Below are 84,624 nucleotides of genomic sequence, written 5' to 3'. Positions count from 1 at the left end.
GGGGCGGGGGCCGCCGGCGGGTCGAGACTGGGGCCATGAGCGAAACCCTCATCGCCCTCGCGGCCCTCGCGACCGGCGTGGCCCTCGGCCTGGTCGTCCGGTTCCCGGGGCGCCGTCGCTCGCCCCGGCGGACGACCGCCGCGCCCGCCGACGTCGGCGCGCTGCTCAACGCCGTGGACGACCTGGAGTACGGGCTGGCCGCGGTGCTGAACTTCGGACCGCTGTCGTCGTCCGAACTGGCCGGCGTGGACCTGACCGCCAAGCTCGAACGGCTCGCGGGCGACCTGCCCAAGGACGTCTTCGCCGCGCTCAGGGGGCTGGTCGGCAAGATCGCGCTGCACCCGTACCCCGAGCGGCACGACCTGCTCGGCGCGGTCCGCGACGACGAGGCGGCGGTGTGGCTCGCGCTGCGCGACGCGATCGGCAGCGGGGCCGCCCAGCACGCGGCGGCCGCGGAGGCGTGCCGGGTGCTGGAGGGTGTCCGCGACGCGCTGCGGCGCGACCCGGGGGTGGCCCGGCGGGAGCTGGTCGGCGTCTGAGGGGCGGTGCGCCCGGCGCGCGGTGACCGCGTCCGGCTGACCGCGTCCGGCTGACCGGGCGCGGTGACCGCGTTCCGGTGAACGCGCGGTGACCGTCCGGAACCGGATGGGGTGACGCGGGCGGCCCTGCGGAGTCCCGGAGGTTCCCGTAACCGGTTCCGGGCGTCCCGCGGCAGGCGTTCCGACCCGGGTGCGGCGACGCGTCGGCTGAGCAGGCATCTCCCCGCCGCGGGCAGGTCCGGACCCTGCCCGGCCATGATCGGGACGGGGTTCCGGGAGCGGTCGTCGGGGTGGTGCGGGGGCTGCTGAAAGTGTGAACGGCGTCGTCACCTTTCGTGGTAATCCGTCCTACGACCTGCCATTTCGTCCCCCGACCGGGGTACATTGGCAGCCTTGGAGGGGTCCTGGTCCACGTTCGGGACCCCTCAGTCACGCCAGGAGCCCGCAGGCCGCGACCCGGCCCACCGAGACGACGGCCGACGAGGAGGCTGGATGTCCGACGACGCGTCGGCCGAGGCGCCCACCGCGCCGTCCCGGTCCACGAACCGCTCCTTCAGCGCGTTCGCGGCCCTGCTCCTCGTCGCGGGCGGGCTGTCCGCGTTCGCCGTCGGCACCTGGCTGCCCGACAACTCCGCCACGCCGAGCCTGCTGTGGACCGGCCCGCTGCTCGTCGTCGGCTTCCTGCTCGCCGAGCAGCTCGCCATCAACGTCGACGTGCGCAGCGGCGTGGCCTGGACCATCTCGTTCACCGAGATCCCGCTCGTGCTCGGCCTGCTCGTCGCGCCGTTCGAGGTCGTGCTCGCCGCGCACGTGGTCGCGGGCGTCGGCACGCTGCTCGGCCGCCGCGTGCTCGACCGGGCGGTCTACAACGCCGGCCTGATGTTCATGGAGATCTCGGTGGCCTTCGCGGTCGCCGAGTGGGTCAAGGACCTGCTCGGCCGCAGCGGCCCGATCTGGGCGGGCGCGTTCGTCGGCACCATCGCCGTGCCGCTGCTGGCCAGCCTGCTCGGCCTGACCGCGCTGCGGATCATGCGCAAGGGCATGCGGCTCGGCCCGGCGGTGCGCCTGGTCGCGCAGACCCTCGTGGTGGCGCTGCTGAACACCTCCGCCGGCCTGGTCGGCTACGAGGTCGCGACGCGCGTGCCGTGGGGCGGCCTGCTCATCGGCCTCGTCTTCGCCGGCATCACGGCCATCTACCTCGCCTACTCGGGCCTGCTGCGCGAGCAGCGGGACCTGGAGGCGCTCAGCGAGGTCTCGCTGCGCGTCGCCCGCTCCGGCAGGCACGCCACCGGCCCGCGCGGCACCGCCCCGGACGCCGGCGACGGCCACGCCGAGGACGACGAGTGGCAGCTGATCGCCGACCGCATCCGCGAGCAGCTCAACTCCAACCGCGTCGTGCTGCGGCTGCGCACCGACCCGCAGGCGCCGATGCGCAGCTTCGTGTCGGGCGAGCCGCTGCCGCCGGGGATGCGCCGCGACGACCCGCGCGTGCTGCGCGAGGACGCCCTGCTCCAGCTGCCCGGCGCGCAGGTGCGGTACTTCCGCGTCGTCGACGCGGGCGAGGAGGCCGCCGAGGCCCTGGCCCGCCGCGACGCGCAGGAGGCGCTGGTCGTGCCGCTGCGCGGCGCCACCCAGCTGCTCGGCGCGGTCGAGGTGCACGACCGGCTCAGCCGGTGGCGCGGCTTCGGCAAGGCCGACATCCAGCTCCTGCGCACGCTCGCCAGCCACCTGTCGACCGCCGTGGACAACCGCAGGCTGCTCGCCCGGCTGCGCCACGACGCCTACCACGACCCGCTGACCGGCCTGCTCAACCGGCCCGGCTTCCGCGAGGCCGCGAGCGAGCCGATGCGCCAGGCCGAGACGGCCGTCGTGGTCCGCGTGGACCTCGACGTGCTGTCCACCGTCTCCGACGCGCTCGGCCAGACCTGGGCCAACCGGATGGTCGTCGCCGCCGGCCGCAGGCTGCGCGACGAGCTGGGCCCCGAGGTGCCGCTGGCCCGCCTGGAGGGCGGCGCGTTCGCCGCGCTGCTGGTGGACCGGCAGACCGGGCGGGTCCGGGAGATCGCCGAACGGCTGCGCGCCGCGCTGTCCGTGCCGTACCCCGTCGACCGGCTCACCGTCGAGGCGGGCGCCGTCGTCGGCTGGGCCACCACGGCGGACTGCGAGGTCGAGGAGCCCGACCCCGACGCCCTGCTCCAGCGCGCCGACGTGGCCGTGCGGGCGACCAGCGAGAACGAGCCGCTGCGCCAGTACGCGCCGAGCATGGGCCAGATCTTCCTGCGCCGCTTCCAGCTCGTCACGCAGTTCCGCTCGGCCCTGGAGAACGGCCAGATCTCCGTGCACTACCAGCCGAAGGTCGCCCTGCCGAGCCGCCAGGTCATCGGCGGCGAGGCGCTGGTGCGCTGGAAGCACCCGGAGTTCGGCCGCGTCGACCCGGACGAGTTCGTGCCCGCCGTCGAGGCCACCGGCCTGGTCGACGTGCTCACCGACTTCGTGATGGACAAGGCGCTGGAGCGGGTGCGGCGGTGGATCGACCGCGGGCTGCGGATGTCCATCGCGGTCAACCTGTCCGTGCGCACGCTCGCCGACGAGGAGTTCCCCGACCGCGTCGCGGCGGCCCTGGTCAAGCACGGGGTGCCGCCGGAGCTGCTCACGTTCGAGCTGACCGAGTCCGGCGTGATGGCCGACCCGGAGCGCGCGCTGCCCGTGCTGCGGCGCCTGCACCAGATGGGTGTCGTGCTGGCCGTGGACGACTTCGGCACCGGCTACTCGTCACTGGCCTACCTGCGGCAGCTCCCGGTGGACGAGGTCAAGATCGACAAGAGCTTCGTGCTCGGCATGGGCACCGACCTCGGCGACATGGCCGTGGTCCGCTCGATCGTGGAGCTGGGCCACTCGCTCGGCCTCACCGTGGTCGCCGAGGGCGTGGAGGACGACGCCGCGCGGGACCAGCTGGTGGCCATGGGCTGCGACGTGGCGCAGGGCTACCTGATCTCCCGGCCGCTGTCCGAGGAGCGCTTCGAGGCGTGGCTGCGGGCGCGGACGGTGCAGGTCAGGGGTGCCCGGGATGAGACGGTGCTCACGTTGGTGCATTGATCGGGACCCCCGATTTCTCTTCTGCGCGAGTGGTGTTGTAGAGTTCTACTCGCTGCAAGAGCAAGCCCCTTTAGCTCAGTCGGCAGAGCGTCTCCATGGTAAGGAGAAGGTCTACGGTTCGATTCCGTAAAGGGGCTCCACAACCGGCCGCGGTGCTCAAGCATCGCGGCTGACTTGTGTACAGCGGTGTAGCTCAGTTGGTAGAGCAAGCGGCTCATAATCGCTGTGTCGCCGGTTCAAGTCCGGCCACCGCTACTCGCAAGATCCCCGCCAGGCGGTAAGCCCGCACTGGGGAACCGGGGTACACGCGCTCTAGGAAGGCAAGGACCGTGGCTGCAACCGACGTACGCCCCAAGATCACCCTCGCGTGCGAGGAGTGCAAGCACCGGAACTACATCACCAGGAAGAACCGGCGCAACGACCCGGACCGCCTGGAGATCAAGAAGTTCTGCCCGAACTGCAAGACCCACCGCGCTCACAAGGAAACCCGCTGAGCCGGTAGCACCACCTCCGACCGAGGCCCGTCCCCCGCGTGGGGACGGGCCTCGTCGCGTATAACCTGCGTGCCGTGCCTCTCGACCAGTCCTACGTCGGACGTTCCTACCCGCCGTCGCCCCCCTACGAAGTCGGCCGCGAGAAGATCCGCGAGTTCGCCGACGCGGTGGGGGAGTCGAGCCCGGCGCACCGCGACCCGGAGGCCGCCCGCGCCCTGGGCTACCGGGACGTCATCGCGCCGCCGACGTTCGCGGTCGTGCTGTCGCTGAAGATCAACGACGTGCTGGTCGAGGACCCCGAGCTGGGCCTGGACTACAGCCGCGTGGTGCACGGCGACCAGACCTTCGTCCACCACCGCCCCATCACGGCGGGCGACCGGCTGTCCGTGTCGCTGCACGTGGACGGCATCACCTCCCGGATGGGCAACGACATGCTGGCGCTGCGCGCCGAGATCGCCACCGAGGACGGCGAACCGGTCACCACCGCCAGGTCGACCCTCGTGGTGCGCGGGGAGGGCTCGTGATCACGGCGTCGGACGTGTCCGTGGGCGACGAGCTGCCACCCCTGTCGCTGCGCATCACCCGCGCCGACCTGGTCCGCTACGCGGGCGCGTCGGGCGACTTCAACCCGATCCACTGGAACGAGCGGTTCGCCCGCGAGGTCGGCCTGCCGGGCGTCATCGCGCACGGGATGCTCACCATGGGCCTCGCCGGCCGGATCGTCACCGCGTGGACCGGCGACCCGGGCGCCGTCGTCGAGTACGGCGTGCGGTTCGGGCGGCCCGTCCCGGTGCCCGACGACGAGGAGGGCGCGCTCGTGGAGGTGACGGGCAAGGTGACCAAGGTCCTGGAGGACGGGACGTTCAAGGTCAACGTGACGGCCTCGTTCGAGGGCAAGTCGGTCCTCGGCGGCGCGTCGGCCCGCGTACGGCTGCGCTAGGGCCCTCCCCGACCCTTTCCCGCGCCCCTCCCGAGGGCTTCAGAAGCCGTCGCAAAGGGCGCTGGCGTGCGCGCCGGTGGCCGTGGCCGAGCGCCGCTCGACGCCGTCCACGGTCACCTCGCACGCCACGTCCCCGCCGCCCTGGCCGATGGTGACGGTGAGGACGCCGCCGACGGGCTCGTCGGGCACGACCAGCTCCTTGCGCCAGGGGAGCGCGGTCAGCTCCTCCCGGCGCGTCCCGGTGCCGTCCCGCTGGAACGTCGAGTAGGTGACGGTGGCCCGCTCGACCGCGCCGCGCACCTCGTAGACCACCCGGACCGGTGGTACCGGGCGGGTGGTCCACAGCACGAGGGCCACCGCCCCGATCACCAGCGCCGCCGCGCCTGCGACAACGGACCACGTGCGGAAGCGCGGTCGTGCGGGCCGTTCGGGCTCCGGCATGGGTCTCCTCGGACGTGGACCGGTGGGGCTGAATGGACCATCGGTGTGACACGACCCGCGGTTACAGCTTCGCCCGAACGGGTTACGGAGGGTCGGGTGCGACGGGGCATCGGGGTGATGCGGATCACCAATGATCACGCGTCGCCGCGGCGTGCTCGAAAACGCCACGAGGCACCCCGGTCGGGGTGCCTCGTGAACGGGTCGGTCGGTCCTCGCTACTTCACCTCGGACAGCAGCTCCGCCATCCGGGTGATGCCGGTCTTGAGGTCGTCGTCGCCCAGGGCGTACGAGAGGCGCAGGTAGCCGGGCGTGCCGAACGCCTCGCCGGGCACCACGGCCACCTCGACGTGCTCCAGGACCAGCGCGGCCAGCTGCACGGTGTCGGTGATCGTCGTCCCGCGCAGCTCCTTGCCGATCAGCGCCTTCACCGACGGGTACACGTAGAACGCGCCCTTCGGGGTCGGGCACTCGACGCCGGGGATCGCCGACAGCATCTCGACGATCGTGCGCCGCCGCCGGTCGAACGCCTCGCGCATCTCGTGCGCCGCGTCCAGCGACCCGGACACGGCCTCCAGGGCCGCGCGCTGCGAGACGTTCGACACGTTCGAGGTCAGGTGCGACTGGAGGTTCGCCGCCGCCTTCACCACGTCCGCCGGGCCGATCAGCCAGCCGACCCGCCAGCCGGTCATCGCGTACGTCTTGGCCACGCCGTTGAGCACGATCGTCCGGTCCGCCATCGCGGGCACGACCGCCGGCAGCGACACCGACTCCGCGCCGTCGTAGACCAGGTGCTCGTAGATCTCGTCGGTGATCACCCACAGGCCGTGCTCCAGCGCCCACTCGCCGATCGCGACGACCTGCTCGCGGGTGTAGACCGAGCCCGTCGGGTTCGAGGGGGAGCACAGCAGCAGCACCTTGGTCCTCGCGGTGCGCGCGGCCTCCAGCTGCTCGACGGTGACCAGGTAGTCGGTCGTCTCGTCGGCCGTGACCTGCACCGGGACGCCGCCGGCCAGCGTGATCGCCTCGGGGTAGGTGGTCCAGTACGGCGCGGGCAGCAGCACCTCGTCGCCCGGGTCCACGATCGTGGCGAACGCCTGGTAGACGGCCTGCTTGCCGCCGTTGGTGATGAGCACCTGCGCGGGCTTCACCTCGTAGCCGGAGTCCCGCAGCGTCTTCGCGGCTACGGCTTCCCGCAGCTCCGGCAGGCCCGCGGCGGGCGTGTAGCGGTGGTTCTTCGGGTCGGCGCACGCGGCCTGCGCGGCGGCGACGACGGCCTCGGGGGTCGGGAAGTCGGGCTCGCCCGCCCCGAAGCCGATCACCGGTCGACCGGCCGCCTTGAGCGCCTTCGCCTTCGCGTCCACCGCGAGGGTGGCGGACTCGGCGATGCCCCCGATGCGCTCGGAGATCCGGGGCAGCTCGGAGGGGGTGGACTCGGTGGTCGTCTCAGGCGTGGCCATGGCCCCAATCGTGGCAGATCGCACAACCGCGCCACCTGCCGGCACCCCCTCTGACCGGGCCAGTTGGAAAGTGGGGTGAGACGTGCCGTATGCTCTGGAACTCGGAACGCCGAGTCGCTGCCTCACGAGCCACGTGAGGGCGCTGCGGGGCGTCTCCAGCCAGGGGGTTCCAACGGTGGGACCTCAAAGGGGCGTAGCTCAACTGGCAGAGCAGCGGTCTCCAAAACCGCAGGTTGCAGGTTCAAGTCCTGTCGCCCCTGCGTCGAAGCGCGAACGTGAGCGGAGGACGGCATGAGCGAGGGCCGCGAGCAGGACCAGCCGGACGAGCGCGAGAGCGCCTCCCGGCCGGTTACCGCCGCAGCGCGGCGCGAGCGCCGTGGTTCCGCGCGACCGGCGGGCCGCAAGGACGTCGAGGCGAAGAAGTCGACCGAGGTCGACTCCGACGCCGAGGCGGACAAGAAGGGTCGCGCCACGCGCTCGCGGACGGACACGGAGAAGCGTCCCAACATCTTCGCCCGGCTCGTCCGCTACGTCCGTGAAGTGGTCAGCGAGCTGCGGAAGGTCATCTGGCCGACCCGCAAGCAGATGATCACCTACACGGGGGTCGTGCTGGTCTTCGTGGCCTTCATGGTGGCGTTGGTCTTCGGCCTGGATTCGGCCTTCGCCTGGGGCATGTTCCGGCTGTTCGGCTGAGCCGAACTCCGCACCGCCCCGGTGGCGGCGGACATGTGATGCATGAGAGGAAGCGAGACCCACAGTGACCTCCGAGAACGGCGTTGACGCCCAGGAGCACACCGACCTGACCGACGAGCAGGACTTCGACGGTGGAGTCGAGGACGTCGAGCAGGACGAGGCGTCGGAGGCCATCGAGGAGTCCGCTTCCGCTGCTGCCGACGACGAGGACGACGAGGACACCGCCGAGTCCGGTGGTGACATCGAGTCCGGCGGCGACATCGAGTCCGGCGGTGACGTCGAGTCCGTCGCGGTCGCCGACATCGACGCCGAGCCCGCCGACCCGGCCGAGGAGATGCGCGACGCACTGCGCCGCGCCCCCGGCGACTGGTACGTCGTGCACTCGTACGCGGGCTACGAGAACAAGGTCAAGACCAACCTCGAAACGCGCATCCAGACGCTCGACATGGAGGACTTCATCTTCCAGGTCGAGGTGCCGACCGAGGAAGTCACCGAGATCAAGAACGGCCAGCGCAAGCAGGTGCAGCGCAAGGTGCTGCCCGGCTACATCCTGGTCCGGATGGAGCTCAACGACGCCTCGTGGAGCGCGGTGCGCAACACGCCCGGCGTGACGGGTTTCGTCGGCGCGACGTCGAAGCCGTCGCCGCTGACCATCGACGAGGTGCTGAAGTTCCTGCTGCCCCAGGTCGAGGAGAAGCCCGCCGCGGGCAAGAAGGCCGCCGCGACCCCGACGAAGTCGACCATCGAGGTGGACTTCGAGGTCGGCGAGTCCGTCACCGTCATGGACGGCCCGTTCGCCACGCTGCCCGCCACGATCAGCGAGGTCAACGCGGACGGCCAGAAGCTGAAGGTCCTGGTGTCGATCTTCGGCCGCGAGACTCCGGTCGAGCTGTCGTTCAGCCAGGTCTCCAAGATCTGATCCGGCTCCCCCGTGCGCGGGGGAGGTCGGCAGCCACGCCGCGGCTGGCAGGGCCGCGCGTGGACACCGCAATGAAGGAACCGAGATGCCTCCCAAGAAGAAGAAGCTCGCAGCTGTAATCAAGTTGCAGATCAAGGCCGGTGCCGCGAACCCGGCGCCGCCGGTCGGCCCCGCGCTGGGTCAGCACGGCGTCAACATCATGGAGTTCTGCAAGCAGTACAACGCCGCGACCGAGTCGCAGCGCGGCACCGTCGTGCCGGTCGAGATCTCCGTGTACGAGGACCGCTCGTTCGACTTCAAGCTCAAGACCCCGCCGGCCGCGAAGCTGATCCTCAAGGCCGCCGGTGTCGAGAAGGGCTCGGGCGAACCGCACCGGCTCAAGGTCGCCAAGGTGACCATGGACCAGGTCCGCGAGATCGCGCAGACCAAGATGGTCGACCTGAACGCCAACGACGTGGACCAGGCGGCGAAGATCATCGCCGGCACCGCCCGCTCCATGGGCATCACCGTCGAAGGCTGACCGTCCCCCCGTACGTCGGTAGTTCGTGGGAGAGCCACGCGCTGGCTCGCCACCACAACTGATCCACTTAAGGAACAGAAGCATGAAGCGCAGCAAGGCGTACAAGAACGCCGCCGAGCTGGTGGACCGGGAGCGGCTGTACTCGCCGCTGGAGGCCGCCAAGCTCGCCAAGGAGACGTCCAAGGTCAAGCTGGACGCGACCGTCGAGGTCGCCATCCGGCTCGGCGTCGACCCCCGCAAGGCCGACCAGATGGTCCGCGGCACCGTGAACCTGCCGCACGGTACGGGCAAGACCGCCCGCGTGATCGTCTTCGCCACGGGTGACAAGGCCGCCGAGGCCGAGGCCGCCGGTGCCGACGCGGTCGGCTCCGAGGACCTGATCGCGCGCATCCAGGACGGCTGGCTCGACTTCGACGCCGCGATCGCCACGCCCGACCAGATGGCCAAGGTCGGTCGCATCGCCCGCATCCTCGGCCCGCGCGGCCTGATGCCGAACCCGAAGACCGGCACCGTGACGCCCGACGTCACCAAGGCCGTCGTCGACATCAAGGGCGGTAAGATCAACTTCCGCGTCGACAAGCAGGCCAACCTGCACCTCGTCATCGGCAAGGTGTCGTTCGACCCGGAGAAGCTGGTCGAGAACTACGCCGCCGCGCTGGACGAGATCCTGCGCGCGAAGCCGTCCGCCGCGAAGGGCCGGTACCTGAAGAAGGTCACCGTCTCGACGACGATGGGCCCCGGCATCCCGGTCGACCCGAACCGGACCCGGAACCTGCTGACCGACGAGGCGACCGCCTGACCTCGGTTCGACAGCTCCGCGAAGCGCCCCCCGGCCCCGTGCCGGGGGGCGCTCCCGCGTTCAGGGGCAGGCGGGTTCGGCCTCGTAGCCGGTGATCGCCCAGCTCGAACTGGGCTGCTTGGTGAGCGTGAACTTGCCCAGCGCCGGACCACTGCGCACGGTGAGCGCGCAGGAGCTGACCTCGACCGAACCCGATGCGGGCACGGCGCGCATGTCGGCGGGGAAGCCGAGCTGGCGGTAGGTGCTCACGTCCGTCACCCGCTCCTTCAGCTTGGCCACCGCGGCCTCGCAGTCGGGTGCGCCGAATGCCTCCGCGAACGCCTTCTCCGGTCCGTCGTCCTTGAAGTACGAGCACGCCTGGCCGCCGTCACCGGTGCCGACGTGCTTGTAGAACAGGGCGATCGTGCCGTTGTTGCCGTACGGGGTCTGGGGCGCGGTGACGTTGTTCTCCACGCCGCCGCTGTCCACCGCCACGTCACCCGGGTCGTCGCCGCCGAAGTACTGCCCGTAGAAGTGGTTCGCGATCAGCAGCGCGACCACGAGGTACACCAGGCGGCGGAAGAGCTTGCTGCCCAGCAGGGTTTTCCACAGCGGCTTGCGCGGTGGCGGCGGGGGTGGGGCCACCGGGGGGTACGGGTACGGCTGGGGTTGCTGGAGTTGGCCCGGCGGGGGCTGGCCGGGTGGGGACTGGCCCGGCGGGAGGGCCTGGGGGCCGCCGGCGCCCTGGGCCTGCTGGAAGCGCTGGAACTCCTGGAACCTCTGGAACTCCTGGAACTGCCTCAGCTGTTCCGGGTCGAGGTCCGGTGGCGGCGGGTTCCGGGGCGGCTCTTCGGTCACGCGTCACATCATGCCGATTTGGAGGCCGCCTGCCACCTGCCGTACGCTGGGGAACGGTTCACCGAAGACCGCTGGTCATCCGAGTCATGTCATTTGACTTAGAACGAAGGCCCCGCGATGCGGGCGACCCGCGCAGGAGAACGAGGAAGTAGCAGGCCGTTCCGGTCTGTCACGCCCCGTGCTGCTGCGCAGGGGCGTTTTTTGTTGCGCGGAGCCCTCTCCCGGCGGTCACCAAAGCCCAGAGAGGAGGCGATCATGGCGAAGCCCAGCAAGGTTTCGGCCGTCGCCGAGCTGTCGGACAAGTTCCGCGGTAGCTCGGCCGCCGTCGTCACCGAGTACCGTGGCCTCTCCATGGCGCAGCTCACCACGCTGCGTCGCGCTCTCGGCGCGGGCACCACGTACACCGTTGCGAAGAACACGCTGGTCAAGCGTGCCGCTGAGGACGCGGGCGTCCAGGGCCTCGAAGCCCTGCTCGTCGGCCCCACGGCCATCGCCTTCGTCGAAGGCGAGCCGGTCGACGCGGCGAAGGCCCTGCGTGACTTCGCGAAGGACAACAAGGCCCTGGTCATCAAGGGCGGCTACATGGATGGCCGCCCGCTCTCGGTCGACGAGGTCACCGCCATCGCGGACCTCGAGACCCGTGAGGTGCTGCTCGCCAAGCTGGCGGGCGCGATGAAGGGCAACCTGGCCAAGGCCGCGGGTCTGTTCAACGCCCCGGCTTCCCAGGTCGCTCGCCTGGCTGCTGCCCTGGTGGAGAAGAGGTCCTCGGAGGCGCCCGCCGCCGACGAGGCCGACGCTCCCGCCGAAAGCTGATCACACCCGAAAACTCCGCGTCCCGGCCGCAGTTCGGGCGTTGAAAGAAAGGACCGCCATCATGGCGAAGCTCAGCACCGACGAGCTGCTCGACGCGTTCAAGGAGATGACCCTCCTGGAGCTGTCTTCCTTCGTGAAGCAGTTCGAGGAGACCTTCGAGGTCACCGCCGCCGCCCCGGTCGCCGTTGCCGCTGCCGGCCCGGCCGCCGCTGCCGCCCCCGCCGAGGAGGAGAAGGACGAGTTCACCGTCGTCCTCGAGGGCGCCGGCGACAAGAAGATCCAGGTCATCAAGGTCGTCCGCGAGGTCGTCTCGGGCCTGGGCCTGAAGGAGGCCAAGGAGCTCGTCGAGTCCGCTCCGAAGCCGCTCCTGGAGAACGTGGCGAAGGACGTCGCCGACGCCGCCAAGGAGAAGCTCGAGGCCGCCGGCGCCAAGATCTCGCTCAAGTGATCTAGCGCTCCAGGCACCGCCGAGGGCGGGCACCCACACCGGGTGCCCGCCCTCGTGCTGTTCAACGGGGTGCGCGCGTCGGCGGACCGGACTGGAAAAAGTTGCCTACTCGTGGGTAGGGTCGGGTCGGTGGCGGGCGTCACGTCGTTACCCAGTTGAGACACCGTTGGGCCAACTGGCGAGTAACCACGGCACGACGCCCTCGTTGCACCGGTATGACGGCGGCCTGGCCGGCGTCGGCACGGTGCCGTTGACCGGGAGGTGTGATGGGCGCTGAGGTGGTCGTCGAGGGCCTGACGAAGTCCTTCGGCAAGCAGACCATCTGGCGGGACGTCACGTTGTCCCTCCCGCCGGGCGAGGTCAGCGTGATGCTGGGACCGTCGGGCACGGGCAAGTCCGTCTTCCTGAAGTCGCTGGTCGGCCTGCTCAAGCCGGAGCGCGGGAAGATCGTCATCAACGGCACGGACCTGGTCCGCTGCTCCGAGCACAAGCTGTACGAGATCCGGAAGCTGTTCGGCGTCCTGTTCCAGGACGGCGCGCTGTTCGGCTCGATGAACCTCTTCGACAACGTGGCCTTCCCGCTGCGCGAGCACACCCGCAAGACCGAGGCCGAGGTCCGGCGCGTCGTGCTGGAGAAGATGGAGATGGTCGGCCTCGTCGGCGCGGAGAAGAAGCTCCCCGGCGAGATCTCCGGCGGCATGCGCAAGCGCGCGGGCTTGGCGCGGGCGCTGGTGCTCGACCCCGAGATCATCCTGTGCGACGAGCCGGACTCCGGCCTCGACCCGGTGCGCACCGCCTACCTGAGCCAGCTGCTGATCGACCTGAACTCGCAGATCGACGCGACCATCCTGATCGTCACGCACAACATCACGGTGGCCCGCACCGTCCCCGACAACCTGGGCATGCTGTTCCGCCGCGAGCTGGTCATGTTCGGGCCCCGCGAGGTGCTGCTGACCAGCGACGAGCCGGTCGTGGAGCAGTTCCTCAACGGCCGCCGCCTCGGCCCGATCGGCATGTCCGAGGAGAAGGACCAGGCCACGATGGCCGCCGAGCTGGCGCACAAGGAGGCGGGCCACTCGGACGGCTCGCCCGACGAGGACGTGCGCGGCGTCGTGCCGCAGCTCGAACCGACGCCCGGCCTGCCGCCGCGCGGCGCGGTCCGCCGCCGCAAGGACCGGGTGATGAGCATCCTGCACACCCTGCCGCCGGACGCGCAGAAGGGCATCATCGCGAGCCTCACGCCCGACGAGCAGCGCCACTACGGCGTGCCGGCGGGCGCCACCCGGCCGGTCCCCGCGAGCCCCAGCCCGTGGCCGCGGCACGGGGGCGTGCTGTGAGCACGCCGGCGACGTTCCCCGGCGCCGGGGCCCTGCGCGAGACCGGCCGCATGTTCGCGCTCGGCATCGACGTGGTGCGCGGCACGTTCCGCCGCCCGTTCCAGCTGCGGGAGTTCATCCAGCAGTGCTGGTTCGTGGTGAGCGTGACGGTGCTGCCCACGGCGCTGGTGTCGATCCCGTTCGGCGCGGTCATCGCGCTCCAGATCGGCAGCCTGACCCGGCAGATCGGCGCCCAGTCGTTCACCGGCGCGGCGAGCGTGCTGGCGATCATCCAGCAGGCCAGCCCGATCGTGACGGCCCTGCTCATCGCGGGCGCGGGCGGCAGCGCCATCTGCGCCGACCTGGGCAGCCGCAAGATCCGCGAGGAGATCGACGCGATGGAGGTGCTGGGCGTCTCGCCGGTCCAGCGCCTGGTGGTGCCCCGCGTGCTGGCCACGATGCTGGTGGCCGTGCTGCTCAACGGCATGGTCAGCGTCGTCGGCGTGATGGGCGGCTACTTCTTCAACGTGATCCTCCAGGACGGCACGCCCGGCGCGTACCTGGCGAGCTTCAGCGCCCTGGCGCAGCTGCCCGACCTGTGGATCTCCGAGATCAAGGCGCTGATCTTCGGGTTCATCGCGGGCATCGTCGCCGCCTACCGCGGCCTCAACCCGGCGGGCGGACCGAAGGGCGTGGGCGACGCGGTCAACCAGGCCGTCGTCATCACGTTCCTGCTGCTGTTCTTCGTGAACTTCGTCCTCACCACGATCTACCTCCAGGTCGTCCCGGCGAAGGGGAGCTGAGGTGGCCACGATCGGCAACCGGGTCCGCAAGGCGGCGAACGCGCCGCTGGCGGTGCTCGACACGTTCGGCGACCAGCTGTGGTTCTACCTGCGCGCGCTCGCCTGGACGCCGCGCACGCTGACCCGCTACCTGCGGGAGACGCTGCGGCTGCTGGCCGAGGTGAGCTTCGGCTCCGGCGCGCTGGCGGTCATCGGCGGCACCATCGGCGTGATGGTCGGCCTGTCGGTGTTCACCGGCACGGTCGTGGGCCTCCAGGGCTTCACCGCGCTCAACCAGATCGGCACGTCGGCGTTCGCGGGTTTCGTGTCGGCCTACTTCAACACCCGCGAGATCGCGCCGCTGGTGGCCGGCCTCGCCCTGAGCGCGACCGTGGGGTCGGGCTTCACCGCCCAGCTCGGCGCGATGCGGATCTCCGAGGAGATCGACGCGCTGGAGGTCATGGGCATCCCCAGCATGCCGTTCCTGGTCACCACGCGGATCATCGCGGGCTTCGTCGCGATCATCCCGCTGTACGTGATCGGCCTGCTCACCAGCTACCTGGCGGCGAGGTTCATCACCGTCGAGTTCTACGGGCAGTCGGCGGGCACCTACGACCACTACTTCAGCCTGTTCCTGCCACCGGTGGACGTGCTCTGGTCGTTCGCCAAGGTGCTCGTCTTCTCCGTGGTGATCATCCTGACGCACTGCTACTACGGCTACCGGGCGTCCGGCGGTCCGGCGGGCGTGGGCATCGCGGTCGGCCGCGCGGTGCGCACCGCGATCGTCACGACCAGCCTGCTGGACTTCTTCCTGAGCATGGCGATCTGGGGCACGACGACGACGGTGAGGATCGCCGGATGACGCTCAAGAGGCGACTCCTCGGGGTCGTGTTCCTCGCCGTGATCGCGCTGTTCCTCACGTTCACGGTGGCGCTCTACAACGACGCGTTCACGAAGGTCGTGAAGGTGACGCTGAAGACCGACCGGGTCGGCAACCAGCTGCTGGTCGACTCGGACGTGAAGGTCCGCGGCATGGTCGTCGGCCACGTCGACGGCATCCGCACCTCGGGCGACGGCGCCGAGCTGGACCTGGCGCTCGACCCCGACCAGGTCGGGCACATCCCGGCGAACGTCTCGGCGCGCCTGCTGCCGAAGACCCTGTTCGGTGAGCGGTACGTCAACCTGGTGCTGCCCGAGCGGGAGGACGGGCCGCTGGGCGAGGGCGACGTCATCGAGCAGGACCGCTCCAGCGGCGCGGTCGAGCTGGAGCAGGTGCTCGCCGACCTGATGCCGGTGCTCCAGGCGGTGCAGCCGGAGAAGCTGGCGACCACGCTGTCCGCGGTGTCGCAGGCGCTGGAGAACCGGGGCGAGCCGCTGGGGGAGACCCTGGTGCAGCTCGACTCGTACCTGGGGGAGCTGAACCCCGAGCTGCCGAAGCTCAAGGAGGGCATCAGCCGGCTCGCGGACGTGTCGAACACCTACGCCGACGCCGCGCCCGACCTGGTGCGCGCCCTGTCCGACGCCACGGTCACCAGCCGCACGCTGGTCGACCAGCGCGAGAACCTGCTCGCCGTGTACGGGGCGCTGACCACCACCTCGGTCGACGTGAACAGCTTCCTCGCGGTGAACAAGAACAACCTGATCCAGCTCGCGGACGTGTCGCGGCCGACGCTGGAGCTGCTGGCGAAGTACGCGCCCGAGTACCCGTGCCTGCTCAAGGGCCTGGCCGAGTTCAAGCCGATCATGGACCAGGTGTTCGGCAAGGGCACGGACGAGCCGGGCCTGCACATCACGCTGGAGGTCACCGCGAACCGCGGCAAGTACGAGCCGGGCAAGGACGAGCCGGAGTACGCCGACAAGCGCGGTCCCCGCTGCTACGACATCGTGCCGCGGCCCGACCCGTTCCCGCAGTACCCGCCGGAGGGCCCGGTGGAGGACGGCTCCACGTCGCCGCCGCCCGCGCGTTCGGCCACCGACGGCGTGCTGCCGCCGAACACCGGCGTGATCCGCGAGGACGGCACGGTCGTGTCCTCGTCCCACGGCGCGCCGGTGCTGGCCAACTCGCCCGCCGAGCAGGACTTCCTGGCCGCGCTGCTCGCGCCGGAGGTCGGTCTGGAGGAGGAGCAGATGCCCAGCTTCACGGCCCTGCTGCTGGGCCCGCTGTACCGGGGAGCGGAGGTGACGGCATGAGGTCGCTGGCCGCGCCCCTGGTCAAGCTGGGCGTCTTCGCCGTCGTCACGGTCCTGGCGACGGCGCTGCTCGCGGTGACCATCTCGAACGCGAACTTCGCCGACGGCACCGGCTACGCGGCCCGGTTCACCGACGTGACCGCGCTCAACGAGGGCGACGACGTGCGCATCGCGGGCGTCCGGGTCGGCCAGGTCGAGGAGATCCGGGTGGTGGACCGCCGGGTCGCCGAGGTGGAGTTCTCCCTGGAGGGCGACCGCACGCTGCCCGTCTCGGCGACCGCGACGATCAAGTACCGCAACCTCGTCGGCCAGCGGTACATCGCGCTGGAGCACGGCGTGGGCGACGCGGCGGCGCTCAAGCCCGGCGACGTCATCCCGCTGGAGCGCACCAGGCCGGCGCTGGACCTGACCGTGCTGTTCAACGGCTTCAAGCCGCTGTTCCAGGCGCTCGACCCGGAGGACGTCAACCAGCTGTCGAGCGAGATCGTCCAGGTCCTCCAGGGCGAGGGCGGCACGATCGACAGCCTGCTGCGGCACACCGCGTCGCTGACCTCCACGCTGGCGAGCCGCGACCAGGTGATCGGCGAGGTCGTCACGAACCTCAACGCGGTGCTCGACACCGTGAACTCACGCGGCGAGCAGGTGTCGACGCTGGTCACGACGGTGCAGGAGCTGACGACGGGCCTCGCGGGCGACCGGCAGCCGATCGGGGAGGCGATCAGCGCGCTCGGCGACCTGACCACCGCCACGGCCGGCCTGCTGGCGGAGGCGCGGCAGCCGCTCGAGGACGACATCGCGAACCTCGGGCTGGTCTCCCAGACGCTCGCGGACAACGAGGCCGTGGTCGAGGGCGTCATCCAGCGGCTGCCCGGCAAGATCGAGGCGATGACCCGGACCGCGTCCTACGGGTCCTGGTTCAACTTCTTCCTCTGCGAGGGCACCGGGCAGGTGGCCGTGCCGCCGATCATCAACGACCCCGTCCCGATCACGGCACTGCCGGTCACCCAGGCGAGGTGTCGCCCGTGAAGCACGACCAGTCACCGCGCGGGGAGCGCAACCCGATCACCGTCGGCGCGGTCTCGCTGACCGTCATCGCGCTGCTGCTGCTCGCCGCGTTCTACTCCGACGACCTGCCGATCGTCGGCGGCGGCACCACGTACTCGGCGGAGTTCTCCGAGGCCGCGGGCCTGGTGCCGTCGAACGAGGTGCGCGTCGCGGGCGTCAAGGTCGGCAAGGTGACCGACGTCGAGCTGGCCGGCGACCGGGTGCTGGTGTCGTTCAAGGTCAAGGACGCCTGGGTGGGCGACCGCAGCACCGCGACGATCCGGATCAAGACGCTGCTTGGCCAGAAGTACCTGGCCCTGGACCCGCAGGGGTCGCAGCCGCTCGACCCGGGCGACCCGATCCCGCGTGAGCGCACCCTGTCGCCGTACGACGTGCAGGAGGCGTTCAACGGCCTGGCCTCCACGGTCGGCGACATCGACACCCAGCAGCTCGCGGACAGCTTCCAGGTGCTGTCGGAGACCTTCCGGGGCTCGGCGGAGAGCGTCCGCGGCGCCCTGGACGGCCTGTCGGCGCTGTCGAAGACGATCTCGTCGCGCGACGAGGAGCTGGCCGCGCTGCTCGCCAACACCAACGAGATCACCAAGACGCTGTCCGACCGCAACGAGCAGTTCGAGAAGCTCCTCGCGGACGGCAACCTGCTGCTGGCGGAGCTGGCCAAGCGGCGCGACGCGATCTCCGCGCTGCTCCGCGGCACCCGCGAGCTGTCCCGCGAGCTGGCCGGCCTGGTGGACGACAACCAGGCGCAGCTGCGGCCCGCGCTGGAGCAGCTCGACCGGGTGACGACGGTCCTCCAGCGCAACCAGGACACGCTGGACCGCAGCCTCGCGCTGATGGCGCCGTTCTACCGGGTGTTCGCGAACACCCTCGGCAACGGCCGCTGGTTCGACGTCTACATCTGCGGCCTGCTGCCGCCGTCGGTGAACCTCGGCGTGGTCGGCTTCAACGAGGAGGGCTGCCTCCCGCCCGGTGTGCGGCGCTCCGCTCCGACGCAGGGGGGCAACTGACGTGGCGACCACCAGGACCGGCCGCGACCTCACCCGTGCCGCGGCCCTGGCGTGCGTGTTCGCGCTCGTCGTCGCCGCCGCCGTGTGGTGGGTGTTCGCGGGCGCCAACAGCCACCGGGTGACGGCGGTGTTCGGCTCGGCCGTGGGCGTGTACCCCGGCTCGGACGTGCGCGTGCTCGGCGTGCGGATCGGCTCGGTCGACGAGGTCGAGCCGCGGGGCACGGCGGTCGAGGTCACGATGTCGATCGACCGCACCGTGGAGGTGCCCGCCGACGCGCAGGCCGTCGTGGTCGCGCCGAGCGTGGTCAGCGACCGGTACGTGCAGCTGGCGCCCGCCTACACCGGCGGCGAGCGGCTGGCGGACGGGGCGACCATCCCGCGCGAGCGCACCGCGACCCCGGTGGAGCTGGACGAGCTGTACGCGAGCCTCGACGAGCTGACCACCGCCCTCGGCCCGAACGGCGCGAACCGCGACGGCGCGCTGTCGGACCTGCTGGACTCGGCGGCCGACAACCTGGAGGGCAACGGCCAGGCGCTCGGCGACACGATCCAGCAGCTCGGCGACGCCACCCGCACGCTGTCCGGCTCGCAGGGCGACCTGTTCGCCACCGTGGACCAGCTCCAGCGGTTCACCGGGATGCTCGCCGCGAACGACAGCCAGGTGCGCGACCTCAACCGGCAGCTCGCCGACGTCGCCGGGTTCCTCGCCGACGAGCGGGAGAACCTCGGCGGGGCGCTGAACGAGCTGGCCACCGCGCTCGGCCTGGTGCAGGGCTTCGTCCAGGACAACCGGGCCGCGCTCAAGTCGAACGTCGACAAGCTCGCGGGCATCACGCAGGTGCTGGTCGACCAGCGGGCGGCGCTCGCCGAGACCCTGGACGTCGCGCCGCTGGCCCTGGGCAACCTCCAGAACGCCTACAACGCGGCGTCCGGCACGCTCGACACCCGCGCCGACATCAACGAGCTGAGCCAGCCGCCGATCGTGCTGGTCTGCAAGCTGGTCCAGGGCGTCGAACCGGGCCGCGTGCCCGGCGCGCTCTCCCAGGCGTGCGCGCAGCTGGAGCCCGTCCTGTCCGGCGCGGTGCCGCTGAACGACCCGGGCAAGATCGTCTCCGACCTCGGCCAGGGCAAGCTGCCGCTGCCCCTGCCGCTCGCCGGGGTCCCCCGGTGAGGGCGGGCGCGGTGGGGACGGGCGCGGCGGTGACCAGGAGGCTCGCGGTCGCCGCGGTCGGCGCGCTGCTGCTGGCCGGCTGCGGCTCGGGCGGCTTCGACGGCGTCTACAACATGCCGCTGCCCGGCGGCGCGGACGTCGGTGACCGGCCGTACCGGGTCAAGGTCGAGTTCCAGGACGTGCTCGACCTCGTCCCGCAGGCCGGCGTGAAGGTCGACGACGTGCCGGTCGGCCGGGTCGACCGCATCGGCCTGGCCCCCGACGGCTGGACCGCCGAGGTGACCGTGCTGGTCAACGGCGACGTGCGGCTGCCCGGCAACGCCGTGGCCAGGCTGCGCCAGTCCGCCCTGCTCGGCGAGAAGTACGTCGAGCTGGCCGGCCCCGCCGAGGGCGCCGAGGAGGGCTCGCTGGTCGACGGCGCGGTCATCCCCGTCGACCGGACCAACCGCAACCCCGAGGTCGAAGAGGTGTTCGGGGCGTTGTCCATGCTGCTCAACGGCGGCGGGATCGCCCAGCTCCAGGACATCTCCCGCGAGCTGAACGCGGCCCTGGAGGGCAACGAGCCCGAGATCAAGTCGCTGCTGGCGAACCTGGACACCCTGGTCGGCGAGCTGGACGCGCACAAGGGCGAGATCACCCGCGCGCTGGACGGCCTCAACCGGCTCGGCGGCACGCTCGACGCCCAGCGCGACCAGATCGGCGGCGTCCTGGAGAACCTGGAGCCGGGCCTGAAGGTGCTCGGCGAGCAGCGCACCCAGCTCGTGACGCTGCTCCAGTCGCTGGACGCCCTCTCCGACGTCGCCGTGGACACGGTGACCAGGTCCAAGGACGACGTCGTGGCCGACCTGAAGGCGCTCACGCCCACGCTGCGGAAGCTCGTCGAGGCGGGCACCAACCTGCCCAACGGGCTGGAGCTGCTGCTCACCTACCCGTTCCCGGACTCGGCGGTCGACGGCATCAAGGGCGACTACACGAACCTGTACGCCGACATCGACCTCGACCTGGGCAACGTCGTCGACAACCTGGGCCGGTCCCGGCAGTCGCCGCTGCCGACGGTGCCGTCCCTGCCCGGCATCACCGGCACCGCGCCGTCGCTGCCGCTCCCGCTGCCGAACCTGCCGCTGCCGGGCGTGTCCGGGCAGTCCGGGTTGGGCGACCTGCTCGGCGGACTGCTCGGAGGTGGGCGCCGGTGATCCCCCGCAGGACCAAGGTGCAGATCATCGCGTTCGTGCTGATCGCGCTGGTCGGCGTCAGCTACGTGGGCGCCCGCTACGCCGGCCTCGGCCGGTTGGTCGGGTCGTCCGGTTACGTGGTGACGGTGCAGCTCGCCGACTCCGGCGGCGTGTTCACCAACGCCGAGGTCACCTACCGCGGCGTCGCCGTGGGCCGGGTCGGGCAGATGCGGCTCACCGCCGACGGGCTGGAGGTGGACCTGGGCATCGACCCGGACGCGCCGCCCATCCCGGCCGACCTGGAGGCCGTGGTCGCGAACCGGTCCGCGGTCGGCGAGCAGTACGTCGACCTGCGCCCGCGCGGCGAGGACGGCCCCCACCTGGCGGCCGGCGCGGTCATCCCCAGGTCGGCCACGAAGACCCCGCCCCCGGTGGACGGGCTGCTGACCAACCTCGACGAGTTCGCGCGGTCCGTGCCCGAGGACTCGCTGAAGACCGTCGTCGACGAGCTGGCCCTCGCGTTCGACGGCACCGGGCCCGACCTCCAGGTGCTGCTGGACAACACCCGCTCGTTCACCCGGGCCGCCGCGGACAACCTGCCGCAGACCAAGGCCCTGCTCGACAGCGGGCTCGTGGTGCTCGACACGCAGGCGCAGCAGGGGAGCGCGATCAGGTCGTTCTCCGCGGACCTGCGGGCGCTCGCCGAGCAGCTGAAGAACTCCGACGGCGACCTCCGGCGGCTCATCGGGGTGTCCCCGCAGGCCGCCGAGCAGGTGTCCGCCCTGCTCCGGGAGACCGGGCCGAACCTGGGCGTGGTGCTGGCCAACCTGCTCACCACCGGGAACATCATGGTCACGCGGCTGGACGGGCTGGAGCAGATCGCCGTCACCTACCCGATCGTGGTGGGCGGCGGCTTCTCCGTCGCGAAGGGCGACGGCACGGGCGCGCACTTCGGCCTGGCCCTGAACGTGTTCGACCCGCCGCCGTGCACGGTGGGCTACGAGGGCACGACGATCCGGCAGGGCACCGACACCTCGCCCGCCCCGCTGAACACGCAGGCGTACTGCGCGCTGGCCCGGGGCAGCGCCACCGCCGTGCGGGGCGCCCAGAACGCGCCTTACGGTGGCACCCCGACCACGCCCACCGGCAACGAGACGTCGCAGCCCGGCCAGGAGCCCGCGCCCGGCCGGGGGCAGGCGGCCGAGCCGCCGGTGCTGACCAGCCTGGGGCAGCTGCTCGGGCTGCCGGGCTGAGGGAGGACGACATGGCTGTTCGACGCTGGGCCCTGCCCGTCGCCGCGGTGCTCGCGGTGCTCGCCGCGGGCTACGCCGTGTGGGCGGGGGTGTCGTGGTGGAGCGCCTCGTCCAGCGAGTCGGTGGCGTTCTCGCGCGAGCGCGACGAGGTGCTGCGGGTCGGCCAGGTCGGCATCGCGAACTTCACCACCCTCGACTACCAGAAGGTCGACCAGGACCTGGACCGGTGGCTCGACTCGTCCACCGGCGACCTGAGGTCGGAGATCGAGAGCGGGCGGGACACCCGCAAGAAGCAGATCGAGGACGCCAGGACGGTCACCGTGAGCCGGGTGCTCGACGCGGCCGTGACCGAGCTCGACTCGCGGGCCGGGAAGGCGCACCTCATCGCCGTGGTGGAGACCACGGTGACCCCGGAGGGCGGCCAGGCGGTGAAGAAGGTCAACCGGTACCAGACCGACCTGACCCGCACCGACGCCGGTTGGAAGCTGAGCGCGCTGGGCCCCGTCGCGGCCGGCGGCGCGTGATCGCGAGGAGATGACAGTGCCCCCGTCCCGCCGCCGCCCCGTCCCGTCCACCCCGACCGGTGGTCGCCCCCGCGTCGCCGGCCTGCGCAAACGCACCGAGCCCGCCGCCGAGCGCCCGGAGCCCGTCGAGCCCGCCGGGCACGTCGAGCACCCCGAGCCCGCCGGGCACGTCGAGCCCACCGGGCGCCCCGCCGACGACGCCGTGACCGAGGCCGCCCGGCCCGGGGTCGAGCCCACCGAGGCCGAGTCCGCCGGGGTCGAGCCCGCCGACCGGGTCGAGGAGGGCTCGCCGCGGGTCCTGGGGCTGATCGAACCCCGCGAGGACGCCGACGAGACCGACGGGAGCACCGGCGAGACCCCCGGGACCGGCGAGGACGCCGACGAGGCCCCCGCCCCGAGCCCCCGCCCCCGGCCGTCCGGTCGCCGCCGGCGCGCCGGCGAGGCCGTGGCGGCGAGCGTCCTCGACGACGACCACGAGCCCCGCCCGGTCCGCCGGACCGCCCGCGCGGGGCTGGTCCTGCCGGTCTCGCTGCTGGTGCTCGCCGCGCTGCTGGTCGGGCTCGGCGCGTGGTTCCAGGCGCGGGCCGGGGCCGTCGACCACGACCTGGCCCTCGTCGACAGCGCCCGCACCAGCGAGGTCGCGGGCCAGGCGCGCGAGGCGGTCGAGAAGGCGTTCTCCTACGACTTCGCCGACGTGGCCGCGACCGAGAACGCCGCCAACGAGCTGCTGGTCGGCCGGGCCAAGTGCCAGTACAACGCGATCTTCGGCCCGGTCCGCACGCTCGCGCCCGAGCAGAAGCTGGTGGTCACCGTGAAGGCGGTCTCCAGCGGCGTGACCTCGCTGTCCGGGGACCGCGCCACCGTGCTGCTGTTCGTCGACCAGGTCACCACCCGCACGACCGACAACCAGAGCGGCGGCGGGATCGCGATGATGCGGGTCGGCGCGCAGGAGGTCGACGGCCGGTGGAAGGTCGACAACATGGAGATGTTCGGCCAGAGCGGGGACCAGGCGGCCGAGACCGCCAAGTGCTGATCCCCGGCCCCCGCCCCTCTCCCCGCGCCTTCGCCGCCCCCTCCTTACCCGCGCCGGGGCGCCGCCAACCCCAGGACGTCCACTGAGGACCCCGGAGCCCCTCCTGATACGCCGCACAACGTGATCTGCGTCACTCATTTTGGGGTGGTGACCGAACGAAATCGCCACGGGCTCCCGATGCCCCGGCGGGACCCGCCAACGGATCACGTTGCTCACGTCGGTGTATTTTCGCAGGTCAGCGCGATAACGCCGCGTTATGACCGCTTGCGCCAGTGGGGTGATCGCCGCGTGGCATCTTGACTGCGGGCGTCGGCGGGGTCACTCTGTCGGTGAGCACGAGAAAGGACCTTCTGGGTGCCTCTCGACAGTTGGCATGCGCGCGGCTAGACTGCCCCTTTGCGCTGCCCTCTTTCCGTTTGCCCTTCGCCGAGAGCTGGATTGCCGGGCATCGCCGCACCCTTGACAGCCGTGCTAGTTCCGCTGACTAGCCAGCTACCTGTCCCTGGAAGGACGCATCTTGGCGATCTCTCGCGCGACCAAGGCCACTGCTGCGACCAACTCCACGTCGGGGATTCCCGGAGCGCCGAAGCGAGTCTCTTTCGCGAAGATCCACGAACCGCTTCAGACGCCCAACCTGCTCGACCTGCAGATCCAGTCGTTCGAATGGCTCACCGGCGACGAGGCGTGGTTCCAGCGCCGCGTCGACGAGGGTGACGAGGCCCCCACGGGCGGCCTCGAGGAGGTCTTGAACGAGATCTCCCCGATCGAGGACTTCTCCGGCTCGATGTCGCTCTCCTTCTCCGACCCGCGCTTCGACGAGGTCAAGGCCTCGACCGAGGAGTGCAAGGACAAGGACATGACGTACGCGGCCCCGCTGTTCGTCACGGCGGAGTTCACCAACCACACCACCGGCGAGATCAAGAGCCAGACGGTGTTCATGGGTGACTTCCCGATGATGACGGACAAGGGCACGTTCATCATCAACGGCACCGAGCGGGTGGTGGTCTCCCAGCTCGTCCGCTCGCCGGGTGTCTACTACGACACCGCGATCGACAAGACGACCGACAAGGACGTCTTCAGCGTCAAGATCATCCCGTCCCGGGGTGCCTGGCTGGAGTTCGACGTCGACAAGCGCGACACCGTCGGCGTGCGCATCGACCGCAAGCGCCGTCAGCCGGTCACCGTGCTGCTGAAGGCCCTGGGCTGGTCGACCGAGCAGATCCGCGAGCGCTTCTCGTTCTCCGAGACGCTGCTGACGACGCTGGAGAAGGACCACACCGCGGGCACCGACGAGGCGTTGCTCGACATCTACCGCAAGCTGCGCCCGGGCGAGCCGCCGACGAAGGAGTCCGCGCAGGCCCTCCTGGAGAACCTGTTCTTCAAGGACAAGCGCTACGACCTGGCCAAGGTCGGTCGGTACAAGATCAACAAGAAGCTGGGCCTGGACAGCCCCATCTCCACGGGCGTGCTGACCGAGGACGACATCGTCACGACGATCGAGTACCTGGTCCGCCTGCACGCCGGTGAGACGACGATGAAGCCCGGCGAGACCGAGGTGCCCGTCGAGGTCGACGACATCGACCACTTCGGCAACCGCCGCCTGCGCACCGTCGGCGAGCTGATCCAGAACCAGATCCGGGTCGGCCTCTCCCGCATGGAGCGCGTCGTGCGCGAGCGCATGACGACCCAGGACGTCGAGGCGATCACGCCGCAGACCCTGATCAACATCCGCCCCGTCGTGGCGGCGATCAAGGAGTTCTTCGGCACCTCCCAGCTGTCGCAGTTCATGGACCAGACGAACCCCCTCGCGGGCCTGACCCACAAGCGCCGCCTGTCGGCGCTGGGCCCCGGCGGTCTGTCCCGTGAGCGGGCCGGCATGGAGGTCCGCGACGTCCACCCGTCGCACTACGGCCGCATGTGCCCGATCGAGACGCCGGAAGGCCCGAACATCGGCCTGATCGGCTCGCTGTCCTCCTACGGGCGGGTCAACCCGTTCGGCTTCATCGAGACGCCGTACCGCAAGGTCGTCGACGGCCGGGTCACCGACCAGATCGACTACCTGACGGCCGACGAGGAAGACCGCTACGTCAAGGCGCAGGCGAACGCCAAGATCGACACCGAGGGCAACTTCCTCGAGGCCAAGGTCCTGGTCCGCAAGAAGGGCGGCGAGGTCGAGCAGATCGACCCGGCCGACGTGGACTACATGGACGTCTCGCCGCGCCAGATGGTGTCGGCCGCGACCGCCATGATCCCGTTCCTGGAGCACGACGACGCCAACCGCGCCCTGATGGGCGCGAACATGCAGCGCCAGGCGGTGCCGCTGCTGCGCAGCGAGTCCCCGCTGGTCGGCACCGGCATGGAGCTGCGCGCCGCGGTCGACGCCGGTGACGTGGTCGTCGCCAAGAAGACCGGTGTGGTCGAGGAGATCTCCGCCGACTACGTCACGGTCATGGCCGACGACGGCTCGCGGCAGACCTACGGCCTGCACAAGTTCCGCCGCTCGAACCAGGGCACCTGCATCAACCAGAAGCCCATCGTGAACGAGGGCGACCGGGTGCAGCACGGCCAGGTGCTGGCCGACGGCCCGTGCACCGAGAACGGCGAGATGGCGCTGGGCAAGAACCTGCTCGTCGCGATCATGCCGTGGGAGGGCCACAACTACGAGGACGCGATCATCCTGTCGCAGCGCCTCGTGCAGGACGACGTCCTGACCTCGATCCACATCGAGGAGCACGAGATCGACGCGCGGGACACCAAGCTGGGCGCCGAGGAGATCACCCGGGACATCCCGAACGTCTCCGAGGAGGTCCTGGCCGACCTCGACGAGCGCGGCATCATCCGCATCGGCGCCGAGGTCCAGCCCGGCGACATCCTGGTCGGCAAGGTCACGCCCAAGGGCGAGACCGAGCTGACCCCGGAGGAGCGCCTGCTCCGCGCGATCTTCGGCGAGAAGGCGCGCGAGGTGCGCGACACGTCGCTGAAGGTGCCGCACGGCGAGTACGGCAAGGTCATCGGCATCCGCGTGTTCAGCCGCGAGGACGACGACGAGCTGCCCCCCGGCGTGAACGAGCTGGTCCGCGTCTACGTCGCCCAGAAGCGCAAGATCCAGGACGGCGACAAGCTCGCCGGCCGCCACGGCAACAAGGGCGTCATCGGCAAGATCCTCCCCGTCGAGGACATGCCGTTCCTGGAGGACGGCACGCCGGTCGACATCGTGCTGAACACGCACGGCGTCCCGCGTCGTATGAACATCGGCCAGGTGCTGGAGACCCACCTCGGGTGGATCGCCAAGCAGGGCTGGAGCATCAACGGCGACCCGGACTGGGCGAAGAACCTGCCGGCGGAGCTGTACGACGTCGAGCCGGGCACGAAGACCGCCACGCCGGTCTTCGACGGCGCTCGCGAGGACGAGATCACGGGCCTGCTGGGCTCGACGGTCCCGAACCGCGACGGCGAGCGGATGGTCAAGGAGAACGGCAAGGCGCAGCTCTTCGACGGGCGCAGCGGCGAGCCGTACCCCTTCCCGGTGTCGGTCGGCTACATGTACATCCTGAAGCTGCTGCACCTGGTCGACGACAAGATCCACGCCCGCTCGACCGGCCCGTACTCGATGATCACGCAGCAGCCGCTGGGCGGTAAGGCGCAGTTCGGTGGTCAGCGCTTCGGTGAGATGGAGTGCTGGGCGATGCAGGCGTACGGCGCCGCCTACACCCTCCAGGAACTGCTGACCATCAAGTCCGACGACGTGCTCGGCCGCGTGAAGGTCTACGAGGCCATCGTCAAGGGCGAGAACATCCCGGAACCGGGTATCCCGGAGTCCTTCAAGGTGCTGCTCAAGGAGCTGCAGTCGCTGTGCCTCAACGTCGAGGTGCTGTCCTCGGACGGCGCCGCGATCGAGATGCGCGACGGCGACGACGAAGACCTGGAGCGCGCGGCCGCGAACCTCGGCATCAACCTGTCGCGGTCCGAGTCGCCGTCCGTGGACGACGTCGTCAACTAGTACCTCGCCGGTCACCGCGGGACGCCTCCCGCGTCCCGCGGTGACCGCACCGCCAGCTCCCGAGCAGCACCGAAACAAAAAAGGGGAAGAGAGTAGACGTGCTCGACGTCAACTTCTTCGATGAGCTCCGCATCGGTCTCGCGACCGCGGACGACATCCGCCAGTGGTCCTACGGCGAGGTCAAGAAGCCCGAGACCATCAACTACCGCACGCTCAAGCCCGAGAAGGACGGCTTGTTCTGCGAGAAGATCTTCGGTCCCACCCGGGACTGGGAGTGCTACTGCGGCAAGTACAAGCGCGTCCGCTTCAAGGGCATCATCTGCGAGCGCTGCGGCGTCGAGGTGACCCGCGCCAAGGTGCGCCGCGAGCGGATGGGCCACATCGAACTGGCCGCGCCCGTCACGCACATCTGGTACTTCAAGGGCGTCCCCAGCCGGTTGGGCTACCTGCTCGACCTGGCCCCCAAGGACCTTGAGAAGATCATCTACTTCGCCGCCTACGTCATCGTGGGCGTGAACGCGGACCTGCGCCACAACGACCTGCCGACGCTCGAGAACGAGATGCAGGTCGAGCGCAAGCGCGTCGAGAACCGCCGTGACGCGGACGTCGAGGCCCGCGCGCAGAAGCTGGAAGCCGACCTGGCCGAGCTGGAGGCGGAGGGCGCCAAGTCCGACGTGCGCCGCAAGGTCAAGGAGGGCGGCGAGCGCGAGATGCGCCAGCTCCGCGACCGCGCCCAGCGCGAGCTGGACCGGCTCGACGAGATCTGGTCCACCTTCACCAAGCTGGAGCGCGCCCAGCTGATCGCGGACGAGATGCTCTACCGCGAGCTGTACGACCGCTACGGCGACTACTTCACCGGCGCCATGGGCGCCGAGGCCATCCAGAAGCTGCTGGGCGACTACGACGTGGACGCCGAGGCCGACGTCCTGCGCGAGACGATCCGCAGCGGCAAGGGCCAGAAGAAGCTGCGCGCCCTCAAGCGGCTCAAGGTCGTGGCCGCCTTCCAGGCGACCCGCAACAACCCGCAGGGCATGGTCCTGGACTGCGTCCCGGTCATCCCGCCGGACCTGCGCCCGATGGTGCAGCTCGACGGTGGCCGCTTCGCGACGTCCGACCTGAACGACCTGTACCGCCGCGTCATCAACCGGAACAACCGCCTCAAGCGGCTGATCGACCTCGGCGCGCCCGAGATCATCGTCAACAACGAGAAGCGGATGCTCCAGGAGGCCGTCGACGCGCTGTTCGACAACGGCCGCCGCGGCCGGCCGGTGACGGGTCCGGGCAACCGCCCGCTCAAGTCGCTGTCCGACCTGCTCAAGGGCAAGCAGGGCCGGTTCCGCCAGAACCTGCTCGGCAAGCGCGTCGACTACTCCGGCCGTTCGGTCATCGTGGTCGGCCCGCAGCTGAAGCTGCACCAGTGCGGCCTGCCCAAGCAGATGGCGCTGGAGCTGTTCAAGCCGTTCGTGATGAAGCGGCTGGTCGACCTCAACCACGCGCAGAACATCAAGTCCGCCAAGCGGATGGTGGAGCGCGCGCGCCCCGCCGTGTGGGACGTGCTCGAAGAGGTCATCACCGAGCACCCCGTGCTGCTGAACCGCGCGCCCACGCTGCACCGGCTGGGCATCCAGGCGTTCGAGCCGCAGCTGGTCGAGGGCAAGGCCATCCAGCTGCACCCGCTCGTCTGCGAGGCGTTCAACGCCGACTTCGACGGTGACCAGATGGCGGTCCACCTGCCGCTGTCCGCCGAGGCGCAGGCCGAGGCGCGCGTGCTGATGCTGTCGTCGAACAACATCCTCTCGCCCGCGTCCGGCAAGCCGCTGGCCATGCCGCGACTGGACATGGTGACGGGTCTGTACCACCTGACCCGCCTCAAGGAGGGCGACATCGGCGAGGGCCAGGCGTACTCCTCGCCGGCCGAGGCGCTGATGGCGTTCGACCGCAAGGCCCTGGGCCTGCAGGCGATGGCGAAGATCCGGATCACGGACAAGAACCCGCCCAAGGGCCAGGAGCCGGAGGGCTGGGAGCCCGGCCAGCCGTGGCTGGCCGAGACCACCCTCGGTCGCGTGCTGTTCAACGAGGTCCTGCCGCAGGACTACGCCTTCATCAACGAGGTCATGCCCAAGAAGCGGCAGGCCACGATCATCAACGACCTGGCCGAGCGGTACCCGATGGTCACCGTCGCCCGGACGCTGGACAAGCTGAAGGACGCCGGTTTCTACTGGGCCACCCGGTCCGGCGTGACCGTCGCGATCTCCGACGTGCTCGTCCCCGAGGCCAAGCAGGGCATCCTCGACGAGTACGAGAAGCTCGCGGACGCGGTCGAGAAGCGCTACCAGCGCGGTCAGCTCTCCCACACGGAGCGCAACAACGAGCTGGTCAAGGTGTGGACCAAGGCCACCGAAGAGGTCGCCGAGGTCATGGAGGCCAACTTCCCCGAGGACAACTCGATCCGCATGATCGTGGCGTCCGGGGCGGCGGGCAACATGACCCAGGTCCGCTCGCTGGCGGGTATGCGCGGTCTGGTGACGAACCCGAAGGGCGAGTACATCCCGCGGCCGATCAAGAACTCGTTCCGCGAGGGCCTGTCGGTGCTGGAGTACTTCATCGCCACGCACGGTGCCCGCAAGGGCCTGGCCGACACCGCGCTGCGCACCGCCGACTCGGGTTACCTGACCCGTCGTCTGGTGGACGTCTCGCAGGACGTCATCATCCGCGAGGTCGACTGCGGCACCTCCCGCGGCGTGAACATGACCGTGGGCGAGCGGCAGGGCGACAAGGTCGTGCTGGCCGAGTTCGCGCAGACCTCGGTCTACGCGCGGACCATCGCCGAGGACATCACGGACAAGGACGGCAACCTCGTCCTCAACCGCGGTGCCGACCTGGGCGACCCGGCCCTGGCCACGCTCGTCGAGGCGGGCGTGACCCGCGTCAAGGTCCGCTCGGTGCTGACCTGCGAGTCCGCGGTCGGCGTGTGCGCGTCCTGCTACGGCCGCTCGATGGCGACCGGCCAGCTGGTCGACGTCGGCGAGGCCGTCGGCATCGTCGCCGCCCAGTCGATCGGTGAGCCCGGCACGCAGCTGACGATGCGCACCTTCCACCAGGGTGGTGTGGCCGGTGACGACATCACGACCGGTCTGCCCCGTGTGCAGGAGCTGTTCGAGGCCCGCGTGCCGAAGGGCAAGGCGCCCATCGCGGACGTCGACGGCCGGGTGCGGATCGAGGACGGCGACCGGTTCTGGAAGATCACCCTCATCCCGGACGACGGGTCGGAGGAGATCCTCTTCGAGAAGTTGTCCAAGCGGCAGCGGCTCGCGAACACGGCCACTGGCCCGCTCCAGGACGGCGACCACGTGCACGTCGGCCAGCAGCTGCTGGAGGGCACGCCCGACCCGCACGAGGTGCTGCGCGTGATGGGTCCGCGCGAGGCCCAGCTGCACCTGGTGCAGGAGGTCCAGAAGGTCTACCGCGCCCAGGGCGTGGCGATCCACGACAAGCACATCGAGGTCATCGTCCGGCAGATGCTGCGCCGGGTGACGATCATCGACTCGGGTGCCACCGAGTTCCTGCCGGGCTCGCTCGTCGAGCGCGCGGAGTTCGAGTCGGGCAACCGGGCCGTCGTGGCCGAGGGCGGCGAGCCCGCCGCCGGTCGCCCGGTCCTGATGGGCATCACGAAGGCGTCGCTCGCGACCGACTCGTGGCTGTCCGCGGCCTCCTTCCAGGAGACGACGCGAGTCCTGACCGACGCCGCCATCAACGGCCGGTCGGACAAGCTCATCGGCCTGAAGGAGAACGTGATCATCGGCAAGCTGATCCCGGCCGGCACCGGCATCAACCGGTACCGGAACATCCAGGTGCAGCCGACCGAGGAGGCGCGTGCGGCGGCGTACGCGATCCCGAGCTACGACGACGGCTACTACACGCCGGACGTCTTCGGCACGGGCACCGGTGCCGCGGTCCCGCTGGACGACTACGACTTCGGCCGCGACTACCGCTGACGAAGCCAGTAGTGCCGAGAAAGGCCCCCGGAGCCACGCTCCGGGGGCCTTTCCCTTCCGCGAGTCCTACGTTCACGCCCCGCGAGTCCTACGTTCACGACCGGCGAGTCATGCACTCAGAACCGGCGAGTCATGCGCTCACGACCCGTGAGTCATGCGCTCAGAACCGGCGACGGGACTTGGCCGGGGAACGGGCGCGGGTCACGAGGTCGTCCCCCAAGGTCGTTGTCGGCCACCGGGGGAGCTGCGGGCCGACCAGCAGCACCCGCGCCGTGACCTGGATCAGCGCACCACGCGCCCTTCGCCGCGGTGCACCTGCTCCAGGCTGTCTCGGCGAGGTCGGGGCGTTCGAGCAGGGCCGCGTCGCTCAACCTGCGGTGGACCTCGTCCAGCAGGGAGCGGTTGCGGCCGGCGCGGCGCAGCCCGGACACGACGTGCGGCACCTCGTGCAGGCGCTCGTCGTCCTCGGCCGGGCTCAGCGCGACCTCTTCGACCTCCTCCAACTGCTCGAACAGGTCACGGACCGGCGCGGCCTCGGTGGTGGCAACACGGGTGGCCGCACCCGGCGGCGGTGGCCCCGCACGTGCGCGGGGCCACCGGCCGGGAGGTCACGACGAGAAGAACAGCCCGCCGAGGCCGCGGTGCTTGCGGTGGCCGTAGCCGTGGCCGTAGCCCGGGGCGGCGCCCCAGCCCGGCTGGACCGGCTGCTGGACGTAGTGCACCTGGGGGGCCGGCGCGACGGGCGGCGGGGGCGGCGGCGGGGCCATCTGCTGCTCGAGGCGGGTGATGGCCTCCAGCTCGCCGTAGTCGAGGAAGACCCCGCGGCAGCCATCGCACTGCTCGATGTGCACGCCCATGCGGTCGAAGGTGCGCATGTTCGCATGACACTTGGGACACTGCATCGTGGTGAGCCTCCTGCTCTTGACGCGATGTGTCCGATATTAGCCACGCTGAATGGGTTCGTGTGCCGACACGATCCGGGCACAGGCGTCCAACAGCGCTTCCTGGGCGCTGTTCAACCCGGTCCCGTCACGGTCCGCAGCCGCGAGGGCACGCGCGGCCATCTGCACGACCAGCGCCCGTGCCGGCACCTCCAGCGCGGACCACGGGTCGTCGGCCGGCACGCCGGTCCCGCCCGCGTCGAGGTACGCGCCGAGCAGCCGCCCCCACGTCGCCGCGTCCAGCACGCCGGACAGGTGCAGCGCCGCGGGCCGCGCGAGGTCCCACGCCGGGTCGCCCGCGCCCAGGTCGTCCAGGTCGATGAGCCGGTACCCGCCGCGCCGCACCAGCTGCCCCAGGTGCCAGTCGCCGTGCACGACCACCGAGCCGCCCGCCGGCAGCTCCGGCAGGGTCGCGAACGCCCGCCGCACCAGCGCCGCCGCGGGCGTGTCGAGCACCAGGTCCCGCACGGCGCGCACCATGCGCGGCACGGCCCCCGCCGGCGGCACGGGCGGCGCGAAGTCGGCGGCGGTGAGGCGGTGCAGCGCCGCGAGCAGCCGCCCGGCGGCCTCCATCGGCAGGTCCTCGGGCTCGGCCTGCGGCACGGGCGCGCCCAGCGGCCACGCCGTGACGACCCGGCCCAGCACCAGCACCGGCCCCGGCGCGCCGCGCAGCGGCACGGGCGGCAGCACCAGGTCGGCCAGCCGGGGGTCGGCGGCCAGCCGCAGCCGGTCCGCGAGCACCGCGGCGTCCGTGCCGCGCTCGTGCGCCTTGAGCACCACGTCGCCGACGCGCACCACCACGACGTCCCCGCGCACCGCCAGCACCTCGGGCGCGGGGCCCGCGTCCACGAGCGCCGCCATCCCCGCGATCAGGTCCGAGTCCACGCGGCCAGTGTCGCCCAAGGCCGGGCGCCCGCCGCCGAGTGTCCACAGTCGAACGCCCGCCGCCGGACACCCGCCGCCCGCACCTCCACCGCCGGACGCCCGCATCCGCACGCCCGCCGCCGAACACCCGGGCCCACTTCCACCTGATCCGGTGAAACCCGGGCCACCCGCACCCGCCTCCCCGCGACCCGCGAGCCCCCCGACCGGCCCGGGAGCGCGGTCGGTGGCGTCGGTGACCCCGTTTTGACCAGTGGGAAGCGGGCGGGGTATCTTTGGTACTCGTGCCCGACCCATGTCGGGCCGCTCCGCGTGCCTACGCGCCAGTCGTGCTGGAAAGCCGGCCGCGGTGACCTCCACACGCAGGGGCGTCCTGGGATGTCGCCTGCGGACCTGGGGCAACGGCGTTGACCTCCACCGGTTCTGCCGGAGGGGCGCGACACGCCCGACCTCGGGTGCAGAGAGGGACCAGGTAAACAGTGCTCGACACCCCCAAGGTGACGAGTGCTCGAACGGAAGAAGCAGCCGGCGTATGCCAACGATCCAGCAGCTGGTCCGCAAGGGCCGGCAGGACAAGGTCGCGAAGCAGAAGACCGCGGCGCTCAAGGGCAGCCCGCAGCGGCGCGGTGTGTGCACCCGCGTCTACACGACCACGCCCAAGAAGCCGAACTCGGCGCTGCGCAAGGTCGCCCGCGTGAAGCTGACCAGCGGCATCGAGGTCACGGCCTACATCCCGGGTGAGGGCCACAACCTCCAGGAGCACTCGATGGTGCTCGTGCGCGGCGGTCGTGTGAAGGACCTCCCCGGTGTCCGCTACAAGATCATCCGCGGCTCCCTCGACACGCAGGGCGTGAAGAACCGCAAGCAGGCTCGCAGCCGGTACGGCGCGAAGAAGGAGAAGAGCTGATGCCCCGCAAGGGACCGGCCCCGAAGCGGCCGCTGATCTCCGACCCGGTCTACAGCTCTCCGCTGGTGACCCAGCTCATCAACAAGGTGCTGGTCGACGGCAAGCGCTCCGTGGCCGAGCGGATCGTGTACGGCGCCCTCGAAGGCGCCCGCGACAAGACCGGCACCGACCCGGTCGTCACGCTCAAGCGCGCTCTGGACAACGTCAAGCCCGCGCTCGAGGTGAAGTCCCGCCGCGTCGGTGGTGCCACCTACCAGGTGCCCATCGAGGTCAAGCCGGGTCGCTCGACCACGCTCGCCCTGCGCTGGCTGATCACCTACTCCCGGCAGCGCCGTGAGAAGACCATGATCGAGCGCCTGATGAACGAGCTGCTCGACGCGAGCAACGGCCTGGGCGCGAGCGTCAAGCGCCGCGAGGACACGCACAAGATGGCCGAGTCGAACAAGGCCTTCGCCCACTACCGCTGGTGATGTGACGCCCCGCCGGTTCCCCGAGGACCGGTGGGGCGCCCCCAGCCCTAGTGAGCCTGCTACCAGCGAGCTCAAGACAGGGGAAGACAGCCGTGGCACAGGACGTGCTCACCGACCTGGCCAAGGTCCGCAACATCGGGATCATGGCCCACATCGACGCGGGCAAGACCACGACGACCGAGCGGATCCTGTTCTACACCGGGATCAGCTACAAGATCGGCGAGGTCCACGACGGCGCCGCGGTGATGGACTGGATGGAGCAGGAGCAGGAGCGCGGCATCACGATCACGTCGGCCGCGACGACCTGCTTCTGGAAGAACCACCAGATCAACATCATCGACACGCCGGGCCACGTCGACTTCACCGTCGAGGTGGAGCGCAACCTCCGCGTCCTCGACGGCGCCGTTGCCGTGTTCGACGGCAAGGAGGGCGTCGAGCCCCAGTCCGAGCAGGTCTGGCGCCAGGCGACCAAGTACGACGTCCCGCGCATCTGCTTCGTCAACAAGATGGACAAGCTCGGCGCGGACTTCTACTTCACCGTGCGCACCATCCAGGACCGCCTGGGCGCGAAGCCGCTGCCGATCCAGATCCCGATCGGGTCGGAGAGCGACTTCATCGGCGTCGTCGACCTGGTCGAGATGCGTGCGCTGACCTGGCGCGGCGAGGTCCAGAAGGGTGAGGACTACACGGTCGAGGAGATCCCGGCCGACCTCGCCGACAAGGCCGCCGAGTACCGCGAGGCGCTCGTCGAGGCCGTCGCGGAGACCGACGACGCCCTGATGGAGCTGTACCTCGGTGGCGAGGAGCTCTCGGTCGAGCAGATCAAGAAGGGCATCCGCGACATCGTCAAGAACCGCTCCGCCTACCCGGTGCTGTGCGGTTCGGCGTTCAAGAACAAGGGCGTCCAGCCCATGCTCGACGCGGTCATCGAGTACCTGCCGGCTCCGCTGGACCTCCCGCCGGTCGAGGGCACGCTCCAGGACGGCGAGACGCCGGCCTTCCGCAAGCCGTCGACCGACGAGCCGTTCGCCGCGCTCGCGTTCAAGATCGCCGCCCACCCGTTCTTCGGCAAGCTGACCTACATCCGGGTCTACTCGGGCAAGGTCGCCTCCGGCACCCAGGTCATCAACTCGACCAAGGACCGCAAGGAGCGCATCGGGAAGATCTTCCAGATGCACGCCAACAAGGAGAACCCGGTCGACGAGGCCATCGCCGGCCACATCTACGCGGTGATCGGCCTCAAGGACACCACCACCGGTGAGACGCTCTGCGACCCGCAGTCGCCCATCGTGCTGGAGTCCATGACCTTCCCCGAGCCGGTCATCCAGGTGGCGATCGAGCCCAAGACGAAGGCCGACCAGGAGAAGCTGGGCACGGCGATCCAGAAGCTGGCCGAGGAGGACCCGACGTTCCGGGTCAACCTGGACCAGGAGACCGGCCAGACGATCATCGCCGGCATGGGCGAGCTCCACCTGGACATCCTGGTGGACCGCATGCGCCGCGAGTTCAAGGTCGAGGCGAACATCGGCAAGCCCCAGGTGGCGTACCGGGAGACCATCCGCCGCAAGGTGGAGAAGTACTCCTACACCCACAAGAAGCAGACCGGTGGTTCCGGCCAGTTCGCCAAGGTCCTCATCGACCTGGAGCCGCTGGAGAAGACCGAGGACGGCGCTCTCTACGAGTTCGTCAACGCGGTCACCGGTGGTCGCATCCCGCGGGAGTACATCCCGTCCGTGGACGCGGGCGCCCAGGACGCCATGCAGTACGGCGTGCTGGCGGGCTACCCGCTGGTCGGCGTGAAGCTGACGCTGCTCGACGGCGCCTACCACGAGGTCGACTCCTCGGAGATGGCGTTCAAGATCGCCGGTTCCATGGCGCTCAAGGAAGCCGCTCGCCAGGCGAGCCCGGCCATCCTCGAGCCGCTGATGGCCGTCGAGGTCACCACGCCCGAGGACTACATGGGCGACGTGATCGGTGACCTGAACTCCCGCCGTGGCCAGATCCAGGCCATGGAGGAGCGCAGCGGGGCCCGTGTCGTCAAGGCGCTGGTGCCGCTGTCGGAGATGTTCGGGTACGTCGGCGACCTGCGGTCCAGGACCCAGGGTCGTGCGAACTACTCGATGACGTTCGACTCCTACGCCGAGGTTCCCGCGAACGTCGCGAAGGAGATCATCGCGAAGGCGACGGGCGAGTAACCCCAACCGGAGCACCGCAGCACCGCGCGGGCTCTCCGGGGTTCCGTCCCTGGGGTCCGCACCACCCAGACGTGAAGTCCGGCGGGCAGCAGTCCGCCCGCCGGATTAAGCAACAGAGTCCAGGAGGACAATCCAGTGGCGAAGGCGAAGTTCGAGCGGACGAAGCCGCACGTCAACATCGGCACCATCGGTCACATCGACCACGGTAAGACGACGTTGACGGCTGCCATCTCCAAGGTCCTGCACGACAAGTACCCGGACCTGAACCCCTTCACGCCGTTCGACCAGATCGACAAGGCGCCGGAGGAGAAGCAGCGCGGCATCACGATCTCGATCGCGCACATCGAGTACCAGACCGACAAGCGCCACTACGCGCACGTCGACTGCCCCGGTCACGCCGACTACATCAAGAACATGATCACCGGTGCGGCGCAGATGGACGGCGCCATCCTGGTGGTCGCGGCGACCGACGGCCCGATGCCGCAGACCAAGGAGCACGTGCTCCTGGCCCGCCAGGTCGGTGTGCCCTACATCGTGGTGGCCCTGAACAAGGCCGACATGGTGGACGACGAGGAGATCCTGGAGCTCGTCGAGCTCGAGGTCCGCGAGCTGCTCTCCGAGTACGAGTTCCCCGGTGACGACCTGCCGGTCGTCCGCGTCTCCGCGCTGAAGGCGCTGGAGGGCGACGCCGAGTGGGGCGAGAAGCTCATCGGCCTGATGGACGCCGTGGACGAGAACATCCCGGAGCCGGAGCGCGAGGTCGACCGGCCGTTCCTGATGCCGGTCGAGGACGTCTTCACCATCACCGGTCGTGGCACCGTGGTGACGGGTCGCATCGAGCGCGGCATCGTCAAGGTCAACGAAGAGGTCGAGATCGTCGGCATCAAGGAGACCTCGAAGAAGACGACGGTCACCTCGATCGAGATGTTCAAGAAGTTCCTCGACGAGGGCCGCGCGGGCGACAACGCCGCCCTGCTGCTCCGCGGTGTCAAGCGCGAGGAGGTGGAGCGCGGCATGGTGATCATCAAGCCGGGCACCACCACCCCGCACACCGAGTTCGAGGCGCAGGTCTACATCCTGTCGAAGGACGAGGGCGGTCGCCACACCCCGTTCTTCAACAACTACCGCCCGCAGTTCTACTTCCGCACCACCGACGTGACCGGCGTCGTGACCCTCCCCGAGGGCACCGAGATGGTCATGCCGGGCGACACCACGACCATGGCCGTGAAGCTGATCCAGCCGATCGCCATGGACGAGGGCCTGCGGTTCGCCATCCGCGAGGGTGGCCGCACCGTCGGCGCGGGCTCGGTCACCAAGATCATCAAGTGATCTAGCTCCACAACACACCCCCCGATTTGGTTTGCGCACGGCCGTGTGCAACTATTGACGGGTTGCTCGTCGGGGCGGCCGGTCCGAGTTCTGGACCTGGCCGCCCCGTCACGAGCGGGGTTTGATCGAGCAAGACAAAATCCCACAGGTTTCATCAGTGGGACCGGTCTGTGCCAGAGGGTGCGACACGCCCGACCGCGTGGACCGGGCACCGTGACACCGCTGGGTGTCAGTCCTGAATAGGGGGCGGAGCGCGCCGGAGGTCCCGTGACCTCGCGAAAGGTGCCCGCACCGCAGCGGTACTAGAAGCAGAGGAACGGCAAGCCATCATGGCGGGACAGAAGATCCGCATCCGGCTCAAGGCCTACGACCACGAGGCGATCGACGCGTCCGCGCGCAAGATCGTCGAGACCGTGACGCGCACCGGCGCTCGGGTCGTCGGGCCTGTGCCGCTGCCCACTGAGAAGAACGTTTACTGCGTCATCCGCTCGCCGCACAAGTACAAGGACTCGCGCGAGCACTTCGAGATGCGCACGCACAAGCGTCTGATCGACATCCTCGACCCGACGCCGAAGACGGTGGACGCGCTCATGCGCATCGACCTGCCGGCGAGCGTCGACGTCAACATCCAGTAAGCGTTGGACGCGGCAGTGTTGATCCCATTTGGGGCGGAGAGCAAAGAGACCCATGTCTGACAGGCAGGTTAAGGGCCTCCTGGGCACCAAGCTCGGCATGACTCAGGTCTTCGACGAGAACAACCGGATCGTTCCGGTCACCGTCGTCAAGGCCGAGCCGAACGTGGTCACCCAGGTTCGGACCCAGGAGAACGACGGCTACTCGGCCGTTCAGCTGGCCTTCGGCGCGATCGACCCGCGCAAGGTCAACAAGCCCGTTGCGGGCCACTACGCCAAGGCGGGCGTCACGCCCCGCCGTCAGCTGGCGGAGCTGCGCACCACGGACGCGTCCGAGTACACGGTCGGCCAGGAAATCACCGCCGAGGTCTTCGAGGCCGGCGCGGTGGTCGACGTGGTCGGCACCAGCAAGGGCAAGGGCACCGCGGGTGTCATGAAGCGTCACGGCTTCAAGGGCCTCGGCGCCAGCCACGGTACCCAGCGCAAGCACCGCTCGCCCGGTTCCATCGGCGGGTGCGCCACGCCCGGCCGCGTGTTCAAGGGCCTGCGCATGGCCGGCCGCATGGGCCACGTGCGCGTCACGACCCAGAACCTCAAGGTGCACCGGGTCGACGTCGAGTCGGGCCTGCTGCTCATCAAGGGCGCCGTTCCCGGCCCCAAGGGCGGCACCGTGTTCATCAAGACCGCTGCGAAGGGTGGTGCCTGATCATGACTTCCGTTGAGATCCGCACCCCGGCCGGGCAGGCCGACGGCTCCGTCGAGCTGCCCGCCGCGATCTTCGACGCGCAGGCGAACGTGGCCCTGCTGCACCAGGTCGTCGTGGCCCAGTTGGCCGCGGCCCGCCAGGGCACGCACTCCACCAAGACCCGCGGCGAAGTCCGCGGCGGTGGCAAGAAGCCGTACCGCCAGAAGGGCACCGGCCGCGCCCGCCAGGGTTCGACCCGTGCGCCGCAGTTCGCCGGCGGTGGCGTCGTGCACGGCCCGCAGCCGCGCGACTACAGCCAGCGCACCCCCAAGAAGATGAAGGCCGCCGCCCTGCGCGGTGCCCTCTCCGACCGGGCGCGCGCCGGGCAGGTCCACGTGGTGAGCGGCTTCGTCGAGGGCGACGCCCCGTCGACCAAGTCGGCCCGCAAGGTGCTGGGGACGGTCACCGAGGCCCGCCGCGTGCTGGCCGTGCTGCTGCGCACCGACGAGGTTTCGTGGGTCAGCCTGCGCAACCTGCCGCACGTGCACATCATCGCCCCGGACCAGCTGAACACGTACGACGTGCTGGTCAACGACGACGTGGTGTTCACCAAGGACGCGCTCGACGTGTTCCTCGCGAGCAAGGCCCAGCACGGGCAGGGTTCCGCCGAGGCCACTGCGGTGTCGTCCGACACCGACGAGGAGGCTTCGAAGTGATCCCCGACCACAGGGACATCCTGCTCGCGCCGGTGATCTCCGAGAAGTCCTACGGGCTCCTCGAGGAGAACAAGTACACCTTCGTGGTGGCTCCGGGTGCGAACAAGACCCAGATCAAGATTGCCGTGGAGAAGGTCTTCGGCGTCAAGGTCGTCAGCGTCAACACGATCAACCGCCAGGGCAAGCGCAAGCGCACCCGGACGGGCTTCGGCAAGCGCAAGGACACCAAGCGCGCCATCGTGACGCTGTCCGCCGAGAGCAAGCCGATCGAGATCTTCGGCGGCCCGGCCGCCTGATGACGACGAGGACTGCGTAGAGATGGGCATTCGCAAGTACAAGCCGACGACCCCCGGTCGTCGCGGTGCGAGCGTCTCCGACTTCGCCGAGATCACTCGGTCGACGCCGGAGAAGTCGCTGATCCGCCCGCTGCACGGCCGCGGTGGCCGCAACGCGTCGGGCAAGATCACGACGCGGCACAAGGGTGGCGGCCACAAGCGGGCCTACCGCCTGATCGACTTCCGCCGCACGGACAAGGACGGCGTGCCGGCCAAGGTCGCGCACATCGAGTACGACCCCAACCGCACCGCGCGCATCGCGCTGCTGCACTACGCCGACGGCGAGAAGCGCTACATCATCGCGCCGTCGAAGCTCCAGCAGGGCGACCGGATCGAGAACGGCCCCAAGGCCGACATCAAGCCGGGCAACAACCTGCCGCTGCGCAACATCCCGGTCGGCACGGTGATCCACGCGATCGAGCTCCGCCCCGGCGGCGGCGCGAAGATCGCCCGCTCGGCCGGTGCCAGCGTCCAGCTCGTCGCCAAGGACGGCCCCTACGCCCAGCTGCGGATGCCCTCGGGCGAGATCCGCAACGTGGACGTCCGGTGCCGCGCCACGATCGGCGAGGTCGGCAACGCCGAGCACCAGAACATCAACTGGGGCAAGGCCGGCCGCATGCGGTGGAAGGGCAAGAAGCCCACCGTCCGCGGTGTCGCCATGAACCCGGTCGACCACCCGCACGGTGGTGGTGAGGGCAAGACCTCCGGTGGTCGCCACCCGGTGAACCCGGCCGGCAAGCCCGAAGGCCGTACCCGCCGCCGCAAGGCAAGCGACAAGCTCATCGTCCGGCGTCGTCGCACCGGTAAGAAGCGCTGAGCAGGGAGGGAGTGAAGGATGCCTCGCAGCCTTAAGAAGGGCCCCTTCGTGGACGACCACCTGCTCAAGAAGGTGGACGTCCTCAACGAGTCGGGCAAGAAGACCGTCATCAAGACCTGGTCCCGCCGGTCGACGATCATCCCCGACATGCTGGGCCACACGATCGCGGTGCACGACGGCCGCAAGCACGTGCCGGTGTTCGTGACGGAGGCGATGGTCGGGCACAAGCTCGGCGAGTTCGCCCCGACCCGCACGTTCAAGGGTCACATCAAGGACGACCGGAAGTCGCGCCGCCGCTAAGGCGACGAACTAGAGGAAGAGCAAGGGGAAGCAGCGATGAACGCCCGTAACGAAGCTGAGGCGCCGGAGTTCCCGCGCGCCGTGGCTCGGGCTCGCTACGTCCGCGACACGCCGATGAAGGTGCGCCGCGTCGTCGAGCTCATCAGGGGTCGTAGCGCCAGCGAGGCCCTGGCCGTGCTCCAGTTCGCGCCGCAGGCGGCATCTGAGCCGGTCCGCAAGGTGCTCGCGAGCGCCGTGGCCAACGCCGAGAACAACCTGTCGCTTGACCCCGACACCCTCTGGGTGTCGAAGGTCTACGTCGACGAGGGTCCGACCCTCAAGCGGTTCCGCCCGCGCGCCCAGGGCCGTGCGTACCGGATCCGCAAGCGGACGAGCCACATCACCGTCGAGGTGGAGAGCCGTCCCAAGAAGGCCGGTGCCAAGGCCGGCGCTGATGGGAAGAAGGGGGCTCGGTAGTGGGCCAGAAGATCAACCCACACGGCTTCCGACTCGGTATCACCACCGACTGGAAGTCTCGTTGGTACGCCGACAAGCAGTACGCCGAGTACGTGGCCGAGGACGTCAAGATCCGGAAGCTGCTCTCGAAGGGCATGGAGCGCGCCGGCATCTCGAAGGTGGAGATCGAGCGCACCCGTGACCGGGTCCGCGTCGACATCCACACCGCCCGGCCGGGCATCGTCATCGGCCGTCGCGGCGCCGAGGCCGACCGCATCCGCGGTGAGCTGGAGAAGCTCACCAAGAAGCAGGTGCAGCTCAACATCCTCGAGGTGAAGAGCCCGGAGTCGGACGCGCAGCTCGTCGCGCAGGGCGTGGCGGAGCAGCTGTCCAACCGCGTGGCCTTCCGCCGTGCGATGCGCAAGGCCATCCAGTCGGCCATGCGCTCGCCGCAGGTGAAGGGCATCCGCGTGCAGTGCGGTGGTCGTCTCGGCGGCGCCGAGATGTCCCGCTCGGAGCACTACCGCGACGGCCGAGTGCCGCTGCACACGCTGCGCGCGGACATCGACTACGGCTTCTTCGAGGCCCGCACCACGTTCGGCCGCATCGGCGTGAAGGTGTGGATCTACAAGGGCGACATCGTCGGTGGCATCAGCGCCAAGCGCGAGCGCGACGCCGCCCCGTCGGCCGAGCGCGCGCCGCGCCGCGACCGCAACGAGCGCCCGAACCGGGCCCGTCGTTCCGGTGCCAGCGGCACCACGGCGACGAGCACCGAGGCGGGTCGCGCCGCCCAGGCAAGTGATCAGACGACTGGCGACGTCGCTGCGGACAACGCTCCGAACGTCGCGAAGACGGAGGGCTGAGTAGTGCTCATCCCGCGCAGGGTCAAGCACCGCAAGCAGCACCACCCCGGTCGGTCCGGTGCTGCCAAGGGCGGCACGAGGGTCACGTTCGGCGAGTACGGCATCCAGGCGCTGGAGCCGGCCTACGTGACCAACCGGCAGATCGAGTCGGCTCGTATCGCGATCAACCGGCACATCCGCCGCGGCGGCAAGGTCTGGATCAACATCTTCCCGGACCGCCCGCTGACCAAGAAGCCGGCCGAGACCCGCATGGGTTCCGGCAAGGGCTCCCCGGAGTGGTGGGTGGCCAACGTCAAGCCGGGTCGGGTGCTCTTCGAGATGAGCTTCCCGAACGAGGCTGTGGCCCGCGAGGCGCTCCGCCGCGCGATCCACAAGCTCCCGATGAAGTGCCGCATCGTTACGCGTGAGGGTGGTGAGTTCTGATGGCAGCGGGTACCACCGCTTCCGAGCTGCGTGAGCTCACCGAGGAAGAGCTCGTGCTGCGCCTTCGGGAAGCCAAGGAGGAGCTGTTCAACCTCCGCTTCCAGATGGCCACCGGGCAGCTCGACAACAACCGTCGCCTGCGCACGGTCCGGCACGAGATCGCCCGGATCTACACCGTGATGCGGGAGCGGGAGCTGGGTCTCTCGACCTCCCCCGACACGGTTTCCACTGGTGAGGGTGCGGCATGAGCGAGAGCAACGAAGTGACGACCGAGGCGCGCAACGACCGCAAGGTCCGCGAGGGCTACGTCGTGTCCGACAAGATGGACAAGACGATCGTGGTCGCGGTCGAGGACCGCAAGAAGCACCGCCGCTACGCGAAGGTCATGCGCTCCACCACCAAGGTGAAGGCGCACGACGAGGGCAACACCGCCGGCGTCGGCGACCGCGTCCTGCTGATGGAGACGCGTCCGCTGTCGGCCACCAAGCGGTGGCGCCTCGTCGAGATCCTCGAGAAGGCCAAGTAGTTTTCTAGGGACCGAGCCCGTCAGGTCGGCAATCTGGCGGGCCAGGAATGGTCAGGAGAAGGTAAGTGATCCAGCAGGAGTCGCGGCTGCGCGTCGCCGACAACACCGGTGCGAAGGAAATCCTTTGCATCCGTGTTCTCGGTGGCTCGGGCCGCCGCTACGCGGGCATCGGGGACATCATCGTCGCGACGGTGAAGCAGGCCATCCCCGGTGCCGGTGTGAAGAAGGGCGACGTCGTCAAGGCCGTCATCGTCCGGACCGTGAAGGAGAGGCGCCGTCCCGACGGCTCCTACATCCGGTTCGACGAGAACGCCGCCGTGCTCATCAAGAACGACAACGAGCCGCGGGGCACCCGCATCTTCGGCCCGGTCGGTCGTGAGCTGCGCGACAAGAAGTTCATGAAGATCATCTCGTTGGCGCCGGAGGTGCTCTGACCATGAAGGTGAAGAAGGGCGACACCGTCGTGGTTATCGCCGGCAAGGACAAGGGTGCTCGCGGCAAGGTCATCATGGCCTACCCCGCTGAGAACCGCGTCCTGGTCGAGGGCGTCAACCGCATCAAGAAGCACACCCGGATCACGCAGACCCAGCGCGGCGCGCAGTCGGGCGGCATCGTGACGCAGGAGGCCCCCATCCACGTGTCCAACGTGATGGTGGTCGACTCGGACGGCAAGCCGACCCGCGTGGGTTACCGGACCAACGACGAGGGCAAGCGGGTCCGCATTTCCCGTCGTAACGGGAAGGACATCTGATGACCACCGTTGAGAAGACCATCCCGCGGCTGAAGACTCGCTACCGCGAGGAGATCGTGGCCGAGCTGCGCAAGCAGTTCGAGTACGCCAACGTCATGCAGATCCCCGGCGTGGTGAAGGTCGTCGTCAACATGGGTGTCGGCGACGCCGCCCGCGACGGCAAGCTGATCGAGGGCGCCGTCAAGGACCTCGCGATCATCACCGGCCAGCGCCCCGAGGTCCGCCGGGCCCGCAAGTCCATCGCGCAGTTCAAGCTGCGCGAGGGCATGCCGATCGGTGCCCGCGTGACGCTGCGCGGCGACCGCATGTGGGAGTTCCTGGACCGCCTGCTGACCATCGCGCTGCCCCGCATCCGCGACTTCCGCGGCCTCTCGGGCAAGCAGTTCGACGGCAACGGGAACTACACGTTCGGTCTCAACGAGCAGTCGATGTTCCACGAGATCGACCCGGACGCCATCGACCGCCCCCGCGGCATGGACATCACGGTCGTCACCACCGCCACGAACGACGAGGAAGGCCGCGCGCTGCTCAAGCAGCTGGGCTTCCCGTTCAGGGAGAACTGACATGGCCAAGAAGGCGCTGATCAACAAGGCCGCGGCCAAGCCGAAGTTCAAGGTGCGGGGCTACACCCGCTGCCAGCGCTGCGGTCGCCCGCACTCGGTGTTCCGCAAGTTCGGCCTGTGCCGGATCTGCCTCCGCGAGATGGCCCACCGGGGCGAGCTGCCCGGCGTGAGCAAGTCCAGCTGGTAAGTCCGGCTCGGCGGCAGGTTTTTCTAGATCATTCACTTCGCTGTAGGCCCGTCCACGACCAGTCGGCCCCCCGGGGCCGGCTCGGACCCTGGCTGGGGAACCGCAGCGAGAAAGGTTGACCAGGTCACCATGACGATGACCGACCCGATCGCAGACATGTTGACGCGTCTGCGGAACGCGAACTCGGCTTACCACGACAAGGTCGTGATGCCGCACTCGAAGTTGAAGGCCAACATCGCCGAGATCCTCAAGCGCGAGGGCTACATCGCGAGCTACCGCGACGAAGCCGGCGACGTGGCCAAGAACCTGGTGATCGAGCTGAAGTACGGCCCGAACCGGGAGCGCAGCATCGCCGGCCTCCGCCGCGTGTCGAAGCCCGGTCTGCGCGTGTACGCGAAGTCGACCAACCTGCCGAAGGTGCTGGGCGGTCTGGGCGTCGCGATCATCTCGACCTCTGGCGGTCTCATGACCGACCGCCAGGCCAACAAGTCGGGCGTGGGCGGAGAAGTCCTCGCCTACGTCTGGTGAGGAAGGGGGACTAGGCAATGTCGCGCATCGGAAAGCTGCCGATCACCGTCCCCTCCGGGGTCGACGTGAACATCGATGGCCAGGCTGTGAGCGTGAAGGGCCCGAAGGGGACCTTGTCGCTGAACATCGCTGAGCCCATCATCATCGAGAAGGCCGACGACGGCACTCTCGAGGTGAAGCGCCCGAACGACGAGCGCCGTAGCCGCTCGCTCCACGGTCTGTCCCGCACCCTGGTGCAGAACATGGTCGTCGGTGTGACGCAGGGCTACGAGAAGAAGATGGAGATCCACGGCGTCGGTTACCGCGTGGCTCTCAAGGGTTCCGACCTGGAGTTCGCTCTGGGCTACAGCCACCCGGTGAAGGTGGAGGCCCCCGAGGGCATCACCTTCGCGGTGGAGACCCCGACCCGGTTCTCCGTGGCCGGCATCGACAAGCAGCTCGTGGGCGAGGTCGCCGCCAACATCCGCAAGCTGCGCAAGCCCGACCCGTACAAGGGCAAGGGCGTGCGCTACGCGGGCGAGAAGATCCGCCGCAAGGTCGGAAAGACGGGTAAGTGACATGAGCGAGACTGCAACGAAGCGCAAGCCGGTGGGCAAGGACATCTCGACCACCCGCCGCGTCGCCAAGACCCGCCGTCACTTCCGCCTCCGCAAGAAGGTCAGCGGCACCGCGGAGCGTCCGCGCCTGGCGGTGCACCGGTCGTCGAAGCACATCACCGTGCAGATCATCGACGACCTCGCCGGCCACACGCTGGCGGCGGCGTCCTCGGTCGAGGCGGACGTCCGCGCGATCGACGGCGACAAGAAGGCCCGTGCGGCGAAGGTCGGCCAGCTGGCCGCCGCCCGTGCGAAGGAGGCCGGCGTCACCAAGGTCGTGTTCGACCGCGGTGGCAACGCCTACCACGGCCGGATCGCGGCTCTGGCCGACGCCGCCCGCGAGGCGGGGCTGGAGTTCTGACAATGCAGATCACTGGAATTGAGAGGGACGCCTGATGCCAGGACGCACGCGTCGCGAAGGCGGCGGGGGCGAGCGCGGAGAGCGTCGCGACCGTCGTGATGGCGGCCGCGGCGGCGCGGCCCAGGAGAAGACCCCGCACCTGGAGCGCGTGGTTGCGATCAACCGCGTCTCCAAGGTCGTGAAGGGTGGTCGTCGCTTCAGCTTCACCGCCCTCGTGGTGGTCGGTGACGGCGACGGCATGGTCGGTGTCGGCTACGGCAAGGCCAAGGAAGTGCCGGCGGCGATCGCCAAGGGTGTGGAGGAGGCGAAGAAGAACTTCTTCCGCGTCCCCCGCATCGCGGGCACGATCCCTCACCCGATCCAGGGCGAGAAGGCGGCCGGTGTCGTCCTGCTCCGCCCGGCCTCGGCCGGTACCGGCGTCATCGCCGGTGGCGCGGTCCGCGCGGTGCTGGAGTGCGCCGGTGTCCACGACGTGCTGAGCAAGTCGCTGGGCTCGGACAACGCGATCAACATCGTGCACGCGACCGTGGCGGCCCTGAAGGGCCTCCAGCGTCCCGAGGAGGTGGCCGCCCGCCGCGGTCTGCCGCTCGAGGATGTGGCTCCCGCCGGCATGCTCCGTGCCCGTGCAGGGGCGGTGTGACCATGGCCCAGCTCAAGGTGACCCAGGTCAAGAGCAGCATCGGTACCAAGCACAACCACCGTGAGTCCCTCCGGACCCTGGGGTTGCGCAAGATCCGCCAGTCGGTGGTCCGCGAGGACACGCCGCAGGTGCGCGGCCTGATCCAGGCCGTTCGCCACCTGGTGGTCGTCGAGGAGGTCCAGTCGTGACCATCAAGATCCATGACCTGCGTCCGGCCCCCGGCGCCAAGACCGCGAAGACCCGTGTCGGTCGCGGTGAGGGCTCCAAGGGCAAGACGGCCGGTCGCGGTACGAAGGGCACCGGCGCGCGGAAGAACGTCTCCCCGCGCTTCGAGGGTGGCCAGATGCCGCTGCACATGCGCCTGCCGAAGCTGAAGGGCTTCCGCAACCCGTTCCGCACCGAGTACCAGGTCGTGAACGTGGGCGACATCGCCCGCCTGTTCCCGGACGGTGGCCGGGTGGACGTGGACGCCCTCATCAACGCGGGCCTGGTGCGCAAGAACGAGCTCGTCAAGGTCCTCGGTGACGGTGACCTGAACGGCGTGAAGGTCGACGTCGTGGCGAACAAGTTCTCCGGCAGCGCGGTCGACAAGATCGCCGCCGCCGGTGGCACGCACACCGTGCTCTGACGCACGCGCACGCCGAACGGCCCCCGGAGCCTCCCGCTCCGGGGGCCGTTCCGCGTCCCGGCCGCGAACGCCCGACCCACCCGTCGCCACCGCATGACTCGCGGGTCGCCACCGCATGACTCACCGCCCCTGAACGCATGACTCGCGGGTCGCCACCGCATGACTCGCGGGGGCGGGCGAGTCATGCGCTCGTGACGCGCGAGTCATGCGGTCGTGAGCGGTGAGTCATGCGCTCGTGGACGGTGGGTCGGGCGCTCGTGAGCGGGTTTTTAACAGGGGGGACGGTCAAGACGGGTGTTCGCGCAGGGCGTAAAGCGTTTGCGGCGGTGGTTAGCTTCAAGCGCATGTGGCTCGCGGTCTTCTTCGGCGCCTCCGTGCTGGTCGCACTGACGCCGGGCGCCAACAACCTCCTGGGCATGCACCACGCCCTCCACCACGGCCCCGCCAAGGCCCTCACGGCCGTCCTGGGGCGCGTCGCGGCCTTCTCCGCGATGGTCGCCGCCGCCGTCGCCGGCCTGGGCCCCGTGCTCGCCGCGAGCGAGGTGGCGCTGACCGTCCTCAAGTGGGTCGGCGTCGCCTACCTGCTCCACCTCGGGCTGCGCGTCCTCCTCGCCCCGGGGGAGGCGAAACCCGCAGCCCACGGGGGCGCGCCGCTCCGCAAGGAGTTCCTGGTCGCGATCTCCAACCCCAAGGCGCTGCTCGTCTTCACCGCGTTCGTGCCGCAGTTCGTCGACCCGGCCCGCGGTCCCGTCGCGGCGCAGTTGGCGCTCCTCGGCGCGGTCTACCTGGTGGCCGAGGTGGTCGCCGGTACGGCGTACGTCCTCGCCGGTGCGGGCATCCGGCGGGCCGGCCTGACGAAGCGCGCGAAGGCCCGCTTGGACAGGGGGACCGGGGTCGTGCTGCTGGGCATGGCGGGCGCGCTCGCCGGTTCGCGCACGTGACCGGGTCCATCGGAACTTGATCCGTTCGGGGGCTTGTCGACCGCCGTAGTCGATCAGGTACGAAGTGTGAAGGACGACTGGCTACGGCGATCGGCCTCGCGGCTGTTAAAGTCGCGGGCTGAACCCGGATGTCCTCCGGGTCGGTCGCGGCTACCCGTCGCTTCCGCCACCGTCGGCGAGCGCCGGCGGTATGCCCGCTAGACGTGCCGGCAACACAGCCGGTACCGCAGAGATGCCGACCCCAGTGGGGCGGCAACGCTGATGGAGGTTCGCGTGCTCGGCGCATTCCGCTCGGCTCTCGCGACGCCGGACCTACGGAAGAAGATCCTCTTCACGCTGGGGATCGTCGTGGTGTACCGGTTGGGCGCGACCATGCCCGCGCCGGGCGTCTCCTTCAAGAACGTCAAACAGTGCATCGAGCAGGTCGACCAGCAGGGGATCTACTCGCTGATCAACCTGTTCAGCGGCGGCGCGCTGCTGAACCTCTCGATCTTCGCGCTGGGCATCATGCCCTACATCACCGCGAGCATCATCATCCAGTTGCTCACCGTGGTCATCCCGCGGTTCGAGCAGCTGAAGAAGGAAGGGCAGGCGGGTCAGGGCAAGCTGACCCAGTACACCCGCTACCTGACCATCGCGCTGGCGGTCCTCCAGTCCACGGGCATCATCGCCCTGGCCGTGCGCGACCAGCTGTTCCAGAACTGCGACGTGCCGGTCATCCCCGACGAGAGCATCTTCAGCCTCGTCGTCCTGGTCGTCACGATGACCGCCGGCACCAGCGTGATCATGTGGCTCGGCGAGATCATCACCGAGAAGGGGATCGGCAACGGCATGTCGCTGCTGATCTTCACCGGCATCGCGGCCCGCATCCCGATCGAGGGCAAGATCATCTGGGACCGCGGCGGCCTGACCTTCTTCCTGGTCTGCCTCGCGGCACTGCTGATCATCGCCAGCGTCATCTACGTCGAGCAGGCCCAGCGCCGCATCCCGGTCCAGTACGCGAAGCGCATGATCGGCCGGCGGATGTACGGCGGCACGTCGACCTACCTGCCGCTGAAGGTGAACCAGGCCGGTGTCATCCCGGTCATCTTCGCCTCGTCGCTGCTGTACCTGCCCGACCTGGTCTCGCGGCTCACGACCTCGAACGACGGCTCGGCCCCCGGCTGGTGGCAGACCTTCGTCCAGACGCACCTGGTCAGCCAGTCGAGCCCGATCCACATCGCGCTCTACTTCCTGCTGATCGTCTTCTTCACGTACTTCTACGTCGGCATCACGTTCAACCCGGACGAGCGCGCCGACGAGATGAAGAAGTTCGGTGGGTTCATCCCGGGTATCCGACCGGGTCGACCGACCGCCGAGTACCTCCGCTTCGTCCTGGGGCGGATCACGCTGCCGGGCTCGCTCTACCTGGGCATCGTCGCCATCCTGCCGAACCTGTTCCTCGACCTGACCGGTCAGGGCCAGAACCAGAACTTCCCGTTCGGCGGCACGGCGGTGCTGATCATGGTCGGTGTCGGCCTCGACACCGTGAAGCAGATCGAGAGCCAGCTCATGCAGCGCAACTACGAAGGGTTCCTCCGCTAGTGCGACTCGTTCTCGTCGGCCCGCCCGGAGCGGGCAAGGGCACGCAGGCCCAGGTCCTCAGCACCAAGCTCGGCGTGCCGCACATCTCCACCGGGGACCTCTTCCGCGCTCACATCAGCCAGCAGACCGACCTCGGCAAGGAGGTCCAGGAGTACCTGGACTCCGGCGAGCTCGTGCCGGACGAGGTGACCAACGAGATGGTCCGCGGGCGGCTGGCGCAGGCGGACGCGACGGGCGGGTTCCTGCTCGACGGCTTCCCGCGCAACGTGGCCCAGGCGGGCGTGCTGGGCGAGATGCTGGCCGCGTCCGGGCACTCCCTGGACGCGGTGCTGGAGTTCCGGGTCGACGAGGACGTCGTGGTCGAGCGCCTGCTCGCCCGCGGCCGCACGGACGACAAGGAAGACGTGATCCGGCACCGCCAGCAGGTCTACCGGACGGAGACCGCGCCGCTGCTCGACCACTACGCCGACATCGTCGTGGCGATCGACGCGGTGGGCGAGGTCGACGAGATCAGCGAGCGCGCGATCACCGCCCTGCGCGCCGTGAAGTGAGCGGTGTCGTCGATGTGCTGCGACGCGTGGTCCCCGGTCGTGACCGCATGATCGAGATCAAGAGCCGCGGCCAGCTCGAAGCCATGAGGGCTGCCGGGCTGGTCGTGGCACGCACCCTGGCGCTGCTGGCCGCGCACACCAAGGCCGGGGTCAGCACCGCCGAGCTGGACGAGCTGGCAGAGCAGAGCATCCGCGACGCCGGCGCGGTCCCGTCGTTCAAGGGCTACCACGGCTTCCCGGCGTCGATCTGCGCGTCGGTCAACGAGCAGGTGGTCCACGGCATCCCGGCGCGGTCCCAGGTCCTCGCCGAGGGCGACCTGATCTCGATCGACTGCGGTGCCATCCTCGACGGCTGGCACGGCGACTCGGCCGTCACGCTCCCGGTGGGCGCGGTGACGGACGCGGAGCTGAAGCTGTCGGACGCCACCCGGCGCTCGATGCTCGCGGGCATCGAGGCGGCCGTGCCCGGCGGCAGGCTGAGCGACATCTCGTTCGCCATCGAGTCGGCCACGATCCTGGCCGGCGAGGAGCACGGGGTCGAGTACGGCATCGTCGACGGCTACGGCGGCCACGGCATCGGCACCAAGATGCACATGGACCCGTTCCTGCCGAACCACGGCAAGCCCGGCAAGGGCCCGCGCCTCAAGGTCGGCATGGCGATCGCCATCGAGCCGATGCTGACGCTGGGCAGCGAGCGCACGGTCGAGCTGGAGGACGGCTGGACCGTCGTCACCGCCGACGGTTCGCGCGCGGCGCACTGGGAGCACTCCGTCGCCATCACCGACGACGGCCCCTGGGTGCTGACCGCCCCTGAAGGGGACTGATCGACCGACGTCCCGGGACGTCCGCGGGGCCGGAGCCGTTCGACGGCGCCGGCCCCGTTCCCGTTCCCGTTCCCGTTCGCGCCACCACCCGTTCGCGCGATCACCCGCCGGCGGGACACTCGCGGGGGGACGCGCACCGGGGGACACCCGCCGTGGGGCGCGCACCGCGCTGACCTGCGCGAAAGGCTCCGGAGCCGCCCCGGCCCGGGCCGATTTGGGCACGAGCGCCGACGAGCGTAGTATGGAGCGGTGGCGCACACGTCGCGCCGGTTCCGCCATGCCTGGGGTTCACCCCGGCGGGCAGGGTTCTGCAAGGGCCTTACCGCGGAGTCGGGGCAGCGCGTGTCCGCACTCCGAAGAACACCCACCGTCACGAAACGCGGAGGCTATGGGCAAGAAGGACGGGGCCATTGAGGTCGAGGGCCGCGTAGTCGAACCGCTCCCCAACGCGATGTTCCGCGTCGAGCTGGAGAACGGTCACAAGGTCCTGGCACACATCAGCGGCAAGATGCGTCAGCACTACATCCGCATCCTCCCCGAGGACCGGGTTGTCGTGGAGCTCTCGCCCTACGACCTGTCCCGCGGGCGCATCGTCTACCGCTACAAGTGACCTCCGGTGCGCCCTCGCACGGGTGCACCGGCTGACGCAGGAGAGCTCAGGCGTGAAGGTCCAGCCGAGCGTCAAGAAGATCTGCGACAAGTGCAAGGTGATCCGCCGCCACGGCCGGGTCATGGTCATCTGCGAGAACCTGCGCCACAAGCAGCGCCAGGGCTGACCAGAGCCGTCGAGCACGAGTCGAGTCTTCGCGGACGCGACCAGTAGCAAGCCTCTTCGCACCTGCCTGGGGAGCACCACGCCCAGGCACACCCCCGGACTCCAGGCCGGGGCCGGGACACCCGGTCGCGAGAGCGACCGGACACTGACACAGCGAGTCAGTCCCGGGACCGGGCGAGGAGCAGACCTGGAGCGACACCACTGTTAGGAGCAAGCGCCGTATGGCACGACTCGCTGGCGTCGACCTCCCCCGCGAAAAGCGGTTGGAGATCGCGCTGACCTACATCTTCGGCATCGGGCGCACGCGGTCCAAGGAAGTGCTGACCGCGACCGAGCTGTCCCCCGACCTGCGGGTCAAGGACCTCGGGGACGCCGACCTGGCGAAGCTGCGGGACTACATCGAGAACAACTTCAAGGTCGAGGGTGACCTCCGCCGCGAGGTTCAGGCCGACATCCGCCGCAAGATGGAAATCGGCACCTACCAGGGTCTGCGCCACCGTCGCAACCTGCCCGTCCGCGGGCAGCGCACCAAGACGAACGCGCGCACCCGCAAGGGTCCGAAGAAGACCGTGGCGGGCAAGAAGAAGGCCGGCAAGAAGTAAGACCTCGCGTACTACGTAGGAGATCACCCAAAGATGCCACCCAAGTCCCGCACGGGCGCCGGGGTCAAGAAGGTCCGGCGCAAGGAAAAGAAGAACGTCTCGCACGGCCAGGCCCACATCAAGAGCACGTTCAACAACACCATCGTGTCCATCACGGACCCGCTGGGCAACGTGATCAGCTGGGCTTCCGCAGGCCACGTCGGCTTCAAGGGCTCGCGCAAGTCGACGCCCTTCGCCGCGCAGATGGCCGCGGAGAACGCCGCGCGCAAGGCCGCCGAGCACGGCATGCGCAAGGTGGACGTGTTCGTGAAGGGTCCCGGCTCCGGCCGCGAGACCGCGATCCGTTCGCTGCAGGCCGCCGGCCTCGAGGTCGGCACCATCCAGGACGTGACCCCGCAGCCCCACAACGGCTGCCGCCCGCCCAAGCGGCGCCGGGTCTGAGGCACGGGGAGGAGTAAGACACCATGGCTCGTTACACCGGACCGGCCACGCGCATCTCGCGTCGCCTCAAGGTCGACCTCGTCGGTGGGGACCAGGCGTTCGAGCGCCGTCCCTACCCGCCCGGCCAGCACGGCCGCGGTCGCATCAAGGAGTCGGAGTACCTGCTCCAGCTCCAGGAGAAGCAGAAGGCCCGCTACACGTACGGCGTGCTGGAGAAGCAGTTCCGCCGCTACTACGAAGAAGCGGTCCGCCGCACCGGCAAGACCGGTGAGAACCTGCTCCAGATCCTGGAGTCCCGCCTGGACAACGTCGTGTACCGCGCGGGTCTCGCGCGCACCCGTCGCCAGGCACGCCAGCTGGTCAGCCACGGTCACTTCATCGTGAACGGCCACAAGGTGAACATCCCCAGCTACCGGGTGTCGAAGTTCGACATCATCGACGTGAAGCCGAAGTCGCTGCCCACGCTGCCCTTCGAGGCCGCGCGCGCGTCGTTCGGCGACCGGCCGATCCCGGCGTGGCTCCAGGTCGTGCAGTCCAACCTGCGCATCCTGGTCCACCAGCTGCCGGAGCGGGCGCAGATCGACACGCCCGTCACCGAGCAGCTGATCGTCGAGCTCTACTCGAAGTGATCCTCCTGGAGGGGCCTCGCGAGAGGCCCCTCCAGTCGGGTCCCGCGACGGCACGGAATGGTGTGCCGCACGCGTTCGCCGGTCTCCGCGACCGGCATCCCACGGCGTCAAATAGCGGGCGTCGGGGTAGTAGAAGAGGAAGAACCCAGTGCTGATTTCCCAGCGCCCCTCGCTCAGCGAGGAAGCGGTCAACGAGACCCGTTCCCGGTTCGTCATCGAGCCGCTGGAGCCGGGCTTCGGCTACACCCTCGGCAACTCCATCCGCCGCACCCTGCTGTCGTCCATCCCCGGCGCGGCCGTGACCAGCATCCGCATCGACGGCGTGCTGCACGAGTTCACGACCGTCCCCGGTGTGAAGGAAGACGTCACCGACATCATCCTCAACCTCAAGGAGCTGGTCGTCAGCTCCGAGGAGGACGAGCCGGTGACCATGTACCTGCGCAAGCAGGGGCCCGGTGCGGTGACCGCCGGCGACATCGTGCCCCCGGCCGGTGTCACCGTGCACAACCCCGACCTGCACATCGCCACCCTGAACGGCAAGGGCAAGCTGGAGATCGAGCTCGTGGTCGAGCGCGGTCGCGGCTACGTCCCCGCCGTGCAGAACAAGCAGGCCGGTGCCGAGATCGGCCGCATCCCCGTCGACTCGATCTACTCGCCCGTCATGAAGGTGACCTACAAGGTCGAGGCCACCCGTGTCGAGCAGCGGACCGACTTCGACAAGCTGATCCTCGACGTGGAGACCAAGCCCTCCATCACGCCGCGCGACGCCGTCGCGTCCGCGGGCAAGACGCTGGTGGAGCTGTTCGGCCTCGCGCGCGAGCTGAACGTCGACGCCGAGGGCATCGAGATCGGACCGTCGCCCGCCGAGGCCGACACCATCGCGGCGTTCGCGATGCCGATCGAGGACCTGGACCTCACCGTCCGGTCCTACAACTGCCTCAAGCGCGAGGGCATCCACACGGTGGGCGAGCTGGTCTCGCGCAGCGAGGCGGACCTGCTGGACATCCGCAACTTCGGCGCCAAGTCGATCGACGAGGTCAAGATGAAGCTCGTCGGCCTCGGCCTCGCGCTGAAGGACAGCCCCCCTGGGTTCGACCCCTCGGCCGCCGCGTCCGACTACCCCGCCGAGGGCTGGGGCGCGGACGCGAGCGTGGACTCCCACGACGACGGCCAGGACTACGCGGAGACCGAGCAGCTCTGAAGGTCGCTCTAGCGGCCGGCCCGGAGCAGAGGATCAGGAAGAAATCCGAGGAGCAATTCGATGCCCACCCCCACCAAGGGACCGCGTCTCGGGGGCTCGCCGGCCCACGAGCGGCTGATGCTGGCCAACCTGGCCACGTCCCTGTTCACGCACGGTCGGATCACCACGACCGAGGCCAAGGCGAAGCGGCTGCGCCCGTACGCCGAGAAGCTGATCAGCAAGGCGAAGGTCGGCGACCTGCACAACCGTCGCGAGATCCTCAAGGTCATCCGTGACAAGGACATCGTGCACAAGCTGTTCGCCGAGATCGGCCCGCAGTTCGCCGAGCGCGCCGGCGGTTACACCCGCATCACCAAGACGCTGCCGCGCAAGGGCGACAACGCCCCCATGGCCGTGATCGAGCTGGTCGCGGAGCAGACCGTCACCTCCGAGGCGGAGCGCGCCCGGAAGACGAAGTTCGCGAAGGACGAGGCCCCCAAGGCGGCTGCCGCCGAGGAGACCACGACCGACGAGGTGCAGGACCAGGACGCCGAGGCGCCCGAGTCCGCCACCAAGGACGCGACCGAGGAGCCCGCCGAGGGCGCCGACGACGAGTCCGCCGAGGCCCCGAAGGCCGAGAAGAAGGACGAGTCCTGACGGACGCGCACTTCACCGACGAGCCCGTCGCCCCCACCGGGGGTGACGGGCTCGTTCGCGTGCGACTGGACCTGGCCTACGACGGCACGGACTTCTCGGGGTGGGCGCGCCAGCCCGGCCGCCGCACGGTGTGCGGGGTGCTGGAGGACACGGCGTCCACCGTGCTGCGGCACGACGTCTCGCTGACCGTGGCGGGCCGGACGGACGCCGGCGTGCACGCGGCCGGGCAGGTGGCGCACGCCGACCTGCCGTCGTCGGTGGACGTGGCGGGCCTGCCCAAGCGCCTGGCCCGCGCCTTGCCGCCCGACGTGCGGGTGTTCTCGGCGCGGGTGGTGCCGGCGGAGTTCGACGCCCGCTTCGCCGCGCTGAGGCGGCACTACGAGTACCGGGTGACCGACGCGCCGTCCGGCGCGCACCCGTTGCGGAGGCTGGACACGCTGTCCTGGCCCCGCCCGCTGGACCTGGGCGCGCTGAACGAGGCGTCGGCGCTGCTGCTGGGGGAGCGGGACTTCTGCGCGTTCTGCCGGCGGCGCGAGGGCGCGACGACCATCCGCGAGCTCCAGCGGCTGGTGTGGGAGCGCGAGGGGGACGTGCTGACGGCGTTCGTGTCGGCGGACGCGTTCTGCCACTCGATGGTGCGCAGCCTGGTGGGCGCGCTGCTGGCCGTGGGGGAGGGGCGGAAGCCCGTGGCCTGGCCGGCGTCGCTGCTGTCGCTGACGGCGAGGTCGAGCGAGGTGACCGTGGCCCCGCCGCACGGGTTGTCCCTCGTCCGGGTGGACTACCCGGCGGACGACGAACTCGCGGCGCGCGCGGCGGTGACCCGCAACGTGCGGGTGGTCACGGGTCCATGAGGTCGGCCGGGCCCACCTCCACGGGGACCGGGGACGCGCCGATGACGGTCGGAACGCCCCGCACGACGTTCTGGACGACGTACCTCCCCCGGACGAGCCGGTGCGCGGTCAGCTCCGCTTCCCGCTCGACCGTCCACACGAACGGCACGCCGGCCAGGGCGTAGGCGGCCAGTTTCGTCTCCCGGTAGGCGGGTTCGTCCTCCGGTGACCAGACCTCGACCGACAGCACCACCGCCGAGGCCGGGAACATCAGTCCCCGGACCCGCTCCCGCACGACCACCGCGTCCGGGATCAGCACCGTCCGCGAGGCGATGGGGAACCGCACGTTCACCGTCCACACGGCGTGCAGGTCGGTGCGCCCCGCGGCGTGCACCGCGTCCCTGATCGCGTGCGTCAGCCGCCCCACCGCGACCTGGTGCCGGACGGAGCGGTGGGGCGTGGACCGGAGGTGGCCGAAGATCAGCTCACCGTGCGGGCAGCCTTCCGGGTCCGGGGCCGTGAGCCAGTCGTCGACGGTGTGCGAGCCGATCATCATGCGCGCGATCCTGTCGACTCCGTGCTCCTCGGGGAAGTCCCCTGACCTGGTGAAACGGGAGCGACCCCGGGCCGGGGGTACCGGTTCGGGGCCGCTGTCGGGCCGGTGGTGCGCTGGTCTCAGAGGTCGAGGGTCCAGCTGTCGATGTACCCGGTGTCCTGGCTGTACGCGTCGCGCACGCGCAGGTTCCAGGTGCCGTTGGCGTTCTCGGCCGACAGGTTCAGCGCGTAGGTGGCGTCGACGTTGTCCGCGCTGTCCGAACCGGACTGCACCTTGAGCTGCTTGACCGAACCGCTGGGCGCGACCAGGTCGATCACCACGTCACCGCGGTAGCTGTGCTTGACGTGCACCTCGACGGTGGCGGTGGCGGACGCCTTGCCGCCGCAGCCCGTCACGGCGATCGGGCTGGACGCGGTGCCCAGGTCCGGGACGGCGACGTCGGCGTCGTTGGTCTTCGCGGGGCAGCCGCCGGGCGGCTGGGTGGCCTCGCCGACGACCTTCAGCAGCTTGTTCGGCGAACCGGTGCCCGCGCCCGTCACGACGCCGTTGGTGGCGCCGTTCACGAGGGCGTCGCGGACCTGCTGCGGGGTCGCGGTGGGGTTCGCGGCCAGGTAGACCGCGGCCGCGCCGACGACGTGCGGGGTGGCCATCGACGTGCCGGAGATGGTGTTGGTGGCCGTGTCGTTGGTGTGCCAGGCCGAGGTGATGGACGAGCCCGGCGCGAAGATGTCCAGGCAGGTGCCGATGTTGGAGAACGACGAGCGGGCGTCGGTGTTGGTCGTGGAGCCGACCGTGATCCCCTCCGCGGTGCGCGCCGGGGTGAAGTTGCACGCGTCCGCGCCGTTGCTGTTGCCCGCCGCGAGGCCGTAGGTCACGCCCGAGGCGATGGAGTTGCGCACGGCCTGGTCGACCGTGGCGTCCACGCCGCCGCCGAGGGACATGTTGGCCACGGCCGGCTTCACCGCGTTCGCGGTCACCCAGTCGACGCCCGCGATGACGCCCGCGTACGTGCCGGAGCCCGCGCAGTTCAGCACCCGGACGCCGACCAGCTTGGCCTTCTTCGCCACGCCGTGCGCGGTGCCGCCGACGGTGCCCGCCACGTGCGTGCCGTGGCCGTTGCAGTCGGACGCGTCGTTGTCGTTGTCGACGGTGTCGCGGCCGGTGGTGGCGCGCCCGCCGAAGTCGCTGTGCGAGAAGCGGATGCCCGTGTCGATGATGTAGGCGGTGACGCCCTCACCCTCGTTCGGGTAGGTGTAGGAGTTGTCCAGCGGCAGCGCGGCCTGGTCGATCCGGTCCAGGCCCCACGACGGGGTCGGCGCCTGCGTGGCGGCGGTGGAGACCACGCCGTCCTGCTGGACGTAGGCCACCGACGGGTCGGCGGCCAGCTTGCGCGCCTGCGCCTCGGACATCGTCGCCGAGAAGCCGCGCAGCGCCGACGAGTACGTGTGCTTCACGTCGGCCTGGTACTTGCTGCCCAGCGCGCTCGCGCTGCTCGTGCTCACGTCCTTGAGCACGACGATGTAGCTGTCCTTCACCGCGTTCGGCGCACCGAGGCCGCGGATGTCCCCCTCGGCCGCGGCGGAGGTGAAGGTGGTCAGCGCGGCGGTGACCGCGAACGCCGTGCCCGTGGCCAGCGCCGCGCTGACCGACCGTCTCGTCCAGGACGTGCGAACGTCTCCCATGGGCGGGATCTCCTCTTCACCGGGTGGTGTGTTCGGACCGTGTCGCCCCCGATACCGTCCGAACACGGTGAGGTCGTTCCTAGTTCGCCCGCGGGTGAGCGCGCAAGGAATTGCGCAGAACAGCCGACAAATGGCTCCTCCACAGTTTTATTCGCGCTGTGAACGAATTGCTGCGGAGAGTGACTGGACGAGGCGCAAAAAATATGCCCCCGGACCTCGCGGGTCCGGGGGCTCACGTGCTTCGGCGGGCTCAGTCGCCGCGGCGGACGGCACCCAGGATCTGCTGCTCACCGGGGGTGGTGACGAGCCGGAGCGGGCGCCACAGGTTCGTGCCGAGGGCGATGACCTGGTCGTCCTTGAGCGTGGTGAGCTGGTGCGCCATCTGCGGCGGCAGGCGCCAGATCTGCGACGCCAACTGCGCCTGGCCGACCGGCAGCCGCTGGAGCAGCACCAGGTCCGCGGAATTCGCGGTGGTCGCCGCCTGGGGGTGCAAATAGGGCAGCACGTACATCGTCGTCTGCCACGGGGAGCGCGGCGGGAACAACTCCTGCGGCACGTGGCCGCCGTCGTGCACGACCAGCAGCGGGCTGTCCTCGGACGGCCGCGGCAGCTCCACCGGGCTGAGCCGGCGCAGCTGCACCAGCGGCGAGGGGCGCCCGTCCGCGCCCGCGCCCGCCGCGCGCACCACCGGCTGCCAGGCCGCCGGGCGGCCCGTCGCGATGGTGATCCAGGCGCCGGTGGCCATGGCCCGCAGCGCGATCTGGCGGGCCAGGTAGAGGCCGCCCACGACGACCATGCGGGTCGGCGCGGACCGCAGCACGGAGATCGTCAGCGGCTCGCCCTGCAACCCGGAGCCCAGCACCATGCCGCCGCGGTCGCCCGACGGGCTGACCACGTCCAGCATCTGCGGCGACACCAGGAACTCCGGCGCGACGCCCCGGCCGTGCGAGTCCAGCAGGCGCGCGTTCGTCACGCCACACCTCCGAGCGGCAGCGTCGCGGCCAGGCCGGAGACCTGGAGGCCGTTCAACGGGGTCAGCGTGATGTCGAGCTTGTCGGCCAGCGCCTTGAGCCGGTCGTCGGCGCGGTCCAGCTCGGACGGCGTCCGCGCGCTCACCCGCACCATGCCGCGCAGGCCGACCTGGCCCTGCTCGCTGCTCGGCGAGATCGTCATCGACAGCGTGGACGACAGCGCCCGCACGCCGGTGAGCGCGTTGAGGTTGTTGCGCATCCCCTTGGACGGCCAGCCGGTGATCGCGTACGAGGCGTGGCCCACGCCGCCCGCCGTGACGCCCTTCCACCTCTCGCGCAGCGACACCGCGTTGTTCGAGCCCGCCACCGAGGTCAGCTCGGCGGCGGAGATGCCGGCGCGGATCAGCTCGTCGGGGTCGAGGGGGCGGATCGACACGCCCGCCGACTCCAGCGCGTTGCGCACCCGGGACAGCGCGCCGATCAGCGCGCGGTGGGCGCCCACGACGCCGCCACCGCGCTCCTTGATCGCCGCCGCGCAGCGCCGCGGGTCGAGCCGCACGGCGATCCACGTGGTGCGCCGGGCCGCCGCGGGCAGCGGGCCGAGCACCTCCAGGTACGAGTTGAGCGCGGGCGAGTTCGTCGGCAGCGCGGCGCTGCCCGGGTAGCAGTGCCAGATCACCGAGATCGAGTCCAGCACCACGCCGCGGTCCTCCAGCGTGGGCGCCAGCGCGCCCAGCGGCAGCGACGGCGCGCTGCCCACGGCGGTGATGAGGCCCGGCGCGGGGTCGACCAGCAGCACGGCGGTCCACGCGCCCTGGTGCCAGGCCATGCCCAGCGGGCGGCGCTCGTGGTCCACGCCCTTGGCGATCACCAGGTCCGGCACCGCGAGGCGCAGCAGCGCCACCCGCGGGTCCTCCGGGCCGATGACGGAGTTCTCCTCCTCCGACGGCGGCTTCATCTCCACCGGGCCGCTGCGCTTGGCCGTGCGGCTGTGCGAGCGGAAGTTGTAGCGCACCACGAGGTTGATCCACTGGGTCAGCCAGCGGCCCCGGGACCGGGTGAACGCGAGGACCAGCGCGACGAGGACCACACCGCCGGCGACGTACATCGGCACGGGGGCGATGCCGTCACCGGTGGCGCCGACGGCCAGCAGCACGAGGCCGACCGCGACACCGACCTCCAGCACGACCAGGTTGGCGACGGGCAGCGCGCCCAGGCTCGCCCCGGCGGTGCGGCGACGGGCCCTCAGCAGCGCGGCCCGCACGGCACCGCCGCCGGGGGCCTGCGCCCGCGGCGCCGCGGGGTTGGGGGGACCTCCGGGCCGGGGAGCCGCGCCCACGGGTGGTGTGCCCGGAGGGGGAGTAGTGACCGACATCCGATCTGGTTCTCTTTCCGTCGGCGTGCGCCGGGTGGACCGACCGGGTCTCGCCAACCCGCACACGGACCACCCGCCGTCCGGCTATCGTGCAGACCGTACCGCGACTGGGAGAGCAGCGAGCCGAGAATGGCATCAACACCCACCACCAAGTCACAGGTCCAGGCCTACCGCTTCGTGCTGCGCCGGATGCAGTCCGCCCTGGTGCGCCGGGACGCGGTGATGCTGCACGACCCCATGCGCACGCACTCGCGCGCCACGGCGGTGGGCGTCCTCCTCGGTGTCATCGGCCTGCTCGGGTTCCTCATCTTCGGCTTCTTCTCGCCCGACCCGAAGGTGACCGACGACACGCAGATCGCCATCTCCAAGGAGACCGGCCAGGTCTACGTGGTGCGCACCGGCTCGCCCCGCACGCTGATCCCGATGACCAACCTCGCGTCCGCGCGCCTGCTCCTGCTCCAGCAGCAGCAGCCCGACGGCGGCACCGAGGCCCAGGGCGGCGGCGACGCGGCGGCCGGCGCGGTGAACCAGGCGCCGCAGGTCGCGGGCGGCGAACCCAAGCTGGTCAGCGAGAAGGCCCTGTCCAAGATGCCCAAGGGCCGGCTGACCGGCATCCCGGACGGCCCGGACGTGCTGCCCGCCCCGGCTGACCGGATCGGCCCGGACTGGTCGGTGTGCGACACGCTCACGCTCGACGACTCGCTGAACGACCCCTCGGCGACCCGCAAGGTGACCACCACCGTGCTCGCCGGGTACAGCGGCGGCGGCCAGCCGCTCGACGGCAACCAGGCCCTGCTGGTGCGCGCGAGCACCGACAACAAGCAGGCGTACCTGATCTACAAGGCCCCGGTGAACTCGAAGGTCACCTCGACCTCCACCGTGCGGGCCAAGGTCGACCTGGACAACCCGCAGGTCGTCACCGCGCTCAGCCTGAGCCAGAAGAACCCGCGCGTGATCAGCTCCGGCCTGCTCAACGCCATCCCCGAGGCCAAGCCGCTGGTGGCGCCGGAGATCGCGGGCCGCGGCCAAGCCGTGTCCTACGTGCAGGGCGAGAACCTCAAGGTCGGCGACGTGATCGAGGTCGCCCGCACCGGCGCGCCCTCGGTGTTCTACGTGGCGCTCAAGGACGGCCTCCAGGAGATCAGCAAGGCGGCCGGCGACCTGATCCGCGCCACCTACGCGCAGGGCGCCAAGCCGAAGCCCGTCGACATCGCGCGCATCAACGGCGCGAAGACGGTCAAGGAGCTCGACTTCGACGACTACCCGACCGAGGTGCCGGAGACGCTGGAGCCGAACCAGAACAACCGCGTCGTCTGCCTCGGCTGGCAGGCCCAGAACGTCGGTTCGGCCAACAAGTCGCAGCACACCAAGGTGACCATCGCGCCGTCGCTGCCGATCCCGTCGGACGTCGCGCCGGTGAGCATCAACCAGGTCGGCGCCACCGGCGAGGTCGTGAGCCAGTTCGCGATGGCCCCCGGCAAGGCCGCCGTGGTGCGCAGCGCGACGTCCACCCAGGACTTCGCCAGCGGCCCGATCCACCTGATCACCGGCCGTGGCGTGAAGTACGGCGTCCCGGACGTGGTCACGGCGGGCGCGCTCGGGCTCGGCTCGGACGGCTTCTCGCCCGGTCCCGAGTCGATCCTGCGGCTGCTGCCGAACGGGCCGCAGCTCAACCGCAACGACGCCGCGCGGAGCTGGGACTCCATCCCGGTGCCGAAGGGCAACGGGCTGCTGCCCGAGGAGCAGGCGAAGAAGCAGGGCGGCTGACCCCGGCGCGGGGCGGAACCGGCGCGGGCCGGTCGCCGTCACAGGGTTCGGAGGTGTCGGGGTGAACGAGGTCCCACGCGGGCCGGTGGCGTCGACGGGCACGGGCAAGGTGTCGGTCGACCCCCGCTGGCTGGAGCTGTACGCGGAACGCGTCGACGAGGCGGCCGAGGAGATGGCGCGGGCGCGGGACGCGCTGCGCGAGGCGCCGCCGCGGTCGCGGAGCTTCGGCGAGCTGGGCCGCACCCTGCGCAGCGCCGAGTCCTACGGCCGGGCGGCCGGGCTGCTCCAGCAGCAGCTGGACCGCGCGTGCGGGGTGCTGACCGCCGCGGCGAAGGGCCTGCACGACGTGGCCGAGCACTACGGCGCCCAGGACGAGGAGGCCGCCGCGCTGGTCAAGGGCGTCGAGCGGCACGGCGGGATGAGCGCCTGATGCGCGGCAAGGACGGCAGGCAGGTCGCGGCCGAGGTGGGCGAGGAGCTGGACTACCTGTCCGGGATCAGCCGCAGGCTCGGCGTCCGCGACCTGGTCGCCGACTACTTCACGCCCGTCGTGGGCGACTGGAACGACCTGCACGAGGAGGCCGAGCGCTGGCGCCGGGCCGGCCTCGTCGCGGAGCACGTGACGCGCGACCTGACCGCGCCGCTGGGCAGGCTCGACTCGGCGTGGCAGGGGCGGGACGCCGACGCGTTCGTCGACCACATGCGCGCGGTCGGCCTGGCCGGGCACGACCTGTCCGACGCCATGCACGTCATGGGCGAGGCTCTGGACCGCACCGCGGAGGGCGTCCGGGAGATCGTCGAGGACATGTCCCGGGTGTTCGCCGACGCGGCCGAGGCGGTGTCCGGCGCGGCGGCGCTGCCGCTGGACGGCGACCGGCGCGTGGTGGAGGTCCTGGACGACCTGCACGACCCGGCCAAGGAGCTGCACGAGTCCGTGCGGGACGTGCTGGAGGCGTTCCTGCGGCTGTGCGACGGGGTGTCCGGGGCGGACGACTTCGCCGACGTGGCGGTGGAGCACCGCTACCCCGAGCGGGACTGGGCGTGGTCGGGGCCCGCGACGCCGTCGGCCGCCGTGCCGCGGCCCGGCGACGGCCGCGCCGACCCCGCCGAACCGAAGCCCGCCGACCCCCGGCCCGCCGAACCGAAGCCCGCCGCGGCGTCCGCCGGCGGTGGGGCCGGCGGTGGGGCACCGGGTGGCGGTGGCGGTGGCGTGCCCGGTGGTGGTGGCGGTGTCCCCGCCGGCGGTGGCGTGCCGGGGGGCGACGCACCGGAGCGGATGTCCCCGGGCGGCTCGACCGGCGTGTCCGAGCCCGGCCCCGCGGAACCGGCCCCGAGGCCCGCCGCGGCGGCTGCCTCCACCGGTCCGGCCGGCCCCGGTGGCGCGGCGGGTGCCGGGGTGGTGGGCGGCGGCGTGATGGGCGGCATGGGCGCCGCCGGCGGGCAGCAGGGCGGCGACAAGGAGCACAAGGCGAAGGTGCGCCTGGCCGGGTCCACCGAGGAGCTGTTCGGCCGGCCCAAGAAGTCCGCGCCGCCGGTGCTCGGCGAGGACTGACCACGACGGAGAAGGGCCGCCTCCCGGGTTCCGGGGGCGGCCCTTCCGCGTGCGGGTCAGAGCACGGAGCGCTTCACCGGCACGGCGGCGCGCCGGGCGCGGTTGCGGTTGACCGTGTGCACGACGAACAGCGTCAGCAGCAGCACGCCCACGGCCGCCCCGGTGCCGGACAGCGCCACGACCATCGGCGTGTTGTCCGGCGGGTTGAGCGGGTCGAGGGTCGTCATCAGCTGGGTCGGCTGGGCGGCGGGACCGCCCTCGCCCTCGCTGCGCAGCTCGGCGGTCAGCGCGGCGACCGGGTTGATCATGCCGAAGCCGACCTTGTGGTCCCGGCCCTCCGGGTTGCCGGGGTGCTGCGCCGTGGCCTTGATCCGGTTCATCACCTGGCGGGCGTTGAGGTCCGGGAACCGCTCGCGCACCAGGGCCGCGACGCCCGCCACGTACGGCGCGGCGAAGCTCGTGCCCTGGATGCGGGCCAGCTGGTTGTTCTGCGGGTTGGTCTTCGCGTCGGTCAGGCCCTGGCCCGCCGGGTCGAGGGTCACGATCTCCTCGCCGGGCGCGGCCACGCTGACCCAGGGGCCCCACACCGAGAACGACGACACGGCGCCCTTCTCGTTCATCGAGGCCACCGACAGCACGTCCTCGGAGTACCACGGCGGCGAGGCGACCACCTTGACGTTCGCCGGGTCCTGGTTGTCGTTCTGGGCCTGGCAGCCGCTGTTCTGGTCGATGTTGCCCGCCGCGGTGACGATGACGGCGTCCTTCTCGTCGACCGCCCACTTGATCGCGGCCTGCAGCTCGCGCTCGCCGGTGCTCGGCTCGCGCGGCGGGTCGCACGCGGTCAGCGAGATGTTGATGACCTCCGCGCCGTCCGACGCGGCCACGATGATGGCCTTGGCGAGGGTGTCGACCTTGCCCGCGGACGCCCGGTTGTCGACCTTCGCCGGGTCCTCGAACTTGTAGTGGTCGCTGGTCTGGCGGATCGCCATCACCTTGGCGTCCGGCGCGGCCCCGATGAAGCCGGTGGCCTCGTCCCGGCTGGCCGCCGCGATGCCCGCGACCTCGGTGCCGTGGCCGTCGCAGTCGAACACGCCCCGCTTCTCGGTCTCGACGTAGTCGCCGCCCGGGACCACCCGGCCCTTGAGCCGCGGGTGGTTCTCGTTGACGCCGGTGTCGATGACCGCCAGCACCACGTCCCGGCCGGTGGCGAAGCGGTGCGCCTCCTCCAGGCGCAGCTGCATCTGCCCCCACGGCTTGTTCGGGATGGCCCGGTCGCCCGTGCCCGAGGCGATGCACTGGACGGACTGCTTGTAGTCGACGTCCTCCTTGGGGTCCGCCCGCGGCCGCAGGAACTTCCCGAGGTCCACCGGCGGCGGCTGGGAGTTCGGCCGGGTCGGCGGGGGCGTCGGAGCGGGCTGGGCGTGCGCGCCCGGCGCGGTGACCAGGGTGAAGGCCACCGCGCTCAGCGCGGCGAGCTTGCGGATGCGCATCGGTTCCTCACGCGGGGATGAGCTGGCGCATGGCCACGTACAGGTCCATCACCGCCAGGGCGAGCGGCAGCACCGCCGCGATGAGGATGGCCTCCAGCACGTCGACCGTGCGGCGCAGGACCGGGGAGAACTTCTGGTGGGGGAAGATCACGCCGAGCACCAGCGCCGCCGCGCCGACGACCACGAGGGCGCCGAACACGTACAGCAGCCGGTCGCCGGGCGTGGAGCCGAGGAGCCAGCCGACCAGCACGCCCGCGCCCGCCACCATGCCGCTGCCCAGCAGCGCCACGGCCTGCGCGCCGTTGGCGTAGGAGCGCCCGCGCAGCAGCAGCACGAGGGTGACCACGATCGCCAGCAGCGGGCCCCAGACGGTGCCGTCGGAGGCGGCGATCACGCCGAACACCGCGGCGATGCCGCCGCAGCCGATGATCATGCCGGTGAGGTACTCGTGGGCGTTGGCGGTGCGGCGCTCGATGACGGAGTACTCCGGGAAGCCGGTGTCCTCCTTGAGGTCCTCGGCGGAGCCCGGCACGGTCGGCAGCGGCAGCTTGGCCAGCTGGATCGTCAGCCGGGGCAGCGCGGACAGCGCCGCGAGCGAGACGGCCGCGGTGGCCGCCGCGATGCCCTGGACCGGGTGGTCGACGAAGATGCCGACGAGGAACGCCAGGCCGCTCAGCGCGCCCGCCGTGGCGGCGGCGATGAACACCGTGATGCCGCGGCCGATGAGCAGGATGGCGGCCGACGCGAAGATCAGCACCAGCACGCTGGCCAGCAGCAGGTTCGGCCGGCCGACCTCGCCCGGGACGGTGTAGAGGCCCGCCACGTACGCCATGGGCAGGCCGCCCGCGGCGGCGATGAGCACGCCCGTGCCGGTCGCGTTGTAGGACCGCGCGACGACCGCGCCCGCGGCCAGCGCGATGATCGCCACGACGCCCGCGCTGATCGCCGGGCCGAGGCTGCCGCCGCCGGCCAGCGGACCGGCCAGCAGCACCGCGACGGCGGCCGTGATCAGGGCCAGCGCGCCCGCGATGTGGCCGTAGCGGCGCGCGGTGTCCTTCGTCCACGGGCGGAAGCTGTCGGGGTCGGACTCGGCGATGGCGTCGACCACGTCGTCGTACAGCGGCGGCGGCGGGTTCTCGTTGCGCTTGCGCAGCTGGAGCAGCTCGCCGTCGATGACGCCGAGCGAGGCCAGCGTGCGGCTGGGGTCGAGCGGGCTGTCGCCCAGCTTGGCCAGCGCCCACCCGCCGTGCCGCACGCCGCCGTCCGGAGTGGCCTCCTTGGCCATGTCCAGCAGCATCGGCAGCAGGTCGGCCACCGCGACGTCGGCGGGCAGCGCGACGTCGATACGCGTTCGCGGCGCAACCACCGTCACCCGGCTGAACACCGTCGTACCGGTCGCCACCAGCGCCCCCTAAAGTCCTGATGTGTGTGCCGTGGGTCCGCCCCGACCCTATTCCGCCGGTCGGGGGTCCCTCCTGCCGACCCCGGGAGGAGCCGGCGCGGTGGAGCGGGCCCAGTATGGCCTCACCGGGTGGCGCGGACGTGCTGTTCCGCACAACACGTGCGCAACACTCCCGTCCGCGATTTTTCCCCGACCCACCGCCACGGGCCTTATCGATGCGCAATAGTGTCGGTTGCTACTGGCGGCGCGCGCCCGCACGCGTGCCCCGAGGGTGTTCTCGAACGAGTTTGAAGAGGTGCCTGTCAGGTGAGCACGTTGCAGTTCAAGCGCACGGCACGCCTCGCTGCTCCCCGCCCGCCCGGCGGTGAGGTCCACCTCGAACCGCCGCCCGAGGTGCCCCGCGTCATCCCCGGCAACATCATGATGAAGGCGATGCCCGTCGTCATGATCGTGTCGTCCGTCGGCATGATGGTGCTGATGTTCAGCTACAGCGGGCGCAGCCCCGCTGCGATGATCATGCCCGGCATGATGCTGGTCTCGACCATCGGCATGATGGCCGGCGGCATGGGCAGCGGCAAGGGCCAGAAGAAGGCCGAGATGAACGAGGACCGCAAGGACTACCTGCGCTACCTCGGCCAGATGCGCGACCGCGCCCGCGAAGCCGCCAACGAGCAGCGCGCCGAGCGCGAGTGGGTCCACCCCGACCCCCAGATGCTGTGGTCCCTGGCCACGACCCGGCGCATGTGGGAGCGCCGGCAGAACGACCCCGACTTCTGCCACCTGCGCGCGGGCCGCGGCTCGCAGCGCCTGGCGACCCGCCTGGTGCCGCCGCAGACCGGCCCGGTCGAGGAGCTGGAGCCCATCGCGACGCTGGCGCTGCGCCGCTTCGTGCGCGCCCACTCGCTGGTGCCCGACCTGCCCATCTCGATCGCGCTGCGCGGCTTCGCCGCCGTCGGCCTGCTCGGCGAGATCGAGGAGAAGCGCGGCCTGGCCCGCGCCCTGCTGGCCCAGATGGCCACGTTCCACTCGCCGGACGACCTGCTGATCGCCGTCGTCACCACCGGCCGCACCAAGGCCGAGTGGGAGTGGATGAAGTGGCTGCCGCACGTGCAGCACCCGAACATCGTCGACGGCATCGGCCAGATGCGGATGATGGCCGGCTCCCTCACCGAGGTCGAGCAGATGCTGGACGAGCAGCTGCGCGACCGACAGCGGTTCACCCGCAACGCGCCGCCGCCCGCCGACCAGCCGCACGTGGTCATCCTGATCGACGACGGCGACGTCACCCGGGAAGAGCAGATCATCCTGGAGGAGGGCCTGGTCGGCGTCACGCTGCTCGACCTGTCCGAGTCCCTGGGCAACCTCACCGCCCGCCGCGGCCTGCGGCTGGTCATCGAGGACGGCAAGCTCGGCGCGCGCAGCGCCAGCGGCGTCGAGTGGTTCGGCTCGCCGGACTGGCTGAGCGTGGTCGAGGCCGAGGCGCTGGCCCGGCGGCTGTCGCCGTACCGGATCGGCGGCGTGGACTCGGGCGGCAGCGACGAGGACCCGCTGTCGATGAGCAACAACCCGCCGCTGCTGGAGTTCCTGGGCGTCCCCGGCGACCCGATGACGTTCGACGTGCAGGGCGCGTGGCGGCCCCGGCCGGTCCGCGACCGCTACCGCGTGCCGTTCGGCATCGGCGAGTACGGCCAGCAGGTCGAGCTGGACATCAAGGAAGCCGCGATGGAGGGCATGGGCCCGCACGGCCTGTGCATCGGCGCGACCGGTTCCGGCAAGTCCGAGTTCCTGCGCACCCTCGTGCTGGGGATGCTCGCCACGCACTCGTCGACGTCGCTCAACATGATCCTCGTCGACTTCAAGGGCGGCGCGACCTTCCTCGGCCTGGACAAGGCGCCGCACGTCGCCGCGACGATCACCAACCTGGCGGGCGACCTGACCCTGGTCGACCGCATGAAGGACGCCATCGCCGGCGAGGTGTCGCGCCGCCAGGAGGTCCTGGCGAAGGGCAACTACAAGAACGTCTGGGACTACGAGAAGGCCCGCGAGAACGGCGCCGACCTCGACCCGCTGCCCGCGCTGTTCATCTGCATCGACGAGTTCTCCGAGATGCTGACGGCCAAGCCGGACTTCATCGACATCTTCCTCCAGATCGGCCGCGTCGGCCGGTCGCTCCAGATGCACATGCTGCTGGCCTCGCAGCGCCTCGAAGAGGGCAAGCTGCGCGGCCTGGACACGTTCCTGTCCTACCGGATCGGCCTGAAGACGTTCTCCGCCGCCGAGTCGCGCGCGGCGATCGGCGTGCCGGACGCCTACGAGCTGCCGCCCATCCCGGGCTCCGGCTACCTGGGCGTGCAGGGCTCGCCGCTGACCCGGTTCAAGGCGCTGTACGTGTCCGGCCCGTACCGGCCCGCCGGCCTCCAGGTCGCGGGCCCGTCCGCGCCGGTGACCAGCGACAAGCGACCCCGGTTCTTCGTGCCGGACTACATCGAGGTCCCCAAGGAGCCGATCAGGCCGATCGAGCCGGTCAAGCAGGAGAAGAAGGAGGACTCGAACGAGCCCAGCGAGCTGGAGGTCATCGTCGAGCGGCTGGTGGGCCAGGGCCCGCCGGCGCACGAGGTGTGGCTGCCGCCGCTGAACGAGCCGCCGTCGCTGGACACCCTCCTGCCGCCGCTCCAGGCGACCGAGGACCGCGGCCTCACCGCGCCCGGGTTCTTCTCCAACGGCAAGCTCCAGGTGCCGCTCGGCGTGGTCGACAAGCCGTTCGAGCAGCGGCGCGACCTGCTGTGGGCGGACTTCTCCGGCGCGGCCGGCCACGGCGCGGTCGTCGGCGGCCCGCAGTCGGGCAAGTCGATGATGCTGCGGACCCTGATCACCTCGATGGCGTTGACGCACACCCCCGAGGAGGTGCAGTTCTACTGCCTCGACCTCGGTGGCGGCACGCTCGCCGCGATGGAGAACCTGCCGCACGTCGGTGGCTTCGCCTCCCGCCTCGACGTGGACAAGGCGCGTCGCATGGTGGCCGAGCTGTCGGGCCTGATCTCCGAGCGCGAGCAGCGGTTCCGGGCGCAGGGCATCGACTCGATGGTCGAGTTCCGCAACCGCCGGCGGCGCGGCGAGATCCGCGACGACCTGTTCGGCGACGCGTTCCTCGTCGTCGACGGCTGGATGAACTTCCGGCAGGAGTTCGAGGCGCTGGAGCCGGCGGTCCAGGCGCTCACCGCGCAGGGCCTGTCCTACGGCGTGCACGTGGTCGTGTCGGCGAACCGGTGGGCGGAGATCCGGCCCGCCATGAAGGACCTCCTGGGCACCCGCTTCGAGCTGCGCCTCGGTGACCCGAGCGAGTCGGACGTGGACCGCAAGGTCGCCGTCAACATCCCGGCCGGCCGGCCGGGCCGCGGCCTGTCGCCGCAGAAGCTGCACTTCCTCACCGCCCTGCCGCGCGTCGACGCGTCCTCGGACCCGGAGACCGTGGCCGGCGGCGTGCAGGACATGATGGCCAAGGTCAACGCCGCCTGGCGCGGTCGCCGCGCGCCGCAGGTCCGCCTGCTGCCCGACGTGCTGCCGTACGCGGACTTCATGAACCAGGTGCAGCAGCTCAACCCGAACCGCGGCCACCTGGTGCCCATCGGCGTCAACGAGGACGAGCTGGCGCCGGTCTACCTGGACTTCAACGCCGACCCGCACTTCATGTCGCTGGCCGACGGCGAGTCCGGCAAGACGAACCTGCTGCGCACCATCGTGCGGGGCATCATGAACAGCTACACCTCGTCCGAGGCGCTGATCATGCTGGTCGACTACCGGCGCACCATGCTCGGGTACATCGAGACGGACCACCTGCTGTCCTACGCCGTGTCGTCGGCCCAGCTCACGGACATGATCAAGGACGTGCGCGGCTCGATGACGGGCCGGCTGCCCGGCCCGAACGTCACCCAGGAGCAGCTGAAGAACCGCTCGTGGTGGAAGGGCCCGGAGCTGTTCATCGTGGTCGACGACTACGACCTGGTGGCGCCGCAGGGCGGGCAGAACCCGCTCGCGCCGCTGGCCGAGTTCATCCCGCAGGCCAAGGACGTCGGGCTGCACATCGTCGCGGTCCGCCGCATGGGTGGCGCGTCCCGGGCGCTGTTCGACCCGATCCTGGGCAAGCTGAAGGAGCTCTCGGCGCCGTTCCTGGTGGGGTCCGGCTCGAAGGAGGAGGGCGCGGTCGTGGGCAACCTCAAGCCGTCGCCGCAGCCGCCGGGCCGGGGCACGCTGGTGACCCGCAAGTTCGGCCAGCAGCGCATCCAGGTCTCCTGGCTCGACCCCGACTGAGCCGTCGCGCACGTGGAGGGCCCCGCTCCGGCGGGGCCCTCCCGCGTTGCGGGTGGTCTGGTCCACCGGGTCGCGGAGAGGTCCTCGTCACGCGGGCCGGGCGGGCGCGAGTACGGCCCGCGGCCCGCTCGGCGGGCGATCGCCGAACAGGTCGCGGGCCGTGCCGGTCCCCGCGAACAGCCCCCCACCTGCGGGAACGGCGATACCCCCCGTACCCCTCACCGCCGTTCCCGCGCTCGCGGTGGACCTGTGCACACTGTGCCGCACCGCCCTCACACTCGACTCACACGAGGCTCTCGCGAAACGCATGGCCGGCCTATGCTCTGCCGTCGCGGGAGGTGGTCGGGCGGTGCTGGACGAGTTCGAGGTGCGGGGACGCCGCGACGCGCTCACGACCCCGGCGCCCGGGATCGCCGGGCTGCCGTCGTGACCGGGCCGCGGACCCGGTTCGGCGTCCTCGGCCCGCTGGAGGTGCGGCACGCGGACGTCGCCGTGCCGCTGCCCGCGGGCCGGGCGCGGGCGCTGCTGGCGACCCTGCTGCTGCGCGCCAACCAGACCGTGTCGGTGGACGACCTCGTCGAGCGGCTGTGGGACGAGGACGTGCCGAACCCGCGCCGGGCGCGGGCCACGCTGCACATGGTGGTGACCCGGCTGCGGCAGGCGCTCGGCGAGGCGAACGTGGTGCGCACCGCGACCAACGGGTACGTGGCCGACGTGCCGCCGGGCGCGCTGGACCTGGACGTGTTCCGCGACCTGGCGGCGGACGGGCGGTTCACCGAGGCGCTGGAACTGTGGCGGGGCGCGCCGCTGCCCGACGTGCGCTCGGACGTGCTGCACCGCGAGGAGGTCGCGCCGCTGCTGGAGGAGCGGCTGGTCGTGCTGGAGCGCCGCGTCGACGCCGACCTCGCGGCCGGGCGCACCGGCGAGCTGGTGGGCGAGCTGCGGTCGCTGACCGAGCAGCACCCGCTGCGGGAGCGGTTCTGGGCGCAGCTGATGCTCGCCCTGTACCGGTCCGGGCGGCAGGCCGAGGCGCTGTCCGCGTACCAGGCGGTGCGCCGGGCGCTGGTGGAGGAGCTGGGCGTCGACCCGGGCGCCGCGCTGACCGAGCTGTACGAGCGCATCCTGCGCAACGAGGTCGACGGCGGCGACCGGGCCGTGCCCCGGCATGTGCCGCCGGAGGTGTCGCTGTTCGTCGGCCGGGAGCGGGAGCTGGCCGCGCTGGACGAGGCCGCGGCCCGGCCGGGCGTCGTGCTGGTGCACGGCGCGGGCGGGGTCGGCAAGACCGCGTTGGCGCTGCGCTGGGCCAACCTCCGCCGCCACCTGTTCCCCGACGGCGACCTGCACCTGGACCTGGGCGGGTTCGCCGCCGACAGCCCGCCGGTCGAACCGGCCACGGCCGCCGAGGCGCTGCTGGTGGCGCTCGGCTCGCGCCCGGAGGACGTGCCCGCCGGGCTCGCCGCCCGCACCGCGGCGCTGCGCTCGGCGCTGGCGGGCCGCCGCGTGCTGGTGGTGCTGGACAACGCGGCCGACAGCGACCAGGTGATCCCGCTGCTGCCCGGCACGCCGACCGCCACCGTGCTGGTGACGAGCCGCAACCAGCTGCGCAGGCTGGCCGCCCACCACGGCGTGCGCCGGGTGCCGCTGCACGAGCTGTCCGTGGAGGAGGCGACGGACCTGCTGTCGTCGGTGCTCGGCGACGACCGGGTCGGCGACGACCCGGCGGCGGGCAGGCAGGTCGTCGAGCGGTGCACGGGCCTGCCGCTGGCGCTGCGGGTGTTCGCCGAGCGGGTGGCCAGGTTCCCGGGCACGCCGCTGGGCGAGTTCGCCGCCGAGCTGTCCGACGAGCGGTCCCGGCTGGACGCGCTCAACGCCGACGACGGCGACGACACCGACGTGCGCACCGTGCTGTCCTGGTCCTACCGGGCGCTGGACGAGGACGCGGCGCGCCTGTTCCGCCTGCTGTCCGCGCACCCCGGGCCGCACCTGGGCGTCAAGGCCGCCGCCGCCCTCGCGGCGCTGCCGGGGCAGGTGGTCCGCCGCCGGCTGGAGCGCCTCACGTCCGACCACCTGATCGGCGCGTGCGCGCCGGGCCGCTACGAGTTCCACGACCTGCTGCGCGCCTACTCGACCGAGCTGTCCGACGCCGCGGGCGACGACCGCAAGGCCGCCCTGCGCGCCGTCGCCGAGTGGTACGCGAGGGCGGCGGAGCTGGCCGCGTCCCGGTCGCCGTCGCACCGGGTCGCGGGGGCGCCCGCCTCGTCCGAGGACGCGTCGCTGCCGGTGATCGGCACCGCCGCCGAGTCCGGCGAGTGGACCCGGCGCGAGATGCCCAACCTGCTCGCGGTGTGCCGGGCGGCGGCCGGCGCCGGGTGGCACGAGCTGGTGTGGCGGATCAGCGACTCGCTGTGGTGGATGTCGGAGCTGGTGCCGCGCGGCGACGACCTGGTGGAGGTGTTCCGGCTCAGCCGCGAGGCGGTGCGGCACAGCACCGCGCGCGACCGGGAGAGCCAGGTGCTCAACCGCCTCGGCTGGGTGTACGCGCAGGCCAACCGGCACGAGGAGGCGGTGGGGACGCACCACGAGGGGCTCGCCGTCGCCCGCGCCGAGGGCAACAAGCCGGTGGAGTGCGCGATCGAGCTGAACCTGGGCACCACCTACCGCCGGATGGGCAGGCACGCCGACGCGGTCGTCCACCAGCTCCGGGGCCTGGCCCTGGCCCGCGAGCAGGGCGACGAGCACCGGCAGGCGGCGGCCCACTCGAACCTCTCGCCGAACCTGGCCGCGCTGAACCGCAACGAGGAGGCGCTGGAGCACGCCTCGCAGGCGGTGGCGATCTTCGACCGGCGCGGCGACCGCTACTACGCCGCGCGGGCCTCGATGGCCCTCGGCGCGGCCCACCGCGCGCTGGGCCGGTTCACCGAGGCGGAGGCGGTGCTGCGGCGCGGCGTGGAGCTGCTGGGCGAGTTCACGGACCGGTTCAGCGAGGCGATCCTGCTCGACGAGCTGGGCACCGTCCTGCTGTGCCTGGACCGCCGGGACGAGGCGCTCGACCACTGGGGCCGTGCGGCGGCCGTCTACGAGGAGTACGAACCGGGCCGGGCCGAGGTGCTGCGCCGGTGGCTCGCCGACCACGCGGCCGGCCCCCCGACCGGCCCTCCGACCGACTCGCCGTCCGGCTCCCCGCCCGAGCCCCCGCCCGAGCCCCCGCCCGATCCCGCGGGGCCCTCGACGGGGAGGTGAGGGCACCGCGGTCCGGTCGTCACCGCGGACGGCGCGCCGCCCCCCGGCGACGCACCGCTTCACGGGACCGTCCCCCCGGCACGGTCCCCGCCCCCCCTGGGGTGTGGCGGTGAACGGGGTCCAGCTTGCCGAGCGCCCCTCACAATCCGCTCACGGCGTACTCACCCGATCCGCACCCGGTGTGCGCGCGCCCGGCTCCCGGTCGCGGTAGACATGCCGGGTGGCTGCCGATCGGGACGCGATGACTCCGGACGTCCGGTTCGCGGTGCTCGGCCCGCTGGAGGTGCGGCACCGCGACCGGGAGGTCGCCGTGCCGGGCGACCGGGCCCGCGCGCTGCTCGCCGCGCTGCTGCTGCGCGCCAACCAGCCCGTGCCGGTCGAGGACCTGGTGGCGCGGCTGTGGAACGGCGACGCGCCCACCCCGCACCGGGCGAAGGCGACGCTCCAGATGGTCGTGACCCGGCTGCGCCAGGCGCTCGGCGAGGCGAACGTGGTGCGCACGACCGCCAACGGCTACGCGGCGGACGTGCCGCCGGGGGCGCTGGACCTGCACCTGTTCCGCGAGCGGGCCGCGAGGGGCGACTTCGCGGCGGCCCTGCGGCTGTGGCGCGGCGCGCCGGTGGCGGACGTGGCGTCGCCCGTGCTGCGGCGCGAGGACGTGCCGCCGCTGCTGGAGGAGCACCTGGTGGTGCTGGAGCGGCGCATCGAGGCCGACCTGGAGGCCGGCGCCGGCGGCGAGCTGGAGCAGGAGCTGCGCGGCCTGGTCGCGCGGTACCCGCTGCGCGAGCGGTTCTGGGGCCTGCTGATGGCGGCCCTGGCGCGGGAGGGCCGCCGCACCGAGGCGCTCGCCGTGTACGCGGCGCTGCGCGCCCGGCTGGCCGACCAGCTGGGCGTCGACCCGGGCCCGAACCTCCAGCGGCTGCACCGGGAGCTGTCGGCGGCCCGCTCGGCGACGCCCCGGCGGCTCCCGCCGCGCACCGGGTTCTTCGTGGGCCGCCGCGCCGAGCTGGCCGCGCTGGACGCCCTGCTCGACGTGGACGAGGGCACCGCGGTGGTCGCCGCGATCGGCGGCGCGGCGGGCATCGGCAAGACGTCGCTGGCCGTGCACTGGGCGCACGAGGTGGCCGACCGCTTCCCCGACAGGCAGCTCTACGCGGACCTGCGCGGGTTCGACCCGGCCACCGACCCGGTGCGGCCCGACGAGGTGATCCGCCACTTCCTCGACGCGCTGGGCGTGGACCGCGACCGGGTGCCGGTCGGCCTGGACGCGCGGGCCGCGCTGTACCGGGCGGTGCTCGCCGACCGGCGCGTCCTCGTGCTGCTGGACAACGCGCGCGACAGCGAGCAGGTGCGCCCCCTGCTGCCCGGCGGCGCCGCGCCGCTCGTGCTGATCACCAGCCGCAACGACCTCAGCGGCCTGGTGGTGCGCGAGGGGGCCGTGCCGCTGACGCTCGACCTGCTCGACGAACCGGAGGCGCGGGCCCTGCTGGAGCGGCGGATCGGACCGGGCGGTCGGGACGCCGAACCGGCCGCGTTCGACTCCCTGGTGGCGCACTGCGCGGGCCTGCCGCTGGCGCTGGCGATCGTCGCCGCCCGCGTCGCGGGCGACCCCGGCCTGCCGCTGAGCGCGCTCGCCGCCGAGCTGGCCGACGCGCGGACCCGGCTGGCCGCGCTGGACACCGGCGACCCGACCACGAAGGCGCGCGCGGTGTTCTCCTGGTCGTGCCGCCGGCTGAGCGAGCCGACCGCGCGGGTGTTCCGCCTGCTCGGCCTGCACCCCGGTCCGCACGTGACGCCCGCCGCCGCGGCGAGCATGGCGGGCGTGGGGCAGGCGGCGGCGAAGGAGGCGCTGCGCGAGCTGGTCCGGTCCCGGCTGCTGGCGCAGCCCGCGCCCGGCCGGTACGCCTTCCACGACCTGATCCGCCTCTACGCCGCCGACGAGGCGCGCGGGCACCACACGGGGGACGAGCGCCGCGCCGCCGTGCGCGGCCTGCTCGACCACCTGCTGCACAGCGCCGACCGGGCCGACCGGCTGCTCTACCCGCAGCGCGACCCGGTCGCCCTGGTGCCCGCCGGGCCCGGCGCGGCCCCCGTCGTGCCGACCGACCGGCACGCCGCGCTGGCGTGGTTCACCACCGAGCACCCGGTGCTGGTCGGCGCGGTGGAGCTGGCGCACGACGAGGGCTTCCACGCGCACGCGTGGCAGCTCGCGTGGGCGGTCGCCACGTACTTCCAGCGCCAGGGCCACTGGCGCGACCAGCTCGCCACGCAGCAGGTGGCGCTGGCCGCGGGACTCCGGCTCGACGACCTGGAGGCGCAGGCCCGCGCGCACCGCACCATCGGCCTGACGGGCATCAGGACCGGCGACCTGGACGGCGCGGCCCGGCACTACGGGCGGGCGCTGGAGCTGTCCACCCGGCTCGGCGACGACTTCGGCCGCGCCCGCGCGCACCGGGGCCTGGCCGCGGTGCACGAGCGGCGCGGCCGGTACGAGGACTCGCTGCGCGAGTCCGCGAGCGCGCTGGAGCTGTTCCGCGGGTCCGGGCAGCGGGCGGCCCTGGCGGGCGCGCTGAACGCCGTGGGCTGGTTCCGCAGCCTGCTGGGCGACCACGGCGCGGCGCTGGAGCACTGCCGGGAGGCGCTGTCCGCGTTCCGCGAGCTGGGCGACCTGTTCGGCCAGGCGAACGCCCTGGACAGCCTCGGCCACGCGCTGCACCACTCCGGGCGGCACGACGAGGCGGTGGCCCGGTTCCGCGAGGCGGTGGAGCTGTGGCGCGACACCGGTTCCAAGGACGAGGAGGCCCGCACGCTGCGCAGGCTCGGCCACGTCGAGCGGGACCGCGGCGACGCGGCGGCGGCCCTGACCGCGCTGGCCCGCGCGGCGGAGCTGTTCGACGGCCTCGACCCGGCGGGGGCCGCCGCCGTGCGGGAGGACATGAGCCGGCTGTCGCGACCTGATCACGCCGGGTGATCCCCCGGGTAGACTGGGCGGGTCGCTTCGTGGCGGGTCGCTTCCGGGGGAGGGCTCGTTGACCGCTGTGTTCGAGGTGCTCGGCCCCCTGGAGGTCCGGTACGCGGGCAGGCCGGTGGCCGTGCCCGCGGGCAAGGCGCGCGTGCTGCTGGCCGCGCTGCTGCTGCGCGCGAACGGGGTCGTGCCGGTGGACGACCTGGTGGCCCGGCTGTGGGACGGCGGCGCGCCCGACCCGTCGCGCGCCCGCGCCACGCTGCACATGACCGTCACCCGGCTGCGCCGGGCGCTCGGCGAGGCCAACGTGGTCCGCACCGCGCCCGGCGGGTACGTCGCCGAGGTCGCCCCCGACGCCCTCGACCTGCACCGGTTCCGGGCGCTCGTGCGGCGGGGCCGGTACGCCGAGGCGTTGGCGCTGTGGCGCGGCGAGCCGCTGTCGGACGTGCGCTCCGACGTGCTGCACGCGGAGGACGTGGCGCCGCTGCGCGAGGAGCGCACGGCCGCGCTGGAGCACCGCGTCGACGTCGACCTCGCCGCCGGGCGCGCCCGCGACCTGGTGGCCGAGCTGCGCTCGCTGGTCCGGCTGCACCCGCTGCGCGAGCGGCTGCACGGCCAGCTGATGCTCGCCCTGTACCGGTCGGACCGCCAGGCCGAGGCGCTGGCCGCCTACCGGGCCGCGCACCGGCTGCTGGCCGCCGAGCTGGGCGTCGAACCGGGGCCGGAGCTGAAGGAGCTGCACGAGCGCATCCTGATCGCCAACCCCGACCTGGTGCCCTCGCCGCCGCCCCGGCCGCAGCCGGTGGCCGTGCCGAACCTGCTGCCCGCGCGCAACCCGCACTTCGTGGGCCGCGACGGCGCGCTGGCCGAGCTGTCCGCGCGGGCCCGCCAGGCGGGCGGCGCCGGGATGGTGGTGGTCAGCGGCACCGCGGGCGTGGGCAAGACGACGCTGGCCGTGCACTGGGCCAACCAGGTCGCCGACGCCTTCCCGGACGGCAGGCTGTACGTGAACCTGCGCGGGTTCGACCCGAGCGGCGAGCCCGTGCCGCCGGGCGAGGCGGTCCGCGGGTTCCTCGACGCGTTCGAGATCCCGCCCGCCCGCGTCCCGGCCACCACCGAGGGCCAGGTCGAGCTGTACCGCGACACGGTCGCCGACCGGCGGCTGCTGGTCGTGCTGGACAACGCCCGCGACGCCGAGCAGGTCCACCCGCTGCTGCCCCGCGGCCCGCGCACCTTCGTCGTCGTCACCAGCCGCAGCCGGTTCAGCGGGCTGTGCGACGCCGAGGGCGCCCACCCGCTCACCCTGGACATGCTCGGCGACGCCGAGGCGCGCGCCCTGCTCGCCCGCCGGCTCGGCCCGGACCGGCTCGCGGAGGACGAGGCCGCGACCGAGGCCCTGGTGCGGCACTGCGCGGGCCTGCCGCTGGCGCTGGCCGTGGTCGCCGCGCGCGCCGCCGTGAACCCGCACTTCCCGCTGGCCCTGGTCGCCGAGGAGCTGGCCGACGAGCAGGACCGGCTCGACTTCCTCGACGCGGGCGACCCGGACGCGAGCGTCCGCAACGTCTTCTCCTGGTCCTACCGGCGCCTGGGCCCGGCCGCGGCGCGGCTGTTCCGGCTGCTCGGCAGGCACCCCGGCGTGACGCTGTCGACGTCCGCCGCGGCGGCGCTGGCCGGGGTGCCGCTGCCCGGCGCGGTCGCCGCCATCGACGAGCTGACCCGCGCCCACCTGCTGTTCGAGCACGGCGCCGACCGGTACTCCACCTACGACCTGCTGCGCTGGTACGCGGCGGAGCTGTCGGCCGCCGAGGACGCCGACGCCGACGAGGCGGCCGACCGCGTCCTCAACTGGTACCTGCACACCGCCCACCGGGCCAAGCGGTGGCTGACGCGGGACTACGTCGAACCCCGCGTCCCCGTGCTCGACGGCGTGCGGCCGGACGGGTTCGACTCGTTCGCGGCGGCCACCGCCTGGTTCGAGGCCGAGCACCAGAACTTCGTGCTGATGGCGCGCGCCGCCGTCGAGCGCGACCGGTGCGAGTACGTGCCGCCGATGTCGGCGGCCTCGTGGAACTTCCTCAACACCCGGTCGCAGTGGGCCGAGATCCTGGCGCTCGGCGAGCTGGGCGTCGAGGCGGCCCGGCGGCTCGGCGACGGGTACGCCGAGGCGGAGACCCGGATCAACCTGAGCAGCGCGTGCGGCAGGCTCGGCCGGTTCGACGAGTCGATCGCGCACTCGACGCGGTGCGTGGAGCTGAGCGAGGCGATCGGCGACGACCGCATCCTGCGCAAGGCCCTCAACAACCTCGGCATGGCGCACAGCGCGACCGGCCGCAACGACCTGGCCGTCGAGTACCTGCTGCGCGCCCTGGAGATCTGCCACCGCCAGGAGGGCAGGCCGGGGGAGAGCATCCTGCTGGACACCCTCGCCACGATCTACCGCGCCGACGGCGAGCGCGAGCGCGCCCTGGAGTGCCTGGAACGCGCCCTCGACCTCAACCTCGCCGCGGGCGACCGCTACTCGTGCGGCATCAACCTGGCCAACCTGGGCCTCATCCACGCCGAACTGTCCGACCCGGACGCCGCCGCCCTCGCCCTGGACCGCTCCCTGGAGCACAGCCGGGCCGTCGGCGACCGCCACAACGAGGCGCTCGCGCTGACCCGCCTGGGCGACGTCCGGCACGCGGCGGGCGACACCCCCGCCGCCCGCCGGCACTGGCGCGACGCCCTGGTGATCTTCCGCGAGCTGGGCGCGCCGGAGATGCGCGAGCCGGGCGAGCGCCTGCTGGTCCACGGCACGTCCGTCGGCTGACGGCCCCGCCCGCGGCTGGGCCGGGTTAGCCGACGGGCGGCGCAGGTCGTGGGGTATGCATATGCGGGCAGGCGGACCCCGGCCGACGAGGGGATGACGGATGACCTTGCACGTGGCGGTGGACTTCGGCACGTCCAGCACCTGCGTCGCCATGTCGCTGAACGGCCGGGAACCGCAGGTCGTGGTCGTCGACGGTCAGCCGATCGTGCCCTCCGCCGTGTTCGCCGCGGCCGACGGGACGCTGTTCGTCGGGCAGGAGGCGGAGCGGCAGGCGGCCGTGGACCCGGCCCGCTACGAACCCCACCCGAAGCGCCGGGTCGACGAGGGCGAGCTGCTGCTCGGCACCTCCGTGCTGCCGGTCGCGGACGTGGTGCGCGCCGTGCTCGGCCGGGCCGTGGAGGAGGCCCGGCGGGTCGCGGGCGGCGCGCCGGTCGACCTGCTCGTGCTCACCCACCCCGCCGACTGGGGCGCCATCCGCACCCGCGTGCTGCTCCAGGCCGGGCGCGGGCTGGGGCGGGAGGTCCGGCTGGTGCCCGAGCCGGTCGCGGCGGCCGTGTTCCACGCCGCCTCCCACTCGGTGCAGGACGGCGTGGCGCTGGCCGTGCTCGACCTCGGCGGCGGCACGGCGGACGCGAGCGTCGTGGTCCGCCGGGGCGGCGCGTTCCAGGTCCTCGCGACCAAGGGCGACCCCGGTTTCGGCGGAGCGGACGTCGACCAGGCGCTGCTGGAGCACATCGGCTCGCTCGTCGCGCCCGGCGACCCGGACGCGTGGCGGCAGCTCGTCGAGGGCCGCGAGCTGATCGACCGCCGGCGCCGGCGGGTGCTGCGGCAGGACGTGCGGGGCGCGAAGGAGACGCTGTCCCGGCACTCCTACACCGACGTGCCGATGCCACCGCCGTTCCCCGACGCGCACGTCACCCGCACCGACCTCGAACGCCTCGTCACCACCCCGCTCACCCGGGCCGCCGCGCTGGTCGTCACGGCCGTGCGCGACGCCGGCCTGGAACCGCGCGGCCTCGCGGGCGTGTTCCTCGTCGGCGGGTCGAGCCGCATCCCGCTGGTGGCCCGGCTCGTGCTGGAGCAGTCCGGGGTCGTGCCCACGAGCATCGACCAGCCGGAGACCGTGGTCGCCCGCGGCGCGCTGCGGGCCGTGCGGGTGGACCCGCTGCGCACCGGCGCGATCCCGCCGCAGGCCCGGGGCGACGTGACGCAGAAGATCACCGACGACCGGACCCGCAAGATCACCCGGAAGATCACCGCGCCGGTCCCGGTCGGGCCGCCGGCGCCCTCGCCGCCGTCCGGGTTCCCGCGGCCCGCCCACTTCCCGCCGCCCCCGCCGCCACCGCCCGCGCGGGACCGCAACCGCCTGCCGCTGGTCGTGCTCGGCGCGGTGCTCGTGCTCGCGGTCGTCGGCGGGTCCGTGGCGTACGCGCTGACCCGGCACGACGGCGGCGGCACGGCCCAGCCGACCGGCACGACCACCGGCACGACGGCGCCCGCCGGGGGCAGGACGATCGCCCAGTACGACTACAGCTTCACCGCGCCGGTCGGCTGGCAGCAGACCGGCGGCCAGGTCGAGACCCGCAAGGTGCTGCTCAAGCCCGATTCGGCGGACCTCGACCTGGACGTCATCGCGGTGCAGGAGCAGAAGCTGGCCTACGACGCCACCGCCGACCGCGCCCGCGCCGAGACCGAGCTGCGCACCTTGTACGACCAGGGCCCGAACCTGTCCGACTTCGACGCTTCGGCGGGCTTCGCGGGCAAGGATGTCGTTTACTACCGGGAAGCGGCGGGCTCGGCGACCATCGAGTGGTACGTGCTGTTCCAGGACTCGTTCCAGGTCAGCGTCGGCTGCCAGTACCCCGAGGGCGGGCGCGACCGGGTCCGCCCCGCGTGCGAGCAGGTGGTGCGCACGCTGACCGTGACCGGTTAGGACCGACCGACGACACCGCGTGGGGATTGTGATGACCGGCATCCCGGAAGCCATGGCCAGGTTCCGCTCGGACCTCGACGCGGCGGTGACGCGGGGGCGCCGCGCCGCCGCCGAGGCGGGCGCGAGGGCCGCCGCCCAGCGCGACCGGAACCGGGAGCTGGCCGACCGGGCGCGCGAGCGGCGCGTGCGGCCCGAGGGGCACGCCCCGACGTCCCCGGACGTCCAGCGCGTCGCCACCGGGTTCCGCGCGCACCGCGGGCTGCCGGTCGAAGAACTGCCCACCGGTGTGGAACTGCTCACCCCGCCCGCCGAGAAATCGCGAGAGCAAACGGACGCGAATGCAAATTCCGTTCCTGCGACGCCGTTCTCGGGTTCCCGACCCGCAGCGGGCCCGCGGGGTCAGCTGCCGCCCCGCACCGACGATGACGAGGACTTTTCGCAAGCGCGAATCCTCTACTGACCCGAAGTCGCGTTTACTAGCGCAACTACTTGGGAAGAAGTCGCGACAAGCGGGAACCGGTCGTGGCAGGGTCTGCGTCGGAAGAGGCGTACGGATCACGAGCGCCTGATCGACATGACCTAGGGGGTCACCTCAATGAGCGGTTACGCAACCGGTGTGCCGGAGCTGACGAACGCGGCTACCGACATCATGAACGTGAACGACCAGACCCAGGCCACGCTGAACCAGCTCCGGAGCACGATCGACACCGTGAGCGGCGCGTGGAAGGGCAGCGCGGCCGACGCGTTCGGCCGGCTGATGGATCGCTTCAACGCCGACGCCGCGAAGCTCCAGGAGGCGCTCGTCTCGATCGCCGAGCAGATCAGCGGCGCGACGCAGACCTACGTCCAGCAGGAAGAGGAGCAGGCCGCGGAGATGTCGAACATCATGGGTCGCCTCGGCGGCTGATGGTTTTCCCCGCGTTTTCCACTGCTTCACCCGTAATACCTCTTCTGCTTGATTCGACCCCCGAGGGGAAATCATGAACGACAACATCGCAGTCAACTTCGCGGCCCTCTCCACGGCCGCCGGCGACATCGCGGGCCAGGCCGGTCAGGTGCAGCAGCAGCTCGACGAGCTGAAGAGCCGCATCGACCCGGTCATCGCCCAGTGGCAGGGTGCGTCGTCCGACGCGTACGCCCAGGCGCAGGCCAAGTGGAACGAGTCGGCCTCCGGCCTCCAGCAGGTGCTCGCCGCCATCGGCACCGCCGTCGCCTCCGCGAACGACGCGTACAACGCGGCGGAGAAGAAGAACGAGGGCCGCTGGGGCTGAGTCCGGCCTCACCGCGCATCGCGGGCCCCGGGACCACGCGGTCCGAGGTGGTCGGGCTGTTGCGCCGGGTCGGCCTCACC

84 protein-coding genes and 3 tRNA genes are annotated in these 84,624 nt (G+C 71.3%); 75 read left to right on the top strand and 12 right to left on the bottom strand.

The genetic code is table 11. The features are described from left to right. Positions 1-35: 35 nt before the first annotated feature. The 7 genes from ACR807_RS07735 to ACR807_RS07705 all read left to right on the top strand — a co-directional run bounded on the left by ACR807_RS07735 (position 36) and on the right by ACR807_RS07705 (position 5,069). Complete coding sequence (locus tag ACR807_RS07735) at positions 36-539, top strand: hypothetical protein (protein ID WP_438920512.1); 504 nt, start codon at positions 36-38, stop codon at positions 537-539. 492 nt (positions 540-1,031) lie between these two features. After that, positions 1,032-3,635 carry a putative bifunctional diguanylate cyclase/phosphodiesterase gene (locus ACR807_RS07730; protein WP_438920511.1) on the top strand — a complete coding sequence of 868 codons (2,604 nt, stop codon included), beginning with the start codon at positions 1,032-1,034 and terminating at the stop codon, positions 3,633-3,635. 64 nt (positions 3,636-3,699) lie between these two features. Continuing rightward, positions 3,700-3,775: transfer RNA gene (locus ACR807_RS07725), tRNA-Thr, on the top strand. A 42-nt stretch (positions 3,776-3,817) separates the two neighbouring features. After that, positions 3,818-3,890, top strand: a tRNA-Met gene (locus ACR807_RS07720). Between the two features lie 74 nt (positions 3,891-3,964). Beyond that, positions 3,965-4,129: a 50S ribosomal protein L33 gene (gene rpmG, locus ACR807_RS07715; protein WP_015105301.1), complete on the top strand. Its 165-nt coding sequence runs from the start codon at positions 3,965-3,967 to the stop codon at positions 4,127-4,129. 74 nt (positions 4,130-4,203) lie between these two features. Beyond that, entirely contained in the window at positions 4,204-4,653 is a 450-nt protein-coding gene (locus ACR807_RS07710) for an FAS1-like dehydratase domain-containing protein (RefSeq protein ID WP_438920510.1), read from the top strand. Then, positions 4,650-5,069 (top strand): MaoC family dehydratase, encoded by a 420-nt coding sequence (locus ACR807_RS07705; RefSeq protein ID WP_438920509.1) that lies wholly within the window; start codon positions 4,650-4,652, stop codon positions 5,067-5,069. Before ACR807_RS07710 ends, ACR807_RS07705 begins: the two co-directional genes overlap by 4 nt. A 39-nt stretch (positions 5,070-5,108) precedes the next feature. On the opposite strand, the gene ACR807_RS07700 is transcribed toward ACR807_RS07705, so the two are convergent. Both ACR807_RS07700 and ACR807_RS07695 read right to left on the bottom strand, forming a co-directional pair. Next, positions 5,109-5,510: an MmpS family transport accessory protein gene (locus tag ACR807_RS07700; RefSeq protein ID WP_438920508.1), complete on the bottom strand. Its 402-nt coding sequence runs from the start codon at positions 5,508-5,510 to the stop codon at positions 5,109-5,111. Between the two features lie 215 nt (positions 5,511-5,725). After that, positions 5,726-6,967, bottom strand: a complete 1,242-nt coding sequence (locus ACR807_RS07695; RefSeq protein ID WP_438920507.1) for a pyridoxal phosphate-dependent aminotransferase — start codon at positions 6,965-6,967, stop codon at positions 5,726-5,728. 187 nt (positions 6,968-7,154) lie between these two features. On the opposite strand from ACR807_RS07695, the gene ACR807_RS07690 reads away from it, so the two are divergent. The 5 genes from ACR807_RS07690 to rplA all read left to right on the top strand — a co-directional run bounded on the left by ACR807_RS07690 (position 7,155) and on the right by rplA (position 9,898). Next, positions 7,155-7,227, top strand: a tRNA-Trp gene (locus ACR807_RS07690). 31 nt (positions 7,228-7,258) lie between these two features. Further along, on the top strand, positions 7,259-7,660 hold the full coding sequence (gene secE, locus ACR807_RS07685) for a preprotein translocase subunit SecE (RefSeq protein ID WP_438920506.1): 402 nt from the start codon (positions 7,259-7,261) through the stop codon (positions 7,658-7,660). A 64-nt stretch (positions 7,661-7,724) separates the two neighbouring features. Further along, entirely contained in the window at positions 7,725-8,579 is an 855-nt protein-coding gene (gene nusG / locus ACR807_RS07680; protein ID WP_438920505.1) for a transcription termination/antitermination protein NusG, read from the top strand. An 85-nt stretch (positions 8,580-8,664) separates the two neighbouring features. Then, complete coding sequence (gene rplK / locus ACR807_RS07675; RefSeq protein ID WP_306743667.1) at positions 8,665-9,099, top strand: 50S ribosomal protein L11; 435 nt, start codon at positions 8,665-8,667, stop codon at positions 9,097-9,099. A gap of 82 nt (positions 9,100-9,181) precedes the next feature. Then, a complete protein-coding gene (gene rplA / locus ACR807_RS07670) occupies positions 9,182-9,898 on the top strand; it encodes a 50S ribosomal protein L1 (RefSeq protein ID WP_438920504.1) in 717 nt (238 codons plus the stop codon). Between the two features lie 60 nt (positions 9,899-9,958). On the opposite strand, the gene ACR807_RS07665 is transcribed toward rplA, so the two are convergent. Then, positions 9,959-10,735, bottom strand: coding sequence for a hypothetical protein (locus ACR807_RS07665; RefSeq protein ID WP_438920503.1), 777 nt, complete (start codon positions 10,733-10,735; stop codon positions 9,959-9,961). A 255-nt stretch (positions 10,736-10,990) separates the two neighbouring features. On the opposite strand from ACR807_RS07665, the gene rplJ reads away from it, so the two are divergent. The 15 genes from rplJ (at position 10,991) to ACR807_RS07590 (ending at position 31,500) form a co-directional block, all read left to right on the top strand. Further along, entirely contained in the window at positions 10,991-11,548 is a 558-nt protein-coding gene (gene rplJ, locus ACR807_RS07660) for a 50S ribosomal protein L10 (RefSeq protein ID WP_438920502.1), read from the top strand. A gap of 61 nt (positions 11,549-11,609) precedes the next feature. Continuing rightward, complete coding sequence (gene rplL, locus ACR807_RS07655) at positions 11,610-11,996, top strand: 50S ribosomal protein L7/L12 (protein WP_438920501.1); 387 nt, start codon at positions 11,610-11,612, stop codon at positions 11,994-11,996. A 266-nt stretch (positions 11,997-12,262) separates the two neighbouring features. After that, positions 12,263-13,333 carry an ABC transporter ATP-binding protein gene (locus ACR807_RS07650; RefSeq protein WP_438920500.1) on the top strand — a complete coding sequence of 357 codons (1,071 nt, stop codon included), beginning with the start codon at positions 12,263-12,265 and terminating at the stop codon, positions 13,331-13,333. A 50-nt stretch (positions 13,334-13,383) separates the two neighbouring features. Next, a complete protein-coding gene (locus ACR807_RS07645) occupies positions 13,384-14,115 on the top strand; it encodes an MlaE family ABC transporter permease (protein ID WP_438920515.1) in 732 nt (243 codons plus the stop codon). Position 14,116: 1 nt separating this feature from the next. After that, the gene (locus tag ACR807_RS07640) at positions 14,117-14,956 is read left to right on the top strand and encodes an MlaE family ABC transporter permease (protein ID WP_438920499.1); all 840 of its coding nucleotides are present in this window, start codon (positions 14,117-14,119) and stop codon (positions 14,954-14,956) included. After that, entirely contained in the window at positions 14,953-16,284 is a 1,332-nt protein-coding gene (locus ACR807_RS07635; protein WP_438920498.1) for an MCE family protein, read from the top strand. Before ACR807_RS07640 ends, ACR807_RS07635 begins: the two co-directional genes overlap by 4 nt. Beyond that, complete coding sequence (locus ACR807_RS07630; protein ID WP_438920497.1) at positions 16,281-17,309, top strand: MCE family protein; 1,029 nt, start codon at positions 16,281-16,283, stop codon at positions 17,307-17,309. The genes ACR807_RS07635 and ACR807_RS07630 overlap by 4 nt, the downstream gene beginning before the upstream one ends. Further along, the gene (locus ACR807_RS07625; protein ID WP_438920496.1) at positions 17,306-18,352 is read left to right on the top strand and encodes an MCE family protein; all 1,047 of its coding nucleotides are present in this window, start codon (positions 17,306-17,308) and stop codon (positions 18,350-18,352) included. Before ACR807_RS07630 ends, ACR807_RS07625 begins: the two co-directional genes overlap by 4 nt. 1 nt (position 18,353) lies before the next feature. After that, positions 18,354-19,523, top strand: coding sequence for an MCE family protein (locus tag ACR807_RS07620; RefSeq protein ID WP_438920495.1), 1,170 nt, complete (start codon positions 18,354-18,356; stop codon positions 19,521-19,523). Between the two features lie 29 nt (positions 19,524-19,552). Then, on the top strand, positions 19,553-20,716 hold the full coding sequence (locus ACR807_RS07615) for an MCE family protein (RefSeq protein ID WP_438920514.1): 1,164 nt from the start codon (positions 19,553-19,555) through the stop codon (positions 20,714-20,716). Then, positions 20,713-21,948 (top strand): MCE family protein, encoded by a 1,236-nt coding sequence (locus ACR807_RS07610; RefSeq protein ID WP_438920494.1) that lies wholly within the window; start codon positions 20,713-20,715, stop codon positions 21,946-21,948. Before ACR807_RS07615 ends, ACR807_RS07610 begins: the two co-directional genes overlap by 4 nt. A gap of 11 nt (positions 21,949-21,959) precedes the next feature. Beyond that, positions 21,960-22,472: an Rv1363c family protein gene (locus ACR807_RS07605; RefSeq protein ID WP_438920493.1), complete on the top strand. Its 513-nt coding sequence runs from the start codon at positions 21,960-21,962 to the stop codon at positions 22,470-22,472. A gap of 16 nt (positions 22,473-22,488) precedes the next feature. Then, a complete protein-coding gene (locus ACR807_RS07600) occupies positions 22,489-23,505 on the top strand; it encodes a hypothetical protein (protein WP_438920492.1) in 1,017 nt (338 codons plus the stop codon). 517 nt (positions 23,506-24,022) lie between these two features. Continuing rightward, the gene (gene rpoB / locus ACR807_RS07595) at positions 24,023-27,505 is read left to right on the top strand and encodes a DNA-directed RNA polymerase subunit beta (RefSeq protein WP_438920491.1); all 3,483 of its coding nucleotides are present in this window, start codon (positions 24,023-24,025) and stop codon (positions 27,503-27,505) included. 98 nt (positions 27,506-27,603) lie between these two features. After that, entirely contained in the window at positions 27,604-31,500 is a 3,897-nt protein-coding gene (locus ACR807_RS07590) for a DNA-directed RNA polymerase subunit beta' (RefSeq protein ID WP_438920490.1), read from the top strand. Positions 31,501-31,652: 152 nt separating this feature from the next. Here ACR807_RS07590 and ACR807_RS07585 read toward each other — a convergent pair whose 3' ends face one another. The 3 genes from ACR807_RS07585 to ACR807_RS07575 form a co-directional block, all read right to left on the bottom strand. Next, positions 31,653-32,003, bottom strand: coding sequence for a hypothetical protein (locus tag ACR807_RS07585; protein ID WP_438920489.1), 351 nt, complete (start codon positions 32,001-32,003; stop codon positions 31,653-31,655). 105 nt (positions 32,004-32,108) lie between these two features. Then, positions 32,109-32,402, bottom strand: coding sequence for a TFIIB-type zinc ribbon-containing protein (locus ACR807_RS07580; protein ID WP_438920488.1), 294 nt, complete (start codon positions 32,400-32,402; stop codon positions 32,109-32,111). Positions 32,403-32,441: 39 nt separating this feature from the next. Continuing rightward, positions 32,442-33,326 carry a phosphotransferase family protein gene (locus tag ACR807_RS07575; RefSeq protein ID WP_438920487.1) on the bottom strand — a complete coding sequence of 295 codons (885 nt, stop codon included), beginning with the start codon at positions 33,324-33,326 and terminating at the stop codon, positions 32,442-32,444. A 529-nt stretch (positions 33,327-33,855) separates the two neighbouring features. Between ACR807_RS07575 and rpsL the strand changes: the two genes are divergently transcribed. The 37 genes from rpsL to truA all read left to right on the top strand — a co-directional run bounded on the left by rpsL (position 33,856) and on the right by truA (position 57,245). Further along, entirely contained in the window at positions 33,856-34,230 is a 375-nt protein-coding gene (gene rpsL, locus ACR807_RS07570; RefSeq protein WP_030473471.1) for a 30S ribosomal protein S12, read from the top strand. Then, positions 34,230-34,700: a 30S ribosomal protein S7 gene (gene rpsG / locus ACR807_RS07565; RefSeq protein WP_306743645.1), complete on the top strand. Its 471-nt coding sequence runs from the start codon at positions 34,230-34,232 to the stop codon at positions 34,698-34,700. Before rpsL ends, rpsG begins: the two co-directional genes overlap by 1 nt. Positions 34,701-34,792: 92 nt before the next feature. After that, positions 34,793-36,895 (top strand): elongation factor G, encoded by a 2,103-nt coding sequence (gene fusA, locus ACR807_RS07560; RefSeq protein WP_438920486.1) that lies wholly within the window; start codon positions 34,793-34,795, stop codon positions 36,893-36,895. Between the two features lie 135 nt (positions 36,896-37,030). Next, positions 37,031-38,224: an elongation factor Tu gene (gene tuf, locus ACR807_RS07555; RefSeq protein ID WP_438920485.1), complete on the top strand. Its 1,194-nt coding sequence runs from the start codon at positions 37,031-37,033 to the stop codon at positions 38,222-38,224. Between the two features lie 329 nt (positions 38,225-38,553). Continuing rightward, a complete protein-coding gene (gene rpsJ / locus ACR807_RS07550) occupies positions 38,554-38,859 on the top strand; it encodes a 30S ribosomal protein S10 (protein WP_003938093.1) in 306 nt (101 codons plus the stop codon). A 52-nt stretch (positions 38,860-38,911) separates the two neighbouring features. Beyond that, positions 38,912-39,562, top strand: coding sequence for a 50S ribosomal protein L3 (gene rplC, locus ACR807_RS07545; protein ID WP_438920484.1), 651 nt, complete (start codon positions 38,912-38,914; stop codon positions 39,560-39,562). 2 nt (positions 39,563-39,564) lie between these two features. Continuing rightward, complete coding sequence (gene rplD, locus ACR807_RS07540) at positions 39,565-40,257, top strand: 50S ribosomal protein L4 (protein ID WP_438920483.1); 693 nt, start codon at positions 39,565-39,567, stop codon at positions 40,255-40,257. Beyond that, positions 40,254-40,553 carry a 50S ribosomal protein L23 gene (rplW, locus tag ACR807_RS07535; RefSeq protein WP_121009862.1) on the top strand — a complete coding sequence of 100 codons (300 nt, stop codon included), beginning with the start codon at positions 40,254-40,256 and terminating at the stop codon, positions 40,551-40,553. The genes rplD and rplW overlap by 4 nt, the downstream gene beginning before the upstream one ends. Positions 40,554-40,575: 22 nt before the next feature. After that, entirely contained in the window at positions 40,576-41,409 is an 834-nt protein-coding gene (gene rplB, locus ACR807_RS07530; protein WP_438920482.1) for a 50S ribosomal protein L2, read from the top strand. An 18-nt stretch (positions 41,410-41,427) separates the two neighbouring features. Further along, positions 41,428-41,709, top strand: a complete 282-nt coding sequence (rpsS, locus tag ACR807_RS07525; protein ID WP_015105260.1) for a 30S ribosomal protein S19 — start codon at positions 41,428-41,430, stop codon at positions 41,707-41,709. Between the two features lie 36 nt (positions 41,710-41,745). Then, complete coding sequence (gene rplV / locus ACR807_RS07520; protein WP_438920481.1) at positions 41,746-42,165, top strand: 50S ribosomal protein L22; 420 nt, start codon at positions 41,746-41,748, stop codon at positions 42,163-42,165. Next, a complete protein-coding gene (gene rpsC / locus ACR807_RS07515; protein WP_438920480.1) occupies positions 42,165-43,007 on the top strand; it encodes a 30S ribosomal protein S3 in 843 nt (280 codons plus the stop codon). Before rplV ends, rpsC begins: the two co-directional genes overlap by 1 nt. Before the next feature lie 3 nt (positions 43,008-43,010). Beyond that, on the top strand, positions 43,011-43,430 hold the full coding sequence (rplP, locus tag ACR807_RS07510; RefSeq protein WP_306743638.1) for a 50S ribosomal protein L16: 420 nt from the start codon (positions 43,011-43,013) through the stop codon (positions 43,428-43,430). After that, positions 43,430-43,678 carry a 50S ribosomal protein L29 gene (rpmC, locus tag ACR807_RS07505; protein WP_438920479.1) on the top strand — a complete coding sequence of 83 codons (249 nt, stop codon included), beginning with the start codon at positions 43,430-43,432 and terminating at the stop codon, positions 43,676-43,678. Before rplP ends, rpmC begins: the two co-directional genes overlap by 1 nt. Continuing rightward, positions 43,675-43,956: a 30S ribosomal protein S17 gene (gene rpsQ, locus ACR807_RS07500; RefSeq protein WP_438920478.1), complete on the top strand. Its 282-nt coding sequence runs from the start codon at positions 43,675-43,677 to the stop codon at positions 43,954-43,956. The genes rpmC and rpsQ overlap by 4 nt, the downstream gene beginning before the upstream one ends. Before the next feature lie 65 nt (positions 43,957-44,021). After that, a complete protein-coding gene (gene rplN / locus ACR807_RS07495; RefSeq protein WP_438920477.1) occupies positions 44,022-44,390 on the top strand; it encodes a 50S ribosomal protein L14 in 369 nt (122 codons plus the stop codon). 2 nt (positions 44,391-44,392) lie between these two features. Then, on the top strand, positions 44,393-44,707 hold the full coding sequence (gene rplX, locus ACR807_RS07490; RefSeq protein ID WP_033436722.1) for a 50S ribosomal protein L24: 315 nt from the start codon (positions 44,393-44,395) through the stop codon (positions 44,705-44,707). Beyond that, complete coding sequence (rplE, locus tag ACR807_RS07485; protein WP_438920476.1) at positions 44,707-45,270, top strand: 50S ribosomal protein L5; 564 nt, start codon at positions 44,707-44,709, stop codon at positions 45,268-45,270. Before rplX ends, rplE begins: the two co-directional genes overlap by 1 nt. A 1-nt stretch (position 45,271) precedes the next feature. After that, a complete protein-coding gene (locus ACR807_RS07480; protein ID WP_053715226.1) occupies positions 45,272-45,457 on the top strand; it encodes a type Z 30S ribosomal protein S14 in 186 nt (61 codons plus the stop codon). A 129-nt stretch (positions 45,458-45,586) separates the two neighbouring features. Next, positions 45,587-45,985 carry a 30S ribosomal protein S8 gene (gene rpsH, locus ACR807_RS07475; protein WP_438920475.1) on the top strand — a complete coding sequence of 133 codons (399 nt, stop codon included), beginning with the start codon at positions 45,587-45,589 and terminating at the stop codon, positions 45,983-45,985. Between the two features lie 17 nt (positions 45,986-46,002). Beyond that, a complete protein-coding gene (gene rplF / locus ACR807_RS07470; protein ID WP_053715225.1) occupies positions 46,003-46,542 on the top strand; it encodes a 50S ribosomal protein L6 in 540 nt (179 codons plus the stop codon). A gap of 1 nt (position 46,543) precedes the next feature. Then, positions 46,544-46,942: a 50S ribosomal protein L18 gene (gene rplR / locus ACR807_RS07465; protein WP_438920474.1), complete on the top strand. Its 399-nt coding sequence runs from the start codon at positions 46,544-46,546 to the stop codon at positions 46,940-46,942. A gap of 34 nt (positions 46,943-46,976) precedes the next feature. Beyond that, complete coding sequence (rpsE, locus tag ACR807_RS07460) at positions 46,977-47,582, top strand: 30S ribosomal protein S5 (protein ID WP_037329520.1); 606 nt, start codon at positions 46,977-46,979, stop codon at positions 47,580-47,582. Between the two features lie 2 nt (positions 47,583-47,584). Continuing rightward, positions 47,585-47,770, top strand: a complete 186-nt coding sequence (rpmD, locus tag ACR807_RS07455) for a 50S ribosomal protein L30 (protein ID WP_141980311.1) — start codon at positions 47,585-47,587, stop codon at positions 47,768-47,770. Beyond that, positions 47,767-48,210 (top strand): 50S ribosomal protein L15, encoded by a 444-nt coding sequence (gene rplO / locus ACR807_RS07450; RefSeq protein ID WP_438920473.1) that lies wholly within the window; start codon positions 47,767-47,769, stop codon positions 48,208-48,210. Before rpmD ends, rplO begins: the two co-directional genes overlap by 4 nt. 344 nt (positions 48,211-48,554) lie before the next feature. Continuing rightward, positions 48,555-49,151, top strand: a complete 597-nt coding sequence (locus tag ACR807_RS07445; RefSeq protein ID WP_438920472.1) for a LysE family translocator — start codon at positions 48,555-48,557, stop codon at positions 49,149-49,151. Between the two features lie 273 nt (positions 49,152-49,424). Next, positions 49,425-50,735 (top strand): preprotein translocase subunit SecY, encoded by a 1,311-nt coding sequence (gene secY, locus ACR807_RS07440; protein ID WP_438920471.1) that lies wholly within the window; start codon positions 49,425-49,427, stop codon positions 50,733-50,735. Then, the gene (locus ACR807_RS07435) at positions 50,735-51,286 is read left to right on the top strand and encodes an adenylate kinase (RefSeq protein ID WP_438920470.1); all 552 of its coding nucleotides are present in this window, start codon (positions 50,735-50,737) and stop codon (positions 51,284-51,286) included. Before secY ends, ACR807_RS07435 begins: the two co-directional genes overlap by 1 nt. A gap of 47 nt (positions 51,287-51,333) precedes the next feature. Next, positions 51,334-52,110 (top strand): type I methionyl aminopeptidase, encoded by a 777-nt coding sequence (gene map, locus ACR807_RS07430; RefSeq protein ID WP_438920469.1) that lies wholly within the window; start codon positions 51,334-51,336, stop codon positions 52,108-52,110. 388 nt (positions 52,111-52,498) lie between these two features. Beyond that, entirely contained in the window at positions 52,499-52,720 is a 222-nt protein-coding gene (gene infA / locus ACR807_RS07425) for a translation initiation factor IF-1 (protein ID WP_005166804.1), read from the top strand. A 52-nt stretch (positions 52,721-52,772) separates the two neighbouring features. Beyond that, a complete protein-coding gene (gene rpmJ, locus ACR807_RS07420; protein ID WP_010148647.1) occupies positions 52,773-52,886 on the top strand; it encodes a 50S ribosomal protein L36 in 114 nt (37 codons plus the stop codon). A gap of 220 nt (positions 52,887-53,106) precedes the next feature. Next, positions 53,107-53,487: a 30S ribosomal protein S13 gene (gene rpsM, locus ACR807_RS07415; protein ID WP_380723443.1), complete on the top strand. Its 381-nt coding sequence runs from the start codon at positions 53,107-53,109 to the stop codon at positions 53,485-53,487. A gap of 33 nt (positions 53,488-53,520) precedes the next feature. Next, positions 53,521-53,928 (top strand): 30S ribosomal protein S11, encoded by a 408-nt coding sequence (rpsK, locus tag ACR807_RS07410; RefSeq protein WP_015105236.1) that lies wholly within the window; start codon positions 53,521-53,523, stop codon positions 53,926-53,928. A gap of 23 nt (positions 53,929-53,951) precedes the next feature. Further along, the gene (gene rpsD, locus ACR807_RS07405) at positions 53,952-54,557 is read left to right on the top strand and encodes a 30S ribosomal protein S4 (RefSeq protein WP_077011048.1); all 606 of its coding nucleotides are present in this window, start codon (positions 53,952-53,954) and stop codon (positions 54,555-54,557) included. A 148-nt stretch (positions 54,558-54,705) separates the two neighbouring features. Next, positions 54,706-55,758 carry a DNA-directed RNA polymerase subunit alpha gene (locus ACR807_RS07400; protein ID WP_438920468.1) on the top strand — a complete coding sequence of 351 codons (1,053 nt, stop codon included), beginning with the start codon at positions 54,706-54,708 and terminating at the stop codon, positions 55,756-55,758. Between the two features lie 60 nt (positions 55,759-55,818). Further along, positions 55,819-56,394, top strand: a complete 576-nt coding sequence (rplQ, locus tag ACR807_RS07395) for a 50S ribosomal protein L17 (protein WP_438920467.1) — start codon at positions 55,819-55,821, stop codon at positions 56,392-56,394. Between the two features lie 59 nt (positions 56,395-56,453). Next, positions 56,454-57,245, top strand: a complete 792-nt coding sequence (gene truA / locus ACR807_RS07390; RefSeq protein WP_438920466.1) for a tRNA pseudouridine(38-40) synthase TruA — start codon at positions 56,454-56,456, stop codon at positions 57,243-57,245. Here truA and ACR807_RS07385 read toward each other — a convergent pair. The 4 genes from ACR807_RS07385 to eccE all read right to left on the bottom strand — a co-directional run bounded on the left by ACR807_RS07385 (position 57,232) and on the right by eccE (position 61,808). After that, complete coding sequence (locus ACR807_RS07385) at positions 57,232-57,780, bottom strand: Uma2 family endonuclease (RefSeq protein WP_438920465.1); 549 nt, start codon at positions 57,778-57,780, stop codon at positions 57,232-57,234. The two genes, truA and ACR807_RS07385, sit on opposite strands and share 14 nt — an antisense overlap. 119 nt (positions 57,781-57,899) lie before the next feature. Then, a complete protein-coding gene (locus ACR807_RS07380) occupies positions 57,900-59,462 on the bottom strand; it encodes a S8 family peptidase (protein ID WP_438920464.1) in 1,563 nt (520 codons plus the stop codon). Positions 59,463-59,712: 250 nt separating this feature from the next. After that, complete coding sequence (locus ACR807_RS07375) at positions 59,713-60,366, bottom strand: hypothetical protein (protein ID WP_238598838.1); 654 nt, start codon at positions 60,364-60,366, stop codon at positions 59,713-59,715. 65 nt (positions 60,367-60,431) lie between these two features. Beyond that, positions 60,432-61,808 carry a type VII secretion protein EccE gene (gene eccE, locus ACR807_RS07370; RefSeq protein WP_438920463.1) on the bottom strand — a complete coding sequence of 459 codons (1,377 nt, stop codon included), beginning with the start codon at positions 61,806-61,808 and terminating at the stop codon, positions 60,432-60,434. A 129-nt stretch (positions 61,809-61,937) separates the two neighbouring features. Here eccE and eccB point away from each other — a divergent pair, with 129 nt between their 5' ends. The 3 genes from eccB to ACR807_RS07355 all read left to right on the top strand — a co-directional run bounded on the left by eccB (position 61,938) and on the right by ACR807_RS07355 (position 65,126). Continuing rightward, complete coding sequence (eccB, locus tag ACR807_RS07365) at positions 61,938-63,575, top strand: type VII secretion protein EccB (RefSeq protein WP_438920462.1); 1,638 nt, start codon at positions 61,938-61,940, stop codon at positions 63,573-63,575. A gap of 61 nt (positions 63,576-63,636) precedes the next feature. Continuing rightward, positions 63,637-64,005, top strand: a complete 369-nt coding sequence (locus ACR807_RS07360; RefSeq protein WP_438920461.1) for a hypothetical protein — start codon at positions 63,637-63,639, stop codon at positions 64,003-64,005. Continuing rightward, entirely contained in the window at positions 64,005-65,126 is a 1,122-nt protein-coding gene (locus ACR807_RS07355; protein ID WP_438920460.1) for a WXG100 family type VII secretion target, read from the top strand. Before ACR807_RS07360 ends, ACR807_RS07355 begins: the two co-directional genes overlap by 1 nt. A gap of 56 nt (positions 65,127-65,182) precedes the next feature. On the opposite strand, the gene mycP is transcribed toward ACR807_RS07355, so the two are convergent. Next, positions 65,183-66,616, bottom strand: coding sequence for a type VII secretion-associated serine protease mycosin (gene mycP / locus ACR807_RS07350; protein WP_438920459.1), 1,434 nt, complete (start codon positions 66,614-66,616; stop codon positions 65,183-65,185). A gap of 7 nt (positions 66,617-66,623) precedes the next feature. After that, positions 66,624-68,018, bottom strand: coding sequence for a type VII secretion integral membrane protein EccD (eccD, locus tag ACR807_RS07345; protein ID WP_438920458.1), 1,395 nt, complete (start codon positions 68,016-68,018; stop codon positions 66,624-66,626). A gap of 306 nt (positions 68,019-68,324) precedes the next feature. On the opposite strand from eccD, the gene eccCa reads away from it, so the two are divergent. The 8 genes from eccCa to ACR807_RS07305 all read left to right on the top strand — a co-directional run bounded on the left by eccCa (position 68,325) and on the right by ACR807_RS07305 (position 84,544). After that, complete coding sequence (gene eccCa / locus ACR807_RS07340; RefSeq protein ID WP_438920457.1) at positions 68,325-72,326, top strand: type VII secretion protein EccCa; 4,002 nt, start codon at positions 68,325-68,327, stop codon at positions 72,324-72,326. Between the two features lie 426 nt (positions 72,327-72,752). Further along, positions 72,753-75,566 (top strand): AfsR/SARP family transcriptional regulator, encoded by a 2,814-nt coding sequence (locus tag ACR807_RS07335; protein WP_438920456.1) that lies wholly within the window; start codon positions 72,753-72,755, stop codon positions 75,564-75,566. 220 nt (positions 75,567-75,786) lie between these two features. Continuing rightward, positions 75,787-78,537 (top strand): AfsR/SARP family transcriptional regulator, encoded by a 2,751-nt coding sequence (locus ACR807_RS07330; RefSeq protein WP_438920455.1) that lies wholly within the window; start codon positions 75,787-75,789, stop codon positions 78,535-78,537. A gap of 67 nt (positions 78,538-78,604) precedes the next feature. Then, complete coding sequence (locus tag ACR807_RS07325) at positions 78,605-81,340, top strand: AfsR/SARP family transcriptional regulator (RefSeq protein WP_438920513.1); 2,736 nt, start codon at positions 78,605-78,607, stop codon at positions 81,338-81,340. A gap of 100 nt (positions 81,341-81,440) precedes the next feature. Continuing rightward, positions 81,441-83,273 (top strand): type VII secretion-associated protein, encoded by a 1,833-nt coding sequence (locus tag ACR807_RS07320; RefSeq protein ID WP_438920454.1) that lies wholly within the window; start codon positions 81,441-81,443, stop codon positions 83,271-83,273. Positions 83,274-83,304: 31 nt separating this feature from the next. Further along, positions 83,305-83,733 carry a hypothetical protein gene (locus ACR807_RS07315; RefSeq protein ID WP_438920453.1) on the top strand — a complete coding sequence of 143 codons (429 nt, stop codon included), beginning with the start codon at positions 83,305-83,307 and terminating at the stop codon, positions 83,731-83,733. A gap of 135 nt (positions 83,734-83,868) precedes the next feature. Continuing rightward, complete coding sequence (locus ACR807_RS07310) at positions 83,869-84,180, top strand: WXG100 family type VII secretion target (protein ID WP_438920452.1); 312 nt, start codon at positions 83,869-83,871, stop codon at positions 84,178-84,180. A gap of 73 nt (positions 84,181-84,253) precedes the next feature. Continuing rightward, positions 84,254-84,544: a WXG100 family type VII secretion target gene (locus ACR807_RS07305; protein ID WP_438920451.1), complete on the top strand. Its 291-nt coding sequence runs from the start codon at positions 84,254-84,256 to the stop codon at positions 84,542-84,544. Positions 84,545-84,624 lie beyond the last annotated feature (80 nt).

Source organism: Saccharothrix sabaoui, assembly GCF_051756985.1.
Lineage (GTDB): Bacteria > Actinomycetota > Actinomycetes > Mycobacteriales > Pseudonocardiaceae > Actinosynnema.
Note: the sequence above shows the minus strand (reverse complement) of the source record. Positions and strands in the feature narration are given on the sequence as shown.

Excerpts from the sequence above, each read along its gene's own strand:
- ACR807_RS07320 (WP_438920454.1), top strand. The coding sequence starts at position 81,441 with ATGACCTTGCACGTGGCGGTGGACTTCGGCACGTCCAGCACCTGCGTC.
- rpsE (WP_037329520.1), top strand. The coding sequence starts at position 46,977 with ATGCCAGGACGCACGCGTCGCGAAGGCGGCGGGGGCGAGCGCGGAGAG.
- ACR807_RS07630 (WP_438920497.1), top strand. The coding sequence starts at position 16,281 with ATGAGGTCGCTGGCCGCGCCCCTGGTCAAGCTGGGCGTCTTCGCCGTC.
- eccB (WP_438920462.1), top strand. The coding sequence starts at position 61,938 with ATGGCATCAACACCCACCACCAAGTCACAGGTCCAGGCCTACCGCTTC.
- rpmD (WP_141980311.1), top strand. The coding sequence starts at position 47,585 with ATGGCCCAGCTCAAGGTGACCCAGGTCAAGAGCAGCATCGGTACCAAG.
- ACR807_RS07580 (WP_438920488.1), bottom strand. The coding sequence starts at position 32,402 with ATGCAGTGTCCCAAGTGTCATGCGAACATGCGCACCTTCGACCGCATG.
- rpsJ (WP_003938093.1), top strand. The coding sequence starts at position 38,554 with ATGGCGGGACAGAAGATCCGCATCCGGCTCAAGGCCTACGACCACGAG.
- map (WP_438920469.1), top strand. The coding sequence starts at position 51,334 with ATGATCGAGATCAAGAGCCGCGGCCAGCTCGAAGCCATGAGGGCTGCC.
- rplB (WP_438920482.1), top strand. The coding sequence starts at position 40,576 with ATGGGCATTCGCAAGTACAAGCCGACGACCCCCGGTCGTCGCGGTGCG.
- rplX (WP_033436722.1), top strand. The coding sequence starts at position 44,393 with ATGAAGGTGAAGAAGGGCGACACCGTCGTGGTTATCGCCGGCAAGGAC.
- rplE (WP_438920476.1), top strand. The coding sequence starts at position 44,707 with ATGACCACCGTTGAGAAGACCATCCCGCGGCTGAAGACTCGCTACCGC.
- rpsL (WP_030473471.1), top strand. The coding sequence starts at position 33,856 with ATGCCAACGATCCAGCAGCTGGTCCGCAAGGGCCGGCAGGACAAGGTC.
- ACR807_RS07305 (WP_438920451.1), top strand. The coding sequence starts at position 84,254 with ATGAACGACAACATCGCAGTCAACTTCGCGGCCCTCTCCACGGCCGCC.
- ACR807_RS07375 (WP_238598838.1), bottom strand. The coding sequence starts at position 60,366 with ATGCTGGACGTGGTCAGCCCGTCGGGCGACCGCGGCGGCATGGTGCTG.
- rpmC (WP_438920479.1), top strand. The coding sequence starts at position 43,430 with ATGGCAGCGGGTACCACCGCTTCCGAGCTGCGTGAGCTCACCGAGGAA.
- rplR (WP_438920474.1), top strand. The coding sequence starts at position 46,544 with ATGAGCGAGACTGCAACGAAGCGCAAGCCGGTGGGCAAGGACATCTCG.
- mycP (WP_438920459.1), bottom strand. The coding sequence starts at position 66,616 with ATGCGCATCCGCAAGCTCGCCGCGCTGAGCGCGGTGGCCTTCACCCTG.
- ACR807_RS07605 (WP_438920493.1), top strand. The coding sequence starts at position 21,960 with ATGGCTGTTCGACGCTGGGCCCTGCCCGTCGCCGCGGTGCTCGCGGTG.
- ACR807_RS07310 (WP_438920452.1), top strand. The coding sequence starts at position 83,869 with ATGAGCGGTTACGCAACCGGTGTGCCGGAGCTGACGAACGCGGCTACC.
- ACR807_RS07380 (WP_438920464.1), bottom strand. The coding sequence starts at position 59,462 with ATGGGAGACGTTCGCACGTCCTGGACGAGACGGTCGGTCAGCGCGGCG.
- rplL (WP_438920501.1), top strand. The coding sequence starts at position 11,610 with ATGGCGAAGCTCAGCACCGACGAGCTGCTCGACGCGTTCAAGGAGATG.
- ACR807_RS07385 (WP_438920465.1), bottom strand. The coding sequence starts at position 57,780 with ATGATGATCGGCTCGCACACCGTCGACGACTGGCTCACGGCCCCGGAC.
- rpsD (WP_077011048.1), top strand. The coding sequence starts at position 53,952 with ATGGCTCGTTACACCGGACCGGCCACGCGCATCTCGCGTCGCCTCAAG.
- rplQ (WP_438920467.1), top strand. The coding sequence starts at position 55,819 with ATGCCCACCCCCACCAAGGGACCGCGTCTCGGGGGCTCGCCGGCCCAC.
- rplA (WP_438920504.1), top strand. The coding sequence starts at position 9,182 with ATGAAGCGCAGCAAGGCGTACAAGAACGCCGCCGAGCTGGTGGACCGG.
- infA (WP_005166804.1), top strand. The coding sequence starts at position 52,499 with ATGGGCAAGAAGGACGGGGCCATTGAGGTCGAGGGCCGCGTAGTCGAA.
- rpsM (WP_380723443.1), top strand. The coding sequence starts at position 53,107 with ATGGCACGACTCGCTGGCGTCGACCTCCCCCGCGAAAAGCGGTTGGAG.
- eccE (WP_438920463.1), bottom strand. The coding sequence starts at position 61,808 with ATGTCGGTCACTACTCCCCCTCCGGGCACACCACCCGTGGGCGCGGCT.
- ACR807_RS07480 (WP_053715226.1), top strand. The coding sequence starts at position 45,272 with ATGGCCAAGAAGGCGCTGATCAACAAGGCCGCGGCCAAGCCGAAGTTC.
- ACR807_RS07445 (WP_438920472.1), top strand. The coding sequence starts at position 48,555 with ATGTGGCTCGCGGTCTTCTTCGGCGCCTCCGTGCTGGTCGCACTGACG.
- ACR807_RS07635 (WP_438920498.1), top strand. The coding sequence starts at position 14,953 with ATGACGCTCAAGAGGCGACTCCTCGGGGTCGTGTTCCTCGCCGTGATC.
- rplV (WP_438920481.1), top strand. The coding sequence starts at position 41,746 with ATGAACGCCCGTAACGAAGCTGAGGCGCCGGAGTTCCCGCGCGCCGTG.
- ACR807_RS07695 (WP_438920507.1), bottom strand. The coding sequence starts at position 6,967 with ATGGCCACGCCTGAGACGACCACCGAGTCCACCCCCTCCGAGCTGCCC.
- secE (WP_438920506.1), top strand. The coding sequence starts at position 7,259 with ATGAGCGAGGGCCGCGAGCAGGACCAGCCGGACGAGCGCGAGAGCGCC.
- ACR807_RS07355 (WP_438920460.1), top strand. The coding sequence starts at position 64,005 with ATGCGCGGCAAGGACGGCAGGCAGGTCGCGGCCGAGGTGGGCGAGGAG.
- ACR807_RS07315 (WP_438920453.1), top strand. The coding sequence starts at position 83,305 with ATGACCGGCATCCCGGAAGCCATGGCCAGGTTCCGCTCGGACCTCGAC.
- ACR807_RS07730 (WP_438920511.1), top strand. The coding sequence starts at position 1,032 with ATGTCCGACGACGCGTCGGCCGAGGCGCCCACCGCGCCGTCCCGGTCC.
- rpsH (WP_438920475.1), top strand. The coding sequence starts at position 45,587 with ATGACGATGACCGACCCGATCGCAGACATGTTGACGCGTCTGCGGAAC.
- ACR807_RS07645 (WP_438920515.1), top strand. The coding sequence starts at position 13,384 with ATGTTCGCGCTCGGCATCGACGTGGTGCGCGGCACGTTCCGCCGCCCG.
- rpsK (WP_015105236.1), top strand. The coding sequence starts at position 53,521 with ATGCCACCCAAGTCCCGCACGGGCGCCGGGGTCAAGAAGGTCCGGCGC.
- rplC (WP_438920484.1), top strand. The coding sequence starts at position 38,912 with ATGTCTGACAGGCAGGTTAAGGGCCTCCTGGGCACCAAGCTCGGCATG.
- ACR807_RS07735 (WP_438920512.1), top strand. The coding sequence starts at position 36 with ATGAGCGAAACCCTCATCGCCCTCGCGGCCCTCGCGACCGGCGTGGCC.
- rpsQ (WP_438920478.1), top strand. The coding sequence starts at position 43,675 with ATGAGCGAGAGCAACGAAGTGACGACCGAGGCGCGCAACGACCGCAAG.
- rplF (WP_053715225.1), top strand. The coding sequence starts at position 46,003 with ATGTCGCGCATCGGAAAGCTGCCGATCACCGTCCCCTCCGGGGTCGAC.
- rplD (WP_438920483.1), top strand. The coding sequence starts at position 39,565 with ATGACTTCCGTTGAGATCCGCACCCCGGCCGGGCAGGCCGACGGCTCC.
- rpsG (WP_306743645.1), top strand. The coding sequence starts at position 34,230 with ATGCCCCGCAAGGGACCGGCCCCGAAGCGGCCGCTGATCTCCGACCCG.
- rplJ (WP_438920502.1), top strand. The coding sequence starts at position 10,991 with ATGGCGAAGCCCAGCAAGGTTTCGGCCGTCGCCGAGCTGTCGGACAAG.
- ACR807_RS07700 (WP_438920508.1), bottom strand. The coding sequence starts at position 5,510 with ATGCCGGAGCCCGAACGGCCCGCACGACCGCGCTTCCGCACGTGGTCC.
- rpsS (WP_015105260.1), top strand. The coding sequence starts at position 41,428 with ATGCCTCGCAGCCTTAAGAAGGGCCCCTTCGTGGACGACCACCTGCTC.
- rplK (WP_306743667.1), top strand. The coding sequence starts at position 8,665 with ATGCCTCCCAAGAAGAAGAAGCTCGCAGCTGTAATCAAGTTGCAGATC.
- ACR807_RS07650 (WP_438920500.1), top strand. The coding sequence starts at position 12,263 with ATGGGCGCTGAGGTGGTCGTCGAGGGCCTGACGAAGTCCTTCGGCAAG.